Annotated in this window: 83 protein-coding genes and 2 pseudogenes; 33 read left to right on the forward strand and 52 right to left on the reverse strand. The window is 64.5% G+C overall.

Annotation, left to right across the window (positions count from 1 at the left end; genetic code table 11):
* Positions 1-456: 456 nt before the first annotated feature.
* Positions 457-714, forward strand: a complete 258-nt coding sequence (locus tag H7J73_RS26275) for a DUF3297 family protein (RefSeq protein ID WP_264070710.1) — start codon at positions 457-459, stop codon at positions 712-714.
* Between the two features lie 156 nt (positions 715-870).
* On the opposite strand, the gene H7J73_RS26280 is transcribed toward H7J73_RS26275, so the two are convergent.
* Positions 871-1,776: an AraC family transcriptional regulator gene (locus H7J73_RS26280; protein WP_264070711.1), complete on the reverse strand. Its 906-nt coding sequence runs from the start codon at positions 1,774-1,776 to the stop codon at positions 871-873.
* A gap of 287 nt (positions 1,777-2,063) precedes the next feature.
* Between H7J73_RS26280 and H7J73_RS26285 the strand changes: the two genes are divergently transcribed.
* Both H7J73_RS26285 and H7J73_RS26290 read left to right on the forward strand, forming a co-directional pair.
* On the forward strand, positions 2,064-2,390 hold the full coding sequence (locus tag H7J73_RS26285) for an SDR family oxidoreductase (protein ID WP_264070712.1): 327 nt from the start codon (positions 2,064-2,066) through the stop codon (positions 2,388-2,390).
* Between the two features lie 32 nt (positions 2,391-2,422).
* Positions 2,423-2,863 (forward strand): nuclear transport factor 2 family protein, encoded by a 441-nt coding sequence (locus tag H7J73_RS26290; RefSeq protein WP_264070713.1) that lies wholly within the window; start codon positions 2,423-2,425, stop codon positions 2,861-2,863.
* Here H7J73_RS26290 and H7J73_RS26295 read toward each other — a convergent pair.
* From H7J73_RS26295 to H7J73_RS26310, 4 genes and pseudogenes are all read right to left on the reverse strand, one after another.
* Positions 2,858-3,193: pseudogene (locus H7J73_RS26295) on the reverse strand (IS256 family transposase); the annotation flags it as partial. The gene H7J73_RS26290 and the pseudogene H7J73_RS26295 sit on opposite strands and share 6 nt — an antisense overlap.
* Positions 3,194-3,307: 114 nt before the next feature.
* Positions 3,308-4,741, reverse strand: coding sequence for a 2-oxo acid dehydrogenase subunit E2 (locus H7J73_RS26300; protein WP_264070714.1), 1,434 nt, complete (start codon positions 4,739-4,741; stop codon positions 3,308-3,310).
* Positions 4,742-4,858: 117 nt separating this feature from the next.
* Complete coding sequence (locus tag H7J73_RS26305) at positions 4,859-6,850, reverse strand: alpha-ketoacid dehydrogenase subunit alpha/beta (protein WP_264070715.1); 1,992 nt, start codon at positions 6,848-6,850, stop codon at positions 4,859-4,861.
* 47 nt (positions 6,851-6,897) lie between these two features.
* Positions 6,898-7,968, reverse strand: coding sequence for a zinc-binding dehydrogenase (locus H7J73_RS26310; protein ID WP_264070716.1), 1,071 nt, complete (start codon positions 7,966-7,968; stop codon positions 6,898-6,900).
* 350 nt (positions 7,969-8,318) lie between these two features.
* Between H7J73_RS26310 and H7J73_RS26315 the strand changes: the two genes are divergently transcribed.
* The 3 genes from H7J73_RS26315 (at position 8,319) to H7J73_RS26325 (ending at position 12,189) form a co-directional block, all read left to right on the forward strand.
* Positions 8,319-9,704, forward strand: coding sequence for an APC family permease (locus H7J73_RS26315; protein WP_264070717.1), 1,386 nt, complete (start codon positions 8,319-8,321; stop codon positions 9,702-9,704).
* 107 nt (positions 9,705-9,811) lie between these two features.
* A complete protein-coding gene (locus tag H7J73_RS26320) occupies positions 9,812-11,242 on the forward strand; it encodes a glutamine synthetase family protein (RefSeq protein ID WP_264070718.1) in 1,431 nt (476 codons plus the stop codon).
* 164 nt (positions 11,243-11,406) lie between these two features.
* Positions 11,407-12,189 carry a gamma-glutamyl-gamma-aminobutyrate hydrolase family protein gene (locus H7J73_RS26325; RefSeq protein ID WP_264070719.1) on the forward strand — a complete coding sequence of 261 codons (783 nt, stop codon included), beginning with the start codon at positions 11,407-11,409 and terminating at the stop codon, positions 12,187-12,189.
* A 189-nt stretch (positions 12,190-12,378) separates the two neighbouring features.
* Here H7J73_RS26325 and H7J73_RS26330 read toward each other — a convergent pair whose 3' ends face one another.
* The 4 genes from H7J73_RS26330 to H7J73_RS26345 are packed head-to-tail and all read right to left on the reverse strand — an operon-like array spanning position 12,379 to position 15,596.
* A complete protein-coding gene (locus tag H7J73_RS26330) occupies positions 12,379-13,245 on the reverse strand; it encodes an SMP-30/gluconolactonase/LRE family protein (RefSeq protein WP_264070720.1) in 867 nt (288 codons plus the stop codon).
* A 15-nt stretch (positions 13,246-13,260) separates the two neighbouring features.
* A complete protein-coding gene (locus H7J73_RS26335; RefSeq protein ID WP_264070721.1) occupies positions 13,261-14,418 on the reverse strand; it encodes an enolase C-terminal domain-like protein in 1,158 nt (385 codons plus the stop codon).
* A gap of 3 nt (positions 14,419-14,421) precedes the next feature.
* Complete coding sequence (locus H7J73_RS26340) at positions 14,422-14,808, reverse strand: Rid family hydrolase (RefSeq protein WP_264070722.1); 387 nt, start codon at positions 14,806-14,808, stop codon at positions 14,422-14,424.
* Positions 14,805-15,596 carry an SDR family NAD(P)-dependent oxidoreductase gene (locus H7J73_RS26345; protein WP_264070723.1) on the reverse strand — a complete coding sequence of 264 codons (792 nt, stop codon included), beginning with the start codon at positions 15,594-15,596 and terminating at the stop codon, positions 14,805-14,807. Before H7J73_RS26345 ends, H7J73_RS26340 begins: the two co-directional genes overlap by 4 nt.
* A 295-nt stretch (positions 15,597-15,891) precedes the next feature.
* On the opposite strand from H7J73_RS26345, the gene H7J73_RS26350 reads away from it, so the two are divergent.
* On the forward strand, positions 15,892-16,647 hold the full coding sequence (locus tag H7J73_RS26350) for an IclR family transcriptional regulator (RefSeq protein ID WP_264070724.1): 756 nt from the start codon (positions 15,892-15,894) through the stop codon (positions 16,645-16,647).
* Positions 16,640-17,443, forward strand: coding sequence for an SDR family NAD(P)-dependent oxidoreductase (locus H7J73_RS26355; protein WP_264070725.1), 804 nt, complete (start codon positions 16,640-16,642; stop codon positions 17,441-17,443). The genes H7J73_RS26350 and H7J73_RS26355 overlap by 8 nt, the downstream gene beginning before the upstream one ends.
* A 23-nt stretch (positions 17,444-17,466) precedes the next feature.
* Here the strand turns inward: H7J73_RS26355 and H7J73_RS26360 are convergent, their stop codons facing one another.
* Positions 17,467-18,021 (reverse strand): MarR family winged helix-turn-helix transcriptional regulator, encoded by a 555-nt coding sequence (locus H7J73_RS26360; protein WP_264070726.1) that lies wholly within the window; start codon positions 18,019-18,021, stop codon positions 17,467-17,469.
* A 79-nt stretch (positions 18,022-18,100) separates the two neighbouring features.
* On the opposite strand from H7J73_RS26360, the gene H7J73_RS26365 reads away from it, so the two are divergent.
* Positions 18,101-18,805, forward strand: a complete 705-nt coding sequence (locus tag H7J73_RS26365) for an SDR family NAD(P)-dependent oxidoreductase (RefSeq protein ID WP_264070727.1) — start codon at positions 18,101-18,103, stop codon at positions 18,803-18,805.
* 92 nt (positions 18,806-18,897) lie between these two features.
* Here H7J73_RS26365 and H7J73_RS26370 read toward each other — a convergent pair whose 3' ends face one another.
* Genes H7J73_RS26370 through H7J73_RS26390 form a run of 5 tightly spaced genes read right to left on the reverse strand, consistent with a single transcriptional unit; the run spans position 18,898 to position 25,616 of the window.
* Positions 18,898-20,094, reverse strand: a complete 1,197-nt coding sequence (locus H7J73_RS26370) for a cytochrome P450 (protein WP_264070728.1) — start codon at positions 20,092-20,094, stop codon at positions 18,898-18,900.
* Positions 20,095-20,106: 12 nt separating this feature from the next.
* Entirely contained in the window at positions 20,107-21,645 is a 1,539-nt protein-coding gene (gene mhpA, locus H7J73_RS26375) for a bifunctional 3-(3-hydroxy-phenyl)propionate/3-hydroxycinnamic acid hydroxylase MhpA (RefSeq protein ID WP_264070729.1), read from the reverse strand.
* 19 nt (positions 21,646-21,664) lie between these two features.
* Positions 21,665-23,554: an acyl-CoA synthetase gene (locus tag H7J73_RS26380; protein ID WP_264070730.1), complete on the reverse strand. Its 1,890-nt coding sequence runs from the start codon at positions 23,552-23,554 to the stop codon at positions 21,665-21,667.
* A complete protein-coding gene (locus tag H7J73_RS26385) occupies positions 23,551-24,489 on the reverse strand; it encodes a fumarylacetoacetate hydrolase family protein (protein WP_264070731.1) in 939 nt (312 codons plus the stop codon). Before H7J73_RS26385 ends, H7J73_RS26380 begins: the two co-directional genes overlap by 4 nt.
* On the reverse strand, positions 24,486-25,616 hold the full coding sequence (locus H7J73_RS26390; RefSeq protein WP_264070732.1) for a VOC family protein: 1,131 nt from the start codon (positions 25,614-25,616) through the stop codon (positions 24,486-24,488). Before H7J73_RS26390 ends, H7J73_RS26385 begins: the two co-directional genes overlap by 4 nt.
* Positions 25,617-25,744: 128 nt before the next feature.
* Between H7J73_RS26390 and H7J73_RS26395 the strand changes: the two genes are divergently transcribed.
* Positions 25,745-26,407 carry a TetR/AcrR family transcriptional regulator gene (locus tag H7J73_RS26395; protein ID WP_264070733.1) on the forward strand — a complete coding sequence of 221 codons (663 nt, stop codon included), beginning with the start codon at positions 25,745-25,747 and terminating at the stop codon, positions 26,405-26,407.
* 152 nt (positions 26,408-26,559) lie between these two features.
* Here the strand turns inward: H7J73_RS26395 and lpdA are convergent, their stop codons facing one another.
* Genes lpdA through H7J73_RS26415 form a run of 4 tightly spaced genes read right to left on the reverse strand, consistent with a single transcriptional unit; the run spans position 26,560 to position 31,427 of the window.
* The gene (gene lpdA / locus H7J73_RS26400) at positions 26,560-27,972 is read right to left on the reverse strand and encodes a dihydrolipoyl dehydrogenase (protein WP_264070734.1); all 1,413 of its coding nucleotides are present in this window, start codon (positions 27,970-27,972) and stop codon (positions 26,560-26,562) included.
* Positions 27,969-29,252: a dihydrolipoamide acetyltransferase family protein gene (locus H7J73_RS26405; protein WP_264070735.1), complete on the reverse strand. Its 1,284-nt coding sequence runs from the start codon at positions 29,250-29,252 to the stop codon at positions 27,969-27,971. The genes lpdA and H7J73_RS26405 overlap by 4 nt, the downstream gene beginning before the upstream one ends.
* Positions 29,253-29,289: 37 nt before the next feature.
* Positions 29,290-30,318: an alpha-ketoacid dehydrogenase subunit beta gene (locus tag H7J73_RS26410; protein ID WP_264070736.1), complete on the reverse strand. Its 1,029-nt coding sequence runs from the start codon at positions 30,316-30,318 to the stop codon at positions 29,290-29,292.
* Positions 30,315-31,427 carry a thiamine pyrophosphate-dependent enzyme gene (locus H7J73_RS26415; protein ID WP_264070737.1) on the reverse strand — a complete coding sequence of 371 codons (1,113 nt, stop codon included), beginning with the start codon at positions 31,425-31,427 and terminating at the stop codon, positions 30,315-30,317. The genes H7J73_RS26410 and H7J73_RS26415 overlap by 4 nt, the downstream gene beginning before the upstream one ends.
* A 161-nt stretch (positions 31,428-31,588) precedes the next feature.
* Here H7J73_RS26415 and H7J73_RS26420 point away from each other — a divergent pair, with 161 nt between their 5' ends.
* On the forward strand, positions 31,589-32,035 hold the full coding sequence (locus H7J73_RS26420; RefSeq protein ID WP_264070739.1) for an Lrp/AsnC family transcriptional regulator: 447 nt from the start codon (positions 31,589-31,591) through the stop codon (positions 32,033-32,035).
* 6 nt (positions 32,036-32,041) lie between these two features.
* Here the strand turns inward: H7J73_RS26420 and H7J73_RS26425 are convergent, their stop codons facing one another.
* Positions 32,042-32,629 carry a TetR/AcrR family transcriptional regulator gene (locus H7J73_RS26425; protein ID WP_264070741.1) on the reverse strand — a complete coding sequence of 196 codons (588 nt, stop codon included), beginning with the start codon at positions 32,627-32,629 and terminating at the stop codon, positions 32,042-32,044.
* A 95-nt stretch (positions 32,630-32,724) separates the two neighbouring features.
* Between H7J73_RS26425 and H7J73_RS26430 the strand changes: the two genes are divergently transcribed.
* On the forward strand, positions 32,725-33,867 hold the full coding sequence (locus H7J73_RS26430) for an acyl-CoA dehydrogenase family protein (RefSeq protein WP_264070798.1): 1,143 nt from the start codon (positions 32,725-32,727) through the stop codon (positions 33,865-33,867).
* Positions 33,864-33,947 (forward strand): annotated as a pseudogene (locus tag H7J73_RS34040) (3-hydroxyacyl-CoA dehydrogenase); the annotation flags it as partial. The gene H7J73_RS26430 and the pseudogene H7J73_RS34040, both read left to right, overlap by 4 nt.
* Here the strand turns inward: H7J73_RS34040 and H7J73_RS26435 are convergent.
* Positions 33,925-34,521: a TetR/AcrR family transcriptional regulator gene (locus tag H7J73_RS26435; protein WP_264070742.1), complete on the reverse strand. Its 597-nt coding sequence runs from the start codon at positions 34,519-34,521 to the stop codon at positions 33,925-33,927. The pseudogene H7J73_RS34040 and the gene H7J73_RS26435 overlap by 23 nt on opposite strands.
* Before the next feature lie 167 nt (positions 34,522-34,688).
* Between H7J73_RS26435 and H7J73_RS26440 the strand changes: the two genes are divergently transcribed.
* From H7J73_RS26440 to H7J73_RS26450, 3 genes are all read left to right on the forward strand, one after another.
* The gene (locus H7J73_RS26440; protein WP_264070743.1) at positions 34,689-36,089 is read left to right on the forward strand and encodes an alpha/beta hydrolase domain-containing protein; all 1,401 of its coding nucleotides are present in this window, start codon (positions 34,689-34,691) and stop codon (positions 36,087-36,089) included.
* Positions 36,086-36,808 (forward strand): SDR family NAD(P)-dependent oxidoreductase, encoded by a 723-nt coding sequence (locus tag H7J73_RS26445; protein WP_264070744.1) that lies wholly within the window; start codon positions 36,086-36,088, stop codon positions 36,806-36,808. Before H7J73_RS26440 ends, H7J73_RS26445 begins: the two co-directional genes overlap by 4 nt.
* A gap of 79 nt (positions 36,809-36,887) precedes the next feature.
* Entirely contained in the window at positions 36,888-38,336 is a 1,449-nt protein-coding gene (locus tag H7J73_RS26450; protein WP_264070745.1) for an NAD-dependent epimerase/dehydratase family protein, read from the forward strand.
* Between the two features lie 47 nt (positions 38,337-38,383).
* Here H7J73_RS26450 and H7J73_RS26455 read toward each other — a convergent pair whose 3' ends face one another.
* The 4 genes from H7J73_RS26455 to H7J73_RS26470 all read right to left on the reverse strand — a co-directional run bounded on the left by H7J73_RS26455 (position 38,384) and on the right by H7J73_RS26470 (position 43,462).
* A complete protein-coding gene (locus H7J73_RS26455) occupies positions 38,384-39,589 on the reverse strand; it encodes a CaiB/BaiF CoA transferase family protein (protein WP_264070799.1) in 1,206 nt (401 codons plus the stop codon).
* Between the two features lie 188 nt (positions 39,590-39,777).
* Positions 39,778-42,021: a glycoside hydrolase family 3 C-terminal domain-containing protein gene (locus H7J73_RS26460; RefSeq protein WP_264070746.1), complete on the reverse strand. Its 2,244-nt coding sequence runs from the start codon at positions 42,019-42,021 to the stop codon at positions 39,778-39,780.
* A gap of 56 nt (positions 42,022-42,077) precedes the next feature.
* Positions 42,078-42,626, reverse strand: coding sequence for an alpha-L-rhamnosidase-related protein (locus tag H7J73_RS26465; RefSeq protein WP_264070747.1), 549 nt, complete (start codon positions 42,624-42,626; stop codon positions 42,078-42,080).
* Positions 42,627-42,637: 11 nt separating this feature from the next.
* On the reverse strand, positions 42,638-43,462 hold the full coding sequence (locus H7J73_RS26470; RefSeq protein ID WP_264070748.1) for a class I SAM-dependent methyltransferase: 825 nt from the start codon (positions 43,460-43,462) through the stop codon (positions 42,638-42,640).
* Between the two features lie 75 nt (positions 43,463-43,537).
* On the opposite strand from H7J73_RS26470, the gene H7J73_RS26475 reads away from it, so the two are divergent.
* A complete protein-coding gene (locus tag H7J73_RS26475) occupies positions 43,538-44,041 on the forward strand; it encodes an FAS1-like dehydratase domain-containing protein (protein WP_264070800.1) in 504 nt (167 codons plus the stop codon).
* A 9-nt stretch (positions 44,042-44,050) separates the two neighbouring features.
* Positions 44,051-44,878 (forward strand): 1-acyl-sn-glycerol-3-phosphate acyltransferase, encoded by an 828-nt coding sequence (locus H7J73_RS26480; protein ID WP_435405586.1) that lies wholly within the window; start codon positions 44,051-44,053, stop codon positions 44,876-44,878.
* Between the two features lie 22 nt (positions 44,879-44,900).
* Here the strand turns inward: H7J73_RS26480 and H7J73_RS26485 are convergent, their stop codons facing one another.
* Genes H7J73_RS26485 through H7J73_RS26495 form a run of 3 tightly spaced genes read right to left on the reverse strand, consistent with a single transcriptional unit; the run spans position 44,901 to position 46,943 of the window.
* A complete protein-coding gene (locus H7J73_RS26485) occupies positions 44,901-45,500 on the reverse strand; it encodes a TetR/AcrR family transcriptional regulator (RefSeq protein ID WP_264070749.1) in 600 nt (199 codons plus the stop codon).
* A gap of 13 nt (positions 45,501-45,513) precedes the next feature.
* Entirely contained in the window at positions 45,514-45,801 is a 288-nt protein-coding gene (locus H7J73_RS26490) for a ferredoxin (RefSeq protein ID WP_264070750.1), read from the reverse strand.
* Positions 45,798-46,943, reverse strand: a complete 1,146-nt coding sequence (locus tag H7J73_RS26495) for a 3-ketosteroid-9-alpha-monooxygenase, oxygenase component (protein WP_264070751.1) — start codon at positions 46,941-46,943, stop codon at positions 45,798-45,800. Before H7J73_RS26495 ends, H7J73_RS26490 begins: the two co-directional genes overlap by 4 nt.
* Positions 46,944-47,080: 137 nt before the next feature.
* On the opposite strand from H7J73_RS26495, the gene H7J73_RS26500 reads away from it, so the two are divergent.
* Positions 47,081-48,787: a 3-ketosteroid-delta-1-dehydrogenase gene (locus H7J73_RS26500; protein WP_264070752.1), complete on the forward strand. Its 1,707-nt coding sequence runs from the start codon at positions 47,081-47,083 to the stop codon at positions 48,785-48,787.
* On the opposite strand, the gene H7J73_RS26505 is transcribed toward H7J73_RS26500, so the two are convergent.
* Positions 48,784-49,449 carry a PadR family transcriptional regulator gene (locus H7J73_RS26505; RefSeq protein WP_264070754.1) on the reverse strand — a complete coding sequence of 222 codons (666 nt, stop codon included), beginning with the start codon at positions 49,447-49,449 and terminating at the stop codon, positions 48,784-48,786. The two genes, H7J73_RS26500 and H7J73_RS26505, sit on opposite strands and share 4 nt — an antisense overlap.
* A gap of 125 nt (positions 49,450-49,574) precedes the next feature.
* Here H7J73_RS26505 and H7J73_RS26510 point away from each other — a divergent pair, with 125 nt between their 5' ends.
* Positions 49,575-50,159 (forward strand): PaaI family thioesterase, encoded by a 585-nt coding sequence (locus H7J73_RS26510; protein WP_264070755.1) that lies wholly within the window; start codon positions 49,575-49,577, stop codon positions 50,157-50,159.
* Positions 50,160-50,177: 18 nt separating this feature from the next.
* On the opposite strand, the gene H7J73_RS26515 is transcribed toward H7J73_RS26510, so the two are convergent.
* From H7J73_RS26515 to H7J73_RS26575, 13 genes are all read right to left on the reverse strand, one after another.
* Complete coding sequence (locus H7J73_RS26515) at positions 50,178-50,969, reverse strand: SDR family NAD(P)-dependent oxidoreductase (protein ID WP_264070756.1); 792 nt, start codon at positions 50,967-50,969, stop codon at positions 50,178-50,180.
* Positions 50,970-51,003: 34 nt separating this feature from the next.
* Positions 51,004-51,480 carry a nuclear transport factor 2 family protein gene (locus H7J73_RS26520; RefSeq protein ID WP_264070757.1) on the reverse strand — a complete coding sequence of 159 codons (477 nt, stop codon included), beginning with the start codon at positions 51,478-51,480 and terminating at the stop codon, positions 51,004-51,006.
* Entirely contained in the window at positions 51,480-52,262 is a 783-nt protein-coding gene (locus tag H7J73_RS26525) for an SDR family NAD(P)-dependent oxidoreductase (protein WP_264070758.1), read from the reverse strand. The genes H7J73_RS26520 and H7J73_RS26525 overlap by 1 nt, the downstream gene beginning before the upstream one ends.
* Before the next feature lie 19 nt (positions 52,263-52,281).
* A complete protein-coding gene (locus H7J73_RS26530) occupies positions 52,282-53,358 on the reverse strand; it encodes a hypothetical protein (RefSeq protein WP_264070759.1) in 1,077 nt (358 codons plus the stop codon).
* A gap of 94 nt (positions 53,359-53,452) precedes the next feature.
* Positions 53,453-54,403: an alpha/beta hydrolase gene (locus tag H7J73_RS26535; RefSeq protein ID WP_264070760.1), complete on the reverse strand. Its 951-nt coding sequence runs from the start codon at positions 54,401-54,403 to the stop codon at positions 53,453-53,455.
* Entirely contained in the window at positions 54,400-55,266 is an 867-nt protein-coding gene (locus H7J73_RS26540) for an SDR family oxidoreductase (protein ID WP_264070761.1), read from the reverse strand. Before H7J73_RS26540 ends, H7J73_RS26535 begins: the two co-directional genes overlap by 4 nt.
* 4 nt (positions 55,267-55,270) lie before the next feature.
* The gene (locus H7J73_RS26545; RefSeq protein WP_264070762.1) at positions 55,271-55,774 is read right to left on the reverse strand and encodes a polyketide cyclase; all 504 of its coding nucleotides are present in this window, start codon (positions 55,772-55,774) and stop codon (positions 55,271-55,273) included.
* Between the two features lie 63 nt (positions 55,775-55,837).
* The gene (locus tag H7J73_RS26550) at positions 55,838-56,875 is read right to left on the reverse strand and encodes an acyl-CoA dehydrogenase family protein (RefSeq protein WP_264070763.1); all 1,038 of its coding nucleotides are present in this window, start codon (positions 56,873-56,875) and stop codon (positions 55,838-55,840) included.
* Complete coding sequence (locus tag H7J73_RS26555) at positions 56,872-58,020, reverse strand: acyl-CoA dehydrogenase family protein (RefSeq protein WP_264070764.1); 1,149 nt, start codon at positions 58,018-58,020, stop codon at positions 56,872-56,874. The genes H7J73_RS26550 and H7J73_RS26555 overlap by 4 nt, the downstream gene beginning before the upstream one ends.
* Positions 58,017-58,796, reverse strand: coding sequence for a crotonase/enoyl-CoA hydratase family protein (locus H7J73_RS26560; RefSeq protein WP_264070766.1), 780 nt, complete (start codon positions 58,794-58,796; stop codon positions 58,017-58,019). The genes H7J73_RS26555 and H7J73_RS26560 overlap by 4 nt, the downstream gene beginning before the upstream one ends.
* Positions 58,793-60,211 (reverse strand): aldehyde dehydrogenase family protein, encoded by a 1,419-nt coding sequence (locus H7J73_RS26565; RefSeq protein ID WP_264070767.1) that lies wholly within the window; start codon positions 60,209-60,211, stop codon positions 58,793-58,795. The genes H7J73_RS26560 and H7J73_RS26565 overlap by 4 nt, the downstream gene beginning before the upstream one ends.
* A 27-nt stretch (positions 60,212-60,238) precedes the next feature.
* Complete coding sequence (locus H7J73_RS26570) at positions 60,239-61,345, reverse strand: zinc-binding dehydrogenase (RefSeq protein WP_264070768.1); 1,107 nt, start codon at positions 61,343-61,345, stop codon at positions 60,239-60,241.
* A gap of 14 nt (positions 61,346-61,359) precedes the next feature.
* Positions 61,360-62,943, reverse strand: coding sequence for an acyl-CoA synthetase (locus H7J73_RS26575; protein ID WP_264070769.1), 1,584 nt, complete (start codon positions 62,941-62,943; stop codon positions 61,360-61,362).
* Between the two features lie 138 nt (positions 62,944-63,081).
* On the opposite strand from H7J73_RS26575, the gene H7J73_RS26580 reads away from it, so the two are divergent.
* Together H7J73_RS26580 and H7J73_RS26585 are read left to right on the forward strand one after the other, a co-directional pair.
* A complete protein-coding gene (locus H7J73_RS26580; RefSeq protein WP_264070771.1) occupies positions 63,082-64,998 on the forward strand; it encodes a flavin-containing monooxygenase in 1,917 nt (638 codons plus the stop codon).
* Entirely contained in the window at positions 64,995-65,882 is an 888-nt protein-coding gene (locus tag H7J73_RS26585; RefSeq protein ID WP_264070773.1) for an SDR family NAD(P)-dependent oxidoreductase, read from the forward strand. The genes H7J73_RS26580 and H7J73_RS26585 overlap by 4 nt, the downstream gene beginning before the upstream one ends.
* 192 nt (positions 65,883-66,074) lie before the next feature.
* Here H7J73_RS26585 and H7J73_RS26590 read toward each other — a convergent pair whose 3' ends face one another.
* Positions 66,075-66,989 (reverse strand): hypothetical protein, encoded by a 915-nt coding sequence (locus H7J73_RS26590; RefSeq protein ID WP_264070774.1) that lies wholly within the window; start codon positions 66,987-66,989, stop codon positions 66,075-66,077.
* Positions 66,990-67,213: 224 nt separating this feature from the next.
* Here H7J73_RS26590 and H7J73_RS26595 point away from each other — a divergent pair, with 224 nt between their 5' ends.
* A complete protein-coding gene (locus H7J73_RS26595) occupies positions 67,214-67,777 on the forward strand; it encodes a TetR/AcrR family transcriptional regulator (protein ID WP_264070775.1) in 564 nt (187 codons plus the stop codon).
* Between the two features lie 154 nt (positions 67,778-67,931).
* Positions 67,932-68,726 carry an SDR family NAD(P)-dependent oxidoreductase gene (locus H7J73_RS26600; protein WP_264070776.1) on the forward strand — a complete coding sequence of 265 codons (795 nt, stop codon included), beginning with the start codon at positions 67,932-67,934 and terminating at the stop codon, positions 68,724-68,726.
* A gap of 18 nt (positions 68,727-68,744) precedes the next feature.
* Here H7J73_RS26600 and H7J73_RS26605 read toward each other — a convergent pair whose 3' ends face one another.
* Both H7J73_RS26605 and H7J73_RS26610 read right to left on the reverse strand, forming a co-directional pair.
* Complete coding sequence (locus tag H7J73_RS26605) at positions 68,745-69,356, reverse strand: Dabb family protein (RefSeq protein WP_264070778.1); 612 nt, start codon at positions 69,354-69,356, stop codon at positions 68,745-68,747.
* Positions 69,349-69,693, reverse strand: a complete 345-nt coding sequence (locus tag H7J73_RS26610) for a hypothetical protein (protein WP_264070780.1) — start codon at positions 69,691-69,693, stop codon at positions 69,349-69,351. The genes H7J73_RS26605 and H7J73_RS26610 overlap by 8 nt, the downstream gene beginning before the upstream one ends.
* Before the next feature lie 100 nt (positions 69,694-69,793).
* Here H7J73_RS26610 and H7J73_RS26615 point away from each other — a divergent pair, with 100 nt between their 5' ends.
* Positions 69,794-71,041: an NADH:flavin oxidoreductase gene (locus H7J73_RS26615; protein ID WP_264070782.1), complete on the forward strand. Its 1,248-nt coding sequence runs from the start codon at positions 69,794-69,796 to the stop codon at positions 71,039-71,041.
* Here the strand turns inward: H7J73_RS26615 and lipP1 are convergent.
* The 6 genes from lipP1 to H7J73_RS26645 all read right to left on the reverse strand — a co-directional run bounded on the left by lipP1 (position 70,986) and on the right by H7J73_RS26645 (position 76,916).
* A complete protein-coding gene (lipP1, locus tag H7J73_RS26620; protein ID WP_264070783.1) occupies positions 70,986-71,933 on the reverse strand; it encodes a LipP1 family hormone-sensitive lipase in 948 nt (315 codons plus the stop codon). The two genes, H7J73_RS26615 and lipP1, sit on opposite strands and share 56 nt — an antisense overlap.
* Positions 71,930-72,751 (reverse strand): IclR family transcriptional regulator, encoded by an 822-nt coding sequence (locus H7J73_RS26625; protein WP_264070784.1) that lies wholly within the window; start codon positions 72,749-72,751, stop codon positions 71,930-71,932. Before H7J73_RS26625 ends, lipP1 begins: the two co-directional genes overlap by 4 nt.
* 155 nt (positions 72,752-72,906) lie before the next feature.
* Positions 72,907-74,373, reverse strand: a complete 1,467-nt coding sequence (locus H7J73_RS26630; protein ID WP_264070785.1) for an FAD-dependent oxidoreductase — start codon at positions 74,371-74,373, stop codon at positions 72,907-72,909.
* Complete coding sequence (bphC, locus tag H7J73_RS26635; protein WP_264070786.1) at positions 74,370-75,278, reverse strand: biphenyl-2,3-diol 1,2-dioxygenase; 909 nt, start codon at positions 75,276-75,278, stop codon at positions 74,370-74,372. The genes H7J73_RS26630 and bphC overlap by 4 nt, the downstream gene beginning before the upstream one ends.
* A gap of 36 nt (positions 75,279-75,314) precedes the next feature.
* Positions 75,315-76,496 carry an acyl-CoA dehydrogenase family protein gene (locus H7J73_RS26640; RefSeq protein WP_264070787.1) on the reverse strand — a complete coding sequence of 394 codons (1,182 nt, stop codon included), beginning with the start codon at positions 76,494-76,496 and terminating at the stop codon, positions 75,315-75,317.
* Positions 76,497-76,613: 117 nt separating this feature from the next.
* Positions 76,614-76,916, reverse strand: coding sequence for a 2Fe-2S iron-sulfur cluster-binding protein (locus H7J73_RS26645; protein ID WP_264070788.1), 303 nt, complete (start codon positions 76,914-76,916; stop codon positions 76,614-76,616).
* A gap of 131 nt (positions 76,917-77,047) precedes the next feature.
* Here H7J73_RS26645 and H7J73_RS26650 point away from each other — a divergent pair, with 131 nt between their 5' ends.
* From H7J73_RS26650 to H7J73_RS26675, 6 genes are all read left to right on the forward strand, one after another.
* A complete protein-coding gene (locus H7J73_RS26650) occupies positions 77,048-78,673 on the forward strand; it encodes a flavin-containing monooxygenase (protein WP_264070801.1) in 1,626 nt (541 codons plus the stop codon).
* A complete protein-coding gene (locus H7J73_RS26655; RefSeq protein WP_264070789.1) occupies positions 78,673-79,473 on the forward strand; it encodes a mycofactocin-coupled SDR family oxidoreductase in 801 nt (266 codons plus the stop codon). Before H7J73_RS26650 ends, H7J73_RS26655 begins: the two co-directional genes overlap by 1 nt.
* A gap of 126 nt (positions 79,474-79,599) precedes the next feature.
* Positions 79,600-80,457: an LLM class F420-dependent oxidoreductase gene (locus tag H7J73_RS26660; RefSeq protein ID WP_264070790.1), complete on the forward strand. Its 858-nt coding sequence runs from the start codon at positions 79,600-79,602 to the stop codon at positions 80,455-80,457.
* A 9-nt stretch (positions 80,458-80,466) separates the two neighbouring features.
* Complete coding sequence (locus H7J73_RS26665; RefSeq protein WP_264070791.1) at positions 80,467-81,009, forward strand: nuclear transport factor 2 family protein; 543 nt, start codon at positions 80,467-80,469, stop codon at positions 81,007-81,009.
* The gene (locus tag H7J73_RS26670) at positions 81,009-81,794 is read left to right on the forward strand and encodes a hypothetical protein (protein ID WP_264070792.1); all 786 of its coding nucleotides are present in this window, start codon (positions 81,009-81,011) and stop codon (positions 81,792-81,794) included. Before H7J73_RS26665 ends, H7J73_RS26670 begins: the two co-directional genes overlap by 1 nt.
* An 18-nt stretch (positions 81,795-81,812) precedes the next feature.
* Positions 81,813-82,682, forward strand: coding sequence for an SDR family oxidoreductase (locus tag H7J73_RS26675; protein ID WP_264070793.1), 870 nt, complete (start codon positions 81,813-81,815; stop codon positions 82,680-82,682).
* Here H7J73_RS26675 and H7J73_RS26680 read toward each other — a convergent pair.
* Complete coding sequence (locus H7J73_RS26680; RefSeq protein ID WP_264070794.1) at positions 82,679-83,557, reverse strand: alpha/beta fold hydrolase; 879 nt, start codon at positions 83,555-83,557, stop codon at positions 82,679-82,681. The genes H7J73_RS26675 and H7J73_RS26680 overlap by 4 nt on opposite strands.
* A 356-nt stretch (positions 83,558-83,913) precedes the next feature.
* Between H7J73_RS26680 and H7J73_RS26685 the strand changes: the two genes are divergently transcribed.
* Together H7J73_RS26685 and H7J73_RS26690 are read left to right on the forward strand one after the other, a co-directional pair.
* Positions 83,914-84,657 (forward strand): MlaE family ABC transporter permease, encoded by a 744-nt coding sequence (locus tag H7J73_RS26685; RefSeq protein ID WP_264070796.1) that lies wholly within the window; start codon positions 83,914-83,916, stop codon positions 84,655-84,657.
* A 10-nt stretch (positions 84,658-84,667) separates the two neighbouring features.
* Positions 84,668-85,509: ABC transporter permease (locus H7J73_RS26690; RefSeq protein WP_264070797.1), on the forward strand; the 842-nt coding region annotated here is incomplete at its 3' end.

An 85,509-nucleotide genomic window follows, 5' to 3' on the forward strand; every position in this document is an offset into this window, starting at 1 on the left:
GGCTCGGAACTCGGCAGGAAACGGTTTCGGCACGAGATTGATCCTTCCAGCAAGGACGAATCCTCACAGGTCAGGAGTCAACCAAACTGGGGGCAGTCCCCTACAAGGGTGACGAGCACCCGCTGTTCGTCGTAGATGCCCGGACCCGAAGCGGACACTCCGGAGCACCCTCATTCCTGCAGAGCCGGCACTTCGCCGAAGATCCCGGGGGATCAGGTGCGATCACGCCACCGCGTGGTCGGCATCTGCACCGGCCGGGTCAACCCGGATTCGAATCTTGGATTCGTTTGGTGCATCGGTGAGCTTGACCGGTTGATCGAGGCTGAAAAGCGGGCAGAGAGGAGCACCTCATAGGCCCGGCCCTCCTAGACACACGCGGAACCCGCGACTACAGGGTCGCGTAGGTTCTTAGAGAATCAAGTCCAAGAACCTACGCAGCGTTTAACGAAAGCCGTCATGTCTCAGGATCAGAACACAGACGTTCCACCGAATCACCTCTCCATCGATCCGCGGAGCGCCTTCTATAGCGAAGAGGCGCTCCGCCGCGACGTGGGTATTCGCTTCAATGGCGTCGAGAAAACCAATGTGCACGAATACAACGTGGCCGAGGGTTGGGTGCGGGTGGAAGTCCCTACCGCCAAGGATCGCCGCGGAAATCCGATGGTCGTCAAGCTCAGCGGCACGGTTGAACCTTATTTCCGCCTAGCAAACTAGCCGACGCCGTCGGGTTACTGGCGCGGTTGCTCCAACGGTTGGAGCGATTGTCAAGAGTTGTGGATGAGCGTGGTGGGGGCGTGGATTGTTGTCATCCGTCCATCCGCGACACAACCGGTGGGACCGTGCCGCAACTTGGTAGGTGATGCGTTGAGGTCAGCGGTGGGCGGATGCGGCGAGTTGCCAGCGTCGGGGTGGCTGGCCGTGGTGGCGGTGGAACGCGGTGGCGAACGCATACACAGAGCCGTAGCCCACGTGGGAGGCGATCTGTTCCAGGGTTGCGTCGGAGGTGAGTAGCAGGTCGCGAGCTAGCGTCATGCGCCAGTCGGTGAGGTACTTCATCGGTGTTTGTCCGAGTACTTGCTGGAAGGTGCGGGCAAAGGTGGCGCGAGACATATGAGCGAGCTTGGCGAGTTCATCGACAGTCCAAGTTCTTTCGGGCTCGCCGTGGATGGCGTGCAGCACCGGTGCCAGACGGGGATCTGATGCCGCGCGGAACCACGCCGGTGGGTTTGGGCTGCGGCCCAGTCCGGCTCGAAGCCCGAATACGACCAGCACGTCGAGCAGCCTGTCGAGCACCGTCTGCCTTCCTGGCTGCTCGTGCAGCATCTCCCGAGACAGCAGCGCGACCACAGCGTGGATGGGCTCATCGATGCTTGCGGGCAGTGACAGCACCGGTGGAAGGGCATCGACCAAGCCCTGCCCGATGTCGCCGGTGAAGCGATAGGCGCCGCACACAAACACCGAGACGCGATCCGATGAGCCGATTTCAGCGGACTCTCGCAGCGAACGAAAGTCTTCGTGTAGCACGCACGGCGCACCCGGCTGGTGGGCGATGAAATGATCCGGGCCACCACGCACCAGAGCCAGGTCGCCTGGTCGCAGCTCGACCGGGCTGCCCATCCCGTCGACCCAGAGCCACGCGGCACCTTGGACGACAGCGTGGACGGCCAACTGGATCGCACCCGGTAACCGCAATCCCCACGGGGGCGCCGCGACGGATCGCGCGAAGACGCCGCCCGAAGCCCGGGCACGCACGAGATGCTCTTGGAGTAGATCCACGCAATGAGCGTCTTGCACAAATGAATGAGTGTCAAGATCATTGAAACACTCATCCGACGCCATGAGTATGGAGTCATGAACAACATCAACGAACGTCCGGTGTTGGTGCTCGGAGCCACCGGTAAGACCGGCTCACGGGTGGCGGCCAGACTGTCACGCCAGGGGACAAGTGTCCGAACCGCTTCGCGGCATGGCAGTACGTCCGATTCGACTGGGACGACCCCACGACCTACGCCCCGGCACTGGACGCAGTCAGAGCTGTCTAGCTGGTCGCACCGGTCATGCGGATGGACTACGCGGGGATCGTCTCCGACTTCCTCGACCAGGCCGAGCGTGCCGGGATCGGCCACGTGACTTATCTCAGCGCCTACGGCATGCAACACGCCCCAGCCGAGTTCGCGCTCCGCGCCGTCGAACTCGACCTGCTGTCCTGCTCGGCGCTGACTCACTCGACCATCCGGCCGGGGTGGTTCATGCAGAACTTCAGCGAGACCTTCCTGATGCCCAGCAACGGCGCGATCGTCGTGCCCAACGACGACGTGCTGACCGTCACCGGACGGCCACCGCTCAGCTTTACCGACTTCGCGGCACGGGCCGCACTCGCGTGGAAGTAGTTCCACCCCAACCAAAGTAAGGAATGTAAACGATGACAACTTCTATTGCGAACCTGCAAGACTTCGCCGCTCTCGACCCGTTCTTCGGAATCATTGAGCAAGGATTGCAGGGTCTTGTCGATCCGGGGCATTTCTTCGACCTGATGGCCGAGGACGTGGTCACCGAGTACGTGATCACCGTGCCCGGATATCCGTCACGTATCGAGGGTCGACAGGCTCTCGCCGAGCTCTACCGCCCGTACGGGACCGCGATCCAACTCGACCGCTGCTTCGATCTGGCCGTCTACCACGACCCGGCCAAGGGTGTCGCCGTCCTCGAATATGCCTCCGAAGGCCATACCGTCGATGGAAACCGCCCCTACGCCAACCGCTTCATTTCGGTGATCACCCTGCGCGACCGGGAGGTCGTGTACTGGCGCGATTACCTCAACCCTATCGCCGTATTCAATGCACTCGGATGGCCCGCAAGCTAATCGCTTGCGTCTGTAGGACTTGGCCTCGTCGTGCCACTGCGCCGTGGGCTGGGTGATCGTCATCGCCGACAGACCGGCACCCGAGCCCAGGAACTGCTGAAACGCAGGTCCGAAATCGCTGGTCGACAACCTATGCAGGTACAGCAAGGGGGGTACCTCGGTCATCTGCGGAGACTTGCGTGCCCACGGCGGCAAGATCGCCGAACAAAACCACTGCCGCTCAACGGTATCGGGGTCAACCCGGCGGTCGTTGACCGGCGGCGCTTTGGCCGCCACCGCGCCGGCGGCTGTCACCACGGGGACGGAGCGACGTTGATGGAGTTCGCTGTTGTTGGCCCGGCCGGTACAGCCAGCAGCTACCCATTGTCCTGTCGATCTGAGCTGCGGGGCCGTGCCGCACACATCTGAAACCTCCGCAGCGGCAACAGGATCCCGACAACGCCGTTAACAAGTGCTGGGTACTGGACTGTCCACGGTCAGTGTTTGTGCGACTTCGTCACCAAACTCAGCCCGTTCGAGTCTGCGCTTCAACGTGGTGAGAAATCGTGCTGCGTCGGCTCCGTCGATGAGTCGGTGGTCGTAGGTGAGGGCGAAGTACGCCATGTCGCGAATTTCGATGGTTTGAGTGCCATCCTCGTTGGTGCCTACCGTGGCCCGCGCCACGACTGCACCGGTGCCGAGGATGGCGACCTGGGGTTGATTGATGATGGGGGTATCGAAGAGGGCTCCCCTGGATCCGGTGTTTGTGACGGTGAAGGTGCCTGCGGCTTGGTCGTCGGGACTGAGCTTGCCTGTCCGTGCGCGATCAGCCAGAGACACTGTTGCAGCGCCGATCTGAGCAATATTGAGCGTGCTCGCGTCCCGGATCACCGGTGCCAACAAGCCGCGGTCGGTGTCCACGGCGACGTTGAGATGGATGGAGCCGTGATAGGTGACGGTTTCGCCGTCGGCCGCGATAGAGGCGTTGAGCGCAGGGAATTCTGCGAGGGTGTCGATGGCTGCGCGCAAGAAGAACTGGGTGAAGGAGAGTTTAATTCCATGAGCGTCCAAGAACGCCGATCCGTATTGCTTTCGCAACTCGTTGATGGCGGTGACGTCGGCTTCGATGACGGTGGTCAATTGTGCTGATGTGCGCAGAGATTCCACCATTCGGGTGGCGATGACGGTGCGCAAACGGGTGAGCTTTTCGGTGCGGTCCGCTCGTGGCGTTCGGCCGGGCGCCGAGAGTGCAGTGGTGGGTAGGTCCACCAGTCGAATACGGCCGCGGTGGCCTGTCCCGCGCAGGTGTTCAGTGTCCAACCCCCGCTCGCGGATACGCAGGCTGACCAGGGTGCTGAGGTAGAGATTCGTGGCCGTCAGAGGGTCGCCCGGTTGTATTTGCGGGGCGCGGTCGCGAGCCGGTTGGGATGCCGCCGCTGCGGCCAGGATGTCGGCCTTGCGGATGCGGTTGCCGATGCCGCTGCCTTGGATGCCGGAGAGGTCAACACCGTGCTCGCTCGCCAGTCGGCGGACGAGGGGGGTGACGTAGGGCCTGTCGACGGTGCCGTTATTGGATTGTCCGCCATCAGGTTCGGCTATCGTGTGCGTCACTTCAGGAGCTGAAGCTGGCGGTATGGGAGTGGTAGCCTCGGGCGCGGCGACGCTTTGGTCGATGACAGCCACCTTCGCCCCGATGAGCAGCACCTGGCCTTCCTCGGCCAGCACTTCGCTCAGTCGCCCTGATGCGGGAGCGCTGACTTCGGTGTCCACTTTGTCGGTGGACACTTCGAGCAGTGGGTCTCCCTCCTGCACCTGGTCGCCGGGAAAGCACAGCCATCGACTGATGGTGGCTTCGCTGACGCTTTCGCCGAGGTCGGGCAAGGTCACTACAAACGGCATGAGTGTGTTCCTCGTGATCGGTGGGCCCAGCGAGGGCCGGCAGTGGCGGCGTGGACGGGTGACGCGGTAACTGCGATGGGTATGCACATTCGCCGCGCGGGCCGGACGGTGTTTGGGCTAGATGAGGCTTGGTTCTGCCAGTTTGTTTGCGGCGGCGACGATGTCGGCGGCGCGGGGCAAGACAGCGGCCTGCAGCACGGGTGCTGAGGGCATGCGCAGGTCGTTGAGTCCGACCCGGGTGACCGGAGCGGATAGGAGGTCGAAGTGCCGTTCGGTGATGTGGGCGGCGATTTCGGCGCCGAACCCGGCGGTGAGATTGGCCTCGTGAGCGACCACGACGCGTCCGCCGGCGGCGCGAACCACCTCGGCGATGGCCGCTTCATCGAGGGGGCGCAGCCAGCGCAGATCGAGAACGGATGCACGGATATCGTTGTGCGCCAGAAGATCTGCTGCGGTGAGGGCTTCGTGGACCATGGACCCCCAGGTGATGATCGCCACGTCGGCTCCATTGCGGTGGATGCGCGCTCCGGCGGCGAGCTCGACCAGGCCGCCGACGGTGACGGGGCCAGCTTCTTGGTAGAGGCTGCGATGTTCGATGAGTATGGTCGGATCGGGGTCGGCGACGGCGGCGCGGGTCATTGCGTAGGCGTCTTGGGCGGTGGCTGGCAGGCCGACTTTGATGCCCGGGATGTGGGCGAGGATGGCTTCGATGCTCTGTGAGTGTTGAGCGCAGGAGCCGGGTGTGACGCCTTGTTGCATACGGACCACCAGGGGCGCGCTAAGCCGGGATCGGCTCACGTAGCGGACGTTGGCCGCCTGATTGATTATCTGATCGAGTGCGACGAAAAGGAAGTCGGCCCACATGATTTCGACGACAGGCCGCAGGCCCTCGATCGCTGCACCGACGGCTGCGCCGAGAATCCCGGCCTCCGCGATGGGGGTGTCGAAGATTCGGCGATCGCCATAGTCTTTGTGCAGGCCGCGGGTGACGCCGAAGATGCCACCGGCGAATCCGACGTCTTCTCCCCAGATGGCGACCTCAGGACGATTGTCCATTTCGGTGCGCAGCGCGAGGTTGATCGCGCGCAGATAGGTCAGGTCCTTGGCAGGTTCGACAGGACTGGTCGGTCTGTAGTCACTGCTGAGGTCGGGGGCTATGACGTGGGTGTACACATCGGCGACGGCGGGGTCGGGTGCGGTGCGCACCCGTGCGGCGATCTCATCGATCAGGGTGTACACCTGCTCGTCGATATCGTCGATCTGGTCCTCCGTCAGCGTGCCGTCGGCGAGGGCGCGCAGAATCAGTCGCGGCAGCGGGTCTGCGGATCGGGCGGCGTCGGCATCCTCTTGCGAGCGGTAGTGCTGAATGTCCTTGTTGTAGTGCCCAGATAGCCGCGCGGTCTTGCATTCCAACAGCACCGGTCCGTTACCGGCTCGACATTTCTCGGCAGCGTCGGCCACGGCATCGCGAACGGCAAACGGGTCGTTGCCGTCGACGACGTGGCTTTCGATGCCCAGGCCTTGGGAGCGTTCGGCGAGATCGGCGACACGGTTGATACCCGAGATGGCTGTCATCTCGGCCCAGCCGTTGTTCTCGCACAGGAAGATGACGGGCAGGTTGCGTGACGCGGCGAAGATCATTCCTTCGGTGGTGGCGCCCTGGTTCATGGCGCCGTCGCCGACGGAGGTGACCACCACCCGGTTAGTACCCAGGTACTGGGCGGCCAGTGCGACGCCGCCGGCGATGGGGACACCGGCGCCGACGATGGAGTTTTCGCCGAGGAAGCCATTGTCGGGGTCGCTGAGCAGGGGCGAGCCGGCACGGCCGCCGTTGACGCCGGTGCCGCGCTGGGCGATTTCGGCCATGAGTGCTTCGGGGTCGGTGCCGCAGGCCAGCGCCCAGCCATGCCCGCGGTAGGTCGAGAGCACGCGGTCCTGGTCGCGCAGGGCAGCCAGCGTTCCGACGGGGATGGCTTCTTGGCCCAGGCACAGGTGAATCGAGCCGGCGATGACGCCGTCGCGACCCAGGTCGAGGATCTGTTCCTCGAACCGGCGGATGGTGGCCATCTGACGGTAGGCGGCAGCGGGGGTGAAGTGCGGGGTGCTCACGTGAACTCCTGGTTCGTTGAGGCGACGACGCTGTGGTCAGCAGGTGGCTAGGTAAAGGTCAAAATGGCGCGGCCCCGGACGCGGCCGTGGGCGAGATCGTCGATGGCGCGGTTGATCTCGGGCAGGTCGTAGCGATCGGTCACCAGAGCGTTCAGGTCGATGTCGCCGTCGGCGCACCAGCGCGCAAGTTCTGGGATGACCGTGGCGATGTCGTCCGGGACACCGAGGCTGGCGGTCGCGGTCTTCTGCCCGATGAGTAGGTCGCGAGCGGAGACACCGACACCGGGCGCGGGGACCCCGACGATCACCAGCTGCCCGCCGCGCGAACGGCCGAGAACACCGCGACGCACTGTCGACAACGCGGTATCGAGGGTGGATTGTGTCGCCACGCAGTCGAATACGTAGTCCGCGCCGGTCGAACCGTCGGGTTGGGCAGTAATCTCCCGCAATGAGTGAAGGGGCTCAGCAGACGACGCATCGACGGTGTGGGTGGCGCCGAATGCCCGCGCGAGTTCGAGTTTGTCTGCTGAGACGTCGACCGCGACGATGAGTGCCGCGTGCGCGCGGCGGGCCGCGGCGATCGCCGAGAGTCCGACCCCGCCGGCACCCCACACGACCACACTGGTGCCTGCCCGGACGCGGGCGGTACGGGCGACGGCCGAAGCGCCGGTCAAGACGGCGCACCCCAACACGGCAGCGGCGTCGCTGGCCACGGCGTCAGGGATGACGACCACATAGCGCTGGTCGATCAGACTGTGTGTGGCCCAGGTGAACACCATCTCGTCGGTGCTGGCGTACTCGCCATTGCGCAGGGTGATTCCGGCGCGCCAAGGGGTGCCCTCACCTGGGCGCGGCACCCAGGACACCGACACACGGTCTGCCGGGGCGACGGCGGTGACGCCGGGACCGACAGCCTCGACGATGCCGCACGCCTCGTGTCCGAGCAAGAAGGTCTGCTGGCGCGCGGCGTGGATCTCGTGCAGTTGGCTGTGGCAGACCCCCGCCCCCAGATTGCGCACGAGGATCTGCCCAGGGCCCGGTTCGGGTAGATCGACCGTCTCGATCACGAGATCGGAGGTGCCGGCTCGCAGGACGGCTACCTGAGCTTCAGTAGGCATTTCGAGGGCTTCCCATCCTTACGTGACTGCGTAGGCGCAGCTCACAAATCGCTGGTAGATAGGCACCATAGCACTACATCAGCATGAGATGTAACACGTAAAATAGCGATATATAGAAAACCGTAGGCTGGCGCGGATGGCGAAGCGGGATGGGGGAACCGGCCGCGACTATGTATCGCTATTTTATGTATTCCATCGAATCGTGAGGCAGTGATAGTGTGCGTGCTCACACCGCCGGGATATCGTTCGTGGTGGCCGCTACCAGGTGAGGAACGCCAATGTTCACCGACTCTCAAACACAAGACACAGCCCCGCCCCGCAAGCTGATGGGCACCATGACTCTGGCCCTCATGGTTGTAGCCATGGCCTCTCCGGTCGGAGTGGTGGTGGGCACTGTCCCGCTCATGCTGGGCGTCGGAAACGGCGTCGGAACACCCGGCGCATTCGTCTTGATCGGCGTGGTTCTGGTCATTTTCGCGTTCGGCTACGCCGCGATCGCCCAGGCACTTCCGGCCGCCGGGGGATTCTTCGGGTTCATCCGTGCCGGATTGGGCGCCCGGGCCGGCACAGCCGCAGGCTTCGTCGCCACCACCGCCTACGCTGTGATCACGGTGTTTGTCGCCGCACTGCTGTCGTACTTCGCCAGCACGTTCTTCCGCACGCACTTCCATCTCGACCTCGACTGGGCACTATGGGCCGTCGTCTTCATCGCTATCGCCGCCGTGCTGATGTTCTTCGGTGTCAAGGAAAGCGCCCTGATCACGGCATGCTTCCTCACCGTCGAATTCGTCATCCTCGGGGCGCTGGCCATCGCTGTGTTCCTGCGTCGCGGGCCCGGCGCCTTTCCTCTGGAGAGCTTCTCCCCGGTGCATATCTTCAGCGGATCGCCCGGGTTCGCCCTCGCGTTGGCTTTTCTGTGTTTCGTCGGGTTCGAAGTGACCGCGGTGTTCACCAACCACGTCCGCAATCCGGAGAAGACCATCGGCCGCGCCACCATGATCGGCGTCATCATCTTGTTCACCGTCTTTGCCGTCGGCGCGTGGGTCGTCCTGGCCGGCCTGGGTGTCGACAAAGCCATCACCATCGCTCAGGGATCGGATTCAGGCCAACTCGTGCCGATGGTGGCCAGCGCCAACCTCGGGTCCTGGATGGGTCTCGTCTTCGAGGTGGTCTTGTTGACCAGCCTGTTTGCCACGCTGATCGTCGTGTTCAACACCACCGCGCAATACACCCTCAACATGGCACGCGCCTTGATGCCGGCCCGACGCCTCGCCCGCGTCCACCCCAAGCACGGCTCGCCGGCCAACGCCGGATTGACCCTGGCGGTCCTGCTTTCGGCCATTCTCATCCTGTGCCGGCTCGCCCAGTTCGATCCGTATCTTCAGGTCGCCGCCATCCTCGGGGTGCTGGGGTCGGTCGCCATCTTCGCCCTTGAAATCATGTGTGCCATCGCTATTTTCATGTACTTTCGGCGTGCCCATGATCACCGGTACTGGACGACTGGACTTTCACCACTGGTCGCAGCGATCGCGCTCGTCGTCTTCCTGGTCATCGTGCTGAGCAATTTCGCCGGACTCACCGGATCCACCTCAGCCGTGGTCACCTGGTCGCCACTGATCTACGTCGTCGTCGCCGTCCTCGGCTGGGTCATTGCAAGCCGACGCCCCGAACTCACTGACAACCAGGCGCTTACGACCGCGCCAGACCCCACGCTGAACCGTCCCCATGCGTCATAACGCGACGAGCGCGTCGCCGCATCACCGGTTGATGGCCCTCGCCTGTACGTCAGCCGACCCCGCCGGCATTTCTGTCATGGCCAGCTACGATAGGAAAGAAGTTCCCCATGTCCACTGACACCAGTACTACGTTCGCCTTCAGTCAGAATGGAACCGCCTCAGTGAAATGCGAGCCTTCGGTCGACGAAGCCGCGGCGAAGCTCGAACAATGGAACACCCGGCGGGTGCGGGTTGAATTCATCGATACCGACGGGCGCTTGCGCGGAAAATACGTCAACATCGAAAAGGCTCTGTCCAGCGGAGGTATCGGGCTACCGGAGTTCTTCTACGCTCTCAGCGTCGATGAGGGCGCCTACGATGTCCCGATCGCCAGCGCCGACCACGGCTACCCGGATTTCTTCGCTATCCCGGATTGGTCCACGCTACGTCGTGCACCTCACGAAGACGCTGTCGCTGTGGTTATCTGCGATGTGCGGACAAAGACCGGAGAGCCGGTCGAATTCGATGGGCGATCGGCGCTGCGGCGCACCTGTCACCGCCTCGCGAAGGCGGGATTTGATGCACTGATCGGCGTCGAGCTGGAGTTCTACCTCTACCAACTCGATGACGCCGCCCACATCGCTCTGCGCGAACAGTGCCCCACGCGTCTGGTGCCGGTCGGGCACACGAGGCAGACGTTGAGCGTGCACCGTTGGCCAGACCATGCCAAGTTCATTGAAGATCTCGACGCGGCTGTGGCCACCTTGGGTATCGAAATAGAGTCCTTCTCAACCGAACTCGGATACGGGATGCTCGAAGCAGCCCTGTCGCCGGTCCCGCCGCTCCAGGCAGCGGACAACGCTGCACGCTTTAAACAGATCTGCAAAGACGTGGCGCGCCGCAATGGGATGCTGGCCAGCTTCGTCGCCAAACCCGATATGCAGCAGGAAGGCGTCGGTGCGCACCTCCACCAGAGCCTGCTGCGCGAAGGCCGCAATGCGTTCTGCCCCGACGACGGCGTCAGCACCGGCATGTCGGAGACGTTCCGCCACTATGTCGGCGGCGTAGTCGCCACCGCGGCCGAATTGTCGGTCTTTCAGTGCCCGTTCGTCAACTCCTACCGCCGCCTGGACCCGAAGTTCTTCGCGCCCACCAACATCAGCTGGGGCATCGACAACCGGGCGGCATGCCTGCGGGTGATCACCGATTCCCGGTCATCGACACGGCTGGAGCACCGCCGTGGCGGTGCCGATTTCCATCCCTACCTGTCGATTGCAGCCAGCCTCGATGGCGGACTGCACGGCATCGCCAACCGCATCGAACCGCCGGAACCATCTGCCGGCGCCGCCTACGCCGACACCCGCGCTCAGCTTTTTCCGGCGACGCTGCGGGACGCGGCGGCGGCACTGCACGGTTCGACACTGGGGCGGCAATGGTACGGAAGCGATTTCGTGGATCACTACGCGGCGTCCCGCGTCTCGGAGGCCACCGCCTATGAAGCCCTTCGCGACCGATCCGTCCCCGATTGGGAGCTGGCACGGTACCTGGAAGTCACTTAACGAGGCTCCTTGCGCGAGTTGAGAATAGAGATGCAGCAACGCTGGATTCCTGTTTCGTTCCGCGTGAGCTTCACATTCGACCGCATCATGCCTCGCCCTAGCCGCCCCGCTACACATCAGACTTGCAGGGCTGCAACGAATTTAGACCGAACAGGAGTGCAATAATGAAGCCGCTCGTCGGAATCACCGGCCGCAGGCTCGCGGCAGGCGCCGTTGCCAGTTACCACCCGCGTTTCAGCGATCTGCACCTCGATGTCTACTGGTCAGACAACGGGCGCCGCGTCCATCAAGCCGGCGGGATCCCGGTCTTGCTCCCATTCGAGTCAGCCGATTCAGGAGTCATCGATCGTCTCGATGGACTGCTGATCACCGGCGGGCAAGACGTTCACCCCGATTTGTGGGGTGGGGACCCCAGCGTCGTCACCGAGGAATCCGACCCCCGCCGCGACGCCAATGTCCATGACCGCGAACGCGATATCTACGAAATCGCCCTCGTCCGTGCGGCTGTGGACCGAGGACTGCCCGTCCTCGGTATCTGCAGAGGAAACCAGGTCCTCAACGTCGCCCTGGGGGGAACACTGGTCGAAGATGTACCCATCGACGCGATCATCCACGCGGCCGAAGAAGCGCCGCCAACCTCAGGCCACGCCAATCACATCGTCCGTTTCACCACCGGTTCGCTGGCCGAATCGATCTACGGTCCAGAAACCCGCACGAATTCGCTCCACCACCAGGCCGTCAAAGAATGCGGCCCTGGCGTAGTCCCCGCCGGACGAACCAGCGATGGATCCATCGAGTCGATCGAACGCCCCGGCCTTCCTGTCCTGGGCGTGCAATGGCATCCCGAGTGGCACATCGATCTCGACCCGGTGTTCCCGTGGCTGGTCCATGCAGCGCACGAGTACCACCAGAGGCAGCTGAACACCGGCGTCGGCTCTCGGAGCTGAGCTGAGCTGAGCCGAGTTGGGTGCGCTGCCGACGCCGCAAGCGCGACGTCGGTTCTCGAAAGATCAAAGGACCTGCGCCGGTCTCCTCTTCGAAGGAGCCGAGCGCAGCGGTTTCGATTATCGAGTCGCCAGGACGGCCCGAGTGTGGCGCCACGCACCGCTTCGCGAGGCGCCCGCTGGATCCGGATCCTAGAAATGCGCGGCGGGTACGTTGACCTGGGCGGCGAGGATGACGGCTTGTTCGGTGCCATCCTCTTTGATGTCGTCGAGTGGGGGGCCGGCGGTGACGAATAGCGTCTTACCGTCGGATCCGCCCAGAACTGCCGAATACGCGGTGTAAGGCCCGGTGTCGAGATGATCGACAACCCTGCCGCCCTCAGCGAAGCACCACACTCCCGATCCTGCGGCATCGGCTATCCAGAGGTTGCGGTGCGCATCGAGGGTGATCCCGTCTGGGATCAACAGGCTGTGCTGGCGTGCTTCTGCCAGCGATGTGAACGGCCGGGGCGGGGCTAAGTTGACCCATGATCGCCGGTTGGTCAACGAGCCGTCCTTGCGGACCTCGTAGGCGCTGACCCGCCCGGCGAACGATTCGGCCACAAACAACTCAGTGCCGTCGGGGGTGATGATGATGCCATTGGGTACCACCAGATCGTCGGCGGCGACGACCACGCTGCCATCAGGATCGCGCCGCAGCAGAACGGTGGACTGCAGTGGCCGGGTCAGGCCGTCGTTGCCGATGTACGCGCGCCCAACCGCGTCCACCCACATGTCGTTGGCCAGGCCAGGGCAGTGCTCGGACAGTTCGGCCAGCACTTCAAGGGACCCGTCATGCAGGCGCAGGAGCTTGCGGTCGACCATCGACACGACCATCAGCTCGCCAGCGGGGGAGAACCCGAGACCGGAGGGCCGGCCCGGGACATGGCACACAGGGTGAAATACCGATCCATCCCAACGGTAGACGGTGTGCTTGAAGAAGTCTGAGAACCAGAGAGCGCCGTCATGCCAGCGGGGTGCCTCGGTGAAGCTGAAGCCTTCCCCCAGTACGTCGTACACGCAGTGTGATCCTGTCTATGTCGCGGTGCAGATGGTCGAATGAATGATGTTGGAAGACACTGCGTCCGGACGATAAGCCAGCCCCAACCCCGGAGTGCTCGGAGCTGCGAACCGCCCATCGACGATGGGGGGCTCTTGGTAGCCGATGAACCGATCGACGAAATCGAAATCGTCGCCGGGTGCAAATGTCTCGACGGGACTGTGTCCGGTCATGGTCACTGCCGCGTGCCGGTGAATCTCTGGGTAGATATGCAGTGAGACTGGCACTTTGGAGACCGCGAGGATCTCGGTGAGCCCACTGAGCCCGCCCACGGTCGTCGTGTCGGCGCGCAGGACATCTACTGCTGAGGTCTGCAGCAGCGCTGCGAGCTCGTCGGGTGAGGCCTCATCGCCCGCGGCGATCGGTAAGCCTGACGACGTCCGTATCGCGGCTGTGTCGACCGCCGCGGCGGCCGGTAGCGGGTCCTCTAGCCAGGTCACACCGTACTGAGCCCACTGGCGGGCCGCGTCGACAATCCTGGCCACGTCGCGTCCGGCAAAGCCCAGATCGAGCACGATCTCGAACTCGTCGATGGATACCAGATCGCGGATCGCGGCAAGAACCTTGGTTGTCTCGTCATCGTCGAGGTTCGCTGCGATCTTCACAGATCCAAAGCCCTGATCTCGCCATGCGATGAGTCGGCGGGCCATGTCATCGCTGCTTTCACCGTGGCGGCGGTAGCCGGCCACCAGAAGTGCGGGCTGAACCCGGGGCAGGTCACCGAGCACCTGCCAGGTCGGGATTTCGCGGAGCAACCCGACCAGATCCCACGCGCAGTTGTCGACGACGGCCTGTGCTCGGGCGGCAGCCGATGTGCCTCGGCCGCGCAGATCGGAGGTGAACAGAGAGCCAAGACGAGCTCCGATGATGTCTTGCGCCAAGGCTTCTGCCGCGACACGGATCGGCTGGCCCCGGGTCAGAACATAGGCGGTGCCCGTGACCCCGGACTCGACGGTCACTTGAACGACGACGTAGTCACGCGTCGGAACCGATCGGCCCGCCAGCCGAAGGGGCGGATCCATCGTGAAGCGCAGCTCGTCTACGCGTGTACCGGTCACCCGGAAGTCGAGGATTCCGCCGTCCTGGGCTTGGCCCGGCGGTGCGTACTCGCGGTGCGGCTGGTCGCCGGTCACGTGCTAGCGGTCCTGGACGTAGGCGGTGGCTTCGACCTCGACAAGCAGGTCCGGGTGAAGGAACTCGAGGCCACCGACACACGAACTGGTGGGAAGCTGTTCGCCGAACAATTCGGCGTGGGCCCGGCCGGCTTCACGCCAGTCGGCGATGTTGCGGACAAAGACCCGTGTGCGCAGGATATCTGCTTTGGTGCCGCCGAGTTCCTCTACTGCAGCCAGGATCACCGACAGCGCATATGCGGTTTGCGCGTACAGGTCACCTACGCCTTCGATGGTGCCGTCTGGTTTGCCGGCGGTGGTGCCACCGACCTCGATCAGCGGGCCGATCCTGGTCGCGCGTGAGTATGCCCATTCCGCGACCCACGGTGCTTTGGCTTCGACTCGTTTCACTGTGCCAACTCCTTTGCTGAATCCTTGGTGATGTTGAAGCCACCGTCGACGGGCACGACTGTGCCTGTCACGAACGATGATTGGGTGGAAAGAAGAAAGGCGATGACGGCCGCGATCTCCGACGCGCTGGCGACGCGGCCCAATGCGTGACGATCGGCCACCTCAGCGAGCGGCTTCACTCCGGCGGGGCGTCTCCCCTCGGCCATCAGGGGTGAATCCACGGAGCCGGGAGCGACCGCGTTGACGCGAATTCCCCATCGAGCCCATTCCACGGCCAGGGTTCGGGTCAACGCTTCGATGCCGGCTTTGGCAATCGGGTAGGGCAGGCGGCCCGGCCAGCCGAACGTCGATGCCACCGAACTGACGTTGACGATCACTCCCGGTGTGGAGGAAGCGATCCACGACCGAGCCGCGGCTTGCGCGGTGAAAAGCGAACCTGCCACGTGGACATCGAACAGTCGGTGCAAATCCGACAACGTCAGCTCCAAGCTGGGTTTGGCGAGCAGGGTCCCGGCGCAGTTCACGAGGCCGGCGATCTCACCCGTCTCGGCCACACTGGCCACTGTGGAGTGGACTTCATCCTGATCAGAGACGTTGCAGGCCAGTGCCACCACACGCGCATCTCCGAACCGCTCGGTGAGTTGAGCAATTATCTGTGGGTCGGGATTCAGGTCGATGATCGCGCAGCGGTCGGCGCCGCCGTCGAGCAGCAGTTCGACAGTGGCCAAGCCGATTCCGCTCGCGCCGCCTGTGACCAACACAGTTCCGCTGCCTAGATCGAAAGTCATCATCACTCGCTTTCACCGTCTCTGAGATTGCCAAGGCCGCAAGGACGCTCACCGATGACTACGTGACGGCCTGTGTGACTTCGAGGTGACCACCATCCTCCGCGATCAGCCTCGCCGTTGAGGCGTTGAGGCGTTGTGCGTGCGCCCGAACTGTTCCAAAGCCTAGCGATGCGTAGTACTATGATGCAAGACATCAAATAACGATGCTCGGCATCGCATCGTCGATCGGTGTGAAACGAGCGCTGCCATCACACTGTTAGTGTTCGCGCAAAATGATGTGGCGGAAAGGGTAGCCGTGGCTGAGGGCGAATACCGGATTCAATCGTTGGCACGAGGGCTTTCAGTGCTGTCGGAGGTCGCCAACAGTGATGGCGAGCTGACCGCTGCCGAGCTCAGTCGCCGCGTCGGGGTGTCTACTCAGACCGCCTACCATCTGCTGCACACTCTGCGCCAAACCGGATATGTGGAGCAGAATTCGAGCCAGCGGTACCGGCTAGGCCGAGCCATTCCCGCACTTATCGACGGATATAAGCGGCAGTTCTCTCCGCCCGATGCAGTCCTTCGCCGCCTGCGGCGGCTCAAAGATGCGACCGGTGAGACGTGTTCACTGTCCGCGTGGTCAGGGGACGATGTCGAGCTCGTCGCGCAGGAGGCCGGCGACCACACGATCCGCGTAGCTGATATCCAGGTCGGACAGCGCGGCGCACTGCACGCCAGGGCCGCGGGCAAGATTCTGCTTGCGCGAGCTGACGAGGACAAGCGCAAGCGCGTGCTCCAAGACATACTTCTGAAGAAGTTCACCGAACACACCATTACGAGACGCGCCAAGCTTGAAGAAGCACTGCAGCGCGCGCGTGACACGGGCTGGGCCATGGACGACGAGGAATTCTCTTCGGGACTGACCTGTGTTGCTGCGTGCCTCGATCACGACGGAACTGACTTCGCATTGGCGATCCTGGCGCCGACTGAGCGACTCAAAGCCAATTTCGACCACTACCTCGCCACCCTCCTGGATGTGACGAGCAACCGAGGAGCACGCCGCAATGGATAACGCGCGGCGCAGCGCCGTCGTCACCGGTGCTGCGTCGGGAATCGGGCTGGCAACCGCCCGCCGGTTGGCTGCAGAAGGTTGGGCATTGGCCTGTGTGGATACCAACGAGACCGCGTTGGCTGAACTCGTCGCCGAGCTAACGTCCACCGGTCGGCGCGCGGTGGCAGTGGATGGTGATGTCGCGCAACGAGATACCCACGCGAAGGCGTGTGCGGCCGCTGGACAGATGGCCCCGCTGGGTGCGTGGATCGGGGTGGCCGGCATCGCCGCCAACCACGACCTAGCCACAATCTGCGAAACTGACGTCCGCCGTCTCGTCGACATCAACCAACTGGGAATGCTATGGGGCGCAATAGAAGCACTGCGCACCTGGGAATCAAACCGGTCACCTGGCGTAATCCTGGTCACCTCGTCGGTGCACGGCCGACACGCCGCGGCCGGCTCCGGCGTCTACGAAATGACCAAAGCTGCTATTGAGGCCCTCATTCGCAATATCGCGGTTACCTATGGGCCGCAAGGAATCCGAGCAGTCGCCGTCGCGCCCGGGGCGATCTCAACACCGGCGCTCCAAGCCTCCTTCGAATCGGCCAGCGACCCCGACGCCGCCCGCCGTCGCCTGGAACGCCACGCGCCCCTCAACCGCCTGGGGGAAACAGACGAGATCGCAGCGGCGATCGCGTTCCTGATCTCACCGGAAGCCTCGTACGTGTCTGGAACAACGCTCACCGTCGATGGCGCCATGTCCTCAGTTCTCATGCTTCCGTCAGAAGATCCAGCGGCAGTACGCGCAAAATAGCGGTCCCCGTTCGGCGCTGGGGCCTACTTATTCGGCGCGTGAGGGTGTCCGACGTGACTGGGGCGCCGCCCGGCCTCCAGAACTGTTGAGAGGTGGTCGAGGAGCGGTCTCAGTGTGCTTTCGAGTTGATCTTGCTGATGCTGTGGCAGGCCCGCGAGCAGTTCGCTTTCACGAGTGAGTACAGCGGCGACCAGGTTATCGACTGTCGTCCGCCCGAGCGGGGTGAGTTCGATGTCGACGGTGCGCGCGTTTCGGCGGGTGGCGCGTGTTACCAGGCCTTGGGCCTCGGCTCGATCCACGCGTTGCGTGATAGCCCCAGCGGTGATCAGTGAGGCTGCGGCTAGATCGCGGGTGGTCATGCGGTAGGGCTCTCCTTGACGGCGCAGCGTAGACAACAGGTCAAGGGTGGCCGTATCGGCGTGATGCTCGCGTAGCAGGCGCGTCCGATCGTCGCCGAGGAGCTTGGCGATGTGCCATATCCGGGTCACGATTCCGATGGAATCTACTGGAATATTGGGCAATTCGCGCTTCCACGCGGTGGCGATCGCATCAATGGGATCGCTTGACGTTGCGTCCATTCGCCCTCCTGATAGTCTTGTTTAGGCCTAAACGATAGGCTTGAAGATAGCAGGAGGTAGACGTATGCGCTCTGTAGTGGTGACCGGTGGCGGCACGGGGATTGGCCGGGAGGTCGCCGCCCAATTTGCCCAAGAGGGTTGCGATGTCATCATCACGGGCCGTCGTGAGGACATTCTGCAGCGGGCGGCGCAGGAGATGAAGGGATCGGTCCGCGCTATCCCTCTGGACGGAACAAATCCCGGACAGGTGGCAACCGCGGCGAAGCAGATCGGTGCCATCGACGTGTTGGTCAACAACGCGGGCGGAAATACCGATTTCGAGAGGAATGAGCCACGTGACCTGGGTGAACTCGCCGAGGCATGGCGTCAGAATGTGGAAAGCAACTTGATGACCGCGGTGCTCATGACGACCGCGCTGCTGCCGCAAATGCCAAGGGGCTCAGCCGTGATCACCATAGGCTCCATCGCAGCAGACAAGGGGGCCGGTTCCTATGGGGCGGCGAAGGCGGCCGTTGCATCCTGGAACGTCGACCTGGCTCGGCAGATCGGCGATCGCGGCATCACCGCCAATGTCGTCTCCGCAGGCTATGTGGCCAACACGGAATTCTTCCGGGACAAACTCACCGACGACCGCAAGGATTCCCTGGTCGATGCGGCGATGACCAAGCGGCCCGGGACTCCCGCTGATATCGCGGCGACCGTCCGGTTTCTTGCATCGCCCGGTGCGCGTCAGATCACCGGTCAAGCCATCGCCGTCAACGGAGGAGAATGGACTACTCGTTAGGCCACTCGCAGGTCGAATTCGGCCGGAGCGCTGCGCTCGATAGTGGGCATCGGCGTGCAGACCGTCCTGAGGACGATCTTCCCGACATCCTCCTAGGCGGGAATGAGCCTGATGGGCAGCGCTTCTGGGCGACGGATGATGTTGTTCACGGCCCAGGTGGGTGGGCTCAGCAGATCGATGCGTTCGACACGCTCGAGGAGTGTGCGCAGCATTGCCGAGGTCTCCATCCGGGCTAGTCCCTGACCGGCGCAGGCGTGAGTGCCGTGGCCAAAGCCGAGATGGCGGCCGGAATCGCGGCGAATATCGAAGAGCTCCGGACGTTCCCACTCGCGCTCATCGCGGTTGGCGGACCCGTACATCACCAGAACTCGGGATCCGGCGGAAAGTGCTGTGTCGCCGATATGCGTGGCGCATCGCGTCTCTCGCGCGAACGCCCGTAACGGGGATTCGAAACGCAGCACCTCGTTGACAGCGTTGGTGATCAGTCGGGGATCGGCTCTGAGGATTTCCCACTGCTCGGGATGGGTGCCGAAGAGGTAGAGCGCATTGGAGATCGCACCGATGGTGGTGTCGAGCGACGGTGCGATGTAGTCGACCATCAGTGCCGGAAGTTCACCGTGGCCCAGCTTGCCTTCGTCGGCGGCAAGCAGTAGCTCGTGGGCCATACTGCCGTCGATGACGTTGCGCTGTTTGACAACCCGACGAGTGAATCGCAGCATCTGGACGGTGGCGGGTATTGCTGTGACGGCCTGGCGGTTGAGCGGGCCCAGAATGTCGAACGTGGCACCTGCCCAGTCGAGGAGGTGCTCACGTTGGTGGGTCGGCCACCCGACGAGATCCGGGACGACGGCCAACGGCAACGCCGATGCGACGTCGGTGACCGCGTCGATCTGTCCTCTGGTGACTGCGTCGTCGACGACCTTGGCCGCCAGTTCGTCGACGGTGTCGCTGATGGAGCGAAGTGCGCGCGGAAGTAGGCGATGCGCCAACAGTTTTCGGCGCGCGTCGTGGATGTCACCGTCACTGTTGAGGGTCGTGCCGTGGGAGAGGCGGTTGGTGATCGGACTGATGGCGACGCCGTTTCCCGAGATGAAGGTCGTATCGTCGCGCAGCGCTGACTTACATTGGGCGTAACGGGGCAGCGCGTATACCCGGTGACGGGGCAACCACACGACCTCGCCCAGCTCGCGTAGCTGGTGGTAATGCGGGTAGGGGTCGAGGATGGCGTCAGTGGAGTAGATGTCGGGCTGGTACACGGGCACACCCGATCGGAACTGGAACTTACTCATTTCGGTCCTGTCTCATAGGTCGGCCATCCGCATCGACGGCACCCGGTGGCAGAGCGCGGCGATATTTCGCCCTGCGTGCATGACGGTGCGGTCGGGCCGGACGATGGCGCCGCGGACACCGCCTCGCCGCAGCCAGCGGGCGAGCGCCGTCCGGGGCTCGGCGACAACGACGGCAGCACCTTTGCTCCGCACCTCCCGAAGTTGTTCGACGCTAAGGGGTTTGGTGGTGATAACGGCAAAGCACTGGCCGAGCGCGGCGTCAACGCGTCGGCCGTCGGGCAGCGCTGGGTTGGGGCACAGCGTTCCCTCAAGTCGCCATGGCCGCCGTGACGCCGACACCATCGTCGATCTCCGCAGTGCCGGAGTGCTGCTGTTGACCAGCCGGTTGCGCATACCCGGAATGAGGCGAAGCCGAGGCGCCAGCACGCGGCGAACGATGTCGCCGGTGCCGCCGCCGGCGGTCATCGCCCACCCCACTGCCAACGCCATGCCAATCATGGCGCGAGTGTGCGGTTTTCGTTCCTGTTCGTAGCTGTCCAGGATGTCGCCGGGTAGCTCACCGGCGAGCACGGCGGCCAGCTTCCACGACAGGTTCATCGCATCGCGCAACCCAGCACCCATGCCTTGACCGATGAATGGCGGGGTGAGGTGGGCGGCGTCGCCAAGTAGGAAGATCCGCCGATTGCGCCACCGATCGGCCAGCTGCGCGCGAAAGGTGTACTCGGCGAGGCGGACTAGTTCCAGGTCGGCATCACTCGCGCCCCCTACCCAGGGGTCGATCAAGGTGCGCAACGCCGGCACTGTGGCGTATGCGCTGGCCTGTTCGCCGGGCAACAACTGAAATTCCCACCGATAGCGGCTGGGGCCGATGCGCATATACGTCGCGGCACGGCTGGGGTCGCACACCTGGTGCACGCCGTCCCACTGGTTCAGGTCAGTGGTGGTGACGACGTCGGCGACCATCCAGCGTTGCTCGAACTTCAGATCCTTCATGGTCGAGCCGATGGCGGTGCGCACCACGCTGTTGGCGCCGTCGCAGCCCAGCACGTAGGTGGCGAGGACGCTGTGTTCCGCTGCGGTGTCCCGGTCGGTGAAAGTGACGAGGACCGCGTCGGGGCCGACGGACGTGACCGCGCTGACGTCGGACTTGCCGCGCACCTCGACCCGCGGGTACCGGGCGAGATTGGCGCGCAGCACCGCCTCGAACTCCGGTTGGTCGAACATGTTGGCCTGGGGGAAGCCGTGTTTGCTCGCCGCCGGATCACGCCCGAACTGGGCGAGCACGCGACGCTCCCGATCGAGCAACCGCAGCCCCAGCGCCGGTCGCGAGATGGCCTCGAATTCGTCGGATACGCCCAGCCGCGCCACAATTCGGCAGACTTCGTCATCCATGTGGACAGCCCGCGGTTGCGGGTACACGCCGTCCCAGCGGTCCAGGACCAGGCAGTCGACGCCGTACTGGGCCAACAGAGTGGCTGCGGTGACACCGGTCGGGCCGGCGCCGACGATCACCACCGGCACCTGCCGAACTGCGGCTTCCGGTGTGTTCATCGCGCCGATGCCGCAGTGGTCATCGGGGGCATTGGACGCGGTATGTCAGTGGATAGCGGCTCAGAGTCGATTCGACCGCCTCCCGGTCGGCCCGCTCATTGACCGTGACGGTCACGACGGTGGAGCCGCCCTCGGTGCCGGCATCGACGGCCTCGACTCCGGACAGCCCGGACAGCGCCTCGACGACGGCGTTACGGGTGGCGTCGGCGCGCAACGGCAGCTTGTAAGGCTTTCCGATGGCGGTGACCGGGAGTGTGTCGACCACGGTGACGGATTTGGGCGCGGAGGCGCGCTCGCTGACCTTGTCGGCCACCCAGGCGTGCAGCTCTTCACCTGTGCAGCCGGCACCAGGGCGCAGGGTCACGTAGGCGACGGGGACTTCGCCGGCGTGGATATCGGGCCGACCGACGGCCGCGGCGGCGGTGACGCCGGGGTGAGCGAGCAGCGCGTCCTCGATGACGGTCGGATCGATGTTGTGGCCGCCACGGATAATGAGATCTTTGGCACGCCCGGTGAGATGAACGAAGCCGTCGTCGTCGATCCAGGCGAGGTCACCGGTGTCGAGCCAACCGTCGACGAGCACCCCCAAGCCGTCGAGAACGAACCGGTCGGTGGTCCGTTCGGTTACATAGCCTGGGAATACCGTGGGTCCACTGATGGCGAGGTTGCCCACGGTGTGGCGGGGCAGATCGTGCCAGCGACCGGTGTCGTCGATGCGCACGGTCTTGATTTGCTGGTAGGGCATCCGTTGGCCGACTGACCCTGGGCGTGGGTGGTCCGGGAAGCTGCGCGCGCTGGCGCACGTCGCCTCCGTCAGGCCATATCCCTCGACCAGGGTGATCCCGGTATGGGACTCGAAGTCCTTGCGTACGGCTGCGGGCAGTGCTGAGGCGCCGACCAATGCGACTCGCATGCTTGAGATGTCGGCGTCGATCGGACATTGTGCGAGCACGGCGTACACCGTGGGTACGGCGCTCATCGCCGAAACCCCGTAGTGTTCGACGATCTTCCAGAAAGCGCCGTAGAGCCCGGGGTCGCGGTAGCCAAGCGGCCCCGCCCATACGACGTGCTGGCCCCGCAGTAGCGGTGCCAACGTGGTGACGACCAGAGCGTTGACGTGAAACAGCGGTAGGGCCGCGAAAACCACCGAGTCCGAGCCCAATTCGGTGTTGGACGCGATCATCCAGGCGTCGGTCACCTCGTTTCTGTGCGTATGGGCGGCAAGTTTCGGCGTGCCGGTGGTTCCGCCGGTGTGGAACAGCGCGGCGAGATCAGTGGCCGCGGGCGGCTCGCCGGTGAAAGCGGTGCCGTCATAGGTTCGAGCCAGTTCGGTGAGGTTGTGCACGGCAGCACCGGCCAGTTCCGGTGCCGGGGCGGCAGCCACGGTGCCGGTCGCCTGCAGTATCAGCACGGTGTCGACGGCGCCGATGGCAACCAGATGCTGGGCGATGGTCCAGCCGGCTGGATCGAGGTCGGGCGACCCGCTGATCAGTACTCGGGCCCCGGACCGGCCGACGAGTTCGGCAACGTGTCCGGCGGAGAGGGCACCGTTGATCGGGGCGGCGATGCCGACGAGTTGAGCCGCCAGGGTTGCGGTGATCAGCTCATCGCAGTTCGGCGAGATCAGTGCGACCGCCGAGGTCCGGCCCACACCTAGGCTGCGCAACAGGTTGGCAGTTCGGTGAACGTCGGCCAGCAGGTCAGAAAAGGTGTGCACTGCCGGGTGCTGCCACCGTTGCCCGTCGGGTAGGACCGAGAGTGCCGGCTGGTCGGGCCAGAGCTCGGCGGCGCGGGTGAGCAGTGCATAGGTCGTACTGGGTAGTCCCCGGTCGGACAGGGGTAGCGCCTCGATGGCGCTGAGATCGTCGGGGCCGCGGTAGCGCGGCCACAGCGCATCGACGTCGGTCATCCGAATCGGACCGTGTTGTGCTGGGTGGCCAAGTCGAGTTCACCGTCGTCGGTGGCGACGCTCGCTTCGATGACGTCGCCGTTCTTGAGGTATTTGGGGTTGCCGGCTTGCCGCTTGAAGAAGGCCTTCCATTTCAGCGCAGGCGGCAGCAGCGAACCGATGATCTCGATCGGCTTGGGTGGGGCAACCAGCGCGGTGCCTGCCGGCGTGCCGGTCATGATCAGGTCACCCGGGCTGAGATCTTGAAACCGGGCCAGAGACTGCAATGCCTGTACCGGCGGGTAGATCATGTCACCGTCAACGAGCATGTCCTGGCGCAGCTCGCCATTGACACGCAGCGTGAGTCGAAGGTCGCCGAAGCGCTGGAACTCCTCGGCGGAGAGCAGCACCAGGGCGGGCCCGACCGGAGTGAACGTCGGGTAGGACTTGGCCTCGTAGAACTGGGTCTGTGGCAATTGGATATCGCGGGCGGAGACGTCGTTGGTGATTACCACACCGGCGATGAAATCGGTCCAGTTCGATTCGGAAATGATTGTGCCGACCGGGATTTCGGTCCCCACCACCAGGCCGATCTCGACTTCGTAGTCGAGGAAACGGACATGGTCGGGTTTGACGATGTCCTGGAAGGGGCCGGTGATCGAGCTGGAGGACTTGCGGAAGAAAGTCAACGGGATGGTCGCGGGATCCATCCCGGAGTCCTTGACATGGGAGGCGTAGTTCGTCATCTGCGCCACCACCCGGCACGGCCGGGTGACCGGTGACAACAGCTCAAGTCCCGCGGTGGGAACCGTCTCACTGTTGTGGGCGGCTGCATCGATGGCAGCACGATCAGCCAACAGCTCAGCCGTGGTGGTTGCAGTGGTGGCGATTTGGGCTGCGCCGGTGGGTGTTTGGACCCACCAGGCATTGTCGGTGCGCAAGACGGCGAGGGTCATGAATTGGCAACTTTCAGTAGGCCGATGAGGCGGGCGATGTCGAACTCGTTGTCGTGGCGAAGCGCGCTGAGCATCGACCGCGCTTCATGGCGAATCAACCGGGGGCTGGTCCCGAGGAAGTCCTTGGTAACGGGCGGTCCCCATTGGGCCAGGCCGGATGCGGAGAACGGCGACCAGCCAGGTTCCATTGTGCTGTCGAACATGTCGCCGTCTGCGAAGTGTTCGACGAGGAAGCCGTCGGGGTCACGCCAGTAGTCGAAAAGCTGGCTGCCCTGGATATGGCGGCCGATACCCCATGACCGGGAGTAGCCGAGGCCGGCGAGGTACGCGCCACCGGCGGCCAGTGCGTCTAGGTCGCACACCTGGTACGCCGAGTGGACATAGCGGTTCGACGGACCCAGCGCCATCGCGAGTGTGTGGTGGTCGGCGGGGGTGGCGCCGCGGTCGCAGCGAATGAAGCTCATGGCCGGTCCACGAGCGCGCTGGCCGGGGAAGAACTGAAAGTCGCTGACGATCAGCCCGAGAGTGTCGAGGTACCAGTTAAGCGCTTTGAGGTACTTGGTGCTCTGCAACACGACATGGCCGAGCCGCTGGACCTGTGCCGGTGCCCGGGGTGGGCGTTGGGTGGCGTTGACGCGGCGTAGGTCGTGGCCGAAGTTGAAGGTGTGGGCCATCTGCGGCGAAAGAGCCGGCAGGTCATAGGTGCCCGTGACCACCTCGACCGGAAAGCCGCTGGGGTCAACGAGGTTGACGCTGCGTCCGCCGATCGATTCAGGCAGTGACACGATGGTGCCGCCGGTAGCTGACGCGAGTCGCTGCAGATCGCCGTCATCGTGCGCCGTGAACGCCATACCGCGGAACCTGGTGTCGGGTCCGCGGCGAATGAGCACGCAGGGCGTGCCAGGGTCCGTTCCCCGCAGGTGCAACTCTGTGTCGTTGCGCAGAACCGTGCTGAAGCCGAAGGCCTGCGCAAACGCCTCGGCACGCACCAGGTCCGGCTTCTGGAACATCAACCAGGCCAGGTCCTGCACCTTGATCACCGGATTGCTCGACCGTCCCGGATGCTCGCCGCGATGTCCGCCGTGCTCGCTGTGCAGCCCGCTGTGGGCGCCGATTGTCTCGCTCATGAAGTATCACTCCTCGACTGACGAAATCGTCACATACTGGCCGGGCGACAGTCAAGCTATTTTGATGAAATCGTCAGTAGTGACTGAACCTGCTATTTTTAGAGCCGTCAGCGATAACGGAGGTGGCTGTGACCGATCAACCCGGCGAGCCCGTCACTCGCCTGGAACGCCGCAAGCAGCGCACTCGCGCCGCGTTGATCAGGGCCGCACAGGGTTTCATCGCCGCAGGCAAGCTCAACGTGCCCGTCTTGGAGATCACGCAGGCAGCAGATGTCGGAATGGGGTCGTTCTACAACCATTTCGACACCAAGGAGCAACTGTTCGACGCGGCTGTCTTCGAGGCACTCGATGCCCATGGTGCGCTGATGGATGCGCTCACCGCATCGATAGACGATCCCGCCGAGGCATTTGCGTGCAGCTTTCGTCTGACAGGTCGTCTGTTTCGCCGGCGTCCACAGGAGGCGCTGATCCTCCTCAGCAATAGGTTGAATCTGGTCACCGCCAAGCGTGGGCTGGCCCCGCGGGCGTTGCGTGACATCCACGCTGCGGTCGCTGCGGGGCGCTTCCACGTCGATGATCCGGAACTGGCCTTGGCGGTCGCGGGTGGAGCGATCATGGGACTGGGCACATTGCTGCGTGAGCAACCCGAACGCGACGACGCCCAGGCCGCAGACAAGCTCACCGAAGATGTGCTGCGGTTGTTCGGCGTGCCTGCGGAGGAAGCGCGTGAGATGTGCCAACGCGACTTACCCGATATCGACGCGTTCGCCGAACCCACTTCAGCCGCCTGAAACGGAGAGCTCGACGATCTACGCGTTCTAGACGTTGACGGCAATTCTGACCGTCCTGATGGTTGGGCCAGCCGTGGCCAAACTGGCTGGGGTGCAAGCGATGCGCGACGGTGCCGAGCATTTCGGCATCCCGTGGAGTCGCTATCGGCTTGTCAGAAGTTGATCAGGTGGCCTTCGAGGCCGTGAATGGCTTCTTGGAGCGCTTCGCCGAGGGTCGGATGCACGTGGATGTTGCGGGATAGTTCGAAAGAGCCGAGTTCCCACTTCTGCGCCAGTGTCAGTTCGGGTAGTAATTCGGCGACGTCGGGGCCGATGAGGTGGCCGCCGAGTAGAGTGCCGTGCTCGTCTGCGAGCAGTTTGACGAAGCCGACAGGCTCACCGAGACCGTGCGCCTTACCGTTCGCGGTGAAAGGGAACCTGGAAACGCGGACGGTTTCGTGCTCGGCGCGCGCCTGTTCCTCGGTCAGCCCGAAGCTGGCGACCTGTGGCCGGCTGAAGGTTGCGCGCGGCACCATGCGGTAGTCGCCGATCGGCATTGTTGTTGTCCCTGCGATGGTTTCGGCGGCAATGACGCCCATCGCCTCGGCGACGTGCGCAAGTTGGAGCTTCATGGTGGCGTCGCCGATGGCGTACACGTGCGAATTGGTGGTGCGCATGCGCTCGTCGATCGCGATGGCGCCCCGACTATCGGTGTCGACCTCTGCCGCCTCCAAACCCAGGTCGGTGCTGTTGGGGGCGAAGCCGGTGGCGACAAGTACGCGCGCAGCCTCCACGGTGTGGGATGTTCCGCCCGTGGTCCAGGTGACTGCGACGTGCTCACCTTGGTCGTCGGCCTTGTCGACGCGTGCGTCGGTGTGGACTGTCACGCCCAGGCGTTGGTATGCCCGGGATATCTCCTTCGAGACGTCGGCGTCTTCGAGGGGAAGGACGCGGTCGCAATACTCCAGGATCGTCACCGCGGCGCCGAAGTTGGCGGCAATGTAAGCGAATTCCATGCCGATGGGGCCGCCGCCGACGATCACCAGAGATGCGGGCATTGTGGGGTCGAGGATCATCTCCTGGTAGGTGACCACGTTGGCCGAGGTGGTGACGCCCTCGGGTAGCCGGGGGCGGGAACCGGTAGCCACGATCGCGTCGGTGAACCCGATGATGCTGGCGCTACGGTCGGGTGCGGTGACTTCCAGCGTGGACGCCGAGGTGAAACGTGCGCGCCCGGAAATCTCGGTGATCTTGTTCTTCCGCATGAGGTAGTGGATGCCCTCGGCGCGTCCGTCGGCTACTTCGCGGCTGCGTTCGTGGGCGCGTGCATAGTCGAAATGCGATTGTCCCCTTATACCGAAGTGGTCGGCCTGCCGGCGCCAGATGTCGGCGAGCTCGGCATTCCGCAACAGTGCTTTCGACGGGATGCAGCCGACGTTGAGGCAGACTCCGCCCCAGTACCGTTCTTCGACGATGGCCACCCGCTTACCGAGTTGGGCGGCGCGGATCGCGGCGACATAGCCACCGGGACCTGCGCCGACCACAACGACATCGAAGTGCTGCGGCGCCTCGGCTGCAGCGCTCACAGGAAAGCTTCCGTCGGATCGGTCAGGATGGCCGCCGTATCGGCCAGCAACTGTGAACCCTCCTGGCCGTCCAGCACCCGGTGATCGAAGGAGAGCGCAAGTTGTAGAACAGATCTCGGCTCGATGCGCTCGTCTCCTCCGGTGCCGACGACCCACGGGGTCCGCCGCATGGCTCCCACCGCCAGGATCGCGGTCTCACCGGGATTGAGGATCGGTGTCCCAGTGTCGACTCCGAACACGCCGACATTGCTGATGGTGGTGGTGCCGCCCGCCATCGCTTCGGGTGCGGTGTGGCCGGCTCGGGCGGTCTGGGCGAGCTGGTTGATGGCGTCGGCGAGTTCACGCAGGCTCAGTCGGTCTGCGGCCTTGATATTGGGCACCACCAGCCCGCGAGGTGTGGCCGCCGCAATGCCGAGATTGACCTGGGCGGGAAGGACGATCTCTTGTGCTTTTTCATCCCAGCGGGCGTTGGCCATCGGGGTGCGGCGAAGCGCATGGAGGTAGGCGCGAGCTACGAACGTCAGGGGTGTCGCTTTGGTCTTGCGGAACTCGCGGCGCGCAAGAACCCGGTCACGCAACTCCAGAGTCGCTGTCATGTCGACGGTGACGAACTCGGTGACATGCGGTGCGGTGAACGCCGATGCGACCATCGCCGCCGCGGTGTGCTTGCGAACGCCTTTGATGGGAATGCGTGTTTCACCGACAGCGGGTTTGGCCATGTCCGAGGCCGGTGGCTCCACTGCCGGTGCGGGGGAGGCCTCACGGGTCTGTGCGGCGGCGAGCACATCGGTGCGCAGGACCACGCCGTCGTCGCCGCTGGGCGGCACGGTGGCAAGATCAACCCCGAGCACCTCGGCGAGTTTGCGCACCGGCGGCTTTGCGCGAGGACGTGCTGTCCCGACGTGGTCGCGCCGGCGTCGGCGCGGCGTGTCTTCCTCGCGGGCGCCGTAGCCGACGAGCAGCTTGGGCTCATCGGTATCGGATTCGGCTGCCGGCGCCGTGGCATTCTCACTGCGAGCACTGGCATCGTGACCGGTGGCGATGGCGATGATCGGCGCGCCGACAGCGACGGTTTCGCCCTGCTGCGAACAGAGTTCGACGACAGTGCCGGAGTATGGGGAGGGCAGTTCGACCAGTGATTTGGCGGTCTCGATCTCGACGATGATCTGATTGACCTCCACCGTGTCACCCGCGGCGACACGCCAGGTGACGATTTCGGCTTCGGTGAGGCCCTCACCGACGTCGGGCAGCAGGAACTGCTGGACGGTTTGCGTCGTCACGGGTGTTCTCCTGGGCGGGAAGTTCGGCGGACGGTGATCAGTAAGAGAGGCTGGCGTCGCAGGCATCGAGCAGCCGGTCGAGATTGGGTAGCCAGTCCGCTTCGAGCCGGCTTGCCGGATAGGGGGTGTCGTACCCGGTGACTCGCAGAACTGGTGCTTCGAGGTCGTAGAACGCCTCACGCTGGACGCGTGTGGCCAGTTCTCCTCCGATACCGCCGGATTGTGAAGCCTCGTGGGTGATCACGAGCCTGCCGGTGCGGCGCACCGACTCCACGACGGTGCCGTGATCGAGCGGGGACAGCGTTCGCAGGTCGACGATCTCGACCTCGTGGCCGTCGCGGGCCATCTCGTCAGCGGCCTTGACAGCGGTGGAGACCAGTGCCCCGTAGGTTGCGATGGTGAGTGCGTCGCCGCGGCGGACGGTGCGTGCCGTATTCAGATCGGCTGTGGGAGCGTCGAAGTCGACTTCGCCCTTGCCCCAGTAGATTTTCTTGGGTTCGAGGAAGACCACCGGGTCGCTGCACCGCACGGCCGCCCGCAGGAGGGTATATCCCTCTTGCGGGGTGGACGGGCACAGCACTCTCAATCCGGGCGTGTGGGCGAAATAGGCCTCGGGTGATTCGCTGTGGTGCTCGATGGCTCCGATGCCGCCACCTACGGGTATGCGGATGACGACCGGCAGGCTGATGTTTCCCTCGGAGCGATGCCGGTATTTGGCGAGCTGCGTGACGATCTGGTTCATGGCCGGAAAGACGAACCCGTCGAACTGGATTTCCACGATGGTGCGGTAGCCGGCCAGGGCCAGGCCGATGGCACTGCCCACGATGCCGGCTTCGCCCAGCGGGGAGGTCACCACCCGGTCTTCGCCGAAGTCTTTGGCCAGGCCGTCGGTGACGCGGAAGACTCCGCCGAGCGGGCCGATGTCTTCACCTACCAGGAGAACTTTCGGATCGGTGTCGAGCTCGTGGCGCAGTGCGTCGTTGAGTGCGTGCGCGAGTGCCTTTCGCGACGTCGTGGTCTCGGGTGTCGTGGTCTCGGCAGTGGTGGTCGCGAGTGTTGCGGTCACGGGTGTGCCTCGGTACCGGCGTTGACGAAGGCGAGGTGCTGCTCGCGCTGACGGGCCAGTTCGGGAGGCATGTGCTCGAGGGTGGTGAGGAACGGTGAGTCGGCTTGGGGCATCGGCAGTTCGCGGCACCCGGTGCGCAGCCGCTGCGCGAGTTGCTGCTCGTCGGCTGCCAGGGTGGCTTCGAACTCTTCACCCAGTCCACCCTGGGCGGCGAAGTATCGACGGAGCCTGGCGATCGGGTCCAGTGCGCTCCAGTGGTCGTTGTCGCTGGCGCTCCGGTAGCGCAGATCGTCATCGGAGGTGGTGTGGGGATTTCGACGGTAGGTCACCGCCTCGATAAGAGTCGGCCCGTTGCCGGCCCGTGCAGCGGCCAGCGCGCGTTGGGTGGCGGCGTGACAAGCGATGACGTCGTTGCCGTCGACCCGGACTCCGGGGAACCCGAAGCCGGCCGCCCGTTGCGCGGCGGGCACCCGGCTTTGCACGGAGAAAGGCGCGGAGATGGCCCACTGGTTGTTCTGGCAGAAGAAGACCACGGGCAGGTTCTGCGCGGCGGCCCACACAAACGCTTCGTTGGACTCGCCCTCGCTCAGTGCCCCGTCGCCGAGGAAAACCAGGACCGCGCGATCCCGCTGCGCGTCGCCGGTACCGACGTCGCCGTCGCGCACGACACCCATGGCGTAGCCCACAGCGTGCAGTGTCTGCGCCCCGATCACCAGCGTGTAGAGCTGAAAGTTCCGTTCGGCGGGGTTCCACCCGCCCATCGTGGTGCCACGGAACAGGCCGAGCAGCTGTACCGGATCGACGCCGAAACACCATGCCACGGCGTGTTCGCGGTAGGTGGGGAAGACGACGTCACGCGGCCGCAGCGATAGGCCCGCCCCCACTTGGGCGCCTTCTTGTCCGAGCATCGACGGCCAGAGTCCGAGCTCGCCTTGGCGTTGCAATGCGATCGCTTCAGTGTCGATTCGCCGTGCGAGGGTCATGTCGCGGAGCGCTCGGCGCAGGTCCAACGCGGCGTGTTCGACACCGAGATCGGTTGTGGCGATGGTGCCGTCGGCTCCGAGCACGCTCCATATGGCTGCGGGTCCGGCTAGCTCGGTCACTGACATCTCAGCGGCTCTTCTTCCACATCGTCGAAAGTGCCATGGGTCCTATCGAAGCGCAATCACTAAGCGTCAAACCGGCTCAGCGCGCAGAATCATGGCGTAACAACCCAACCCGGAGTGCAATATCCTGCTCGAGACGGCTGAATGTGATCGAGGGGACGACTGTGGACGAGATTGATCAGCAGATTCTGGATATTCTGCGGACCGACGCGCGTGCGGCGGTGAGCGATATAGCTCGGCAGGTCGGCCTGACCAATGCCCCGGTAGCCCGCCGGATCGCGCGATTGGAGTCCACTGGCGTCATCAAGGGGTATGTGGCGGTCATCGACGAGGTGGCAGCGGGTGGCATCGAGGCATTCACCGAGATCAGATTGGTGGGTAGCGTCGACACCCGTGAGATCGAGGAGATCGCGCGGCAGGTTCCCGAGGTGCAACAGTTCTTCACCATCTCCGGCGATCCAGATGCATTGCTGCGCTTCAAGGTTCGCAATGTCGAGCACCTGCAGACCGTGGTCAACGCGATCCGGAGCACGGGTCTGGTGTCCGGAACGAAAAGCCTCATCGTGATGTCGACGTGGGACCGTTCTGCAGCGCGGCTGTCGAGTGACTGACGGAGTTTACGAGCTGATCCCGTTGGTCAGAATCGTGGCCAGTTCCCGGTAGGCGTCGGCGTCTTCGAGGCCACTGCTGGCGCGCACCCCACGCTGTTGGATGCGAACCATCATGGTGGTCACCAGGTCTGCGGCGAATGCGGCGTGGACGTCGCGGAAGGTGCCGTCGACCACGCCCTCGTGGATCAACTCCTGAACCCGGGCCGCCGCCAGCCGCGTGTTCATCTCATACACCTCTCGAGCGGGCGCAAAGTCCGCCAAGTCGGCCATGAAGGTGTCCGATGCTCGCTCCAGTGCGGAGCCCACTGCAGTGAGATACGTCGTGATCCGAGCGCGGGCGTCCTGGTGGCCGACAATCTGTGAATCGACGTGCTCGGTCGCCACCCGGAAGAAGTGGATGGTGGCGGCGCGGACAAGTTGGTCCTTGCTCTTGGCGAGCGTGTAGAGCGTGGACTTCGAACAGTGCAGCTCAGCGGCGATGTCATCGAGGGTGAAGCGCGCAAAGCCCTGGGCCAGAAAGAGTGTGACCAGCTCGTCGAAGAGTTGGGTACGCCGGCGGGTGGCGAACTCGACCTGGCGTTCCCCGCGCTGCATTGCCACATAGTACTGGCCGGCTGCTTGCAGTACTGCCGCGATGACAGTACTGTCCGGCGTACTTCAGTATCATTTCCAGCTTGAGTGAGGTTCACATGGCCGTCGAGCGTCTACTGCCGACCGAGGAATCCCGCGAGCTCATCGAGCTCACCCGCGCGGTCGCCGACAAGGTCCTGGAGCCGATTGTCGACCGCCACGAGAAGAGTGAGACCTATCCGGCGGGAGTGTTCGCCACCCTCGGCGAAGCCGGGCTGCTGAGCGTGCCGTTCCCCGAGGAATGGGGTGGCGCCGGGCAACCGTACGAGGTCTACCTTCAGATGCTGGAGGAGATTGCGGCGCGCTGGGCGGCCATCGCGGTCGCGGTCAGTGTCCACAGCCTGTCCTGTCATCCACTGCTGGCGTTCGGTACCGAACAGCAGAAGCAGAAGTGGTTGCCGGAGATGCTGGGCGGCAACATGATCGGTGCCTATTCTCTGTCCGAGCCGCAAGCCGGATCCGATGCCGCGGCGCTTTCCTGCAAGGCCGTGCCCGCCGAGGGTGGCTATCGAATCAGTGGCGCCAAAGCATGGATCACCCACGGCGGCATCGCCGACTTCTACTCCCTGTTCGCCCGTACCAACGAAGGCAGCAAGGGCATCACATGCTTCCTGGTAGCCGGAGACACTCCGGGATTGAGCTTCGGTAAACCCGAGGACAAGATGGGACTGCACGCGGTGCCCACCACCTCGGCCCACTATGACGACGCGTTCGTCGCCTCCGATCGCCGCATCGGCGTCGACGGCCAGGGGCTGCAGATCGCTTTCAGCGCACTCGATTCCGGGCGTCTCGGTATCGCTGCGGTGGCAGTCGGGCTGGCTCAGGCCGCTCTCGACGAAGCCGTTTCCTACGCGCATGAGCGCAGCACATTCGGGCGCAAGATCATCGACCACCAAGGGTTGGGATTCCTGCTTGCCGATATGGCCGCCGCCGTCGACTCTGCCCGCGCAATGTATCTGGATGCGGCACGTCGACGAGACGCCGGGCTGTCTTACTCGCGGCAGGCCTCGGTGGCCAAACTGATCGCCACCGACGCTGCTATGAAGGTCACCACCGACGCCGTGCAGGTGCTGGGCGGATACGGCTACACCCGCGACTTCCGGGTCGAACGCTATATGCGAGAAGCGAAGATCACGCAGATCTTCGAAGGCACCAACCAGATTCAGCGGTTGGTCATCAGCCGCACCCTCGCCGCCCGTTGACAGTGCACATCGTGAGCAACGCGATGCTCAACGGCGAGACCATTCGCTTGGACGGTGCTATCCGGATGGCACCTCGGTAGCCGTGCTTGTGCCGGCGGCCCCGAGCACCGCCGCGGCTTGGTCGATCGCCGCGTTCAGCTCGCTCGATGGGAGTTCGCCGAGTCCGGTGGCTGAACGTAGGTAGGGCTCGAAGAGTCGCCAGCTCAGTTGCAGGGCAACCGAATGCGCAGCTGCCAGTCGTGCGTCGAGGTCCGTTTCGTGCTGCTCTTTGAGTTCGTCGATCAGGACAGCGATTCCCGGATGTGATGTCTGCAATGTGTCAGTCGGGTAGCCATCGAGCGTTGCACGCGCCATGACGCGGGAATGGATGTCGACGGCGGCATCGAACTCTGGGCCAGTGATATGTCTGCCGATCAGATCGGCAACCCTGCGGCCGAGGTCATCGAGAACAGCGCCGACGAGTTGCTCCTTGGTGCCGAAATGGCGAAACACCAACCCGTAGTTCACTCCCGCCCGTGCGGCCACTTGCCGCAGCGATGTCTGGCTGGGTCCCTGATCAGCGAAAAGCTCGGCCGCTGCGGTGAGTATCGCGGGAACGACCGAAGGACCGGTCGGCTTCGGCGGGGTCGCCGGCTTGGCGCGTTTCGTAGCCATGCGGCTACCCTAGCGGCCCGCGCGGATCGGCCGGTAAACGTCAACGCCGGCAATCCAGACGGCCGGGAGGTGCGACGTTGCCGATTTGTAGCCACATGGCTACATTGGCAGAGGTGAGCAGGTAGCCACGTGGCTAATCAAGCTCGGTATCGACCTGGGGAGCCGCCGTGCCAACGAGTTTCGCGCAACGCAAGGGCCGCGACGGAGATGCCGGCGTGGGCCGGCTCTCGATCCGCGGACCGGTGACCGGCGGTCGGGGACGGCCGTACTCGTCGTCGATCGTGGATCTCGACGAGTACGGCTATTGCGAGGCCGAATACTTCGTCTCCGGTCGCGCGGCCACCTTCGCCCCGGCGCCGGGTACGACGCTTGGGGTCGACGGGCATTGGAACGTCGTTGCCACTGATGGGGCCGACTTCACCACCCGCATCCTGGTCCGCCGCCCGAGTGCCGAGCGATTCAACGGAACCGTCGTCGTCGAGTTCATGCAGGAGTACTTCGGTACCGAGCGGGATACCAACTTCCGGTGGAACGCCGAGACCCTGATGCGCGAAGGCTTCGCCTGGGTGGGTGCGTCCCTGCACCATGAAAGCGTCGATGCGACCGGTGGCCAAGAGGTCGAGTACCAGGGCATGAAACTTCGGCCGGGACCCGCGATGATCGAATGGGATGCGGATCGGTATGCACGGCTGCGTTTTCCGAGCTCCGACTTGTGCTATGACGTGCTCTCCCAGATCGGCCGCGCGGTAGGGCCCGAGCGCGACGGCGCGGTCGATCCGCTGCCCGGGCTCGAGGTGCACCGGGTCGTTGCGGTCGGCAACACCATCGCGGCGGATCGGCTGCAGCACTACATCAACGGAATTCACCACCGGGACAGCGTCTTCGATGGCTTTCTTCTGCAGGATGTGGCTGAATCCGGTGTCGGGCTCTCCGGTGACGTGCAGTCGCCGGCCGGCCTGTGCTTGCGCACCGATATCAACGTGCCGACCATCGTGCTCAACACCATGACCGCCGCCGTCCAAGCAGTCGATCAGCCGGAAGGTCCCTACCTGCGATTCTGGGAGCCGGCGGGCAGCGCACACACCACCGGTGCGTATATGGTCCGGGTGGCAGCGGCCACCAAACGCGATCTCGGCGTGGAGTCCCCGATCTGTCCTGCCGACTACACCAACACCTTTCCGCTGGAGTACATCGCAGGCGCAGCGTTGGTCGCAGTGAATCGCTGGGCAGCAGAGCAACATCCGGCGCCCAGCTTTGCGCGGCTGGTGCGGACTGGGCAGCCACCAGCTGCGAGTGAGGAGGTCGACGAGCACGGCAATGCTCTCGGTGGTCTGCGCAGCCCGTGGGTTGATGTGCCGATCGCCCGCTACGACTGGCGCGGTGAGTGCCTGGGTGACGCGGGCCGCACTTACCCATTTACCGCTGATCAGCTCACCGGGCTGTATGGCGAGCCCGCCAACTACCACCGCGCCTTCGAAATGCAGGCACGCGGCGCGCAGGAACGCGGCGTACTGCTGGCGCAGGACGTTCAACAAGCGATCAGCATCGCCAGAAAGGTCACCTGGTGACGATCGAGCAACTCGACGGTAAGCGGGTTTTCGTAACCGGTGCGGCATCGGGCATCGGCGCCGCGACCGTCGAGCTGTTCCAGACGCTGGGCGCCGCGGTCGTGGGAGTGGACATAACTGAGGGCGCTGGCCTGATCCGCTGCGATGTCACCGATCCCGCGTCCGTGCGGGCAGCGATTGACCACACCGTCGGAGCACTCGGCGGGCTCGACGTGGTGGTGAACGTCGCCGGTATAGGGGGTATGGCCCCACTGGCGGAGATGACGCTCGACCGGTGGAACGCCATCATGGCCGTCAACGTGACCGGACCGATGTTGGTGACACAGGCGGCGCTGCCGCACCTCGTGCAGAGCGCAGGCAACGTGGTCAGCGTCGCGTCGATCTCCGGGCTTCAGGGCCAGCCGTACATGTCGGCGTACTGCGCATCGAAGGCGGCGTTGCTGCACTTCATGAAGTCGATGGCAGTTGAACTTGCGCCGCAACACATCCGAGTCAATTGCGTCTGTCCCGGTGGTGTGGGCCCGCTACCGAACCCCGACGCGGCCGCGGCGATGGTGCCACCCGGCGTCGACCCGATGGTGTTCACCCGACTCAACCCGGTGCTGTCCGGAGTCATCGAGCCGACCGACATCGCCGACGCGCTGGCCTACCTGGCCTCTGACTCCGCCCGATCCATCACCGGTGCGGCGCTGCTGGTCGACCGCGGAACCCTCTGGTAAGTGGTCGACAAAAACTCCGAATCGACGACGGCGACCGCTCGCCACAAGCTCGAACCTATCTATCTGATTGGAGGATGACATGTCCGGACAACGCAAGCGGGTGTTTCTGACTGGTGCGACAGGCAATTGGGGGCGTTTCGCTCTTGCTGAGTTCGCCAAACGGGCCGACCGATTCGACGTGATCGCTCTGGTGCTCCCCACACCGGCGGACCGCGAGGTGATCGGCCGCTATGAGGACATGAAGAACCTGGATGTGCGATTCGGAGATCTCACCGACTACGCAGCAGTCCGGGCCTGCGTGGCCGGCGCGGATTTCGTCGTGCATCTGGGCGGTGTCGTGTCACCCCTCGGAGACGACAATCCGCAGTTGGCGCTTCGGGTGAACGTCGGAAGCATGCGCAACATCGTGGCCGCGGTGCAGGCACAGCCCAACCCGGAGCAAATCGGCGTCATCGGGGTGGGAACCATCGCCGAGACGGGGGACCGCAACCCGCCGCACCATTGGGGTCGCATCGGGGATCCACTGCGGCCGGCGCGTTTCGACGGATACGGCCAGAGCAAGATCATCGCGGAGAAGGAACTTGTCGACTCGGGCCTGCCGAAATGGGTCTGGTTGCGCCAGACGGGCATCTTTCATCCAGGGATGCTGGAGATTAGGGATCCGATCATGACGCATTCGCCGTTCGGCGGAGTGATGGAGTGGGTGTCAGCCGAGGACTCGGCCCGGCTGGTGGCCAACCTGTGTGAGGACGATGTCCCCGAGCAGCTGTGGGGCGATATCTACAATATCGGCGGCGGGGACGGCTGGCGACTGACCAACTGGGAGTTGCAGACGCGTATGACCGCGGCCTTCGGTTTGCGTGATGTGCGCAAATGGTATGACCGGAACTGGTTTGCCACCAAGAATTTTCACGGTCAGTGGTACACCGACTCCGATGACTTGGAGAAGCTTGTCCCGTTCCGCACCGATACCTTCGAGGCGACCCTGCAACGTGCAGTCGCCGCCAAACCCACGATGAAGATCGCGGGCCGGATCCCCCCGTGGTTGGTCAAGAACCTGATCCTCAAGCCGCTGACGCTCAAACCGCGCGGCACCATCGCGTTCATCCGGGACGGCGACGATGAGAAGATCGCCGCATACTTCGGTTCCCGTCAGGAGTGGGAGGAGATCGGCGATTGGAGCACCTTCTGGCCGCCTCGGCCCGACCGCTCACCCACGCGCGTCGACCACGGCTATGACGAGACCAAAGCGCCTGGTGGATGGAGGAAGGCCGACTACGCCGGGGTGGCTGATTTCCGCGGCGGTGAGTTGCTCTCGACCGACGTCGTCGACGGTGACATCGCCACTGTGCTGTCCTGGAAATGCGCAGACGGTCACGAATTCACCGGTAGCCCAAGGCTTATCCTGCGGGGCGGGCACTGGTGCCCGGTTTGCGTCGCTGACACCGCCGGCTACCGCCGGCAAGCTGAGCGGAATCAGTTTCTGGCCCAGATCGAGCTGGATACGGCTGCTGACGCCAGGCAGTAGGGCACGCGCCGGACCCTGGGGGAGTCGGCGATGAGTCAGTGCCAGACTTATGGAAGGCCCACCTGCGGCCCACCATCGACACGGCCATCGACAGCGTCGAATTGCGGCTCGCTCAGGGCGCCAACTTCGGCGAGAACGTCGGCCGTGTGGGCGCCCAGCTCTGGAGCGGGTCCGGCCACTCGGCCCGGGGTTCGCGAAAACCAGGTCGGCACCCCGGGAAAGCGCACCGGTCCGTGCTCGGTATCCACCGTCTCGAAGAGGCCGATGGCGTTGAGGTGCGGGTCGTCGAACAGGTCGTCGGGCGTCTGGATCGGTGCCACGGGAATTTCCAGCTCGCCGAACAGCGCCAGCCATTCGGCGGTGGTGCGTTCCAGCAGCGTCTGGGCAATCAGGCCGTACACGACGTCGATCTGGGCGGACCGTTGTTCGAGCGTCGCGTACTCTTCGCTGTTCCAGGCGGGTTGGACGGCGCCGATGAACGCCTTCCAGTGTTTGTCGTTGTAGATCAGCACCGCGACGTGGCCGTCCTTGGTCGGATACGGCTTGCGGTTCGGTGCCACCGTCCGTGGGTAGACGGCGGGTCCGGGCGGTGGCGAGAACATCCTGCCGTTGGCGTGCTCGACGAGCATGAACGACGCCATCGTCTCGAACATGCTGACCTCCACCTCCTGGCCCTCGCCGGTCCGCTCGCGGTGGAACAGCGCCATCATCGTGGCGTAGAGCGCTGTGAGGCCTGCGACCTTGTCCGCCACGATCGTTCCGACGTAGGTCGTCTCCCCGGTGAGAAGCTTTTGCACGGCCGCGAGTCCAGATTCAGCTTGAATGGTGTCGTCGTAGGCGGGACGGTCAGCTTCTGGTCCGCGCCGGCTGTAGCCATAGCAATTGGTGTAGATGATGGCCGGATTGATGGCCGCCACATCGTCGTAGGTGAAGCCCAATTTGGCGATCGCCCTGGAGCGCATCGAATGAATGAAGACATCCGCCTTGGCGATCAGCCCCCGAAGCGTGGCCTTTCCCTCGTCTGTGGTGAGATCGATTACCGCGCTGCGCTTTCCGCGGTTCACGTTGACAAAAACACCGCTCATGCCGGGAGCTGGTCCGACCGAAACGTAGCGGGCATTGTCTCCGGCAGGCGGTTCGACCTTGACGACGTCGGCGCCCATGTCGGCCATGATTTGGGTGCAGTACGGCCCCATCACCACTGCCGTTAGGTCGACGACGCGCACCCCTTCCAACGGGCCGCTAGACACGATTCACCGCCTGAGGAGACATCTCGAAACTGTAACCGTCGTGGTAGGGGTGCAGGTCGGAGGGACCGGAGTCGAGGAGTCCCGGATGCCTCGCTCTGCGCTTGGTAGCCGGCGTCGTCGGGGCAGTTCAGGGCGACGTGATTGCCGGCGCAGCGGTACTCGGACGAAATGTCCTGGACGACGGAGCTCGTTCAGGAGTCCGTCTCGGTACTGAGCGCCATCAGCTGCTCGAGGGTCTCGACCGGGATCGCGCCCTGGGTGAAGGTGATGAACTGTCGCATCGGCATCGACTCCACCATCTTCATCAGATCCGGATTATCTTGAGCCTGAAGGACTTGTGCGTCGGTCATGGCGGCGGACATTCCCTGCGTGAGCAGCGGCCCGACGACGGGGTGACCGAACCAGTCGCCGACGGTCGAGTTCAGTGTCAGCCGGTGCGGGATCGCGTCACCAGTCAGGGTGATTGGCTCGTCGAGCAGCACTTCGGAAGCGTTCGCGCCGACCTGGATCGAGTAGGTGCCGCCCGGCACTACCCAGCCGCCGAAGTCGTTGTCCCAGTGAGCAAAAGAGCGGCGGTTCAACGTGAAGTGCACAGTCGTGCTCTGGCCTGGCCGCAGCTCGACCTTGGTGAAGGCACGCAGCTCTCGGACCGGTCGTCGGACAGTCGTAGCCGCGCTGGCGACATACAGTTGCACGACGTGCTTGCCGGTTCGGTTACCGGTGTTGGTCACGGTGACCTCGACGTCGGCCGTCGTATCGCCGGTGGCTCGTGGCACCAGCGCGTCGGTGGAGAAGGTCGTGTAGCTCAGGCCGTGCCCGAAGGGGTAGCGCACCGGAGTGTTCGCCGATGTGTAGTAGCGGTAGCCGACGAACACGCCTTCGCCGTAGCGGACGTGGCCCTGCTCGCCGGGGAAGTTGAGCCAGCTCGGATTGTCCTGCAGTCGAAGGGGAATCGTCTCGGCCAGGTGGCCCGACGGATTGACGTGGCCGAACAGCACGTCGGCGAGCGCCGATCCACCGGCCTGTCCGAGTAGCCAGCCTTCGACGATCGCATCCACGCCGTCGTGCCAACCCTCGAGTGACACCACGCCGCCGTTGGAGAGCACGACGACGGTCCGCGCCGCGGTGGCCGCGACGGCGCGGATGAGTTGGATCTGGTCATCCGGCAGAGCCAGGGTGTCGCGGTCGAAGCCCTCGGATTCCTGTCGGTCGCCGAGACCGGCGAAGACCACCGCGATGTCGGCGCGGCCGCTCGCCTGCACGGCCTCGTCCCGCAGGCGTTCGCCGCGATCGGAGACCGCGATGGTGAAACCCTCGCAGTACTCCACCGTCACCCCGAGCGCCTGGGCCTGGTCTCTGATGGCATCGAGTGCGGCGTCGACGCGGGTCGGGTTGAGGTGCGAGCTACCGCCGCCCTGGAAGCGGGGTTGCGCAGCGAAGGCGCCGATGACGGCGACCGAGGTGTTTTCCCGCAGGGGCAGTACCTCGTCGTCGTTCTTGAGGAGGACGATCGAGTCGGCAGCGACCTCGCGCGCCAGTGCGTGGTGGTCGTCGGTATCGAATTCGCCTGTCGCGTCGTGCGGAAGCCTCGTGAGCGCCAGCACGCGCTCGACTGCCTGCTCGACGAGCTGCTCGTCGAGCTTTCCTGCACGTACGGCGTCGACGATCTGGCGGTCGGTGGCGCCACCGCTGCCGGGCATCTCCAGGTCCATTCCGGCCGCCACCCCGGCCACCCGATCGCTCACCGCTCCCCAGTCCGAGACGACGGCGCCCTCGAAGCCCCAATCCGTGCGCAGGACGTCGGTGAGAAGCCACCGGTTGTGGGAGGCGTAAACGTCGTTGATCTTGTTGTACGAGCACATCACCGTGGCCGGCCTCGCCTCGGTGACCACGCGTTCGAAGGCCGGTAGATAGATCTCGCGCAGGGTGCGCTCATCGATGTCGGCGCTGATGCGCATACGTTCGGTCTCTTGGTTGTTGGCGGCGAAGTGCTTGATCGATGCGCCGACACCGGTGCCTTGCAGGCCGGTCACGTGCGCGGCCCCCAGCACTCCGGAGAGGTAAGGGTCCTCGGAGTAGTACTCGAAGTTGCGACCGCACAACGGGCTGCGTTTAATGTTCACGCCGGGGCCCAGGATCACCGAGACGCCGAACGCGCGAGCCTCTCGGCCGACGGCGGCGCCGACGCGGGCCGCAAGGTCGCGGTCCCAGCTGCTGCCGACGGCCACAGCGGGGGGGAAGCAGGTGGACGGCAGGCTCGTATTGATGCCGAGGTGGTCGTCGTCCTCGGCCTGGCGGCGCACACCGTGCGGTCCGTCGGTGAGCACGATCGCCGGGATGCCGGCCTCGTCGATGCTCTTGGTGCTCCAGAAGTCCTTGCCGGAAAGCAAGGATGCCTTCTGCTCGAGGGTGAGCTGGGAGATATCGATGGTCATGGGTGTGATCCTTCCGCGGACGCGGCCAGGGCCGCATGGAGATCGTCGGAGAGCTGCTATGTCGCGCCGGGGATGTATTCGAGGACGGTGGACAGTGACATTGCCGCGGCTTCCGGCGCCGTTGCGTCGATGGGGATTCCGGGCAGGTGTGTGGCGAAGTCAAATTCCGGACGGGCCCCGTACTGCTGAGCCAGCTGATAGGAGCAGCTGTGCTCGCCGGCAGTGACGCTCCATGAGCAAAAGGTAGGCCTCGTCGAGGTGGCCGGTGCTAGGGAGCGCATCCGCGACGAACGGGGTGCCGGCGAAGCCGGTGGAGATGCGGTACCCGGACCGGGCAACGATCTGCGATAGTCGTCGGCCCGCGGTACGACGCTGGTCGGGATCGAGGAGGTCGAAGGCAATCGCCAGCGCGTACGCCTTGCCGCCTCGCCGGCCAATCGTCCAGCGGGAGTGACGTACTCGTTGCGGAGCGCTCGCCTAACCAGAGCCGCCAGATCCGTGAACTCGGCGGCGTCCTCGGAATGCACCAGAACACGTGCCGCACTGACCATCTGCGTGGTCGTACGGCACAAGAACGCAGCGGCGACCAGGTAGCGCATGGTCATCAGGTAGCGAGTCAGCCGAACTCGAGCAACGTGTATGCGCCGCGATACTGCTTGGTCAGACGCAGTTGCCAAAACGCGGGAAAGAGCGTGTGGAACGCCCAGCCGCGGCCTTTCGGCATCGGCAGGTCATGCACAGCCCGAATGCCGGGCACGCTGTTCGCCAGGTCTGCCAGTTGAGCCGCCGACAGGCTGAACGGCATCGGTGGAACCCGATAGCGACGGGATGCTCGCATGCCCTTGGGGGCCAGTTTCTTGACCAACACGGGCGGTAGGTCGAACACCATCTGTCCGCCGGGGAATCGCTTGGCGCACTCGGTGATCAATCCCATCGACTCCTCGGGTTGCAGGTACATCAGCAGGCCTTCGGCGGTGATGAAAACACCGTCGTCAGTATTGACTTTGTCCATCCAGCTGTAGTCCAGTGCGGATTGCGCGAGGTTGGTAATCCTCGGGGATGTGGGCAGCAATTGGTCTCGCAGCTTGATGACGGGAGCGAAGTCCACTGTCAACCAGCGAAACTGAGCGTCGGGGATAGCAGCGTCGAGTCTCCAGAAGCTGGTTTGCAGGCCTTCGGCCAATGCGACGACAGTGGCGGCTGGATGTGCGCCCAGATAGTCGATGGTGACTTTGTCGAAGGCCAGCGAGCGCAAGGCCATCTCCTGGCCTTTGCGGCCGAACTTGTCGAAATCGAATTCGATCCCATCGGCGAGCCGAATCGCCATCGGGTCGGCGATGATCGCCTGCGGATGACGCGCCTGATGGGCCCTGCCGTTGAGTGTCAGAAGTGCCGTTTCCGAGACGCCGGTCAGCATGCTGGCGTCGGCTGGGTGTTCCATTCCAGCAACGCTACCGATGCAGTGCAACTGAACCTGCCGATGTTCGCCTCGGGAGAACCGCTAAATTGGGAAACCATGGCCCTGTCCCCGGATATCGTCGGCATGACGTACCTCTACCCGGATCACTATGTGGTCGGGCGCGAAGAAGTCCGCCAGTATGCCGCTGCAGTGAAGAACGAGGACGCCGCCTACACAGACGAGGATGCTGCCCGCGCACTGGGGTATGACGCGATTCTGGCGCCCCTGACCTTCATTTCCATCTTTGGCCTCCGGGCTCAGATGGCGTTCTTTGCCCACGCGAATATCCCGATCTTGGAGGAGAAGCTCATTCAGGCCGAACAGGGTCTGAAGATCCTCCTGCCGATCAAGGCCGGCGACAGGCTCTACTGCCATATCCGTATCGACTCACTTCGGCAGGCCTTCGGGGCGGATGTTCTCACGCTGCGAAGCCGCATCAGCAACCAGAATGGCCAGACGGTCCAAGAGGACTACACCACCATGGCGGGTCGCAGTGAACCTGATCAAGACCCGGAAAGCGACGTCCCGCCTGCACTGTCGCTCAGGGACCAATTGCGATGACACGCCTGGCTGCCTCGACCGCAGCGGCACGGCGAACAATCAAGGCCCGAGAGTCCGGGAGGCAGCAATGAGCGCGCCGGCGAACATTACCGCCCTTACGTCGACGGGCTGGGCAACCTGCCAGGTAATGGGCGGGTCCTGTTGGTGGGCAACCACACCCAGGCTGGTACCGAGGCGCTGCTGATCCCGTATTTCGTTCGGCGGGAGATCGGCACCCGGGTGCGGCCGCTGACGGACCGGGCCATCGCCCGCATCGGCGGCCCCGTCGGCGATCTGCTGGCAGCTGCGGGCGCCGTGGTCGGGGCACCGGAGCCGGCTCGCGAACTGATGCGTCACGGCGAACCGATCTTGGTGTTTCCCGGCGGTGGTTGCGAGATTCCCAAATTCAAAGGCGAGGAGCATACCCTGTGTTGGCAAGGCCGCGCCGGATTCGCCCGGGTTGCCGCCGAGAACGAGTATCCGATCGTGCCTGTTGGTCTCGTCGGCGGTGATGACGTCTACCGCAACCTGGTGACCCGAGGCGGTTGGTGGGGGCGGCTGAGCCAGAGCTTCAGCGAGAAGATGTCCGGCCGCTCGGACATGGCGATGCCCCTGATGCACGGAATCGGCCCTACGCTGATTCCCCTGCCGCAGCGCATGTATCTCCGTTTGGGCGCTCCGATCGACACTGCCCCGCCCGCAGGCGTCTCCGACGAGAACTGGGTCAGCGCCGTGAAGCAGCGGACGCAGGAATCACTTGAGAAGATTCTCCACGAACTCCTGCAACTCCGCCGCGATGATCCTTACCGGGAATTGAATCCCTTGGCCTGGCATCGTGCCTGCCTGCCGCCCGAATAGGTAGGGGAGTATCGCTGCGTTGTCAACGGCTGAGAGCCGCAGGCACAAGTCGGTGCTCGCTGAGGCTGATTGTTGCGACTGCGCATTCCAGCCGGCGTAACAGGCCGTCCACCGAGACGCGATTCTGGACGAAGGCAATGATGTTCGCGGTCCAGACGTCGGTGAGCAACTCACCGACCTGCTCGTCGCGCAGGGTCTGCGGCTTGGCCTCGATCGCGTCCGTGAACATCTGGCTGAGCGCTTGCCGGACGAGGGCTGCGTTCTCCGCGGCGGCTCCATCTGCGTAGAGATATGCCCGCACAAGCGCTTCGGCGAGGCGAGGCATCGCACACAGACCCTCGGTGACATCTGTGATCAGGGGAAGCAGTCGTTGATAGGGGACCGCAGTGCCGCCACCTGGAATCGGTGGAGCGACGAATGTGTAGGCGGTGAGCCAGTAGTGCAAGCATGACAGCAGTAGGTCGTCTTTCGACGAAAAGTATTGGTAAACCGTGCTTGCCGCGACCTCAGCTCGTCCTGCCACCGTGCGGATGTGAACGGCGTCGTAGCCGCCGGCCGCCAGATCCAGGGCCGCGATCACAATGCTCGCGCGGCGCTGTTGCTGAACGGGAGTCAAAACCACGGATGCATCCGGCCTATGTCGCTGAGAGCTGTTCGTCGACAATCTTCACTTCACCGCGGCGGGCGGCGCGGACGATGGACGCACTGAGTGCCGAACACGCCAGGAAAAGCCCGCCACCTCCGTAGGGAGCCAGCCGCTCGGCGTCTTTGCGCTCGACACACCCCGCCGACGCCACGGCGTCCCACTGCACGCTGGTCTGACTCCAGCTGCTCTTGCGGACCTGGACGCCCGCCGCGCAACGTTGGCACTGCACCGTCGTCATCGGCGCATCGTCAAGACGGTTGTCGGGGCGCAGCGTCATCCCGCTGCTTCCGACACCGCGGCCTTGGCGGCGATGTTGTCCTCGATCTCCTTCATCCACGCCTCACTGGGGCGGGTCGTGTCGAGTTCAAATTCGAAGCGGTCGACCATATCCGGTGTCACGTCGGCGGCGTCAACGTAGAACTGTTCGTACCAGCGTCGCAGCTGATACACCGGGCCATCTTCTTCGACGAGCAGAGGGTTGTCGATACGCGCCTTGCTGCGCCAGATGGCGACATCCTGTTCGAAGCCCATCTTGACGAAGTCACCGAGCGCGACGGCGGTTTGGATGGCGAGTTCTTCGGGTAGGAATTCGGACTTCTCCACGACGATGCCATACTGCAGCACAAAGGAATTCGCGTCGATGGGGTAGTGGCAGTTGATCAAGACCGTGCGCTGATCGCTGGCCTCGTAGTGGTAGATCAGATCATCGATCATGAACGACGGTCCGTGATACGACGCCAACGACGTCGTGCCAAGCATTTTGGCACCTTCCGTGCCGTGCAGGTCGGGGCGACTGCCGCTCTTCATGTACTGAGTCGCTACATGCCCTTCGAAGATGTTCTTGAAATGGGTGGGCAGCGAACCGTGAATATAGAAGAAGTGGGCCATATCGACGACGTTGTCGATGACTTCGCGACAGTTCGTGTTGACGACCGTGGTGTACCAATGCCAATCGGTCCAGTTGTCGCTCGTTGCCCCTTCGATACGGGGGATGGTGACATCGGCCGGAGGCGCTTTGCGTTCGGGATCGTTCCAGACAAATAGCATTCCGTCCTGCTCCAGGGTGGTCCACGTGGCCGTCCTGGCCAGGCGAGGGACTCTGCGGCTGTACGGCACGTTCTTGCATCGGCCGTCGCCGCCCCAGCGCCAGTCGTGGAACGGGCAGGCGATCTCGTTGCCTTTCACCTGGCCGCCGGACAGGTCTCCGCCCATGTGCCTGCAGTAGCTGTCGAGGACGTTGATCACGCCGTCGGCGCCGCGGAACACCACCAGCTTCTCGCCGAAAGCGTTGACCTGGTGAGGTTTTCCGTCGCCGAAGGCCTTTGTCAATCCGAGGCAGTGCCATCCTCGTGCGAACCGGGTCGGCGCCGCGTCGGCCTCGATCAGTCGAACGTCGTCACGCTGGCTTTCGGGGGTCATCTTGGACCGTCCTTGTGCTTGGCTGGGGGTCGGTAGTGCAAGTGATTCAATCGCGAATCCTGCGTTGATTGCAGGCGGTGTTCCGCTCATCAGGACAGCGATGTCACTGGGTGAACGGACTGACCTAGGTTTCGCTCGTGACGACTCCGCATTCTTCGACGATCCCTTCCGGACTGCCCGTGGGCGACACCACCGTTGACCTGCTGGTCGTCGGATCGGGCAGCGGTATGGCAGCGGCCCTCGCGGCCCACGAAAGCGGTTTGTCCGTGCTGATCGTGGAGAAGTCGTCCGTCATCGGCGGATCCACCGCGCGATCAGGTGGTGCAGTGTGGTTGCCCGCCAGCCCGGTGCTGGCCGAGGCCGGTGCCGGTGACACCGCCGAACGCGCCGGCACCTATCTCAAGTCTGTTGTGGGAGAGAGCACGTCGGCTTCGAGAGGTGCCGCGTTCCTCGCCAACCTGACTCCAGCTGTGGAGATGTTGCGGCGCACCACGCCGATACGCCTGTTCTGGGCCAAGGACTACTCGGACTACCACCCCGAAGCGCCAGGGGGTTCGGCCGCGGGTCGTACCTGTGAATGCCGCCCGTTGGACACCTCGATACTCGGCGAATACCGCTCTCGGCTCCGTGAGGGAGTCATGAAGGTGTCTGTTCCCATGCCGACCACCGGTGCCGACTACCGCTGGCTCAACCTGATGGCGCGGGTGCCGAGGAAGGGGCTGCCCTTGGTCGCGAAGCGGCTGGCGCAGGGCGTAGGAGGGCTGCTGCTCGGCCGGCATTACGTCGCGGGTGGGCAGGCTCTGGCGGCCGGGCTGTTCTCGGGTGTTCTCAAGGCCGGGATACCTGTCTGGACGGACACGACTCTGACCCAGTTGATCACCGAGGCCGGCAAGGTCACCGGCGCGGTGGTGGAACAGGACGGTAAGGACTACACCATTACCGCTCGACGCGGCGTTGTGCTGGCCGCCGGTGGATTCGACCACAGCATGGATATGCGATGGAAGTTCCAGTCCGAGGCGTTGCAGCCGCATGCCAGCCTGGGCGCGGAGACCAACACCGGCGACGCGATCCGGATCGGCCAGGAAGTCGGCGCCGCCATCGATCTGATGGAGCAGTCCTGGTGGTTTCCCGCGGTCTCCCCGCTTCCGGGGGGGTCGCCGGCAGTCATGCTGGCCGAGCGATCGCTACCCGGCTCGCTCATCGTCGACCAAGACGGGGAGCGTTTCACCAACGAGTCGGCTGACTACATGTCCTTCGGCCAGAGTGTCCTGGCCAGGGAGCGCGCCGGGCGTCCAGTTGAATCCATGTGGATCATCTTCGATCAGCAGTACCGCAACGGTTATGTGTTTGCCGCGGAACTCTTTCCGCGAATGCCGATCCCGCAGGCCTGGTACGACGCCGGTATCGCCCACAAGTCCGAAGACATGGGTGACCTTGCCAGCCAGATCGGGGTGCCGCGAGAACGGTTCTTGGACACCATCTCCCGATTCAACGACGGGGCCTACGCTGGTGACGATCCCGACTTCCGTCGCGGGCAAAGCGCCTATGACCGCTACTACGGCGACCCGACGGTGACTCCGAACCCGAATCTGCGGCCGCTGACCCAGGGCCCGTTCTACGCGGTCAAGATGGTGTTGAGCGATCTGGGGACGTGCGGTGGCCTGCGGGCCGACGACCGCGCTCGGGTGCTGCGCGAAGACGGCACGGCGATCGAGGGTCTTTACGCACTGGGCAATGCTGCCGCCAACGTGTTCGGTGCCACCTACCCGGGCGCTGGGGCAACGATCGCCCAGGGCCTGGTCTTCGGCTATATCGCAGCCCGGGACGCGGCCGCAGCTCGCTAAGCCTGCTTGCCCTCCACGTTGACCTTCTCTCCGATCTCGTCCCAGTACCGCGGAGCGGGGGCGCTGCCGGGGCCTCCCGAACGGCCGAATGCCTCCTCAGCCTCGTCGAGGTCCTTCATCATCTGCAAGGCAAGCTCACGCTCGCTGGCGTAGTAACGCGACGCCCATTGCAGTGCCAGCCGCGAGTAGGCCCACGCATCCACTGTTTCGGCGACCTGGGCGTCATGTGTCGCCTGCCGCAGCATGTCTTCGGCGAATTCGACGTGCTCTTGCAGCAGATCCTTGAGCTTCTCTGGGCCGGCGAGGTTTCCGAACGCCACTCGCAACAACACACTGTGTTTGAGCATGGGCGGCTCGGCCGGAGTGTCGTTGGCCCACCTGGTCACCGCTTCGAGTCCTGCCGCGGTGATCTTGTAGAGGCGGCGATTGCGGGCACCGTTGTCGTGATCCATCCGCGAGGTGACCAGCCCGAGCTTCTCGAGCTTCTTGAGCTCAGCGTAGATCTGACTGAATTGAGGGCTCCAGTAGAAGTACCGGATGCTCCACTCGGTCACCTTCTTCACGTCGTACCCGGAAAGTTCCCTCTCGGGTGACAGAATGGCCAGGATGGCCCAGCTGGTCGCGGCCAGCGTCGCCTTTGCTGCGGGATCCTCGTCTGCCATGTCGAAAGACTAACAATGTGTAACCCCGGGGAAGGTGTGCTGACCGCTGGCCGGGAGAACATGTTGCGGACCGTCGTGGTTATCGGTCAGCCTGCCACCACCGACGACACCGACGACGGAGACCGATGACTGAGCTGCCCGCGCTCGCTGCCGTATACGAGCCATTGGCCAGCTCGGTCCGCGAGCTCATCGATGTCACCATCCGCACCGAGGTTGACGCCGCCACTGTGCTCAAGGCTCGAGCACTCATCGACACCGCTGCGCATGAGCTCAGCAGGGCGCTGATGCCCGGCGCGTTCGGCTTGCGGACGATTTCCGATGGTCAGGGCAGCGCGTGGGGCAACGTCGTCATCGGTATCCGCAATCCCGTCGCGCCACCTCTGGTCATACATCACGAGCCAGACGGGCAGGTGTGGACGGAGTTCGAACTCGGGGCGGCCTTCGAAGGTCCAGCCGGGCACGTGCACGGCGGGATCAGCGCCATGGTGCTCGACCATGTGCTAGGCGCTACTGCCCATCAGCCCGGCCGGCCCGCTTACACCGGAACCCTCACTCTTCGGTACGTGCGGGGAACACCATTGGGCCCGCTACGGGCGCAGGCGCGCGTGGTGCGGGTCGAGGGAGTCAAAACCTTTGCCGCCGGGGAGATCAGCGATGAGCAGGGCGTCACGGTGCAGGCCGAAGGGGTCTTCATCCACCCTAAGTCGTAGCCGAGTCCCCCCAGCGAGCTAGAGGACCGACTTCATCTGCTTGGCAATGAATCGCGTGGTGAGTCTCGCCGAGATGCGCGTCAGAGCGTTGAGCAGACGAGCATCGGTACCGACCAACACGCGGAAAGCGTCCTTGGCGATGCCATCGACGATGCTCTTCGCTGCCACCTCGGGTGTCGTGGAACGCACCTTGCGGGTGCCGGTGTCGAGCTTCTGCACCCCGGAGTTCCCCGTCAGATCGGTACTGACGTTGCCCGGAAAGATGGTGACGACATGGATATCGGTGTCGAGAAGCTCGGCGTAGAGACCTTCGCTGAATTGCTTGACCGCACCCTTGCTGGCACCGTAGAGGGTCTGACCGGCGAAGGGGACCAACGCGGCCAAGCTCGACATGTTGGTCAGATTGGCCTCCGGGCGCTGCAGCAGGATCGGCAGGAATGTCCGGCACATTGTCACCGTTCCCCAGAAATTCACATCGATGATGCGGTCGATCTCGTCGTCGGACAGTGCGGTGACGGGCACGAATCGGTGAATGATGCCGGCGATGTTCACCACACCGTCGATCTGTCCGTGCGCGTCGGTGACTGCGGCCGGCAGGGTTGCGACTGCGATCGGGTCGGTGACGTTGACGGTGTGCGTCGACACGGCGCCCCTCGCTGTCCGCGAAAGACGCTCAGTTTCGATCAGGCCCTGCTCGTCGAGGTCGACTGCGGCTACCCGAGCGCCTCGACGCGCCAGTTCGAGCACCACCTGGCGTCCGATCCCGTTGCCGCCGCCCGTCACGACGAAGACCCGCTCGGCGAAGTCCATGATGGAGTCCTTCAGATGGGGTATGCCTCGGGGTTCAGCCGAGCTCGCCGTTTGCGCTGAGAATTGTTGGGTCGCCGGTATTCATCGCCCAGGAGGCGTCTCGTCGCACGATGCGCCATCCCTCGGCGCGCCGCTCCCACTGGTCGGTGTACTCGCCATTCGAATCGAACACGGGCCCGACGAAGTCGCCGACGCGCTGATGCCGCGCCTGAACGTAAGCGTGACTCACCGCGCGGTCGCCATCGACGTCCACGAAGATGCTACCGATCAGATGCTGAGTTCCACCGCAATGATCCAGATGGTGGCTCATCAGCGCTCGCAGTGCGGCGAGGCCCTGCTCGACTTGTCCTGAGCCATAGTCGAACTGGACGTCATCGGCAAACACCTCCGTCAACGAATCAAACCTCTTGGTATCGGCGATTCGTGCGAACCGGGCGAGCGCGCGGTGGATATCGCGTTCGTCGAGCAGTGTTTGGATGCCTGAGTTCCTGTCACGTGTGGCCTCGGGCATTAGGCGTGTGCGCCCCCGTCGACACGGATTTCGGTACCGGTGATGAACCGGCCGTCGTCGGAGGCAACCATGGCGATCACCGCGGCGACCGCACCGGGATCGCCCAGGATCTCGTTGTCCCGGCCACCGATCAATGGGGTCTGTTTGGCCCAGAGCCCGATGTCATAGCCTTCGGGCATCTTGTCCAGGGTCGACATCGCCAAAGCTGTTGCCACACCACCGGGCTGGATGTTGACCGCGCGCAACCCCTGCTTGGAGTACTCGAGTGCCAAGGCGTGAGTGAACGCCAAGACGCCGCCCTTGCTGGCGGCGTAGGCCGCCATGTAAGGATGCGCAAACGACGCGGCGGTAGAGGTGAAGTTCACCACCACGCCGTGACCGGACTCCAGCAGCGACGGGAGTGCCTGGCGGGTCATCAGAAACGTCCCGGTCAGGTTCACCGCCAGCGTGTCGTTCCAGTCGGCCAGCGTGTGCTCGTGAGTATGGGCGCAGCGCTGGATCGCGGCGGCGTTCACCAGAACGTCGAGACCACCGAGATCAGTCACCGCTGCGTCGACGGCCGCGGCCACCGCGCCCTCGGACGATATGTCGAGAACCGCTGTGGTGAGCCGCTTTCCGTTGCCCGCCTCGTCGGCGGCGGCGGTAGTGGCGGCCAGTCCTGCCTCGGACACGTCGTACGCCACAACGGTGGCATCCTCGTCGAGCAGGCGCGCCACCGTAGCTGCGCCGATCCCTGAGCCGGCGCCGGTCACGATGACTTTTCGATCGGTGAATCGCTGCATGGTTTCCGTCTCTTCCGGGTCAGGCCAACTGAAAAGCGCTCAGCGGTGCCTCGTCCGGGTACACAGCCGGAGCGCCGGGATCGTAGGCGGCGTTGAGCGCACCGATGAACTCGGGATCGTGCAGAGGGGCACTCGGGATGTCGAGTTTGATACCGGTCTTGGCGAGGTTGTCGACCAGCATGTCGATCGCCTTGTCGATGGTGAGGTCGTCAGACCCGTCCATGTTCTTCTTCAGCTCGTCGAGGTCTGCGAACACCTCAGCCGACCAGTGCACCAGGAAGCGCAGCTCGTCGGTGTGGTGCCGGGCGATCACCTTGTCATCGTTCTTGAGCAGCCAGTGATCTCGGTCCTGTGGATCACCTGTGAAGACGGTGTCGAACGCCAGGCCGGCCGGCATCTGTTGTTCCAGTGGGCCGTTGGCCTCCCCGCGGTGCATCATCATCTCGTTCTGGACCACCACGCCACGGTTGTATACCGGGGGGAGCAGGCGACCCGGCGCCCGCAGTGGCCCCTCGGGCCAGTAGGTGAAGCCACTGTTTTCGTCATGGGAGAACCAGGTGATCACCTGGGCCATCTTGATCAGATAGTCGGTGAACAGACCCGACTTACCCATCACGCTGCACAGCCAGGTGGGTGCGTTCTCGTGGCGCACGCCGCGGAAGCTCGGCGAGTCCAGATGCCCGGGATCGCGGTTTGCGCAAGGGCCGTTGATGTTGAACAGCATCAACTCTGGTTTGGCGTACTCGGCATTCCAGTAGGACTTCGCCTGACTGAGGAACGCCTCGTTGTAGAACACGTCGTGCAATTCGGGGTACAGCACGGCGCCGTAGTTGGCGAGGTAGCCGCGGAAAGTCGGGGTGAGGAACATGTCCAGCGACGGGGTGAAGCCCTCGGGGAACGCGCCACTCATGGTGGCCATCAACTCGTCGGCAGAGGCGAAGTGCTGGGCGATGATCAGGTTCCACGGACCCTGCGTGCGGACGACGTCAAGGAGCCGCTCCCGCTGGTCATCGGTGTAGACGTCGCTGACCTCGACGGGCGGTGAGGCGGGTCGCAGGACGTCGGACAGCGCCATCCGCCGTTCATCGGTGAGCATGGAGTCTCCTCTGGTCGTTCGTTAGTGGGTCGATTGTGTGGTGAATCTCAGCGTCGGGAAGCTGCGCGGTCCGGTGACCGGGACATCAGCTGGGTCAAAACGGCAAGGGGTGGGCGAATTTCGCCCGGAGCAGCGCGCCGATCTCGGCGATCGCCAGCCGGCCGCGGGCCGTCGCGTCGGCGCGCATCAAAAACCCGTGGTAGACACCGGGATAGCGGGTCAAAGTGGTCTGCACCCCGGCTTCGCAGAGCCGGGCTGCGTACCGTTCGCCCCAATCCCGGATCGGATCGGATTCGGCGGTGGCGATGATCGCCGCGGGCAGCCCGGATAGATCGGCAGCATAGGCGGGTACCCGGTATTCGTCGTGCGGTGCTCCTGCCCCGGTATCGGCCAGGTTGTGCATGTAGTTGATGTCGTCGAGCGAGAGCATCGGTGCGTCGGGCAGTGCGGTGATCGACGGAGCGGCCATGTCGCGGTCCAGGCCTGGATACATCAGCACCTGGGCACAGATCCTGGGCCCGCCGTGGTCGCGGGCCGCCAGGGCCACCGCGGCTGCCAACGATCCACCCGCGCTGTCACCGGCCACCGCGAGCCGAGTGGCATCGACGCCGAGCGTCTCGGCATTATCGGCCACCCACGTCGTAGCGGTGTAGGCATCGTCGAACTGCGCCGGCGGGGGATTTTCCGGTGCCAGCCGGTAATCGACCGACACCACGGTCGCGGCGCTGGCCGCGGCCAACATCCTGGCCAGTGGTTCGAAGGAGTGGTTGGAGCCCAACACCATTCCGCCGCCGTGGAAATACAGCACGACAGCGGAACTGGCGTCAGTGGTGGGTCGGTAGATGCGCAGGGGGATCGGACCTGACGGGCCGGGCGCCATGCGATCTTCGATGGCCTCCATCGGAGGCATGGTGTCGGGCAGGGGAGCCGACTCGAGACCGTCCCGGACGGCGGCCAAGCCCCGCTGGCGCATCGGCGGCACGACTCCGAATGCCGCAACTCGGGCGGCGGCGTCGGGGTCCAGTGGGGGTCGGGTCCTGGTCATTGCGTCGCTGGATCGAATCGGCGCGCCGTCCGCAGTATCGGCGCCCGTTGACTGGCAAGGACATTGGCGCGCTCGGTCATCGCCGCCCCGACGTAGTCGGGCTGGGTGAGTAGATAGAAGCGGCCTTCGGCAGCCTGGTCGAACACCACCTGCGCAGCGGTGACGGGATCCATCGCCTCCGCCTTGATGTCGAGCATCGCCAGACGCTGGGATTCGGCGGCCTCGACATCGCTGCCGTCCCCGTCGACGCCGCCGGCGGATTCGAAGATATTGGACACGACCGCGCCCGGCAACACGGCCTGGACGTGGATGTGGTCATGACCGGCGTGGGCAACCTCCAGTGCAAGGCATTCGGTCAGCGCGAGCACGGCATGTTTGCTCATGATGTAGGGCGCCTGCAGGGGGACGACGGCGACGCCACCGATCGAGGACAGGTTCCACACCCACGAAGGGTGGCCCGCCTCGATCATCTTGGGTAGGAACGCGCGAATTCCATGGAAGACCCCACTGACGTTGACGTCGACCACCCGATTCCAGTTGGCGACCGGGGTATCCCACAGGTACCCGAACTGTTCGACGCCGGCGTTGTTGACCAGCAGCCGTACCGGACCGACGTCGGCGTAGACGCGCTCGGCCAGCGCGGCCACGGAGTCCGGGTCGCGCACGTCGCAGACGGCCGGCACCGCGTGACCACCGGCGGCGTTAAGTTCGCCGGCCAGCGCGTCCGCGGCGCCGGCATCGATATCGGCGAGCACCACGGTCATCCCGAGCGAACTGGCGTGGCGAGCCAACCCGGCGCCGATGCCCGCGCCGGCACCGGTGATGACGGCGACGCCGCCGGAGTAGAGGTCTCTGGCCGACATCGGGTTACGAGCCTGCCGGGGCGGTAGCAGCGGCTTTCGCGCTGTGCTCGGCGAACGGGATCGAATCCTCGGCGTCTAGAACGACTCTCAGTGAGGTCAACACCAACCCGGTTGCACCGCGCCGGATACCGGCGTCGACGATACCGCTGGAGACAGCGAAGGGCACCGAGTTGGTGACCTGATTGACGTACAGGTAGAAGCGCACCGTGGTGACTTCGCCATCAGGTCCAGTGCCGGTACCCGTACGGAACAAGTTGGTGGCGTGATGGCGCAGCGGATAGGGGTTTTCGTTGCGGTGCGCGATGAGCCATTCGAGAGTTTCGGCGCCACCGTGTAATTCGGCTGCGAGTAGATGCTCGAAAGCGCAGTTACCGGAGTCCGACCGGCTCAGGTACTCCATCTCGTCGCCGATACGAGCGCCCAGCTCGTCGAAGTGGCCCTGATCGTAGTGGTACCAGAAGCCGGCGATGAATTCCTGGACCTCGGACAGCGTGATCTCGTTGCTCATGGCAGGCAGTCTTCTCGACTGTGTCGCCGGAAACACCAGTGATGCCCGATCAGTGGACCACTGTCAGCCGGTGATCATGTTCCACAGTCTCGCCGAACCTGCCTGTAGTGCCGCGTCTGTTACGACCTCGTCCCAGTGCCGAACCGAACCGAACTCGCCGCGCCAAGCCAGCGCGGCTCGGGTGAATTCGTGCAGCCGGTGTTCGCGAGTGGTGCCCATGGCGCCGTGCACCTGATGCCCGTTGCGCACCACTACCGACGTGGCGTGGCCCGCGCATGAACGGGCCACCGCGACAAGGAAATCGAGGTTGGTGCTGGACCAGTCGCTGGTGACGGCGGCCGAGAGCGCGGCCTCGGTCGCCGACCGGGCCAGCGCGGCCTCGGCGGCGATATCGGAGATCAGGTTCTGCACCGTCTGGAACTTCGACAGCGGGCGGCCGAACTGGATGCGGGAGGTGGTGTGCTCGACAGACATCGCCAGAATCTGATCCAGTGCGGCGCAGACCTGAATGGCGCGAACCAATGCGGATTTGCACCGCAGCTGCGCCAGCGCTTCGGCTGATACGGGCCCACCGCGGAGCCTGCGCAGGTCGGCGCGTACCGTGTCACGCGGTTCGCCGATCATGTTGGCGCCCGGTGTGATCTGTAGATCGCCGGGGTCGGCATCGGTCATCCAGTACTGATCTGCATCGGGCCAGACGACGACGATCCGATCGGCGCCAGCCGCCCAGGGCACCAACGTCGCGACACCGTGGTCATCGAGCAGAGCCACCGTCCGTACCGCGCTACCGCTGGGCGTCCCGTTGGCGTCCAGCAGCCAGCACGCCATCAGATCGTGCTCGGCCAACGGAAGCCGGACGCCGTGCCGGACCGCGGCGGAGATCAGCTCGGCCGCCTCATACCAACCGGCCCCGCTGCCGCCGGCGGATTCCGCACCGGTCAGGCGCGCCAAGCCGAGTTCGTGGAGCGCTTGCCACAGCGCGGGGTCTCGCTGTGCGCGCGCGGCCGGCAGATGGGTGTCGCGGTAGTCGGCGAAGACCGAATTCATCATGTCGACGACGGCGGGGTCGACACCAACCCCGGTGAGTTCGGTGGTGCTCATCGCATCCCCAATCCGCGCGCGATCACGCCGCGCAACACTTCGTTGGTCCCGCCGCGCAGCGTGAAACCCGGGCGCTGATCCACCGCGACCGAGATCAGCTCGAGGAGTGCGGGATGTGCGCCGGTGCCGCCGGCGCACAAGTCCGCGTAGTCCGCGATGTCGCCCTCGGTGCTGGTGCCAAGAACTTTGACCACGGCCGCAGGTACATCAGCGGGGTCATGGCGCTGCAGCGCACCGGCCACCGCGCTGGACATCTGATGCAGGCCCGCGACCCGCGCTACCAGGCGGCCGAGGTCGCTGTCGCGTGCTGTGGGGTTGGTGGCCATGTGTTCGGCAGTGGCTGCGAGCAGCATGAAAGTGGACAGGAACCGCTCGGGGCCGCTGCGTTCGAAGGCCAGTTCCGAGGTCACCTGTTGCCAACCCGCACCGATCTGACCGAACACCATGGCGTCGGGCACGAACACGTCGTCGAGAATGACCTCGTTGAAGTGGTGGGCGCCGTTCATCGAGATGATCGGTCGGATATCGACGCCGGGCGCGTCGAGTCTGACGATGAACTGGCTCAGACCAGCGTGACGATGCGCCGGATCGGCCGGTGCGGTCCGGGCCAACACGATGAATGCATGCGCGCGGTGGGCGCCGGATGTCCACACTTTCGTACCGGAGAGCAACCACCCCCCGTCGACCTGCGTGGCGCGCGTGCGCACACTGGCCAAGTCGGAGCCGGAGTCCGGTTCGCTCATCCCGATGGCGAAGAAGCACTCACCGCGGACGATCTTCGGCAGGAACTCCGACTTCTGCTGCGCAGTACCGTATTTCAGCAGTGACGGCACGATCTGCCGGTCGGCGATCCAGTGGGCCGCCACCGGTGCTCCGGCGGCGAGCATTTCCTCGGCGACGACGAACCGTTCGACGGATGTCCTACCGTGTCCGTCGTATTCGGGAGGAACTGTCATGCCCAACCAGCCGCGTCGCGCCATTGCGGCGGTGAAGGTCTCGTCCCAGCCGGACAGCCAGGCGTCTACCGACGGGGTGAACGCGCCGGCGGCGAGCTGCTCGGCGAGGAATGCGCGCACTTCGGCGCGTAGGGCGTCGGTGCTCGACGGGTCGATGGTGGCCGGTGGTACCAGTCGGGGCAGTGTCATGATCGGGTCCGCCACTTCTCGATACGTCGTTCATGTTCGGCGTCGCGGTGTGCCAGCGGTTGCATGGCGGCGGCCATACCGAGCGTTGACTCGAGCAGTCCGGTGCGCGACTCTTGCAGCAGGCGCTTGGCCATCCGCAGCGCGTGGGGTGGGTTCTTGGCGATGCGCTCCGCGAGATCAATTGCGGCCGAGAGCAATTCGTCGTGCGGGACGACCCGGGTGACCAGGCCCCATTCCAGTGCGGTCGTGGCATCGATTCGATCACCGGTCAGCGTCATCTCCGCGGCGCGCTCGTAGCCGATGGCGCGCTGCAGGAACCAGGTACCCCCATCGCCGGGGACAAGGCCGATCTGTACGAAGCTCTCGGCGAAGGACGCACGCTCGGACGCGACACGCAAATCGCACATCATCGCGAGATCGCATCCGGCGCCGACGGCCGGTCCGTTGACCGCTGCGATGAGCGGAACTTCTAGGCGGGCCAGCGCCCTCGGGATGCGCTGAATTCCGTCGACGTACGCGTACCGCTGGTCGATCGGGTCCAGCCCGAACATGCCCTCTCGGTCGGCCATCTCCTTGACGTTGCCGCCGGCGGAAAAGATCTTGCCCGCACCGGTGAGGATGAGTGCGCGAACCGCGGTGTCGGAGTTGACGATGTCGACCGCGTTTTCCAGGGCTGCGATGAAGCCGTTGTCGGTGATCGCGTTGCCGACCGCGGGCAGATTGATGGTCCAGACCTGGATGGCCCCAGATGTTTCGATCGTCAGTGGTGTGGTCATGACCGCAGCTGCAGCGATTTGATCTGCAGGAACTCTTCGAAGCCGATTCGGCCGAGTTCGCGGCCGATGCCGGACTTCTTGTAGCCGCCGAAGGGTGCGGCCGGGTTGTACTTGCCGCCGTTGATGTCGAGTTGACCCGTCTGCACGCGCCGCGCGAAATCGATGGCGGTGTCGTCGTCGGCGGCCCAGACCGCACCGGCCAGTCCGTAGGGGGTGCCGTTGGCGATCCGCAGTGCGTCCTCGGCGTCGCTGAACGGAATGACCGCCAGCACGGGCCCGAACACCTCCTCCTGTCCCAGTTCGGAATCGGGGTCGACATCGGCGAATACCGTCGGAGCCACGTAGTAGCCGACGTCGCGGACCTGCTCGGCGCCGCCGGTGAGCAGCCGCGAGCCGTCTCGCTGGGCCCGCTCGATGAAGCCGCGCACCGTCTCGAACTGCGACTTAGAGGCCGATGGTCCGATGCGGGTGGCCGGATCCCACGGGTCACCGACGGTGTACTTTGCCGCGGCGGCCTCGACCAGCTCCAGAGCCTCGCGGTACCGCGACTGCGGCACCAGCATCCTGGTGGACGCCATGCAGGTCTGGCCACCGTTGAGGAACGCACTTCCGACACCGACCTTGACGGCGGTGGCCAGGTCGGCGCCATCGAGGATGACGTTGGCCGACTTGCCGCCCAGTTCCAGTGCCACCTTTTTCACGGTTTGGCCGGCCAGCTCGCCGACGCGGCTGCCGACACCGGTCGAGCCCGTGAACGACACGAAGTCGACGTCGGGGTGTTGCGCCAGCCGTTCACCGATGATCCGGCCGGGCCCGGATACCAAATTCACCACGCCCGGGGGCAGCCCGGCGTCCTGTAGCGCCTCGACGAACTCGAACACCGACAATGGTGCCTCGTTGCTCGGCTTGAGCACCACGGTGCAACCAGCCGCGATAGCCGGTATCACTTTGGCGACCACCTGGTACAGCGGGTAATTCCATGGCGTGATTGCCGCGACAACGCCGTAGGGCTCGCGCAGCACCAGCGAATTACCTATGCGCTCTTCGAATTCGAAGGTGTCAAGCGCGTCCGCGAAGCCGTGGGCCACCGCGAGCGGAACCTGGGTCTGCACGGTCTGCGAGATGCGGATCGGCGCACCCATTTCGCGAGTGATGGTTTCCGCGATATCGGGCAGCCGCTTTTCCATGGCGGCGAGTACCGAAGACAATCGCGCACGGCGCTCGGCGACGCTGATCAGCGGATCAAAAGCGTGTCGCGCAGCAGCCACCGCGGCGTCGACATCGGCAGCCGAGCCGTTGGGTACTGACCCGATCGGCTGCTCGGTGGACGGGTCGATCACATCGATGGCGCCACTACCGTGCGGTGTTACCCACTGTCCGTCGATGAAAAGCGTGGTGCGGGTGTAGTTGTGCATGTGGTGTCTCTCCGGGAATGTCGGCGTTCAGGGCACAATGCTGGCGCGCACGTCTCGCTTGCCCTCGGCGGCAGCGAATGCGTCGTTGATGTCGTCGAGCGAATAGCAGGCTGCGGCAAGACGATCGAAGGGAAGTGTGTCCTGGTACTGCTCCAAGAAGGTCAGCGCTCGGGACAGTACCTCGGGGTCGTAGAGCGAGACACCGACCATGGTCTTGTTGCTGAACACGAACCGGGAGGGGTCGAACTCGAAGGTCTTGCCGACATTGATGTTGCCGATCTCGACATAGCGGCCGAATTGGCCGAGCATCTGCAGCCCCTCCTCGATAGCAGACGGGTGGCCGACCACCTCTACCACGACGTCGGCGCCCCGGCCGTCGGTGAGCGTGCGCACCGCCTTGATGCGCTCTTTGGGGGTCGATGCTTCGTTGATGTCGATGACTGCGTCGGCGCCGAAAGCGGTCGCCAGTTCCAGGCGTTCGGGTACCCCGTCGATCGCGATGACCCGGGCCGCACCCCGCGCTTTGGCGACCGCCACCGCATACAAGCCCAGCGCGCCAGCGCCTTGCACCACGACGTGCTCACCGAGCTGCTGATCGACGCGTTCGAGACCGTACATGACTTGGGACAGTGCGCAGTTGGCGCCGGCGGCGACGTCATCGGACACCGAGTCAGGCACGGTGTAGACCACCGCGCCGGCGGGTAGCAAGAAGTAATCGCCGTAGCCACCCACGAAGTAGGGCGGCTCGTCAGCTCGGCCCAGCATCGCCATCTTGAGGTTCAGGCATGCGTTGCGCCGTCCGGCCAGGCAGTTGCGGCAAGTGTGACAGCAGAAGAAGTAGGGGAACACCACCCGGGTGCCGATGCTGAGCGGCGCACCGTTGGAGTCCGTGTGCACCCCGTCTCCGAGAGCCTCGACGGCGCCCACCATTTCGTGGCCCAGCACAGTGGGTAGTTGACCCCCTAGGCCCCGGGTGGCGAACGTGCCGTGCCAGGCGTGAACGTCGGAACCGCAGATGTTGGTCCGGCTCACCCGAATCAGGATCTGGCCGGGCGCCACCTCCGGCAGGCTGACCGTCTCGATCTCGAATGGTAAGCCAGGGGCGTCGAACCGCGCGATGCGTCCTTTGTACACGAACTGTAATCCCTTCAGTGGCTGGTGAATTCGAGGCTGAAGCGCTCCCGTAGCGTCCGTTTGAGGAGCTTGCCGCTGGGATTCTTCGGAAGGGCGTCAACAAAGAAAACCTGTTTTGGGGTTTTGAAGCCGGCCAGGTGTTTACGGCAGTGGGTGAGGATATCGTTCTCGGTCAGCGTGATCCCGTTGCGCGGCACCACGGCGGCGACGACGGCTTCCACCCACACCGGGTGAGCCAGTCCGAACACCGCGACCTCTTGCACTCCGGTGTGCCGATACAGCACTTCCTCGACTTCGCGGCTGGCGACGTTTTCTCCGCCGGTTTTGATCATGTCCTTCTTGCGGTCCACGACGTGCAGCAGACCGTGCTCGTCGTAGAAACCGAGATCCCCGGAATGAAACCAGCCGCCGGCGAACGCCTCGGCAGTCTTGGCGGGATCGTCGAGATAGCCCAGCATCAGATGTGGGCTGCGGTGCGCGATCTCGCCGATCGTGCCGACCGGGACGGGGCTGTTGGTGTCGTCGAGGATGGTCGTCTCGACGTTGAGTACCGGGCGGCCGGCCGCTCCGGCGTGGGCGTCCTGTTCGTCTGGTCCCAGTGCGGACGCCAGGGGGGCCAGCTCGGTCTGGCCGTAGAAATTCCACAATCGCAGTTCAGGCAGTCGGTCGCGGATCTCGCCGAGGATCTCCGTCGGCATCGCCGAAGCGCCGTAGTACCCCTTGCGCAAACTGGACAGGTCGACCTCGTCGAAGATGGGGCAGCGCAGCAGACTGATCCAGACGGTCGGCGGGGCGAAGTAGTTGGTGACGCCATGGCGCTCGATCGCGCGCAGCACCATCTCAGGATCCGGCCGCGCCACGATAATGCTGGTGGCGCCGAGATAGATATCGGTGGCCAGGAAGTTGTCCAGCTGTGCACAGTGATAGAGCGGCAGCGAGTGGATCTCGACGTCGTCGCCGGACATCGCGCCGGCGACGATGGTGCTGACGTATTGCCACATCAGGCTCCGACTGGTGTGCATCACTGCTTTGGGCCGCGATTCTGTGCCGCTGGTGTACATCAACCGCAGTAGTTGATCGTCGTCGATCTCCGGGCACGGCGCTTCGGTGCTGGTGGTCAACCACTGGGCGAAATCGTCCCAACCCGCGGCGGCGGTAGACCCAGCCGACACCAACGTGGCCTTCGTCGTGACCGCGCCGTCGAGGCGCATCGCCTGCTCGGCCACCAGCGTGAGATCGGATTCGACGATGAGACCGCTGACCTTGCTGTGGCCCAGGATGTAAGCGATCTCCTGCGCGGTGAGCATGAAGTTGATGGGGACCAAGACCACCGCTGCGCGTGCAGTCGCGAACGCCAGGACTGCGTACTGCCAGCAGTTGTGTGCCAGCAGGCCAATCCGATCCCCAGGCCGGAACCCGTTGTCGTGCAACGCCGCTGCGGCTCGGTCCACCAGCTGATCGAATTCGGCGAAGGTCAGCACGACATCGCCGTCGATGATGGCGATCTTGTCCGGCTGTCGGCGGGCGGACCGGCGCGGCACATCGCCGAGGCTGTGGCTGCGGGCCCGCGCGATCAGGGCATCCAGATCTGTGCTCATCGCGGCGCGTCCATCCCGGCGCATCGATCGCGTTGCATCTGCCGAAGAGTAGGCGTGTCGGCGCGCGTGGTCGGGCCGTCTCCCACTGAGTAGACAATGCGCTGCCCGGGCGATCGGTGCGCTCCGATACTGGCTCTCATGACCACCGCTTCACCGGCTGATGCCGCGTTGACTGCCACGACCGATATCGAGGAACTGAGGGCCAACCTGCTGCAGGCCGACCAAGGTGTTCTGGTGGCGGTGCTGGCACAGCTCACGGGCGATTCGTCGGTGATTGACCGGTTTGGCCCGAAGATCTCCCACGTTCCCGATCCACCGGAGCGCACTGGTGTCACCGACCCCGATACGGCGGCAGAGTTGGCGGATGCGGTGATCGCGGCGTTGGAGGCGCCGCACCGCACTGACGCAGTCGATCTCGACATGTTCGCCAGGCTGCTTCCTGTGGCGCTCGGATCGGAGGTCGACGACGAGCAGGTGCCACTTCTGCTGGAACAGGGCGGCTTTGCACCGTCGACGCCAACACTTGAGCGCACCGTCGCGATCCCCGACACGATGAACGTGGCGATCATCGGGGCTGGGATCGCGGGCATCAATGCCGCGCTGTCGGCCGCCGAAGCCGGGGTTGCGTACGAGATCTTCGACCGCAACGACGAGGTGGGGGGGACCTGGCTGACCACCAAATACCCCGGCATTGGCGTGGATACGCCCTCGGCGTACTACTCGCTGTCGCGCGAGGTGAATCCTGAGTGGACGAATTACTATCCGCAGGGCGCGGAGTACCAGGCCTATCTGGTCGCGCTGGCCGACAAGCACCGTCTCCGTGAACACACCCGGTTCAACACCGAGGTCGAGGCGCTGTGGTGGGATGAGGACCGTAAGCAGTGGCAGATTCATTCCGTCGACGGCGTCGGTACTCGTGATGTCAGCTATGCCCGTGTCGTAATCACCGCGGCCGGATATCTCAATCGGCCACGCTGGCCGGAGCTGCCGGGACGGGATACGTTCGAGGGCATCAGTGTTCACTCTGCTCTGTGGGATCCCGATCTGGACCTCACCGGTAAGCGGGTCGCTGTCATCGGGGCCGGGTGCACTGCCGTGCAGATCGTCGACGCCAGCGTCGAGCAGGTCGAGCACCTGACGGTGTTCCAGCGCCAGCCACATTGGGTGGCACCACGCAAACGTCTCACCGACGACGTTCCCGAACACCGGCGCTACCTGGGCCGGCGGCTGCCTTACTACTCGAAATGGCACCGGCTCAAGTCCTACTGGGGTACCGCCGACAACAACTATCCGATCATCCTGCAGGACCCGGAATGGTCCAAGTCTCATCTGTCGATCTCACCCGCCAACGACGTTCTGCTGCAGATGTGCTTGGAGTACATCGACCGTACCTTCGGCGCCGGAACGGAATTGGCCAAGAAGGTGACGCCGGATTTCGCGCCGTACGGCAAGCGGATCATCCGCGATCCGGGTGGGTATTACGCGGCATTGACGCGCCCGCACGTCGATGTCGAAGCCAGCGAGCCGGCCGAGGTGAACGCCAATGGCATCGTCACGCAGGACGGTCGGCAGATCGATCTGGACGTCATCATCTACGCCACCGGCTATCACCTCGACTTCCTGTCAACAGTGGATATCCGCGGCCGCGACGGCAAGAAGCTAGCCGAGGAATGGGGCGACAGCCCCAGTGCGTATCGCGGCGGAACGGTACCGGGGTTCCCCAACCTGTTCATCACCTCGGCGCCCAACTACAGTCCGGGACACGGTGCGGGAGCCAACTTCTCGATGGAAGTGCTGGCGCATTACATCATCGAGTGTCTACAGCTCATGGCCCTGCGCGGGGCGACCACGATGGAAGTCACCGAACAGGCCTACCAGGAGTACGTGGCCGCGGTCGACGAGGCGATGAGTCGCACGGTGTGGTGTCACACGCCCAATGCGCACACGTACTACCGTTCCGATTCCGGCCGCGTCGTGGTCGCCACCCCATTTCGTCTGGTCGACATCTGGCGCGAGCATCGCGCCCCCGCCGAAGAGGACTTCCTGCTGCGATGACACAAAAGCTCACCGGTAGAACGGCATTGGTCACGGGCAGCAGTCGCGGAATTGGGCGGGCGATCGCCCAGCGACTGGCCGCCGAAGGCGCGACGGTTGTGGTCAGCGCGCGCTCCCACGCGCCGTCGCCCTCGATCCGTGGCGGCGCCAGCACAGCGTTGCCCGGTACCATCGGCGAGACCGTCGCCCTGATCGAACAGGCGGGCGGCACCGCGATCGGGGTCGCCGCCGACCTCGAGGACGCCGCGCAGCGGGAGAACCTCGTCGACGAGGTACTCGACCGCACGGGGCGGATCGACATCTTGGTCAACAACGCCGGTTTCGCCGACTATTCGGTGATCGACCAGATGAGTGACGAGACATTCGACCGCACTCTCGAGCACTACCTGCGCACGCCGTTCGTGTTGACGCGGTCGGCTATCCCGCACATGGCCAAACAGGGTGCCGGGTGGATCGTGAACATCGGATCCGTCACTGGCGTGGCGCCGGTACGCCCGTACCGCGACTACAACAAGACCGCTGGGGACGTCATCTACGCCTCGGCGAAGGCGGCGCTGCACCGGTTCACCCAGGGGGTGGCCGCCGAGGTGCTCGATGCCAATATCGCGGTGAATTGCGTCGGTCCGTCCTCTGCTATCCGCACTCCCGGTGCCTCGCAACTGATTCCGGATACTTTCCCGACCGAGCCGGTGGAGTATCTGGCCGAAACTGTCCTGGCGATGTGCCATCTGCCCGCCGCCCAGCGGACCGGTCTGGTCGCCTTCAGCCTGCACTATCCGTGGTCGCAGCGGCTCGCGGTCCATACGCTCGACGGTCGCGATGTGCTGCCGCCGCTGGAGCCGCCGGCGACGACCAATCCCAACATCTTGCCCGCGGGTCTGTAGGTCGCTCGGTGTCCGCCGAGCGCGCCTCGGCCTTCGGCGAGGGCGTTTGTACTTTAAGGCGATCAACGGCCTATGGATGAGCGCACCGGATGACGAAGACTTCGACGTCGTCATCCGGTGCGCCACAGGCCTAGACCCTGATCTCACACGATGTCTGGGCAAGTCCGGTCATTGAGCCATCACGTGAGCTGCTCACACCGGCATAAGGGGAATCCGCTTCATCGCACTTTCGCGTGGGTTGGGCGCTTCCGCGGCGGCCTTGTGGTTCTGCTCGCCCTTGGTATACGTCCAGACACAGAAGGGCTCGTTCTCCGCGAACGTGAAGTCGGACGGCGGCAAGTTGATGTCCAGCTTGCAGGTCGGGAAGAACGGCGCCGAAATCCGCTGCTCGAAGGTGCAGTTCATCCATGCGCGCTTCGGTGGGTAGAGGCCCTCGTCGGTGTACTTCTGCAGAACCTCACAGCGGCGCATGTTGAGTACCACGTGGTCTTCGTTGATCACGATGTACTCGCCGCCGTAACCGAGGGTGCCGTCGATACTCAGCACGGCCAGCTTCAGGTAGTCCACGACATGCTCGGGCTCGATCTTGAGCACCTTAGCCAGCTTCGGGTACTGATAGTCGATGATGAGTTCATACATGCCGGGCAAGCCGAGCCAAACGTCTTCTTCTGGAATGATCTTCGTCCACTGGTCGATGAAGTAGTTGTGGCCCTTCAGGTATTGATCCCAGTAGGTCTGGATCAGCCGAATCAGGGCCGGCTTGGTCAGATCCTCGGTCTGCACGTCGAACGGGATCGCTTGGTACTGGGCATTTTTCCAGTCCCACCCGGGAGGCGCGATGAATCGCCCCATCGGCATCACCTGACGCATACCGGCTCTCGACACCTCGGCGGCGACATCCATGGCCGCGTTGATGCCGACGAACTTGGAGTAGGTGGCGACATGCGCGTAGGGCATGAAGTTCAAGACGTCTTCGAAGACGCGGGCCTGTCCGACCAGGAAGTCACGGGAGAAGTCCGCGATGTTGCCGACCTTGCCCATGAAATCGTGGGTGTAGTCGTCATAGTTCAAATCGGCGGTCTCGGTCTCGGTGGTCTCGGTGGACATAGCGGCCCTCCTCTGAGTGGCGGTCGGCTGACTTCGCTGCGGAGGCACCCCGCGCGAAGTCATAATCTGGCTATATGTCAGAATCTGACAGGTGTGACTGTAGTTACATACCGTAGTCGAGGAAACGCCGTGTCTCACTGGGTGGACCATCAACTGACGAGGAGGAGCATGTGAGTGCGCCGGGCAGGCCGACGTTGACCGAGCGACGGGCCGAAGACCTCCGCATGACTATCGCTGTCGCGGCACGTGATCTCTTTCTCGCCGACGGTTCCACGGCGGCGACGGTCGAGCGGATCTGCGAGACCGTAGGCATCGCTCCGCGAACATTCCATCGCCATTTCCCGGCCAAAGAGGATGTCGTGATGCCGCTGTTCCGTCAGTTTGGTGTGCTCAGTGTCCAAGTGCTGCAACAATCCCCAGCCACCAGCAATGCGGTCGACACCCTTATCGAGGCCTTTGGTAGTGAGCTCGCCAAGCGCGGAGAAGTGGAGATGGGCCGCCGCTTCATGGCATTGATGCTCGCCGATCCCCAGTACCGGCTGCGCTGGCTGGACTGGGGTGAGGACCTTGCTGACCCCATCTCGGAGTTCCTCGGTGCGCGGTTCGATCTCGGCGCAGATCCGTTCGCCCGCACGCTGCCGGCCCAGTTGGCGATCCAGGTCTCTCGTCACGCCTACGTCTACTGGGTGCGTAGTGGCGACTTCGACCAGTTGGAATCGGCGTTGCGCGTCGGTTTCGAGATGATCGTCGGGGCACTGCCGGCCAGGGTCGACCTTTCCGCGACGTGAGACCACCTGCCGTGCGTAGCGCTGGCTTTGCCGTTCGCACGCCCGTTTTTACGGTTCCGCTCATCGGGCAGGCCAGCTCGTGGCGTTCCCAGAATCGCCTACGTTGATTGCGTCGGTGTAGACCGCACCCGCCTGATTCCCGAGGAGTGACACCGTGATTGATGCGTCGTACTACGGGCCGTGGGCCGTTATCGCCGGAGGTTCAGAGGGGGTGGGCGCCAGCTTCGCCATCGAACTGAGCAATCTTGGTATCAACCTCGTGCTGATCGCCCGCAAGCCGGGGCCCCTTGAGGAAACGGCCGTTGCGGCGCGCGCCAATGGTGTCGAGGTCCGCACCCTGGCACTTGATCTGTTGGGTTCGGACGCTCTCGATCAGGTCACCGCAGCCACCGATGACATTGAGGTCGGGCTGCTCGTCTTCAATGCCGGAGCCAACAGCTACGGGCATGAATTCGTGACGGGAGACCTTGACGGATTCCGCCGGGTGATCGGTCTGAACGTCAACTCGCAAATGGAGTTCGTGCAACACTTCGGCGCGAAAATGAAGGAGCGCGGACGCGGAGGCATGATCCTGGTGGGCTCCCTGGCCGGTTTCGTCGGTTCCGAGCACATGAGCGTTTATTCCGCCGTCAAGGCGTTCGGTCGCGTCTTCGCCGAAGGAGTCTGGCTTGAACTCAAGCCGTTCGGGGTGCACGTGGTGGAACTCGTGCTGGGGCTCACCCGTACGCCCGCGATGGAGCGAGAAGGCTTGAACTTCGACCTGCCCGGGATGAGAGCTGCCGAGCCCGATGATGTTGCGCGCGAGGGACTTGAGCACCTGGCCGACGGCCCGGTGTGGATCGCGGCCGGGAACTTTCCCCGCGCTGAGGAGCAGTCGGGCTTCCCTCGCGACAAGATCGTCGAGAACAACAGGATCGCGATTCGGAAGTTGATGGGTTTCGATGTGTGACTTCCGGTCCTGACCGCCTTACCGCCGCGCAGTGGGGTAGTCGCAGAAGCTGTGACATACCCGGTCCCGGACGACGTAGTCGGGGCATTCAGGATCGAACCAGCGGTCGACGTACGCCCAGTGGATTGGATGCATGAGGTACGGCCCCATCAACCCGTCGACATCGGTGAACCGCTGGGTGAACACGTGCGTCCAGGCGCTGGCGCCGACGGCTGAATCGACACGGCTGAGCTGCCATTCGGTGATGGTGGAGACGTAACGAGTCAGCAGGCGCAGGTCGTCCTCGAATCGGGACACCGTTGCCTCGTCGGTGCTGGGCCAAACTCTCAGCAGCAACGCTCGATACACCGATCCGGGAGCGCGCTCCGAGACCACCGGCACACCGCCGTAGGTGGCTCCGTCGACGCGGGTCACCGCATCGTCGTCGATTGCCGAAGCAAACACTGGTTCAACAGTCTCCCAATGACTTTCGTCATCGAAGGCCAGATTTACCAGAATATCCCCGCCATTGCGGCTGCCCGGCAACGTAGGTTCGACCAGGGCGTGGGGCACCTCTGCGGTGGCATCACGCACCGCATCGAGCAGGCGGTCGCGGTGCGCCGTATGAATGAGCCGGATGACGTTAAACATCGCACAATTCGTCGACGTCACTGGCTGCGGCGGCCACGCTGCGGTTGCGTTGCTCGACCAGCGCCGCAATCCCGTTCCACCAGGGGCCGAGGGAGGGGTCCGGTCGGCCCTGCCATGTCATCTCCCACCAGGCCTGGGGGCTGGGTAGGGACCAGGTGATGGTGACGGTGTTGGGCTGATCGTCGAACCAGACTGGCGGGCTGACAAGGACATTGCACAGGGTCATCCCGCGCTCGCGGGCACCCGGTGCGTACTCGGCGAGATAGGTCTTCACGAAGTCCTTGGCACAGCCGGGCCGGGTGACCACGTGGTCGATGACATACACCTCGCCGGACATACGGCGAGCGTAGGAACCCACCTCCGTCGATGGTGGCCGCGGTCCCGCCCACCGGGAAGGCTGCATTGACCAGGCCGAAGCCCTGCCGCACGGTGGGAGCATGACAGTTGCTGCGTTGGATCCGTTCAGTCCAGTGCAACTGGGGCCGGTGACACTACGCAACCGGGTGATCAAGGCCGCGACATCGGAGGGCCGCTCACCGCAGGGCCTGGTGACCGACGACTTGATCGACTTCCACGTCGGATTTGCGCGCGGCGGAGTCGGTTTGACCACCGTCGCGTACTGCTGTGTCTCGCCGGAGGCGGCCAGCGCCCCGGGACAGATCGTGATGAGCGCGTCAGCGCTGCCGGGATTGCGACGATTGACGGACGCGGTGCACGCTTCGGGAGCAGCGATCTCGGCCCAGCTGGGTCATGCCGGGGTGGTCGCCCACAAGAGGCTCACCGGTGTCACCCCGATGGCGCCGAGCAAGTTCATCAATCCTGCGTCCATGGCGTATTGCCGCGAGATCACCCGGAGCGAGATCGCCGCGGTGATCGATCAATTCGGCGACGCCGCGCAGATCGCGATCGACGCCGGTTTCGACGCGGTCGAGCTGCATTTCGGACATCTGTATCTGCCGAGCTCATTTCTGAGTCCGCTGATCAACCGCCGCAAGGACGATTACGGCGGTGATATCGACAACCGATCCCGATTTGTCCGCGAAATCGCGCAGCGAGTCCGCGATGTGGTGGGGGACCGGATCGCGGTGATTGCCAAGTTGGATATGGACGACGGCTTGCCGGGCAGCATCTGGATTGATGAATCATTGCGCACTGCAGCGCTTCTGGATGCCGACGCGACCCTCGACGCACTTGAATTGACGCAGGGTTCTTCGGTGTTCAAGCCGATGTATCTGTTCCGCGGCGACGTTCCGGTCAAGGAGTTTGCGAAGGTGATGCCGCCGGCGATGCGACTGCCGCTTCGGGTGATGGGGAAGTGGGCGATGGGTACCTACCCCTATGAGGATCTGTACATGCTGGCGGCGGCGCGTCAATTCGTGCCGGCAGTTCACAACACGAAACTGATACTGCTCGGCGGTATCACCAACCGCGATCACCTGGATACGGCCGCTGCCGAAGGTTTTGATTTCATGGCGATGGGCCGGGCGCTGTTGCGGGAACCCGGCCTGGTCAACGCGATGAAGTCAGACCCTGGCGTACGCAGTCGGTGTACGCACAACAACAAATGCATGGTCACGGTGTTCGGACGCACCCACTGCGTGCTCGATCCCGAGCAGCGCTACGGCCCGGTTACGGCGCTTGAGGTGCCGGGTGAACCGAAAACAGTTGTGCCACTGCACCGCTGACGTCAGCGCGGGCTTGCTGGGCTAGATCCAGCATGGGCATCGTGAAGAATCCGTGCACGCCGCCCTGATAGGACAGCCGGGTCACCGCCACGTCGGCTGTCGCAAGCGCGTCGGCATAGGCGGCGCATTCGTCACGCAGCGGATCGTGCCCGGCGAGGACGACCACCGCCGGCGGTAGCCCATGCAGGTCGGCAGTCAGCGGTGAGGCGTACGGGTTGTGCCGGTCGGTAGCGGCGGGCACGTACTGATCCCAGTACCACTGCAGCGCCGGTTTCGGGTTGTAGTAGCCCTGGCCGAACAATCGGTAGGACTCGGTGTCGAAATCGGCCGCGATCACCGGATACACCAGCAGCTGCCCGATCAACTGCGGGCCGCTGCGATCGCGCGCCATCAGCGCGGTGACGGCGGCCAGGTTGCCCCCGGCGCTGTCACCGCCCACCACGATCCGGTCCGTGTCGACGCCCAGTGCGTCCCCATTGTCGGCGACCCACTGTGTAGCCGCATAAAGATCCTCAGCGCCGGCAGGCCACGGGTTCTCCGGGGCCAATCGATAGTCAACCGAAACAACGACAGCACCAATGCGATTTGCCAGATTGCGGCACAGACCATCGTGGGTGTCCAGATCGCAGAACACGAACCCGCCGCCGTGGGCGTACACCACGACCGGCAGCACAGCGGCATCGCTGGACGGGCGGTAGATCCGGACCACGATGTCTCCGCCTGGTCCGGGAATTGAGGTATCGGTGACCGCTGCGAGCGGCTCCGGGTCGGTGCTCGGCGCGAACCGGGACCGGATCGCCGCCCGGGCCTGAGCCCCGGACATGGTGTGTACTGGCGGGAAACCGCCGTCCAAAGCACCGATCATGCTCGCGATCTGAGGGTCGAGGCTCACGCGTACTGCGCCGCCGGAACGGGCCGCATTGTGCGCGCCTGCTGCAGCGTCGGTACCACCCGTTGCGGGCCATCCTCGATATCGCGCCAGATTCCCATCGCGGTCATCCGGACGGGAGCGGCCAACCGCTGGTCGAACTTCATCCGGTTCATTGGACCGCACACCGAGACCGCAGCCACTACTTCGCCGGGGCCGCCGATCGGAGCGGCGACACATCCGAAGCCGGTCAGTGATTCTTCGCGGTCAAATGCGACGCCGTGGGCGCGAACCTTGGCCAGTTCCGTCGCCAACTGGGCGGCCGAGGTGATTGAGAAGCGGGTCTTGCGGGCAGCCAGGTCAGTGGTGTGGTGGTCTCCGCCGTAGGCGAGGATCACCTTGCCGACCGCCGCGCAATGCGCCGGTTGGCGGCCGCCCACTCGAGTCGGGATTGCCGCGGCCATCCGGTCACCGACCTTGTCGAGGTACACCACATCGGTGCCGTCGAGAACGGCGAGGTGAACGACCAGCCCGGTGGTGCGGTGCAACTCGAGCAGCAGCGGAGCTGCAGCCTTATGCAGGCGGTCCTGATGTACGGCCAGCGAACCGAGTTCGACCAGACGCATGCCGAGTTCATAGTCACGGCCACTGCGGCGCAACCACCGCAACTGCACCAGCCGATCAAGCATGCGGTGAGCCGAGGAACGCGGCAGGCCCGTGCGACGCACCACCTGGGCCAAGGTCAGGCGGCCCGGCCCCTCGAAAGCGTCGAGCACCAGGGAGATCCGGTCGATGACGGCGCTGGGAGTGGTGGCTTCGACTGGCTGCGACAGTGACGTCATGGGTCCTCCAGGGACTGTGATGCGAGATACATATGACAAATAGTTATATGCGTTTTTGTACCATACATCGAGTGTCCGCAAGCACATGGGCACAAAAATCGTCGTCCGACACACCCCGCGGTGTCGGACGACGAAATGCTGTGGTCGAAAAACGGTCAGCCCTTGGCCGCCTGCCTACCGGCCCGACGGCCGTAGAAGCTGCCGTCACCGAGGGAGACACCACTGGCGTAACCCCAGGCGGCCAGGCCCGCCGTCGATCGGCCTGCAGCGTACAAACCGGGGATCGGTGCGCCGCTGACGTGCAGCACCTCACCGTCCAAGGTGGTCTGGAGCCCGCCAAGGGTGAACCCGCCGGTGCTCTCGCGCAGATCGACCGCACCGACCGGGGAGCCGATGGGCCGCAGCCATTGCGCCTTCTTGTGCAGCAGTGGGTCCTCCCCGCGCTCGGCGGCGACGTTATAGGCGGCGACGGTGGCCTGCAGGCAGCCCGGCGCCAGCCCGATCTCGGTTTCGAGGTCGGCCACCGACTCGCACACCCAGGTGGGCGGGCGCATCATCAACTGCGGCGAAAGCGATGCCATCGCTGCCTCTTGGGCGTCGCCGTCGATGATGAGGTACGCCGTGTTGTCCTGGTGATACAACGTCAGCTGTCCGACTCGTCCCGGGTAGGTGTCCTCGGCGACGAAGCGCTGGCCGCGGCCGTTGACCAGGATGCCCCGCACCAGTTGCTGGGGGTCGATGAAGATGGCGACCTCGGTGGCGTCCATGTGGGCGAGGTCGGCGCCAAGGGCTTGTGCCATCCGGATGGCCTGGCCGTCGTGCTGCTCTATCGAGGCGGCAGGACGCCCGGCGATCCGCGGTGCGTATTGCGCCACCATGGCCTCGTTGTAGGCGAAGCTGCCCGTCGCGAGCACCACACCGCGTCGTGCCCGGATGGTGAGCTCGGTGCCGTACTGCCGTGCCCGGATCCCGGCGACCCGACCGTCGGACTCGACGATGAGGTTCTGAACCCGAATGTCGTAGATGGCGCGTGCGCCGGCCGCGGTGGCGGTTTCCACCAATGGCTTCATCAACATGTACCCGGCGCTGGATTCGCCCTGCTTCTTGTTCGACATCTGCGGTACGTGGCCGCGGGGCGCCGGGGTGGCGATGGTGTTGAACGGATAGGAGTTCTCACCGCCGCTGTACATCAGGCCCTGATCGCCCATCGGTTCCCAGCCGGGTTCACCGAAAAACTCGGCCTTGAAGGGCACATCGCAGCCGACCAGCCAGTCGAAGTGCTCGACGCTGCCCGCGCAGTAGTCGGCGATCCGCCTCTCGTCGGCGCCCGGGCCCATCGCCGCGTTGAGGAACGCCGCCATGTTGTCGACGGAATCCTCGAAACCACAGGCCTTTTGAAGCGGAGTGCCGCCTCCGAGGTAGATGAAGCCGCCCGCCATGGCGGCGGCACCGCCCCACGAGCCGGTGCGTTCCAGGACGAGAACGTCAGCGCCGGCGCGGGTCGCTTCGACGGCCGCGGCGGCACCGGCCACACCGTAGCCGGCGATTACAACATCGGCCTCGTGATCCCAGGAGGTGATCGACGCGGCGGGAACAGGTACGACGTCGGGTTGCGGCGTCACGGCCGCATCGCGGCAGGCAGGTCGCTCACCCAAGCGTGGCCCCAGTAACTGTCGGCGGTGATTTCCTCAGCCGTGTAATGGTTTTCGTTGACCCGCATGCCTTCGGTGCCGAACTCGATGTCCCAGTCTCCAGGTGCCCTCACGTAGAACGAGACCATTTTGTCGTTGGTGTGGCGGCCCAGTGTCGACGACAGCTGGAACCCGTCGGAGTTGACACGGTCCAACGCCTGCCCGACGGCATCGAGGCTGTCGACTTCCACCATCAGATGGATCAGACCGGGATCGCGGACGGTCATGGCGGGGCAGATCGCCAGGCTGTGGTGGCGTTCGTTGGTCCCAAGGAAGCGCACTCGCACGGGGCCGAACTCGGGCGGCGTCGGCACCCGGAACGCGCCACGTGACACGAAACCGAGGACCTCGGTGTAGAACTCGAAGAGTCCGGGAACGTCCATCGCGGGCAGGACCACGTGTCCCAGCCCTTGGTCGCCGGTGACGAATCGGGCACCGAACGGCGTCACCACGGGGGAGTGATCGAGCACCGCGCCGTGGAAAACCTCCAGCGCGTTGCCGGCCGGATCGTCGAACGCAATGCCCTCCTCGATCCGCCGGGAATCGGCGTCGGCCTGCGTCAGCTGTTTGAACGGGACTCCCGCAGCGTCCAAAGCGGACTTCACGGCTTCCAGGGCGGCGTGGTCGCGGACCTCCCAGCCGACCGTGACGACGCGGTCGGTGTCGGCGGGTACCACGATGATGCGGGCCGCCCGCTCGTCCATCCGCAGATACAGAGCGGACTCCTCGGAGCCGCTGCCTTCAGCGAAACCCAACACGTCGAATGCGAACCGGCGCCACCGCTCGATGTCGGCGGTCTGCACCTTCACATAGCCCAGACTCTTGATGAGACCCATGGATTGCCTAACTGTCGATTGCGGTCGCGGAAAGTGTCAGATCATGGCGCGCAGCGGACCCTGTGGGTCGACGCCGAACGAGCTGAGTGCCGACGCGTGATAGACGGTCCCGGGCACGTGGATCGCGTGCGCCTGACCGGTATGGACATCGCGCCAATACCGTTGCAACGGCTTGTCCATGCGCATGGCGTTGCCACCGGACCGCGCAAAGATCTCGTCGACCGCGGACACCGCGCGGTGTACGGCGCGCACCTGGGTGCGCCGGCCTGCAGCACGGTCCTCGAAGGACACTTCCTTACCCGCATCGACCATGTCATAGATCCGGTCGGCGTTGGCCAGAAGCTCCTGGCGGGCGGCGTTGATGTCCGCGGCGGCCTCGCCGATCGCGTACATGACGTACGGATCGTCTTTGATGGCGACGCCGCTGGAGTTGACCCGCTCCCGCTGATAGTCCAGGTGTGCGCCCAGCGCGCCTTCGGCGATGCCGATCACGGCGGACGAAATGCCCAGCGGGAACATCGTCGACCACGGCATCAGGTAGAGGGTCTCGGTCATCCCGGCTTCGCGCTGAGCCGTGCCGTCCATCACCTTCATTGCGTCCATGGTCCGGTAGGTCGGCACGAAGGCGTCCTTCACGATGACGTCCTTGGAGCCGGTGCCGCGCAGGCCCACCACATTCCACGAGTCCGGCACGATCTCGTAGTCCTTGCGTGGCAGGATCATGTGCAGCATCTGCGGTGGCATCAGCGGCTTGCCGTCGGCGTCGCCGACCATGGCACCGAGGAAGATCCAGTCGCACGCGTCAGTGCCGGAGCTGAACTGCCACCGGCCGTTGAAGATGTACCCGCCGTCGACGGGCCGCGCCACGCCCTGAGGCGCATAGGGGGAGGCGACCCAGGTATCGACATCGTCACCCCACACTTCCTGAGCGACCCGCGGGTCGGCGTAGGCCAGCTGGTAGGGATGTACACCGACCACACCGTTGATCCAGCCGGCAGCCGGGTCCAGCGCGGCGGTCGCCATGACCGTTTCGGCGAACTCCCGAGGATGGACCTCCAAGCCGCCGTGCTTCTTGGGTTGCAGCAGCCGGATGTTGCCGATCGCCTTCATCTGCTTGACGGTGGCGTCGGGCAGCTGTCCCAGTTTCTCTGCTTCCCAGGCCTGTTCGCGTAGTTGGTCGGCAATCTCGTTGATTCTGTCGAGTACCCGCTCGCTCATGTGGATGTCCTAACGTGTGGGGGCTGTAGTGATGGTGTACCGCAGTCATGCGGGTCACCGGAGCTGATCCCACACAGCGGACCGAATTCGGGGATAGCTGCCGCGTGCCCAGGCGTATCAGAACTCGATGTGGACATCGTCACTGACCGGCCGAGCCTGGCACCCCAGAATGAGGCCATCGGCCAAGTCGTCGGGTTCGAGAATGTCGCACTGCGCCATCTCCACCCGCCCGGATATGACGGTCGCGACGCACGAACCACAGTGGCCTTCGCGGCAGGAATGTGGCACGTGAATTCCCGCGTCCAGCATGACGTCCACCAACGTCTGGTCCCGGGGCCACGCCAGCCGATGCTGGGCTCCGTCCAGGTCCACCGTCGCCGCGGCATCGGTGGTGGAGTCGAGGCGTTCGACTTCTGACATGGCCCATAGTGTTGTCGGGAGGCGTCGCGAGCCGGTGACCCCTGCCCAGTGGCCGGGATGCTTCACCCCCGGCGTCCAGTCACTGGGAGACGGCACGGGCGGCCGTCAGGTGTCCACCTACCGTGACCGATGTGAATATTGCGGCCGACCATCATGTCGAACCGGAACTGGACGCGGTGGTTGTCGGGGCAGGCTTTGCCGGCCTGTACGCCCTCCACAAATTGCGTTCCCAGGGGCGATCCGTACGGGTGTTCGAGGCTGCCCCAGATGTCGGCGGAACCTGGTACCACAATCGGTACCCGGGGGCGCGCTGCGACGTCGAAAGCGTCGACTACAGCTACTCATTCTCCACCGAGCTTGAGCAGCAGTGGAACTGGACCGAGAAGTACGCCACCCAGCCCGAGATCCTGAACTATCTCAATTGGGTTGCCGACAAACTCGACCTGCGGCGCGACGTCACCTTCAACACCAGGGTGGTCTCGGCCGTACTGGACGAGACCACGCTGCGTTGGACGGTCACCACCGACACCGGCGAAGTCGTCAGCGCCCGGTTCTGTCTGATGGCCACCGGTCCACTGTCGGCTGCGATGACACCGCGCTTCGCCGGGCTGGACAGCTTCGCCGGGCAGATTTACCACACCGCACACTGGCCCCATACCCCCGTCGATTTCACCGGTAAGCGCGTGGGTGTGATCGGTACCGGCTCCTCGGGTATCCAGTCCATTCCGATCATCGCCGAGCAGGCCACGCAGCTCTACGTGTTCCAGCGCACTCCGAACTACAGTGTCCCCGCGGGAAACAAGCCGCTGAGCGCCGACGAGCTCGCGGAGATCAAGGCCAATTACGCCGAGCGCCGTCGCCTGTCTTGGCGCAGCGGTGGTGGTTCGCCGCATATCGCGCACCCGAAGATGACCATGGAGGTTTCACCCGAGGAGCGCCGCGCTCAGTTCGAGAAGCGTTGGCAGCTCGGCGGTGTGCTGTTCTCCAAGACCTTCCCCGATCAGATGATCGATCCGGCTGCCAACGAGGAGGCCCGCGCCTTCTACGAGGAGAAGATCCGCGCCGTCATCGATGATCCCGAGGTGGCCGAGATGCTGATCCCATCCGACCATCCGATCGGGACCAAGCGAATCTGCACCGACACCAACTATTTTCAGACGTTCAACCGGCCCAACGTAAAGCTGGTCAGCGTTCGCGAAACTCCAATCGAGTCGGTTGATCCGACCGGGATCAATACCAGCGGTGCGCACTACGTCCTCGACATCATCGTGCTGGCAACGGGATTCGACGCGATGACGGGGACGCTGGCCAAGATCGACATCGTCGGCCGCGGCGGACAGCAGCTGCGTGAGGACTGGGAGCACGGCCCCCGGACCTATCTCGGGCTTGGTGTGGACGGATTCCCCAACCTGTTTCTGATCTCCGGGCCCGGGGCGCCCGCGGTGTTGGCCAACATGGTGCTCCATGCCGAAGCGCACGTGAACTGGATCGCCGCCGCCATGGACTATCTCGACGAACACGATTACGACGCCATTGAAGCCACTCCGGAAGCAGTCGACAACTGGATCGCCGAATGCGCCCAGCGCGCCGAGTCCACCCTGTTCACCCAGGCCAACTCCTGGTACATGGGCGCCAACGTGCCCGGCAAGGCACGGGTCTTCATGCTGTTCATCGGAGGGTTCGCCGTCTACAACGACATCTGTGCGGAGGTCGCTGACGCCGGATACAAAGGATTTACGGTGATCAAGGCGTCGTGATGTCGGGATTGCTGAACAAGGTGGTGGTGGTCACCGGGGCGGCCCGGGGGACCGGACGCGCGCATTGTGAGCGGTTCGCCGACGAGGGCGCCGACGTGATCGCCTTGGACGTCCCCGCTGTTGCAGACGACCTGGACGACACCGCCGCTCGTGTGCGTGACCGGGGCCGGGGGTGCGTGGCCGGGCTCGCCGACGTGCGGGATCTGGGTGCACTCACCGCCGCAGTCGACGCCGGTGTCGCAGCGTTGGGTCGCCTCGACTTCATCGTCGCCAATGCCGGCGTCCACACCGCCGGCGCACCGGCATGGGAGCTGACCGACCAGACCTGGCAGCACACCCTCGATATCAACCTCACCGGAGTCTGGCACACCGTCAAGGCCGCGGTGCCACACCTCGGACCCGACGGCGGTTCGATTATTATCATCAGCTCCACCAACGGTTTACGCGGCACCGTCAACACTGCGCACTACACCGCGAGCAAGCACGCAGTGGTCGGCCTCGCGCGGACTCTCGCCAACGAGCTTGGTCCGAAACGGATCCGGGTGAACACCGTGCACCCCGGCGCCGTCGGCACCGCGACCCTGCTCAATGAGGCGACCTTCAAACGGTTATGCCCCGACCTGACCAGCCCGACCGCCGAGGACGCCGCGCAGGTACTCGCCGCGCGCAACCTGCTGCCGGTGCCATGGGTGGAGCCGGCGGACGTCGCGAATGCGGTGGTGTTCCTGGCTTCCGATGCGGCGCGCTACATCACCGGCACTCAACTTGTCGTCGACGCCGGATTGACCCAGAAGACATGACTGCCGGACGGCTGGCGGGCAAGGTCGCGCTGATCAGCGCGGTCGACCTTTGCGGCCCAGCGTACGGTTCTCGCGCCGTGGTCGACAATGCCCGATGCCGCACCCTCGTGAATCTGCCTGAATAGCATGCGAATCGGCTTGTCGAGCCCGGTGGTGGTGCAGGTTCCTGGCGTCGCCTCGGAGTGGGAACGCAGCGCGTCGGTCGAGGACCTGGCCCGGATCGCGCAAGCTGCAGACCAGTTCGGGTTCGAGTTCCTGACGTGCTCCGAACATGTCGCAATCCCCAGCGCCGAGGCCGACACCCGCGGCGCCGTGTATTGGGATCCGCTGGCGACCCTCGGGTTCCTTGCCGCGCGCACGACGCGCATCCGGCTGGCTACCGCGGTGCTTGTACTCGGCTATCACCACCCGCTGGAGATCGCCAAGCAGTACGGAACACTGGACCGGGTGAGTGCCGGAAGGCTGGTGCTGGGTGTCGGAATTGGTTCTCTCGTCGAGGAGTTCGAGCTTCTCGGGGCACCGTTCGACCGCCGCGGTGCTCGCGCCGACGACGCACTGCGCGGACTCCGGGCGGCACTGTCGACCGAGTCGCCAGCCTACGACGGACCGTTCTACTCCTTCTCGGACATGACGGTTGTGCCGCACGCTGTGCAGCCGCGGGTCCCGATCTGGGTGGGCGGCCGATCTATTCAGTCGCTGCGCCGCGCGGTTCGACTCGCCGAAGGCTGGATGCCATTCGGACTCGGCTCAGCCCAGATCGAGCAGCTGCTCACCGAAATCGAGATCCCGCCCGGGTTCGAAGTGGTCCTCGGTAGTGGACAGCCGCTCGACCCGCAAGGGAATCCAGGCGGGGCCCGTCAGCGGCTGCTGGAACTGAATGCTGCCGGTGCGACGGTGATCAGCTGCACCGTCGCTGCGCGTTCGGCCGAGCACTATTGTGCTCAACTCCGCCTCCTGAAAGACATGGCCGACACCATCAACTGAGAGGCACTTATGACCATCGACCTCACCGCGCTGGAGGCTCGGCTGCGACAACTCGAGGACGAACGCGATATCGGTCGGCTCATCGCTTCCTACGGACCGCTCGTCGATTCCGCCGATGCCGATGGTGTGGCGGCGCTGTGGGATGCCGATGGCAGCTATGACGTCGAGGGTTGGCGGATGAACTCCAGTGCTGACGTACACGCCATGGTCAGCTCGCCGTCGCATCGCGAGTTGGTGGCCGCCGGCTGCTGCCACTTCCTTGGCCCTACCGTGGTCACCGTGACCGGCGACTCCGCGGTGGCAGTATGCGAATCCCTGGTACTGCTGCGTAGCCGCCACGACTCACCGGACAGGGTGGATGGCGAAGCCTGGCGCAGCGCGCCCCGTGATTACGGTGTATGGCGCGCCACCGCAAACCATTTTGTGCTGCACCGCCGCGACGGGAAGTGGCGAATCGCCGTCCGTACCAGCCGTCTGCTCAACGGGAACCCCGGAGCGCACACGCTATTGACAGCGGGCGTTGCCGGTCGATCGATTTCGGGGGCCCAGTAATGGTGACGGACTCCCGATTGGTGTTCTTCTCCTTTGTGGCACTGGATAACCCAAGTGCGAAGGACCACCGACGTTATAACGAATGGCATCAACTCGATCATCGTCCGGAGAATCTGGCACTGCCGGGAGTTGCGTGGGGTGACCGTTGGGCACGCACCGCGGAGTGCCGCGCGGCATCGGTATCGGAGCCCGAACAGTCCGACACCGACTACGTGGCCATGTACTGGTTCCGGGAACCAGCCGGCGCTTCGGTCCGCGAGTGGGAGCAATTGGGGGCGGACTCGTTCCAATGGGGTCGCGGTCCGATGATCCCGGGCGTTCGACGCACCCTGCTGGCGTTCTTCCGGCCGGTGAAGGGCTACGCGGCCAACTCGTCGCTGGTCTCGGCCGGAGTCATCCCGTACCGGCCTAACCGCGGGATACAGGTTACGGTAACCAGATTCGCCGATCCGCTGGGCGGCGGCACTCACGGCCACCACCAATGGGAAGATCGAGCGTTGATCCCGGCGCTGTTGGAGGTGCCCGGCGTGGCCGGCGCCTGGACGTTCGCGCTGGACCACCATCAGGACAACGGTCTGGGACTGCGCTCGGTGGAGGCAGCGGAGCATCGCGGTGGCCTGCGCGTGCGGATCCTGTATCTCGACGACGATCCCATCACCACCACCGCTCGGGTATACGAGAAGACCGACGAAGTCACGCGGCTACTCGACGAGTCTTCCGTGGCGGCCGCCGAGCTGGTCTTCAGCTCGCCGCTTCGCACGATCATTCCGTGGCAAGACTGGTAGCAGAGGAGAGAAAACGACATGGGCACCTACGCAGTCACCGGGTCAGCGTCCGGAATGGGACGACAGGCCGCGGACAAGTTGTGCGCCGCCGGGCACACCGTGATCGGGCTGGACCGGCACGAGGCCGAGGTGTGCGCCGATCTGTCGACCGGACAGGGGCGGCAAAGCGCCGCCGAGGCGGTCCTGGTCGCGGCCAAAGGACGGCTTGACGGCGCGGTGCTCGCTGCCGGCGTCGGTCCCGCCCCTGGCCCCGACAGCCCGAGACGCATCTTGGAGGTCAACTACTCCGGGGTGGTCGACTTGCTGACAGCCTGGCGGCCGGCGCTTGCCGCCGCCGGTCGCGCCAAAGTGGTGGTGGTATCGAGTAACTCGACGACCACCGTGCCGATGGTGCCAAAGCGGGCTATTCGGGCGCTGCTGGCGGGGGAGCCGGATAGGGCGGCCGCTTCAGTGAAGATCTTCCGCAGCGGCGCCCCCGCGATGGCCTATGCGGCTTCGAAGATCGCGGTTTCCCGCTGGGTGCGCCGACAGGCCGTGACACCGGACTGGGCTGGGGCCGGGATCCGGCTCAATGCGCTTGCCCCGGGCGCAATCCTGACACCGTTGCTGCAACGGCAGCTCGCCACCCCGCGGGAAGCGAAGGCCATCCGTTCTTTCCCCGTGCCGGTCGGCGGGTACGGGGACGCCGGGCACCTTGCGGACTGGATGGTCTTCATGCTCTCGGACGCCGCGGACTTCCTCTGCGGCAGCGTAGTTTTCGTCGACGGCGGGTCAGACGCCTACTTGCGGGCCGACCACTGGCCCGTCCGGGTGCCGATCTTGGGGCTACCGCGTTACGGGTACCGGTTCGCCCGCCACCGGCGAATTCTGGCTAGCCACTCGGCTTAGGCGCGGGTCAGGAAGGCCAAGACTGCACTTTCGAACGCCGCCTTGGCTTCGATCATCGCCCAGTGCCCGCAATTGGGGAACACATGCAGTTCCGCGTTCGGGATCGTGCGCATCGGGATCAGGGCCATATCCAGTGGACTCACTCGATCATCGCGTCCCCACGTCAGTAGGGTCGGGGCCGCCACCTTGTGCATCTGCGCCCACGGCATCGGCACGTCGGCTGTCCTCATCATTTCCATCATCGCCGCGAACGCCACCCTGCCGTACATGCGTCGCGCCGCCGCAAGCGTCTCCGGGTCGGTGGCCAGCGCCCACCGTTCCTCGATCAGCTCGTCGGTGACGATCGCCTGATCGAACACCATGGAGTTCAGCCAGCCGACCAGCCGCTGCCGGGTGGGGTCCTCGGTGAATTCCTGCAGGAGCCGGATGCCCTCGCTAGGGCCGGGACTGAAGATGTTGGTACCGATGCCACCGATCGTCACCAGGCGCCCGACACGGTCGGGATGGTGAATGGCGGTGTTGATGCCCACTCCGCCACCCATCGAGTTGCCGACGATGTCGACCCGTTGCACTCCGAGTGCGTCGAGGAACGGTGCCACCACACCTTGCGCAGTGACCATCGGGTGCCCGCCGAAGTCGTCGCTGACGCCGAAACCGGGAAACTCCAGAATCAGGCACCGGAATTTCGTGGCGAATGCCGGCAGGATCCCGCGGAAATTGCGCCAACCGGTCACCCCGGGGCCGGAGCCGTGCAGGAACAGCAGCGGTGCTCCGTCCCCGACGTCGTAATAGCGCAACGTTCCTGACGATGTGACGACCTCCCGCAGGTCGCCGGCGGTGCTGTCCAGGGTGGTCAGTTCGGACACGTCAGACATTGATCCTCCGTCTAATCGGCTCGGGTGATCGTCAGGCTTCCACAGACCGCCGTACGCAGGTGGAGCCATCCCAGTCACCGGGTCGATGCGCCCGAACTGAGCGACTACCTCGAGACGATGTCCCGGTAGGTGGGACGGCCCCGTGTGCCGTAGCTCACTGTGCTGCCACTCTTGCGCGTCGAGACACAGCCGTCCGCACCCGGACGCCCCCGACAAGAGAGGAGCGGCGATGATTCGCGGACGCATCGACGCCCCGATGTCGGCGATTGGTGGCCTGTTTTCGATGTCGGCGGATGCGGTGAAGTTCATCTTTGTGCGGCCGTTTCAGTGGCGGGAGTTTCTGGATCAGTCGTCCGATGTCGGCGATTGGTGGCCTGTTTTCGATGTCGGCGGATGCGGTGAAGTTCATCTTTGTGCGGCCGTTTCAGTGGCGGGAGTTTCTGGATCAGTCGTGGTTTGTTGCTCGGGTGTCGTTGGCTCCGACGTTGTTGGTGGCGATTCCGTTCACGGTGTTGATCAGCTTTACGTTGAATATTCTGCTGCGTGAACTGGGTGCGGCTGATTTGTCTGGTGCTGGTGCGGCGTTCGGGGCGGTGACCCAGGTCGGTCCGTTGGTGACGGTGCTTATCGTTGCTGGAGCTGGTGCGACGGCGATGTGCGCTGATCTGGGGTCGCGGACCATTCGCGAGGAGATCGACGCGATGGAGGTGTTGGGTATCAACCCGGTGCAGCGGTTGGTGACGCCGCGGATGTTGGCGTCGGGGTTGGTGGCGTTGCTGCTTAACAGTTTGGTCTGCATTATCGGGATCTTGGGGGGGTATCTGTTTTCGGTGTTTGTCCAGGATGTGAATCCGGGTGCTTTTGCTGCGGGGATCACTTTGTTGACTGGGGTGCCGGAGTTGATCATCTCGTGTGTCAAGGCTGCGTTGTTCGGTCTGATTGCGGGTCTGGTCGCCTGTTATCGGGGGTTGACGATTAGNGGTGGTGGGGCGAAGGCGGTGGGTAACGCGGTCAACGAAACGGTGGTGTATGCGTTTATGGCGTTGTTCGTCGTCAATGTGGTGGTCACGGCCATTGGTATCCAGATGACGGCCAAATGAGGAGCGACTCGTGACGTTCCGGGCTGCGTACCCGCGGTTGGCCCGGGGGGTCGATAAGCCGGTGTCGGCGTTGGGCGTCATTGGTGATCATGTGGTGTTCTACGGCAAGGCGTTGGCGGCGACGCCGTTTGCGGCTACGCATTATCGGCGTGAGGTGATCCGGTTGATCGCTGAGATTTCGATGGGGGCGGGCACGCTGGCGATGATCGGCGGGACTGTGGTGATCGTGGGTTTTTTGACTCTGGCCACCGGTGGTGTGCTGGCGATTCAGGGGTATAGCTCGCTGGGCAATATTGGTATCGAGGCCTTGACGGGGTTTTTGGCGGCGTTCATCAATGTGCGGATTTCGGCGCCGATCGTGGCGGGGATTGGGTTGGCGGCCACTTTTGGTGCGGGGGTGACCGCGCAGTTGGGGGCGATGCGGATCAACGAGGAGATCGACGCGTTGGAATCGATGGGTATCCGCCCGGTCGAATACCTGGTGTCGACCCGGATCGTGGCCGGCATGATCGCGATTACCCCGTTGTATTCGATCGCGGTGATCCTGTCGTTTCTGGCCAGCCAGTTCACCACGGTGGTGTTGTTGGGGCAGTCCGGTGGGCTCTACGAGCATTACTTCAATACGTTCTTGAACCCGATCGACTTGTTGTGGTCGTTTTTGCAGGCCGTTCTGATGGCGTTGGCGATCTTGTTGATCCATACCTATTACGGGTATTTCGCGACCGGCGGTCCGTCGGGTGTCGGGGTGGCGGTCGGTAACGCGGTGCGCACGTCGCTGATTGTCGTGGTCTCGGTGACCCTGCTGATCTCACTGGCCGTATACGGCGCCAACGGCAACTTCAACCTGTCGGG

The organism is Mycolicibacterium komossense, assembly GCF_025822605.1.
GTDB classification, from domain to species: domain Bacteria; phylum Actinomycetota; class Actinomycetes; order Mycobacteriales; family Mycobacteriaceae; genus Mycobacterium; species Mycobacterium komossense.

Coding starts and splice junctions, on each gene's coding strand:
- H7J73_RS26460 (WP_264070746.1), bottom strand. CDS start 42,021: ATGACCATCGATATCTCCCAGCTCACCCTCGAGCAGAAGGCATCCTTG.
- H7J73_RS26510 (WP_264070755.1), top strand. CDS start 49,575: ATGACTGAGCTGCCCGCGCTCGCTGCCGTATACGAGCCATTGGCCAGC.
- H7J73_RS26560 (WP_264070766.1), bottom strand. CDS start 58,796: ATGACCACACCACTGACGATCGAAACATCTGGGGCCATCCAGGTCTGG.
- H7J73_RS26545 (WP_264070762.1), bottom strand. CDS start 55,774: ATGAGCAACGAGATCACGCTGTCCGAGGTCCAGGAATTCATCGCCGGC.
- H7J73_RS26450 (WP_264070745.1), top strand. CDS start 36,888: ATGTCCGGACAACGCAAGCGGGTGTTTCTGACTGGTGCGACAGGCAAT.
- H7J73_RS26680 (WP_264070794.1), bottom strand. CDS start 83,557: ATGTCTGACGTGTCCGAACTGACCACCCTGGACAGCACCGCCGGCGAC.
- H7J73_RS26610 (WP_264070780.1), bottom strand. CDS start 69,693: ATGTCCGGCGAGGTGTATGTCATCGACCACGTGGTCACCCGGCCCGGC.
- H7J73_RS26645 (WP_264070788.1), bottom strand. CDS start 76,916: ATGTCAGAAGTCGAACGCCTCGACTCCACCACCGATGCCGCGGCGACG.
- H7J73_RS26595 (WP_264070775.1), top strand. CDS start 67,214: ATGACTATCGCTGTCGCGGCACGTGATCTCTTTCTCGCCGACGGTTCC.
- H7J73_RS26535 (WP_264070760.1), bottom strand. CDS start 54,403: ATGACCAGGACCCGACCCCCACTGGACCCCGACGCCGCCGCCCGAGTT.
- H7J73_RS26525 (WP_264070758.1), bottom strand. CDS start 52,262: ATGCAGCGATTCACCGATCGAAAAGTCATCGTGACCGGCGCCGGCTCA.
- H7J73_RS26415 (WP_264070737.1), bottom strand. CDS start 31,427: ATGTCAGTGACCGAGCTAGCCGGACCCGCAGCCATATGGAGCGTGCTC.
- H7J73_RS26300 (WP_264070714.1), bottom strand. CDS start 4,741: ATGCCGTTTGTAGTGACCTTGCCCGACCTCGGCGAAAGCGTCAGCGAA.
- H7J73_RS26285 (WP_264070712.1), top strand. CDS start 2,064: ATGGACTACGCGGGGATCGTCTCCGACTTCCTCGACCAGGCCGAGCGT.
- H7J73_RS26325 (WP_264070719.1), top strand. CDS start 11,407: ATGAAGCCGCTCGTCGGAATCACCGGCCGCAGGCTCGCGGCAGGCGCC.
- H7J73_RS26520 (WP_264070757.1), bottom strand. CDS start 51,480: ATGCCCGAGGCCACACGTGACAGGAACTCAGGCATCCAAACACTGCTC.
- H7J73_RS26615 (WP_264070782.1), top strand. CDS start 69,794: ATGACAGTTGCTGCGTTGGATCCGTTCAGTCCAGTGCAACTGGGGCCG.
- H7J73_RS26530 (WP_264070759.1), bottom strand. CDS start 53,358: ATGCTCACCGATGAACGGCGGATGGCGCTGTCCGACGTCCTGCGACCC.
- H7J73_RS26580 (WP_264070771.1), top strand. CDS start 63,082: ATGACCACCGCTTCACCGGCTGATGCCGCGTTGACTGCCACGACCGAT.
- H7J73_RS26655 (WP_264070789.1), top strand. CDS start 78,673: ATGTCGGGATTGCTGAACAAGGTGGTGGTGGTCACCGGGGCGGCCCGG.
- H7J73_RS26575 (WP_264070769.1), bottom strand. CDS start 62,943: ATGAGCACAGATCTGGATGCCCTGATCGCGCGGGCCCGCAGCCACAGC.
- H7J73_RS26605 (WP_264070778.1), bottom strand. CDS start 69,356: ATGTTTAACGTCATCCGGCTCATTCATACGGCGCACCGCGACCGCCTG.
- H7J73_RS26290 (WP_264070713.1), top strand. CDS start 2,423: ATGACAACTTCTATTGCGAACCTGCAAGACTTCGCCGCTCTCGACCCG.
- H7J73_RS26670 (WP_264070792.1), top strand. CDS start 81,009: ATGGTGACGGACTCCCGATTGGTGTTCTTCTCCTTTGTGGCACTGGAT.
- H7J73_RS26465 (WP_264070747.1), bottom strand. CDS start 42,626: ATGACCATGCGCTACCTGGTCGCCGCTGCGTTCTTGTGCCGTACGACC.
- H7J73_RS26565 (WP_264070767.1), bottom strand. CDS start 60,211: ATGCACAACTACACCCGCACCACGCTTTTCATCGACGGACAGTGGGTA.
- H7J73_RS26310 (WP_264070716.1), bottom strand. CDS start 7,968: ATGCCTACTGAAGCTCAGGTAGCCGTCCTGCGAGCCGGCACCTCCGAT.
- H7J73_RS26370 (WP_264070728.1), bottom strand. CDS start 20,094: ATGAGTAAGTTCCAGTTCCGATCGGGTGTGCCCGTGTACCAGCCCGAC.
- H7J73_RS26555 (WP_264070764.1), bottom strand. CDS start 58,020: ATGACACTGCCCCGACTGGTACCACCGGCCACCATCGACCCGTCGAGC.
- H7J73_RS26495 (WP_264070751.1), bottom strand. CDS start 46,943: ATGACCCCCGAAAGCCAGCGTGACGACGTTCGACTGATCGAGGCCGAC.
- H7J73_RS26550 (WP_264070763.1), bottom strand. CDS start 56,875: ATGAGCACCACCGAACTCACCGGGGTTGGTGTCGACCCCGCCGTCGTC.
- H7J73_RS26505 (WP_264070754.1), bottom strand. CDS start 49,449: ATGGCAGACGAGGATCCCGCAGCAAAGGCGACGCTGGCCGCGACCAGC.
- H7J73_RS26590 (WP_264070774.1), bottom strand. CDS start 66,989: ATGTCCACCGAGACCACCGAGACCGAGACCGCCGATTTGAACTATGAC.
- H7J73_RS26470 (WP_264070748.1), bottom strand. CDS start 43,462: ATGGAACACCCAGCCGACGCCAGCATGCTGACCGGCGTCTCGGAAACG.
- H7J73_RS26675 (WP_264070793.1), top strand. CDS start 81,813: ATGGGCACCTACGCAGTCACCGGGTCAGCGTCCGGAATGGGACGACAG.
- H7J73_RS26315 (WP_264070717.1), top strand. CDS start 8,319: ATGGTTGTAGCCATGGCCTCTCCGGTCGGAGTGGTGGTGGGCACTGTC.
- H7J73_RS26345 (WP_264070723.1), bottom strand. CDS start 15,596: ATGACTTTCGATCTAGGCAGCGGAACTGTGTTGGTCACAGGCGGCGCG.
- H7J73_RS26430 (WP_264070798.1), top strand. CDS start 32,725: ATGGCCGTCGAGCGTCTACTGCCGACCGAGGAATCCCGCGAGCTCATC.
- H7J73_RS26515 (WP_264070756.1), bottom strand. CDS start 50,969: ATGGACTTCGCCGAGCGGGTCTTCGTCGTGACGGGCGGCGGCAACGGG.
- mhpA (WP_264070729.1), bottom strand. CDS start 21,645: ATGAACACACCGGAAGCCGCAGTTCGGCAGGTGCCGGTGGTGATCGTC.
- H7J73_RS26540 (WP_264070761.1), bottom strand. CDS start 55,266: ATGTCGGCCAGAGACCTCTACTCCGGCGGCGTCGCCGTCATCACCGGT.
- H7J73_RS26275 (WP_264070710.1), top strand. CDS start 457: ATGTCTCAGGATCAGAACACAGACGTTCCACCGAATCACCTCTCCATC.
- bphC (WP_264070786.1), bottom strand. CDS start 75,278: ATGGGTCTCATCAAGAGTCTGGGCTATGTGAAGGTGCAGACCGCCGAC.
- H7J73_RS26320 (WP_264070718.1), top strand. CDS start 9,812: ATGTCCACTGACACCAGTACTACGTTCGCCTTCAGTCAGAATGGAACC.
- H7J73_RS26385 (WP_264070731.1), bottom strand. CDS start 24,489: ATGACCCTCGCCGTCTTGCGCACCGACAATGCCTGGTGGGTCCAAACA.
- H7J73_RS26490 (WP_264070750.1), bottom strand. CDS start 45,801: ATGACGCTGCGCCCCGACAACCGTCTTGACGATGCGCCGATGACGACG.
- H7J73_RS26625 (WP_264070784.1), bottom strand. CDS start 72,751: ATGACGTCACTGTCGCAGCCAGTCGAAGCCACCACTCCCAGCGCCGTC.
- H7J73_RS26665 (WP_264070791.1), top strand. CDS start 80,467: ATGACCATCGACCTCACCGCGCTGGAGGCTCGGCTGCGACAACTCGAG.
- H7J73_RS26380 (WP_264070730.1), bottom strand. CDS start 23,554: ATGACCGACGTCGATGCGCTGTGGCCGCGCTACCGCGGCCCCGACGAT.
- H7J73_RS26585 (WP_264070773.1), top strand. CDS start 64,995: ATGACACAAAAGCTCACCGGTAGAACGGCATTGGTCACGGGCAGCAGT.
- H7J73_RS26355 (WP_264070725.1), top strand. CDS start 16,640: ATGGATAACGCGCGGCGCAGCGCCGTCGTCACCGGTGCTGCGTCGGGA.
- H7J73_RS26660 (WP_264070790.1), top strand. CDS start 79,600: ATGCGAATCGGCTTGTCGAGCCCGGTGGTGGTGCAGGTTCCTGGCGTC.
- H7J73_RS26425 (WP_264070741.1), bottom strand. CDS start 32,629: ATGCAGCGCGGGGAACGCCAGGTCGAGTTCGCCACCCGCCGGCGTACC.
- H7J73_RS26390 (WP_264070732.1), bottom strand. CDS start 25,616: ATGAGCGAGACAATCGGCGCCCACAGCGGGCTGCACAGCGAGCACGGC.
- H7J73_RS26360 (WP_264070726.1), bottom strand. CDS start 18,021: ATGGACGCAACGTCAAGCGATCCCATTGATGCGATCGCCACCGCGTGG.
- H7J73_RS26435 (WP_264070742.1), bottom strand. CDS start 34,521: ATGGCTACGAAACGCGCCAAGCCGGCGACCCCGCCGAAGCCGACCGGT.
- H7J73_RS26640 (WP_264070787.1), bottom strand. CDS start 76,496: ATGAGCGAGCGGGTACTCGACAGAATCAACGAGATTGCCGACCAACTA.
- H7J73_RS26475 (WP_264070800.1), top strand. CDS start 43,538: ATGGCCCTGTCCCCGGATATCGTCGGCATGACGTACCTCTACCCGGAT.